Below are 86904 nucleotides of genomic sequence, written 5' to 3'. Positions count from 1 at the left end.
TTAAGTTAAAGGAGCGGTAGTTCAGTTGGTTAGAATACCGGCCTGTCACGCCGGGGGTCGCGGGTTCGAGTCCCGTCCGCTCCGCCAACATTAAGAGATAAGCCTCTGCAGTAATGCAGAGGCTTTTTTCGTTATGCTGTTTTGTCTATTTCCGCTTACAACGAATTCGTTGACTGGGGTATCACGGATAACGGCTTACTTTTGGCAAGTCGTTACCAGCTTGGTTTGATTAAAAGAGCTTAGCGATTTGTTTATGATAAACTGCTCATTTTTATGGTAAGACGGGCTAGTTTTTCATTTGTGGGAATGCGGTTGTGCGCCACTTGGCAGTATTGAACTGTGCTTCTGCCTTCACATCAATTAAACGTTATAATGTCTACCAACTTTTACGAGTAATAAAATGAATTGTCGTTTAGGCTGCGGTGCTTGTTGTATTGCACCTTCTATTAGCAGTGGGATCCCAGGTATGCCAAATGGTAAGGCGGCTGGGGAACGCTGTGTGCAGCTCAGTGATGATAATTTATGTTTGATTTTCGGCTCGCCTGATCGTCCTGCGGTTTGTAGTGATTTTGACGCCTCTTTAGATGTCTGTGGACATTCTAATGAAGAGGCGCTCTGGTTGATCACAAACCTTGAAACTCAAACATCTCAATAGTTTATTGCTGACAGGTGAATTATGCAGTTAACACGCTATACCGACTTTGGTGTTCGTACGCTGATGTATCTGGCGGTTCAGCCCGATAGAACAACCCTTTTTAGGATCGCAGAGATTACCGAGGTATTTGATTTGTCGCCAAATCATGTCTCGAAGATTGTGCATCACTTAGGCAAATTAGGTTATCTGGAAACCATACGCGGTAAAATGGGCGGATTTCGTTTAGGGAAACCTGCGAGCGAGATTAACCTCGGGCAGTTGATCCGTGCGTTAGAGAACTCTCTGGCACCGATTGATTGCAGCAAACCCTATTGCCGTTTTACTCCCGCCTGCCAGTTGAAGGGCGTGTTAGCCCAAGCCGTTGAGGCGTATTTAAACGTACTCGATCAATACAGCCTGCAGGACATTGTCAGTAATCGAAATGAGCTGTTGGCACTGCTGCCAGACATGACTATCTCTGTCTTACAGTTGGATTAGCGCCTTTCTCATGGGCTAGTTCGATGGGCAACAAGTTTGATGTCGGTACTAGCTCAATCCCTTCCGCCTTTAGGCGCGCTAAGTTCGTTTTTAAGAAGTGAATGGTTTCGGGGTAAGGATGAGCGATAGCCACTAGACTGCCTTGCGAGTGAGCCTGACTTATCATCAAATTAAACTGTTTTTCCAATGCTGCGGCACTGACGTCATTATCGAGAAAGAGTTGGCGTCGTAGCTGTGGCACGCCGAGCGAATCTGCCTTATCTCCCGCCTTAGTGAACTTGGTTGTCATACTATCGACAAAGTAGAGCTGTTTCTGCTTTAACGTTTCCATCACCCACAGCATAGGATCATCGAGCTGCGTTAGTAGGCTTCCCATATGATTGTTGGCGCCTTTAGCAAAGGGCACACTGGCGATGGCAGCAAGTACACTGCTACGTATCTGTGCTTCGCTCATATTATTCGTTAAACCACCAACACCTAAGGCTTTGCCATTGAGTGCCTGCATGGGTAAGTGCAGCATAATTTCGTGGCCTTTCGCATGCGCGGCTTTGGCTAATTTATTGCTGAGCGGCGTATGTGGCAGCACCGACAAGGTGACTGCGCTTGGGAGTGACAACACGGCTTCGTCGGTGTGGCGATAGCCAATATCATCGATGATCAAGGCGATTTGGGCCGCATTGCTTGACGCAATGCTCAGAGCCCAAAGGGCCAATATGTAAAATAGACGCACTATTTCTTCTTATTAGTCATGATGTTGCATCCAAGCGATTGCCGAGGTGACTAGGCTGTCTTGGCTAACATCGGTTCGTGCTGAGATGGCGTCGATTATAGCCATATTCTTTTGATTGGAGCCAGTTTCGGTTGCAACTTTAATGTCGGGCACTATGCCGATATCGTGAATGTTTTCCCCTCTGGGTGTGTTGTACTGGGCGATGGTGAGCTTGATGGCATTGCCGTCGTTCAGTATGGGGATCAGGCTTTGCACTGTGCCTTTGCCAAAGCTCGTTTCACCGAGTAGTTTGGCGCGGCCATTTTCCTGCAGGGCGGCTGCGAGGACTTCGGAGGCGGAGGCAGAGCCTTTGTTGATCAGCACTAACATAGGCACATTAGTCAGCATGGTTTGCGGTGAGGCGTAATAGTCGGAGTTGGCATCGAAAAAGCGGCCAGAGGTTGAGACGATTCGGCCCTTCGCTAAAAACAGATCGGCAATCTTGATTGCCTGATCCAGCAAGCCGCCGGGATTATTGCGTAAATCTAAAATCAGGCCTGTAAGATGCGCGTTTTGCCACTGGCTTAAACTGCGCACCATGTCTTCGGTGGAGTTCTCTTGAAAGCTACTGAGCCTAATGTAGCCGATATTACCATCCAGCAATTTGCTGGCGACAGATTGAATCGTAATTGTACTGGGCTTAAGGGATACCTCAAATTCCACGGCATCATTACGGTGTTTAAGCGTCAGGCGGATACTTTGATTGCTGAGGCTATGTTGTTTGATTTGATTGAGGATATCCGCAAGGTTGGTTTCGGTCGTTGGCGTGTCATTCAGCTTGATAATGATATCACCCGCTTGGATACCGGCCTGTTCGGCGGGGGAATTGGCAAAGGGCGCGATAATGCTGATATGGTCTTTATCGCTGGCGACCTCAAAGCCAAAGCCGAAGTATTCGCCCCGATTTGAGTCTTTTAAGTCGAGTAACTCTTGGTGATTTAAAAAGCTGGAATAGGGATCTAAATGCTCAAAAATCCCTTTAATGGCGGCTTGCACCAGCTCATCTTTGGAAACGGTTTTAACGTAATAGGTTTCGACCGTTTCTAATACATCCTGCAATAGCGGGTAGTCGAAGTCACTCTGATATGACTTGGCATTCTCTTGGCTGGAGAGGCTAATGGACAGACCTAGGCTTAGGCCGAGTCCAAGGCAGACGATATTGCGGATTAGTTGTTTCATAGCCGTCCCCTGTGATGATGGGGACGGCCACCTTAGCGACAGTACTGATTAACGACAGTACTTGGCTGGATCGACCGCTTGCCCCTTATACCTTATTTCAAAGTATAGGCCAGGCTCTGTCTGTCCACCCGAACGTCCGACTAAAGCAATAGCTTCACCGGTTTTGACCATGTCCCCAGGGCTTTTTAACAGAGCCTGCGCATGGCCGTAGAGGCTCATATAACCTTTACCATGGTCTATCACCATCACCATACCAAAGCCTTTAAGCCAGTCGGCATAAATGACCTTACCGCCGGAAACTGCGCGAATATTTTGCCCTTCGGGTGCTGAGAGCATAGTGCCTTTCCACACCACTTGGCCGGATCTTGGGCTGCCAAAGCTGGCACTGACACGACCTTTAGTCGGCCACTTGAGTTTTCCGCCTTGTTTATCGAAGCCTTCCATCGAGGGGTTATCACGCATTGCCTTAAGCGCTTGCTCAACCACTCGTTTTAAGCTGGCCTCTTCAATTTGCAGTTGTTCGAGTTCGGCGCCCTTGGTATTCAGAGTGCGCTGTAATTCTTTTAGGGTTAGCTGGCGTTGATCTTGTTCTTGGTTCAAGCGCTTCGATTGCACTTGTTGCTCGGCTATCAGCTTAGTTAATTGTTTTTGCTTGCTGGTTTGCGAGACTTTAATTTCATCTAGTTCGGTGATGGTTTTCTTTAACTCGTTAATCGAGTTCATGCGTGCCTTATTGAGGTATTGGTAATAGGCCAACATCCGCTCAATCGTGGCGGGACTCTGCTGATTCAGCATCATCTTAGTGTAATCGTGGTTACCGGCAAGATAGGCGCTCGAGAGTTGTTTTGAGAGCGTTTTTTGCTGGCTGATCTTGAGGGTTTCTAACTCTTCCTGGCGCTGTTTGAGTTCGGCGAGCTTAGTATCAATCTGCGCCAAACTGTTTTTGGTGCTATTGACCTTTTTGGCTGCTGCCGCAATCGCCTCTTCGTCACTACGCAGCAAGGCGAGTAACTTTTCCCGCTGTTTACTGGTGTTTTTGAGCGCACTTTGTTGCTGGTTGATTTGCGCTTGGATGGATTTCAACTCGGACTGACGCTTCTCCAAATCAGAAGCGTAGACCGAGAAAGATAACATCATAAAGCCAGCAATAATGCTGGCTTTAACGGGGAGTCGAGTGCTCACTAGGTAACAACTACTCTTTTACGTGGATTAAGGGCTTACCCGTCATCTCTGCGGGAATGGTTTCACCCATCAGGTGCAGAATCGTTGGGGCGACATCGCTCAGTTTACCACCTTCATCTATGGTGGCGTCACGGCCAACAAACACAAAGGGCACGAGTTCGCTGGTATGCGCCGTATGGGCTTGGCCAGTGGTTTCGTCGGTCATCTGCTCGGCGTTGCCGTGGTCGGCGGTAATAATACATTCGCCGCCCACTTTCGCCAGTGCGTCAACTACGCGGCCGATACAGGCATCAACTGCTTCGCAGGCTTTAACCGCCGCATCGAAGTTGCCAGTATGACCCACCATATCACCGTTCGGGTAGTTACAGATAATTACATCGTATTGAGCGGATTCAATCGCTGCGACTAACTTGTCCGTCAGCTCGGTTGAGCTCATCTCAGGCTGCAAGTCGTAGGTTGCCACTTTAGGTGAGTTGATCAGGATACGATCTTCACCGTTAAATGGCTCTTCCTTACCGCCGTTGAAGAAGAAGGTCACATGGGCGTATTTTTCAGTTTCGGAGATACGTAACTGAGTACGGCCACGGTTTTGCAGCACTTCACCTAAGGTATTCACGAGGTTTTCAGAAGGATAAGCGATAGGTGCTTTGATATCGGCTGCGTATTCGGTCAGCGTTACAAAGTTAACCTTTGGCGTCACTGCACGTTCAAAACCATCGAAATCGGCATTGATAAAGCTACGGGTGATTTGACGAGCACGGTCGGCGCGGAAGTTCATGAAAATCAGTGCGTCGCCATCGTTTAAGCTGGCAACCTTGCCTTCGCTATCGGTAATGGCTGAAGACGACACAAACTCATCGTTTTCGTTACGCTCGTAAGCGGCTTCTAACGCGGTCACGGCGTTATCGTATTGGAACTTCGCCTTGCCTTGAGTGATCAAATCGTACGCCTGAGACACGCGGTCCCAACGGTTATCGCGGTCCATGGCAAAGTAACGGCCAATAATAGAGGCGATACGGCCATGGCCCAATGTAGTAAACAGATCATCAAAGTGGCTTAGGCTGCCTTTGGCGCTACGAGGTGGGGTATCGCGACCATCTAAGAAGGCATGTAAGTACACTTTAGTGGCACCGCGCGCTACCGCCATACGGCACATGGCTTCGATATGCTCTTCATGGCTGTGTACGCCACCGGGAGAGAGCAGACCCATAATGTGCACTGCACCGCCGGCTTTGACAGCAGCATCGACGGCATCGCAAAGGGCTGGGTTTTGTTCAAACTCATGATCTGCAATGGCTTTGCTGATGCGGGTCAGCTCTTGGTAAACGATTCGGCCAGAACCTAAGTTGATATGGCCTACTTCAGAGTTCCCCATCTGCCCATCGGGCAAGCCTACATCTAAGCCTGAACCTGAAATTAAACCGTGGGCATATTGGGCGTTGAGACGGTCGAGTACTGGTGTGTTGGCGTGGTAAATCGCATTCATATGCGTATTTTCACGGTAACCCCAGCCATCGAGGATCAACAACGCGATTGGACGTTTAGTTGTCGTCATGGTGATACCTTTAAAGTTTAAGGAAGCTAAAGAAATCTGAAATTGGTTAAATATTACTACGTAAGCGGGGTACGAAAAAGCGCTTTACCTAGATTAAGGTCATCGAATCGCTATTTGAGCAGATTCTGTGAGCGCCAAGAGAAGCGAGATGGCGCAAGGGCTGAGCTGTGTTCTAGAACTGTGACTAAACTGCTGCAATCTGCCAAGGCAATGGGTATACTCTGTGCCCTTATCGAATTTTTCGCCATTTATACGGGCTGTAACCATGCAAGAATATATCGAATTTTTTAAGGCTCACACTATGCTAAGTCTGGCTTGGGTGGGTTTGTTTGTAATGCTTGTGGTCAGTGTGATCAAATCGAGCTTCTCTAAAATCAAAAATGTCACTCATCAAGAACTCACCACTATGGTGAACAGACAAGACGCTAAAGTCGTGGATGTGCGTTCAAATGACGAGTTCCGTAAGGGCCATATTGTTGATGCAGTTAACGTTACGCTCGCGGATATCAAAAATAATCAGGTTTCAGCCCTTGAAAAGTTCAAAGGCAGTCCCATTATACTGGTATGCAATGCTGGCATGACCTCGTCTCAAGCGGCTCAGCTTTTAAGTAAACAAGGTTTTGAAAACCTGTATAACTTGAAAGGTGGTATGGGTGAATGGCAGGCAGCGAATATGCCTGTTTCAAAAAGCAAAAGATAAGTTGTCGGCGGCAGTTATGCGCTGTGCTGCATAGTTAATTGATTGTGCAGCAGTTGCGTCATCATTGTTTGGCATACTAATCCTGTGGTCACTAAGGGCTTAAATTAAGTATTTAGATTGACTTCAAAAGTACCCCGTTAAGGGAACGTTGGGACGGTACTGAGATCTCATTCAGGCATCAAAGCATAAGCCCAGCTAAATAGACAAAAAAGCCAACCAGATAAGTGTTGGCATAACATTGATAGGATAGGTAGGAAATTATGGCTGAAGTAGCAAACAACGAACAACAAGCCCCACAATTCAACATCCAACGTGTTTACACTAAAGATGTTTCTTTCGAAACACCTAACAGCCCAGCTGTATTCCAAAAAGAATGGAATCCAGAAGTTAAGTTAGATTTAGACACTCGCAGCGCTAAATTAGCCGATGACGTATACGAAGTGGTTCTGTCTTTGACTGTGACTGCACAAAACGCTGGCGAAACTGCATTCCTGTGTGAAGTACAACAAGCAGGTATCTTCTCAATCGCAGGTCTGACTGAGCCACAACTGGCTCACTCATTAGGTGCATACTGCCCTAACATCCTATTCCCATATGCGCGTGAAGCTGTAGGTAGCTTAGTAGGTCGTGGTACTTTCCCACAACTGAACTTAGCACCAGTAAACTTCGACGCTCTGTTCGCACAATACGTGCAACAACGTCAAGCCGCAGCAGCTGCACCAGCAGCCGAAGAAGCTAACGCTTAATTACATGAAAAACTCTGCCGATATCACGGTGTTAGGGGCGGGCTCTTATGGCACCGCCCTTGCCATCTCTCTAGCCAGCAATGGTCATAAGACCTTGTTGTGGGGGCACGATCCTGCCCATATGCAAACGCTCGCTCAGGACAAATGCAACCAAGCATTCCTGCCAGGTATTGCCTTCCCCGAGTGTTTACATATCGAAGCCGACTTAGCCAAAGCCTTAGCGGCCAGCAATAATGTGCTGGTTGTGGTACCTAGCCATGTGTTTGGCTCGGTACTGGCCCAAGCGAAACCTTTGTTACGCCAAGATGCTCGCATCGTATGGGCGACCAAAGGACTCGAGCCTGAAACCGGACGTTTGCTGCAAGATGTGGCCCGTGATGTGTTAGGCGAGCAATATCCTCTGGCGGTATTGTCAGGACCGACGTTTGCGAAGGAATTAGCCATGGGGTTACCCACGGCGATTTCGGTTGCGGGTACTTGTCCTAAATTTACCGCTGAGCTAGTGGAATTGCTGCACAGCCCTAAACGTTTACGCGTTTATGCTAACGACGACTTTATCGGCCTGCAATTAGGCGGCGCGGTGAAGAACGTTATCGCGATTGGTGCGGGCATGTCCGACGGTATTGGCTTTGGTGCCAACGCCAGAACGGCGTTAATTACCCGTGGTTTGGTCGAGTTAACCCGCTTAGGCGAAGCCTTAGGCGCCAGCACCGCCACCTTTATGGGCATGGCTGGATTAGGCGACCTAGTGTTGACTTGTACCGACAACCAATCCCGTAACCGTCGCTTTGGTTTAGCCTTAGGTAAAGGCTGCGATGTGGATACCGCACAGGCCGAAATCGGCCAAGTGGTTGAAGGTTATCGCAATACTAAAGAAGTGTTTACGCTGGCGAAGCGCATGGGCGTCGAAATGCCGATCACCGAGCAAATCTACCAAGTGTTATACCAAGGCAAAGCGCCCTTGGATGCCGCCAAAGAACTGCTCAGCAGAGAAAAGAAATCAGAAACGCCAGCGCAATAAAGCGCGAGTCGTGATGATGCTGAATAAAATAAAGGGTGCTAAAATAGCGCCCTTTTTTATGTCCGATCGCTATCGCCTTAATGTGATAGGCAGCAGTCTGTATTGGCTGTATCCATCAAGGCTGGATGCTGAACGCGGAATATCTACCCCAATATCAAAGACCAATACTGTCACTCAGTCTTTGGAACTATTTGGGATGATGGGCAATAGCCAACTTAACTTATCGACTGGAGTATGAGTGTGAAACATCATGATGTAATTATTATCGGAGCCGGCGCCGCAGGATTAATGTGTGCTGCAACAGCGGGTTACCGAGGTCGTGATGTACTGGTACTCGATAATGCCAAGCAGGCTGGGCGTAAAATCCTTATCAGCGGTGGCGGCCGTTGTAACTTTACCAACCTTAAAGTCGAACCCGCCAACTTTATCTGTGGCAACCCACACTTTGTCAAATCCGCATTGGCGCGTTATCCGTCGCAGCAGTTTATTGAACTGGTTGAGCGCCACGGCATTGAATACCACGAGCGCGATCATGGCCAGCTGTTTTGTAATGACTCGGCCAAAGAGATAGTCACTATGCTGCTGACCGAATGTGAATGGGCGGGCGTGAGCATTAAGTTGCGTACCGATATTCTGGCGGTGAGCAAAACTGAGGCTGGCCGCTTTGAGCTAAACACCTCAAATGGCGAGTTAAGTTGCGACTCCTTAGTGATCGCCACCGGCGGTTTATCAATGCCAAAACTTGGCGCTACGCCCTACGGCTATCAATTGGCCGAGCAGTTTGGGCTTAAGGTGTTGCCAACTCACGCGGGTCTGGTGCCTTTTACTTGGCACAGCGAAGATAAAATTCGCTTCGAACCATTGTCGGGCATTGCCGTACCGAGCCGTATTACCGCCAAAGATGGCACCGCCTTTAGCGAAGCCTTACTCTTCACCCACAGAGGCTTATCTGGCCCCGCTATTTTGCAGATTTCCAACTATTGGAAAGCGGGCGAAACCATAGAAATCAATCTATTACCCAATATGGATGCCGCGCAGGCTTTAGAGCAACAACTGGCCGCACATCCTAAACAGAGTCTGCGTAATACCTTAAGTCAGTGGTTACCTAAGCGGCTGGTGGAAGTGTTATTCGATGAAGCTTTACTCAACAAAGCCTTAAATCAGCTGGTTCATGCAGAGCGCGCCAAGTTAGTCGACGATCTGCACCGCTGGACAGTCTTAATGAATGGCACGGAAGGTTATCGCACCGCCGAAGTGACACTCGGCGGCGTGGATACCCATGAACTCTCCTCCAAAACCATGGAAGCCATAAAAGTCCCCGGCCTGTTTTTTATCGGCGAAGTGATGGATGTTAGCGGTTGGTTAGGCGGGTTTAATTTTCAATGGGCCTGGGCATCTGGCGTGGCAGCAGGAAGGGTGGTTTAGTTTAAGTCGGGAATTAGAACGAAGACAAAGTAGATTTACTTAGTTGTAATTTCGCCTATTGATGTTAGGGATATAAACCTACTTATACTAGAAGTCGATTCCTAACGTAAAATTAGTCCGCCGTGGTATACCCCTGTTTTGGTGAATTAGGCTTATGAGGAAACGCCATTTTTAGCAACCCTTCTGAAATCATAGGCTTCAAGTAATTTTGTCGTAAGCTCTGAGGTTTACGATCTAATATCATTTCCAAAACAGAAACAGAGATGTAATGTTCTTGACAGAGGCCAGCAATCACCGACTTCATAGTAACTGTATCTAATCGACGCTGTTCTCTGGCAGGAGCGGCTAAAGCGTTAAGCTCTTGTCGAAATGATTCGCTTAACACATCAAGGCTATCGATAAATGGCTTATCAATTAAATAACTGATAAACCTGCCTTTATTATCTCTAGTTTCGTTCGGAACAATAGCATTATTGTTGTTATGCGTTAAGTTACCAGTGCTATGCGTTAAGCTTTTGGCGTTATGCGTTAAGTTATTTATTGGGGTTAACGCATTAGAAAAAACTTCCTCTGGGGATGGCAGCTCCATTCCAGGTAAGCAGTATGACTTATCTCTTTTCTTTCCACTTGCGACAAGAAAGCCCTTATCTACTAGTCGAGGTAAAGCCAGCGTAACATCACGAGAATGCTTGCTGGTTAGCTGACAAGCTCGTTCGTGGTTTACCCAGCCTTCAATTGCTGCTGTTACAACAATCATCTGCTCAAGTTCATTAAGTGAATAAAAGGTAGTGTTACCAAACTTAACAGCTAATAACTGAGTTACTTCTTCTGGGATAAGGCTAGCTGTTGATAGCTCTAATAGTGTTTGCTCTGACGGTTCATATTTTTCGTATAACTTCGGGGTTCGCCACTTAGCCCATTCCCATCCACTATATATTTTGGGAATTCCTGAACCAGCACGCTCTCCCGCACCAATCATCAAAAACATTTGATGCATCCTGCGGTTTCGACAATCGCTCTCACCACCTTTTACAGCAATTTCAGGGGGGACACGCATCAACCCTGGATTTCGAAAACCAAACAAATCAGGCCGCTTTACTATGAGGATGGAACTTCGTCCTGTGTAATCTGCATGAACAAGCGTATTCACTAATGCTTCACGAATAGCCTCGTGGGCTTTTGAATCATCCAAGCGAATACCATTTTGAAGTTCAAATGGTACTTTTAAGTCCGTGACCAATTTCCGGTATGTTCGACGATAGAAATCAAACACATTTCCAGACCAAGAGCCATCGGGGTACAGGCGGTCAACCCAACGCTCAACACTTGCTTCATCTCGTTCGCGATAGTCAACAAAGTAATTCGGGACAGCGTCTTGAATCGCATCCCATGTACCGAACATCAATACTCCAGCTAACGTTATACCTTCAACATTCGTCTGACGATCTTTTCGCCATCCACCCAGCTTTTTAAACAGTTCAAAAAGGTCTAATTCCAGCCAAGGATGTTGCGGTTTAGCAACTGAAAATAAGTTCTTGTATGCTTTGAGGCTGTCCATGTCGATATCAGAGAAGTCAAAACCAGTGAGAATTTTATCATCTCGGCTATCCTCTACTTGCTCTGCCATCATCCGCTTAACTTGTTCTTCACTACAGCGGTGATCACCTTCGTGTAGACGAGTGTAAGTCTCCTTCATAGGCTGATTTTTCAGATAGATGGGCTTTTGGTCACGACGAGCGGTTGGAATTTCTATAACCAGTAGTGATTTACCTTCAATATTTACCGTTTGAACACTATCGTTTGTCAGTAAGTTGATGTTTACTTTTGCATTATTTCCTGCAATATCAAATAATTGTTTGTGAACAATTTCTATATCTTCAATCCCAGCTAATGTCAGTTGTCCATTTTTCTCACGCACACCGAGAACAACATAGCCACCACGAGAATTGGCCATTGCGCTGTAAGTTGGCCAAAAATCATCAGGTAATTTACCTTTACCATCTTGTCCTTGAGCCAATTTAAATTCCAACTCTGCCGACTCTGATAAGGCTTGAAGGTCGACTAAATCCTGTATTTGAAACATATCTATTGCTTACCACCCGACTTTTTAGTTAATGAATATACTTAGTAGCTTCAGTTATTGATTAACTCAAAGTTCTTGCTTAATTAGCTAAAGTCTTCATTCAAACTTTAGCCTCATTGGTTCTACTAATGGGTTTAACTGCTACACATAAAAACAAAGGCACTGATAGTATGGAATATAACCTACAGTATCTTTCGTGCTATAACCAAGCGTATTTTTGCTAAGGTGTAAAAGTCGAATTTTGATAGAGCGAAGGTGAGTTTTTTATTCATTGGCAATGAGTTAGCTAGAGTTTGGTCAATGGAATATTATGCAACATCCACTATAGCGGATAAAGGTTGAAGTGGATAATCAATGGATAGCTTATTTCATCAGATAGTTAGATACATGGCGGGAGTGCTTTCGTCGTTTTTCAAGGTGATCACAATGGGTGGCTTAGAAAGAATGACTCAGTTGGCGGAATTCTGAGACATAGAGTGCACTGATATGGTTTTCAATGGCATGAAGCCATTGAATAGCCTATCGGAATAGTTATTTTAAAAGAAACGGACGAGCTAGCGGTGAACATGCTTGTACGGCGGCACTGACTATTTTCAGAGCCAGCCTTCCAACTAATTAATTTACCCAATCGCCAATTTGGTTTCTGCATAGCGCAGCTTTTTTACCCTTGGGTTGGCAAGGAAGTAGGCCAGCATCAGTGGGCCGAGGCGCCCCATAAACATCATAAAGATAATAATTCCTTGGCCTGCACTGGATAAATTGCCTGTTAATCCGCGGGATAGCCCAACTGTGCCGAGGGCGGATACGGCTTCGAAGGCGATATCCATAATTGGGGCTTTTTCGGTAAGCACGAGGGCGAATATTGCCAGCCAAGTGACGCCGATGGAGATCATCGTCAGGGCGAGTGCCTTGCTAATGGTGTCTTTGGGGATTTCCCGCTTAAACACATACACTGCTTCATCGCGGCGTAAATAGCCGTAGGTGGCGAGAATAAGCACCATAAAGGTCACGACCTTAATGCCGCTGGCGGTGCTGAGGGAGCCGCCGCCGATAAACATCAGCACTAAAATCAATAGGGTGGAACCATCCTCGAGTTGGTCTATGGGTAGGGTGTTAAAGCCTGCGGTGCGCGGGGTTACGGCCTGAAACCAAGAGGCTAGCCATTTGCCGAGTTCGCTTAAGGGCGCGAGGGTGTTGGGGTTGTTGTACTCAATCAGGTAAATGGCTATCACGGCTACGGCATTGATCAGTATGGTGCCAGTTATCATCATGCGGCTGTAGACGGTGAGTTTAGCCCAACGTTTATTGCGCTTGAGGTCAATCCACACCGAAAACCCAAGGCCGCCCACAATAAATAAACCTGTGATGGTGAGGTTAACGACTGGGTCGGCCACATAGGGGATTAAACTATCTGGGCTTAGGGCAAAACCCGCGTTATTAAAGGCGCTAACGGTATAAAAGAAGCCATGAAACAGGCTGGTTTGCCAGCCCAACTCGCCGCTCCAGTAGGCAGATAAAATCAGCATTCCCACAGCTTCAACCAATAGTGAAAACATCAACACGGCCTTAGCGGTCGAGACTAAGGTGGAGGTATCGGTTTGATTAAACGCTTCTTTCGCCACAGTTTGCTGCAAGAAACCTATCTTACCGCCCAGCGCTATTAGTGTGACTATGGCAAAGGTCATCAAACCTAGGCCGCCGCATTGAATTAACAGCGCGATAATCACTTGGCCAAAGGGCGTGAACACACTGCCTGTATCGACGACCACAAGCCCTGTGACCGTCACCGCCGAGGTCACGGTAAAGAGGCTTTGCAGCCAAGTAATGGGCGACTCGGTGGCGATGGGCAGTTTAAGCAAGCAAGTGCCAAGTAAGATCAGCAGAGCAAAACTGACACTTAAGATAAAGGGCGGCGCGCCAAAGAGTTTTTTGCCGCTTTTAGGTGTGTGCTCTAGGGTGAGCGAAGGATGCCATTGAACCACGTTACACCAACCTTGGTGCGAGCTGTTTTAACTCGGCACGGCTACCGCAGAGGAATAGGGCATCCTCTGTGTGCAGGCTAAAGTCGCTATCAATCTTGCTAAATACGTTGTGCTCACGCTTAACCATCAGCGCCGCTACCTTGCCCTTAGGATTGCGTGGGACATTGGTTTGCTCATCGGCGCTGTGCTCCTGCAAGCTCCCGAGCAGTTGGCCAACAGTGGTGTGATGCAACTGGGCTTTAATATGAATTTCAACAATATAAAGCCCATCGCCGATGGCAAGAAAGTTATTCACCATAGGATAGTTAAGCGACTGGGCGACGCGGATCCCCATTTCTTCTTCGGGATGAATAATGCGGGCAACGCCGAGTTTCGACACTATGGTATGGTGCGCCTTGGTGCTGGCCTTGACCCAAATCGTCTGCACGCCGAGGTTTTTCAGTGCCAGTGTGCATAGCAAGCTAGACTGCATATCCTCACCGATAGCGACCAGCACGACCTCGCAGTTGGTCAGATCGAGTTCGCGCAGCGACGCCTCATCGGCGCAGTCGCAAATCACCGCTTCTGTAAGACTTTCTACATATTTTTCAACGATTTTTGGGTCGCTATCGACACCGGTAACCGTGTGGCCTAAGTGGATGAGTTCGAGGCTCGCGGCAACGCCGAAGCGGCCTAATCCGATGACAGTAAAATGTGCCATTTCATATCCTTTTGTGGTTGAGCTAAAGAGTGAGGCGAGTTGGCCTAGGGCGGGCCGAGGTCGGTGAGTCGATACCCTAAGCCGGGCTCGGTTTTGATCAGCTGCTGTTCGTCGCTGTCGTTGAGCTTTTTACGCAGTTGGCGGACTAGAATCCGCAGATAGTGGCTATCTTCCTGGTGAGTCTCGCCCCAGATATTGCGCAGCAGTTCGCTCTGTTTCAGTAATTGTCCCGGGTGGGACATGAGTTGGGCGAGCAGGGCAAATTCCTTTTTGGTAAGCGCCACTTCCTGTTGATTGAGCCAGCATTGATGGCTGCTCTTTTGTAGAGTGAGCGGGCCAAATTGCAGCATATCGATGGTGCTTGAGGTATCCACAAGATCACGGACTAATACCTTGATACGCACGACTAATTCCCTGATGCCAAAGGGCTTACTCAGATAATCGTTAGCGCCTGCCTCGAGCAGGCGGATTTTTTCTTCCTCCTGATCGCGGGCGGTGAGCACCAGTACTGGGGTCTTATCCTGCTGGCGTAGCCCATGGAGCAATTCGATACCATCGCCATCTGGCAGGCCGAGGTCGAGCACGATAAGGTGCGGCTGGTGGCTTTGGTATTGTTTAAGCGCCGTGGCTATGCTGGTGGCGCTTAAGTATTCAAAGCCTTCCGCTTCGAGTGAGATCCGCATAAAGGTATGGATTTGCGGCTCATCATCCACCACTAAGACCTTGTAAGCCATTTATGCCGCCTCCGTGGTTATGGGTAAAGCGATGCGGATCAGGCTGCCTTGAGCGACAGTTTCGGCGCCGATGCTGCCCCTGTGGGCGGTAATAATGCCTTTGGCGACCGCTAGGCCTAATCCCGCACCGCCATCGGTCGAGGGATGTTGACGATAAAACAGCTCGAAAATGGCCTCGGCGTCGGCTGGCGCTATGCCTTGTCCTAAGTCTTGAATATCGATGCGTAGCAGCTGTTGGTGGCGGTACAGATTTACCGTAACAGGCAGTTCTGCGGGCGAGTAGCGCAGGGCATTGTCGAGCACATTAAAAATCGCCTGTTCAATCAGAGAGCTACAAATCATTAATGGCGGAAGTTCTGACTCACTATGAATTTGGATCCTAGGTTGCGCGGTTTGAAAGCGGGCAATAGTACGTTGTAACACTTCGCGTAGATTGGCTTCGTCTAGGCTAAATTTGAGTGCGCCATGTTGTAACTTGGTCGCCTGCAAGAGGTTTTCAATATATTGGTGCAGGCGATGACTCTCGGCGGCGGCCGAGTCGATAAGCTCCTCGTTTTGCTCAGGACTGAGTTTAGCTTGGTATTCCTTCAGCGTGGTTAAGGTGCCGATAATGGTCGCAAGCGGCGTGCGTAAATCGTGGGAGACAGAGAGCAAAATGCTGTTTCTGAGCTGCGCCTGTTCGAGTGCCTGCTGCTGGCGGCGGTAATGTTCGGCTAACTTGCTGCTAGTGAGGGCGACCAGCAAAAACACGCTTAGATTGACTATGTCTTCGACGTTGAACATCTGCAACGAATAGCGCGGTGTGGTAAATAAAAAATTGAAACTGACAGCGCCAAACACGGCCACAAAATAGGCGTAGTTGGCACTGCATTGCAGGGCCACGGCGACCACGGCTAATTGCAGGATAAGCAGTACGGCAATGGCCGAGCCTGAAAAGTGATCAATCAAATAGCTAGTGAGCAGAGCAATCACTAACAGCATGGCGGTAAATAACGCGGGGTGCGTGCGCCAGTATTGGTTGATGGAGGCTGTGTTTGCAAAAGTCATAACGGCTAAGGCATTGCTGAAGTTAAGGCTACTCTAGCAAAGGCCTGTGGGGATAGCGCGTAAAAAATCCGTAAAATTTTCTGGGGCTTGGCGTGTGGTTATTGTCTGGCATTTACATCTGGCTGGCGGTTCTACTCACCGTCTTACATTAGATAGTGGCTGCAAATACCGCCATTACGCGAGGCAATCTAACTCGATTGCCTCGCGCTAACGCATGAACGGCTTGGGTTACCAAGGAATGGGCGGCGGCATTAAGCGTTTGCCCTTATAACCCGGCACAGTGGCAAAACGTGGGGACTTGGCCTCCCAATCGGCTTGGGCACTGGCGATATCTTCCTTGCTGTGGCCGACAAAATTCCACCAAATACTGACGGTGTCGGCGAGAGGCGCGCCGCCAATCAGCAGTAAACGTGCGCCAGTGTGAAGCTCGAGCGTCACACTCTCGCGTAGCATGCCAAGGTAAGCGAGGTTATTGTTATCAAAGGCCTCGTCGTCGATATCGAATCGGCCTTCGAGGGGCATTAGGCCATATTCAAATCGCGGATCCAGCCTGAGTGTCAGTTGAGTGGCTTCTGCGGCGAAGATATCGAGCGCGACGATTGGTGAAAAGTGCAGCGTGGGCGCTTGTTTATCCCTCCACGAGCCAATCAATAGGGTGAATTCGACGCCCGCCTCCTGCCAAGTGGGCAGCTGGGGATAATGGTCGAATCTAGGGGCCGTGTCTTTGTGTTCCAGCGGCAGCGCAATCCATAGCTGCACCGCATGCATAGTGCGATGACCTTCGACGGACTCTTCGGTGTGGGCGATACCATGGCCCGCGGTCATCAGATTGACCTGCTTTGGGCGGATCACTTGGGCGCTACCTAGGCTGTCCCTGTGCATGATTTCCCCCTCCAGCATCCAAGTGAAGGTTTGAAGGCCGATATGGGGATGCTCGCCCACATTCATTAAAGGGCCGTCGGTGACAGGGCCAATATGATCCAGAAAACACCAAGGTCCTATGAGTCGACGCGGTTTTTGTGGAATCGCCCGCGCCACGGGTATCCCGCCCACATCACTGATTTTGGGAGCAATCTGCTGGATTTGGATCCGCCCATCTTCGACGGGGCATTCCCTTGGGCCGCCGTAAAATGGCGACGTTTGCATTTGACTCATATCGACTCCTTATCTTCATTTAGACACGGATAGACTTAACATTTATGCTGGTGCAGCGAGGCGATGTTATCGCCCTCAAGGTCTGTTACTCGATGCTCGACCTTAATGACTTTAACGCAATATTGGGAATAAGGGATGTTAACAGACCCTCTTTTTTGGCTGGTGGCGATTCCAGCGGTGTTGATCACTGGGATCTCTAAATCGGGTTTTGCCGGCGGCGTCGGTGGCCTGACCGTGCCCCTGCTAGCGCTGGCCATAAGCCCGGCAACTGCGGCGGCAATCATGTTGCCATTGCTGATTTATATGGATTTTTTAAGTGTTCGTTCTTGGTGGGGCCAACATAATCCTCGCCAATTATGGATCCTTTTACCCGCGGCGATTGTGGGCATAGGTATAGCCTATTGGTTGTTCGACCGCTTAAATGAAGATTACTTACGGGCGATTTTAGGCTGTGTGTCCTTAGGTTTTGGTCTTTATGGCTTGATATTAGGGGACAAAACCCAAGCAACACCTTCGCCACTCGTGGGGCGACTCTGCGGCTTAACCGCAGGTTTTACCAGCTTTGTGGCCCATGCGGGCGGGCCGCCACTCAATGCCTATTTGCTGCCGCTACGTTTGGCCAAGCCAGAGTTTTTAGCCACGGCAGTGGTATTTTTTGCGGTGGTGAATCTGGTTAAGTTGGTACCTTACAGTCTGCTCGGGCAAATTAACCAAGGTAACATTCTGATTTCGCTATTACTTGCGCCTTTGGCTTGGTTAGGCGTAAAACTGGGGTTGGCGATCCAAGATAAGATCAGCGATAGGTTGTTTAAACGCATCATCTTGATTTTAATGGTGCTGGTGGGTATTCGTTTATTGTGGACGGCGTTATAGTTTTAAGCTTGGGATTAGCTTAGGCTGTTACCATCGGTTTTTTCACGATATTTTCGTTATCGCTTTGATAGCACCCATATTACGCAAGAATTGCCTGCGATGAGTTTTACGCTAATGAAACGATTACTGATAGTTATCTTAGCCTTAGGTCTTGGCGCCTGTGCGAGCGCGCCAGAACCTAAGCCTGTGGTGAAGCAAGTTGAACCCGTCTCCGTTTGGAACGATAGCAATATCGCCGATTTCCATTCCGAATGGCGCGGCGTACCCTATCGCCTAGGTGGCGGCACTAAGAAAGGCATTGATTGCTCGGCCTTTGTGTCGGTCGCTTATCAAAAGATGTTGGGCATGACTCTGCCACGCACAGTGGAAGAACAGCAAGCCCTCGGCAAACCTGTGGCGCGGGACCAACTGCGTAAAGGTGACTTAGTGTTTTTCAAAACGGGTTGGAGCACGCACCATGTCGGCATTTATGTGGGCGGGAATAATTTTCTCCATGTCTCGACGAGTCAAGGGGTGAAAATTTCGAGCCTGCTAAACAGTTATTGGGCATCAAAATATTGGAATGCAAGGCGAATTTAAGCCTTAATCACAGGTGGATACTCTATGACCCCAGCGTCTGCTTCGTCCCAACATGAGCCTCTGCCCACCTCGGTTTTTCTGGCGATTTTCTCCGCCGTATTTTTACCCATGTTTCTGGCGGCGGTCGATCAAACCCTACTTGCCACCGCCACCCCAGCGATAGTGGAAGATCTTGGCGGCCTCAGGCAAGCCTCGTGGATCACTATCGGTTATATGCTGGCGATGGCGGCCAGTGTGCCTATTTACGGCTGGCTAGGGGATAACTTTGGCCGCGCTAAAATCCTGATGATCGCCTTAGTGGTGTTTGCGCTGGGTTCTGTTGTTTCCGCCAGTGCCAGTACGATGGACCATATGATTGCCGGGCGGATACTCCAAGGCCTCGGTGGTGGCGGGCTGATGAGTCTGTCCCAATCCCTTGTGGGGGAATTGGTGCCGATACGGCAAAGGGCGCGTTTTCAGGGCTATTTTGCCGCAATGTTTACCCTCGCCAGTGTTGGCGGCCCTGTGATTGGTGGCTTTGTGGTGCATGCCTATTCTTGGCACTGGTTATTTTGGGCGAATATTCCTTTGGTCATGCTGGCGGTTTGGCGACTTAATCGCTTGCATAAACAGAGTGTTAAACCCGTGCGGCAAGGGCGGTTTGACTTACTCGGCGTACTGTTATTTCCCGCTATCATCACGGCGCTGCTGTATTGGTTGTCCGTGGCGGGGCAAGACTTTGCTTGGCTATCGGCCACAAGTTTAGGCTTTATGGGATTTATCTGTGTGGGCGCCCTTGTTCTGTTGTGGTGGGAACGTCGGCGTGAGAGTCCTTTCTTACCGCTGGATTTACTCGCCAATAAAGCCATTTATATGCCGCTCTTCACGGCCGCGCTGTTTGCCGCCTGCCTGTTTGCGATGATCTTCTTTTTACCTATTTACTTGCAGGTCGGTCTGCACACCAATCCGGCCAAAACGGGCTTGCTGCTGATGCCAATGACCTTTGGCATTGTGACGGGCTCCACCATCGCTGGCAGGCTGTTGAGTCGGGATGTGGCGCCTAAATGGTTGCCGACCTTCGGCATGGGCTTGGCCTTTATCGGCTTGCTCTTAATCGGTTTAATGCCGCCGAATGCGAATCTTATCGGCGCTTTAGGTGTGCTGGTGGGCATTGGTTTAGGGACTGTGATGCCCAGCGTGCAGTTGGTGGTGCAAAGCGTGTCGGGCAAGGCGCGTTTAAGCCAAATCACCGCCATGGTGTCCTTGAGTCGTTCCATGGGCGCGGCAATTGGTACGGCTTTATTCAGTCTGTTGCTTTATGGCTTATTGCCGCTCGACGGGGCGCAGGTGGGAATTGCGGCAATAAAGCAGTTACCCATAGAGGTTGTGCATCACGCCTTCCAATGGGGTTTTATCGCGGCGGCTCTGGTGGCGCTTAGCTGCGCGATTGTCGGGTATCTCTCGCCCGCAACGCCACTTAAGGATCATGATACTGAGCCGCACCCTAAAGCTGTCAGCTCGGCAGACTAGCTGCTAATACGTGAGCTAAGTCGAGTTGTCGGCGCGCATTTCGCCTTGTTTTTATGCTATTTTAGCCGCAGAGAAATTAGTGGATCCCAAAGTGCTTAGGGGTCGAGTCACAGATTGATGTTTGGAGTGGGATATGAGCAAAGCAAAAATCGGGATTGTTACGGTAAGCGATCGTGCCAGTGCGGGGATTTATGAGGATATCTCGGGCAAGGCCATTATCGACACCCTCAATGATTACCTCACCAGCGAGTGGGAGCCGATTTATCAAGTGATCCCCGACGAGCAGGATGTGATTGAAGCGACTTTGATCAAGATGGCCGATGAGCAGGATTGCTGCTTGATTGTGACCACGGGTGGCACGGGCCCTGCCAAGCGCGATGTCACGCCTGAGGCGACTGAGGCCGTGTGCGATCGCATGATGCCGGGCTTTGGTGAACTGATGCGCGCCGAGTCGTTAAAGTTTGTGCCTACGGCGATTCTCTCGCGCCAAACTGCGGGCTTACGGGGGGATTCATTAATTGTGAACCTGCCGGGCAAGCCAAAATCTATCCGCGAATGTTTAGATGCGGTGTTCCCCGCCATCCCTTACTGCATCGACCTGATGGAAGGGCCGTACCTCGAGTGTAACGAGGCCGTGATTAAGCCTTTTAGACCGAAGGCAAAATAACGCGCCGCACAGCAAGATGACATAAACCCAAGCCTAGCTTGGGTTTTTTATTGGCATTCGTTGTGGGCTGTTGTGGTCGCGCTAAGTCAAGCTGCGTACTTGCGACTTAGCGCCTATGGACACAGCTTTAATACCCTGTAACACGAGTTTAACTGCGGTGCATTAACGGCTATTTTAATGCCTCAATTTGCTGTGCCAGTGTGGTCTTGGCGGTGTTGTCTTCTGCGTCTGTCACTATGCGCTCCAGCACTTGCACACGCTCGGTAAGTACTTGATTCTGTAAACTCAGTTGCGTGAGTTTATCCTCAAGCTGTCGCTCGTTTCCGCCACCCAGTTGGCGGATTTTCAGGTAATGCTTAAACATTTCTGTGGCACTCACGCCCACCACAAAAGTTACCATGATCACCATCAGCACATATTCGTTTTCCATAACTGACCTCTTTAACCAAAGGGCGCGGAGCCCCCTTGGGTCGATAGTGTTATAAGCCGAAGACCACTTTTTCACTCTTTAAGGATTTTTCCATACCGAACGCCAAGACGAGGGCGATGGCTAAGGTGCCGAGCGTCGATACCAGCAGTTGCAGCATGCTCATGTCCTTACCTTTGATAAAGTCCATCAGCGCCTGTTGCTGACCGGATACTGGCAACCATTGCAGTATGTCCGGCGCTATGTTGTAGCTGGCCGCCATCGATAGCGCCAAGGGCACAAACAACACCATGGTCAGGTAGGACTGGGCTTCCTTAAAGGTTTTCGCCATAAAGGACACAAACAATTGCAGACAGGCGGCCATCAGCGCGACGGGAATACCGACCAGTAACATTAGCGCCATAAATTCATTGGTGATGCTGACGCTAAAGCCGAGTTCCTGCCAAGGCACGAAGGTATAGGCGACCTTAGACACCAGTAAAATCAACACTAAGCCGAGCAGGGCAAACAGGCCGACGGCGATGATTTTAGAGAGCACTAACTGGCGTGTGGTCAGCGGATGGCTGAGTAACAATGCCAAGGAGTTGCGCTCACGCTCACCGGCGCTGGTGTCGATGGCCAGATTCATCCCCGAGATAAACACTGAATAAATCATAGTGAAAATGGCGATGCCTAAGATCATCCCGCCCTTAGAGTCGGTCGTGGCTTGGTCATGCACATTCACTTTCAGTGGCTGCACCACTCGAGGGTCGATGCCACGGGCGATTAAGCGTAGGCTACCCATTTCGGCGCTGTAGGCCTGCAACTGTTTCTCTAAGCGACGAATCGAGTTTTGCAGTTTTTCCTCTGAGTTATCGGCCACGATAGTGATCTCGGCGCCTTTGCCTTGGTTCATCTGCTTGGCATAGTCAGGGCTGATAATCAGCTCGATGGCTTTCAGATCCTTAGTGCCTGCTTCGCCTTGGGTAATGCCCTTGTTGGACAAAAATCTCACTAAGTCCGGTGCTTTGTCGGGGTTAGTGATGCTGATTTTGAGATCGTCTGGGCTAGTCAGCTGGCCGATAAGCACCATAAACAGGCCACACATGATCAGCGGCGTGCCGATGGCGTAGTAGAGGCCCGCCATCACAGAGCGTTTATCGCGGGCGGCGTCTATCAGTTCCTTGCGAACCATTGCGATGATTTTGTTCATGATTATTCCTTATCCCAAGTTTGTCTGTTCGCCATGAGGTCGAAGCAGGCGTTATCGCAATTTGTGTGAGCGTTAATGCTGTGAGTCATCATGCGGCAATCCCCTCATCGGTGCCGATCAGCTGGATAAAGGCATCTTCGAGTGAGGCCTTGCCCGTTTGCGCGCAGAGCTGTTCAGGGCTGCCGATGGCGACCACTCGGCCCTGCGCCATCACGATTACTTGGTCGCATAATGCTGCGACTTCCTGCATCACATGGCTGGAAAACAGCACACAATGCCCTTGATTCTTAAGGTCGATAAGAATGTCGCGCAGCAAGCGAGTGCTCATTACATCGAGTCCACGTGTCGGTTCGTCGAGGATAATATTGCTCGGGCTGTGGACTATGGCCTGGGCAAGGGCGGTCTTCATTCTTTGCCCTTGGGAGAAGCCTTTACAGCGGCGGTCACTGATATCTTCGAGGCGCAATTTGGCGATGACATTATCGGTGGCCGACTTGGCATCGCTCGCGGATAAACCGCTGAGTTCGGCAAAGTAACGGATATATTCCCGCGGTGTTAAGCGCTCATATAGACCGAACGGGTCGGGGAATAAGCCTAACTGCTGCTTAGCGCCAATCGGGTCGATGGCAACGTCGATACCTTCGATTTCCGCCGTGCCAGTGTCGGGCTTTAACAGGCCGAAAATCGTGCGTAAACAGGTGGTTTTACCCGCGCCATTGGGGCCGAGCAGGCCGGTGATCTGGCCGTTTTCGGCCACGAAGCTCAAATCGTTTAGGGCCTGCACTTCGCCGATGCGCTTGGAAAGATGGGATACTTTGATCATGACTTACTCCTTGGCTCCAGTACTGGGCTTATCCTTGGACTTATCTTTGGCAGAGTGGGTTGCGGCTTCGGTCGCGAGTGGCTCAACCGAGCTGGCATTTAAATAGAAGCTACGGCGCACATCCTTCTTCAAACATTCACCATCGAGATCTTTGACCGAACCAGTACGGACTAACTCGGCGATTAAGTTATTGGCACAGGACTGATAGGCCACGCCATGCGTGGCGTATGGCGCGACAAAGTGTTTGGCGTTAGTGAGTTTTTCCATCGCCAGCTCTCCCCAGCTCGGTGGGGTTGCTGGGTCAATTTCGCCCGACAGCAACAGTGTGGGGATATCGCTCTTGATAGGCTCGCTAAAGTTGGCATCGACCGCAGGCACCTTCCACACAGAGCACGAGGTTTCGAGGCTTTCGAGCATGGTTTTGCCGACATAGGAGTTTTTGGCCTGTTCACGCATCGCCGGAGTGATGCGGTGCATGTCTTCTCCGCAGACGACTGAGGCGTGCATGCCCATCGCCATACCCGCATTATCCGTAGTTAAGGCAAATAACCCGAGTAATGGTTGGTAGTTACCCTTAGCGGCCTGATGAATCGCATGGGGCACTAAGGCGCGCACATTGGTTTGATACAGCGCCATGCGGATAGCGCCGTAAAACTTTGAGCGCGTCATAGTGAGTAGGGTCTTTTCTCCCGTAACAGGGTCGTGCACTTGCTCCATCACTGGCCCTTGGCTGAGTTTAGCGACCACTTGGTCAAACTCGGCCTTGAGCTCAGGAAACTCGGCATGGCAGGCCGCGGTTTCTTGGCAATCTTTAAACAGTAAGTCAAAGCCGCGCTCAATTGCCGAGCCGATTTCTAATACGCTCTGCTGCATTGGCACTATGCCGTCTAAGGTGACAGTGGCTAGATGCTCGGGATACAAACGCATATAGAGTTGCGCCATACGCGTGCCGTAGGATATGCCGTATAAATGCAGTTTTTTGTAGCCTAAATGGGCGCGTACGGCCTCGAAGTCTTTGACGGCATTAAGGCTGCCGTATTGGGTGACATCGCTACCCGTCAATTGATCGCGGCATTTTTGCGCCTCGACCAAGGTATCGACATTATCCTCGTCGATGGCGAGCGGAGATTGCGGGCCTGAATCGCAGTTCAGTGGATTCGAGCGGCCAGTGCCCCGTTGATCGATAAGCAGAATATCGCGCTGCTGGCGCACTTTGTTCAGCATGCTATCGAAGCCTGCCGCGTTATCTATGGCCGATTGACCTGGGCCGCCGGCGATCGCCAGTAAGGCCTCTTCGTGGTTGACGTTTTTCACCGCGGGCAAGACCACATAATGCACTTGGATCTGTTTGCCATCGGGCTTATTGGGGTTTTCCGGCATAGTGACAAAGCCGCAGTTTAAGCGGTCCGACACGCCCTCAACATAACAGGTGTTGGCGGATTCAGTGGGCTTTACTGAGTTGTCGCTCGCCCAAGCCGTGGCGCTACCCATGGCGAGCATCAGCGCACTCAATCTGATGATGCTTTTGCTTAACTTGCCCGAGTGCTGGCGCGTATCAACGCGCTTCATTGCCACGTCAGCGCTGGCATTATGGGACTTCCTGTGGATCATGCTATCTATCATGAGCGCTTTCCTTTTTGCATTTCAGGATGAGTGTGTTACTTTAAATATAGTGTATCGGTGTATCAATGTATTAATACAGTGTGTAAAGACTAATGTTAGAACTTTTAAATGTCAACCCCAGCAGTGGTGAGCCAATTTACAAGCAATTACACGAGCAAATCGTGCGCTTGATTGTGGGCGGCCAGTTGCAAGAGGAAGACGTATTACCCTCAGTGCGCCAAATTGCTGAATATCTTGCGGTCAATCCGATGACGGTGTCCCGCGCGATTCAGCAATTGGTCGATCAAGGTTGGCTAGAGCGCCGCCGTGGTCAGGCGACTAGGGTCGCCGCGCGTACCGAGGCGATGGAGTCGGGCGTGAGTCTGCTCGAGCCGCAATTAGATGCCTTGCTGGCGCAGGCAAAGCAGCTGGGCGTGAGTCTGCCCGAGTTACTGCAATTGATTAATGAGCGTTGGTAGCCTGAGTCGAGCTAAGCGAAAACGAGAATAAAAAGGACGCAATTCGATGGACCAAGACTGTACCCCAATACTAGAGTTTTCTAACGTAAACAAAGTGTTTCGTGGCAAAGGTGCCAGCGAAAAACGTGCGCTCAAGGATCTGACCTTACGTTTATCGGCCGGTATGGTGGTCGGTCTATTGGGACAAAACGGTGCGGGAAAATCGACCCTAATGCGCTGCGCCTTGGGGATCCTCTCGCCGGACTCTGGCGAAATCCGCACCTTAGGCGAAACGCCGGAGCAGCTTTCTTCTGCCGCTAAGGAACGACTCGGATATGTGCCGCAGCAACCCTTTGGTTATGAAGGCTTTACCGTTGAGCGCGCCCTCGATTTACACCGCAGTTTTTATCCCCACTGGGACATGCAGTTAGAGCAGGATTGGCTCACCCGCTTCGAATTAGATGTGACTCAACAGGTACAGCGCCTGTCCGTTGGTCAGCGTCAATCCTTAGCCTTGATCATGGCGATGGCCTATCGTCCCGAGTTGCTGATCCTCGACGAACCCGTGGCCAGCCTCGACCCGATAGTCAGACGCAAGTTTATGGTCGATTTGTTCGACTTGGCACTCGAATCTGGCTCGGCCGTGTTGTTTTCATCCCATATCACCTCAGATTTAGAACGGGTCGCGAGCCATGTCGCCCTGATTAAACAGGGCGAGTTAGTGCTGTTTAAGGAGATTGATGCCCTGCGGGAAGAGGTGCGTTTAGTCAAGCTCGCGGAGGGCGCCGAGTTACCTGAGCAGGTGCGTATCCTCAGCCGCGATGGCGATTCTGTGCTGGTGGATAGGGGCGATGTGGAGCTTAATTTGCCTGGCGTGCAGCGCAGCGAAGCGCTGAATTTGGAACAACTCTTTGTGGAGCTGCACAAATGAGTGCCGCGAAACCCATAGTTGAATCAACGACCCGCATTGGCAATAGCCATTCGCTCAATCCCTTTAACGGTATGCTGCGCCTGTGGTTTTTTGATGTGGGCAGCGTGAGTTTTATAGGCACAGGTATATTTGGCTTGGCTCTGAGCGTGTTAGCGGGATGGGCGGGGCAAAAAGCGAGTTTCGATATTTTTGTCACTATGGGGCTAGTGTCTACCTCGGCAGCGGTGGCATGGCAGCTGATCCGCCTGATGGCGAGTGAGTGCTCCATCTTAATCCCCCGTTATCGGCAAAATATTTTTATCCAGTGTGAAGTGATGCTGATAGGCGCCTTTAGCCTTGCGGTGTTGCAATGCGTGCTGTTTGACCTGACCGATACTCTGTCGTTACTGGTCTTTGCCCAAGGGATAAGCCTAGGGTTTATCTTGCTGTGCCTGCGGCAAACCCAATGGTTTTACAGCTCATTTTTACTGTTTATCTTAGTGCCGTTTTCCAACGAGTTGGCGGAGCAAGTGCCGTTGTGGCTGAGCATCATAGTGCTGTTTGTGTTAGCCGCTTTGATTTGGCGCCGATGCTTAGTGTTACCTTGGCGGGTAGAAGCGCGTAGTGTGTATCTTAACGGCTTGGAAATGGGCTGGTTTTGGCTGCCCAGCCTGCAATCCATACGGATCTTGACTCGGTTAGAGCGTTATCTGCATCCGGTTAACTTCTTTATCGGTCCTATGCTGACCGTGTTGCTGCTGTTGCTCCCCGTGTTAACCATTGGGCTTGGGATCGTCTCCCACGAGCTGCATTGGAACTTCCCGGTGTTACTGCTATTGGCACAATTTAGTGTGATTAGTTGCTCGTTAGTGCATTGGAGCCGCGTACAACGCTCTCGGGCGACTGAAATGCTGCTGTTGATGCCAAGCTTCGACGGCCGTGCTGGCTTAGTAAAGGCCTTTGGTCGTGGTCAACAGCGCTTGCTGCTTCTGCTCAGTTTGAGCGTGTTAATCTGCAGTCTGTTTGTCACTTGGCTTGATGGTGATTTGAGCTTGCCTCTGCTGGCGCACATAGTGATGAGCACGTATTGGGCCTGCGCCTTAGTGTTAGGGCTAGGTTGTTTGTGTCGCCGCGTATTGCAGGTGAGCCTGACCATGCTGGTGGTGCTCGGGCATTCGCTCTGGGTGTCTATTAGCCTCGCGGCGCTGCAACACGAGGGCAGTCTGCTCTATTGGTCGCTGGGTAATCTAGTGCTACTGATCCTTGGTCAAATCGCACTGATTTGGGGCAGTAAAAAGCTCTGGCAGGGTGATATTACTGGGCTCTAATTGCCCTGAAATGGCGTGATTTGGGCGACATTTGCACAAGATTAGAGCAAAAACTCTTAGTTTTTGGCTTGCCTTCAGGTAGAATGCCGCAAAAGCGGTACACTTGTAAGCTAAAAGGTGAGTCACTCATGTCTCTCGAACAATATCACGTAATTCGACTATTACAGCAGCAAAGCCAGTCATTAAAAGAGGCTATAGCGCTGGAAGGTTTTGAAATGGCTGCGCCTTGGCATCAAGTCAGTTGGCAGGCATTTGATCAAATCAGCCATAAAATTGCACAGGTGTTGATTGAACTTGGCGTACAAGTGCAAGACCGTTGCGTGATCCTGTCGCAAAACTGCCCTCAATGGACCTGTGCCGACATAGGTACCCTGAAAAGTCGTGCCGTTGTGGTCCCCATTTACCCGACCAGCACCTTAGAGCAAGCCAGCTTTATCATTAACGATGCGGCGGCTAAGGTGATTTTTGTCGATGACGCTAAGCAATATGCGCTGGCCTGTGAGCTGCAAAAACAGTGTCCGACCCTAGAGCATGTGATTGTGTTCGACGCGAGTGTTGAGCTGGCGCAGGACAAGGCTCAACATCAGCATTTAGACAGTTTGTTAGCCAAAGAATATGGCCAGAGTGCTGAGCTTGAGCAGCGCTTAAAGGATGCCAATCTCGACGACCTGTTAACCCTAATTTATACCTCTGGTACCACGGGCGACCCTAAGGGCGTGATGCTGGATTACCGCAATATGGCTTCGACTGTGCGTCAGCACGATCAGATCCTGCCGTTTACCACTGGCGATGTGTCGTTAGCTTTCCTACCGCTAAGCCATGTGTTTGAGCGTGGTTGGAGCTTCTACGTGCTGTGCCGTGGCGGCCACAACGTGTATCTGCAAAACACTCAAAGAGTGAAAGAGGCCATCAGCGCCGTGCGTCCGCATACCCTGTGCGTGGTGCCGCGTTTCCTCGAGAAGGTTTACAGCGCAGTGCAGGATAAGGTCGCTAAATCCGCCGAAGGCCGTAAAAAACTGTTCGCCTGGGCCATGGGCGTCGGCGAGCGTCAGTTTGAGGTGAGCCAAGGCCGCGCTAAGGGCGGTTTGTGGTTATCCTTGCAATGGCGTTTAGCGCACAAGCTGGTTTACAGCAAGTTGCAAGCCGTGCTCGGTGGGCGCTTAAAGTTTATGCCCTGCGGTGGTGCCGCCCTCGATTTAAACGTAGCGTCTTTCTTCCATGCTATTGGTATTCCGGTACTTTGTGGTTACGGCATGACGGAAACGAACGCTACTGTGACCTGTAATACCCTAGATAACCGAGTTGCGGGTTCGAACGGTAAAGTCTTACCCGAAATCGAGGTGAAGCTAGGTAAGGACGATGAGATTTTAGTCCGTGGCGACACTGTGATGCGCGGTTATTACAATCGCCCCGAAGATACCGCAGCAGCCTTCGAAGATGGCTGGTTAAAGACAGGCGATGCGGGACGACTCGATGCCAATGGCAATTTATTTATTACCGACCGCATCAAAGAGTTAATGAAAACCTCCAACGGTAAATACATTGCTCCGCAACGGGTTGAAGGCACTGTGGGCCGTTGCCCCTTTATCGAACAAGTGGCTGTGATTGCCGATGCCCGTAACTATGTGACGGCGCTGATTGTGCCAGCCTTTGAATCCCTCGAAGCCTGGGCCAAGGATAAGGGCTTAAAATACGAGTCGCCTATCGAGCTGCTACGTCACAGCCATGTGGTTGAACATTTCGAGCAGCGCTTAAAGCATTTGCAGCAAGAGTTGGCGGGTTTTGAGCAAATCAAAAAGTTTACCCTGCTGCCTGAAGCCTTTTCGATGGAGGCGGGATTAATCACCCCGACGCTGAAATTGCGCCGCAAAATGATTTACCACAAGTACGCCCATGAAATTAATGCTATGTACAATAATTGATTGTTAAATCTTTGATCCTAAAAGGCCGCTTAGCGGCCTTTTTTGTGTTTGCCACTTCCTGAAGCTGCCGACTTCGCTTAAAATTCGCCCCGCTTACTGGTGCGCACGAGGCGCAAGGTGTCGGTGTAAAGGATAGTTAAATGGAACTTTCGATTCGTCGTTTATGCGCCGCAGTTGGTGCGGTGTTGCTCTCTTCTTTTGCGGTTATTCCTGCTGCACTTGCGGCGGAATATGACAAAATGGTTCACGGTCCCGTGGATCTTCCCTATGGCCAATGGCTCAATTTTTATCAAAAAGATCAACAGGTATGGGGCGAAATGCTCTACGGCGATGCGCCTGGTGTGCGCATTGACGATTACGGCCGCGCCGAAATCGTGGCGGTGTTTTACTATGACTTCGACAAGGGCGGCACCAAAGAGGTGATCGTCATGCTCAAGGATGCCGATGGCCAGCATCTACGGGGTTATGGTTTTGAGGGCGAGGAGTTGACTAAACTGCCGCGCCTGCAAGCCGTGCTCGATGAAGTCGCACCCACCATTAGCACCTTTACCGTCGTCGGTGTTCGCAAAGTATTAAGCCAGTTGCCACCGCAGCAGTACCGTATGACCTATGAGGCTGAGGGTGTTCAAGATGCTGACATCAAAGCGATTCTTGATGGTACCTCAAAACTCAAACCGACCTTAATTGGCTATCGCAATTCTGAAGGTTCGGCGACGGATATCAAAAGCGCAGTGGAATACAAGCTGCGCTATCCCCTGACTCGCACTGATAAGGATGCCGAGGGGCGTGAACGAAAATACAGTCTGGTGGCAACCTTTGATCGCAGCGCCTACGTCGAAGAAGATAACAGCTTTATGCTGGTGGCCATTGGTTATGAGGCCGACGACATCGATTGGCTTAAAAATGGTGGCGAGAAAATCCCGCGAACTGGGCCTTTTTACGAATTTATGAGTATGGGCAGTACTTGGGCTGGCGTTGCCAGTGAAGCCCATTATGTGCAGGGTGAGCTTGATGGTCACTTTGCCGCCTACGATGCCCGCAATGGCAGTGTGATGTATGCCGGTGACTATAAGCTGGGTAAGCAAGTGGGTAAGTGGATTGAAGCCGACAGCCGTGAAACCTATTGGGAAGGCGAGTACCTCGACGGTAAGAAACAGGGTAAATGGGTGTTGCAGTCCATGATGGATGATGCCGATAACTACGGCTTTATTCACTACAACAAGGGCGTGCCCGATGGCCCGAGTGAAATCTATACCCCAGATTACGATTCCAGCACCGAAGGCGCGAAGAAGTTGTCCGAAAAGGGCATTTATCTCAATGGCGTAAAAGATGGCGAGTGGCTTGAGTCCGATGGCAGCAAAGGGCAATACCAAAAGGGCGTAAAACAAGGCGCTTGGGTGGAAAAGGTTACCCAGGGGGATTATCGCTTTCAAACCGGTGAAGGCAGCTACCTCGATGGTAAACGTTCAGGCACTTGGGTATATATTCGAACGCCCGATGAGAACGATGCTTTTACCACTAAGCAATCGGTGACTTATCTCTACAAGACCGAAGTCAACTATGAGAATGGCCTACGCCAAGGTGAGGCTAAGCTATTCAATAAAGATAATTTTATGTTCGCCCTTAAACATTACGATAAGGGCCGCCTCCATGGTGAAAGTCTATGGTATTCCGCCCCGAATACCGTCAGCAATGTAGCTAACTATCGTCAAGGGGAGTTGGATGGCCCACAAATGTGGCTCGAGCCTAACGGCGATCTGAATGAGCTGAGTCAGTATAAGTTTAATGACGCCGTAACACTTAAACCCTCGCAGGATGAATGCATGATGCGAAAAGAACCCTACGCAGGCGATTGCGAGGGCGTATTAAGCGTAAAAAATGCTGAAACTAGCTCGATTAAAGACGGTGAGCAGCGAGTGTATCGCGGCGGCCAACTATCCGAATTAACTTATTACACCAATGGGGCGGTTCATAAAGAATATCGATTCGATTCTAACGGTCGCTTAATGTCCTTGCAGACTTATAAAGCGGGTCAGGAATATGGCCCAAGCATCCGCTATTCCACTGACGGCGGCTATTCGCTCGTCCAATATGGTCATCTTATCAATAACCGTCTTTCAGGCCCCCATTACACTTTCTATCCTAACGGTCAGTTAAAGAGTTTGTGGAACTATTGCCAGCAAGAAGGCGAAACCTGGAACGGTGAACCTTATTTCTGGGATAACGCCATTGCGCGTTGTGGTATCCAGCGGGAGTACTTTGATAATGGTGCCGTGAGTTGTATCGAGGATCTCGACAGCAATTATGCCGTGGATAAAGTTTGTTACGACCAGAATGGTAAGTTAGCCAGCGAAATGCTGCGTATCGATGAGCAGCATGTGGTGCATAAGCGCTATATCAACGGGGTTATCTATCAAGAGGAACCCGGATTCTCGGATTTTTCCCATGTGACTAAGGGGCGCAAAATCTATCACTTAGAGAACCCTAAAAGCCATGGTGTGTTTAAGTCCTACGACAGCAGTGGCAAGCTGAAATACGAAAAAATATTCGATATGGGTAAGGCTGGTTGTATGAAAAAGTACGATGCTAACGGCAAGCAAACCCCAGAGACCGCGAGCTGCCAGTTCTAGCATCGCGCTTCTTATTTCTGTTAGGCTTGGTGGGGATAAACGGGGCAAGTGCCTTGTTTATCCCATTCACAGCATAAAAGTATAAGAACAACAAAAGGGAAGTTTGCATGTCAGTCACCGAATACAGCCTCGAAATTCACCCAAGATTTACCGAAACCGATGGTCTAGGCCATATCAACAACACAGTGATCCCCGTATGGTGCGAGGCGGCGCGCACGCCAATCTTCGAGATTTTTAATCCTGAGTTGGATTTGCATCAGTGGAACCTCATAGTGGCAGGCTTTACCGTGGCCTTTATCGCGCCGACTTATTACGGCAAGAGTGTGACGGTGAAAACCTATGTCAGCCGTATCGGCAATAGCAGCTTCGAGCTGACTCAAACCTGTTGGCAAGCGGGTAATAAAACCGCCGAAGTGAAAACCACCTTAGTGCACTACGACTACAGCTGCGAAAAGAGTCGCCCCATCCCAGAAGATATTCGTGAAATCCTAGCTAGCCTGAACGGCGAAGCTGCATAAGTCTGATATTCGCTTTCACCGCACAATTGCAATTGCGCGGTGAAAACGTTAACGTGGCGGCCGCAAATGTGATGCGGATCACTTATCCGCGCCTTTATTCCTTCCGGCCGGATTTAGCATGAGATTTTACTTCACCCGAATGCGTTCTAAGGACATCTGTCCGCCACGACAACCCCTGAAAAAGATCGTTTGGTCATGGGTAGGGGCCTTTTGCGGCATTTACTTAGTCGCCAGTCTCGCCAGTTATATGGGCGATAATCTACTCGGCACCATGTTTGTGATTGGCTCATTTGGGGCGTCGGCGGTATTAGTCTATGGCGCGCCGCTGGCAGAGTTTTCTCAGCCACGTAACTTGATTGGCGGCAGTGTGTTATCAGCACTGATTGGTGTGGCTGTTTATCAAGTGTTTGCCGATTATATGGTGCTCGCGAGTGCGCTAGCCGTATCACTAGCCATCGCATTGATGTATTTAACTCGCACGCTGCACCCACCGGGCGGCGCTACGGCATTAATTGCCGTGATAGGCGGCGAGAACGTGCATCAACTCGGATTTCTCTATGCGTTGATGCCTGTCTTTCTCGGCTCACTACTGTTATTGCTGGTGGCGCTGGTCGTGAATAATCTCTCCACCGATCCCAAACGCCACTATCCAGTCTATTGGATTTAGCACACCTGTTGCGAAGCCTGTTATTTCAAAAACTTTTGCACATACCAACAGCTGGCTGCTATCTCAAAATCTTGGGCTTTGGCCCATTTTAGGCCATGGCGGACTAAACGTTCGGCAAGGCCTTTGCCGCGTAGTTCGTCGGGCACAAAGGTACGGTTAAAGTCGATGTGCTGGCCATTGAGTCGGTATTCCAGCACGGCTTCATGCCCGTCAACGGGGATCACAAAGCGTTGTTGATCCTGTTGATGCTCAACAACGACTTCTATTGGCGCTTTTTCTGACATACAGCATCCCTCTGATATGGCCTAAAGTGTTATGGCAATGTTGCCATAGACTCGGTAGCTTAAGCTTGCTCGTGTTGTTTAAGAATGGCGAGTAATTCCGTGGGAAGCTCGGCTTTTTGACCAGTTTTAAAGTTAAACATCACAGCGACCGAAGTGCCTAAAGTCGTTATGGCCTGTTGCTGCTTACTAAAGGCCTGATAATGCATGGTAAATCTGTCGCTTTGAATATCGCTGATACTCACGCTGACCAATAGCGTATCGGGGAAGGTTACTGGACGTTTATAGCGGGCCTGATTTTCGCTAATCACTGGACCAACACCGGATTTATACAGGGCATCGAGTGGAAAGAGGCGGTTGAAAAAGTCGATACGTGCGGTTTCAAAATAGCGGAAATAGACCACGTTGTTGACGTGTTGCAGCGCATCCATTTCGCCCCAAGCCACGGGGATTTCGGTCACTATAGGGTGCTGTGCGAGAAACTTTTCCATTGGACTTAGTGTTGGACTTTCCATTGCATTACTCATAGTCAAAAGCTCTAGTTAAAACGCTCGTTTAAGGCAGCCAGACTAGCAGTATAAAGTGCGAGCGACAAGCCTAAAGCGCGGTGATATGCTGGCTAAGGCTTGGAGGTTTATGATGATTTTTTCAATTATTTTAATGGATTAAATACTATGTATATTGGTGCTGTGGCGAAGCAAACTGGCCTGTCGATCAAGGCGATTCGCCTCTACGAGGAGTGGGGACTGATCAGTGCGCCGATCCGTAAGGGGCGTTATCGCACTTATAGCGCAATCGATATAAAGCAGTTAATGCTGATCAAAGAGGCCAAAACCTTAGGTATTAAACTCTCGCAACTTAAAGACTTGTTTACCGAGGGTGAGCAGGCGGCGCAGCTTGAGTCTGTGCAGCAGTTTTTATTGAATATCAAAGCCGATTTCCAGCGGCAGATCAGCGAATTAGAAGATAAATTAGTCAGGCTCGATGCATGTATTGATGGTTTGGATACCTGTGAATCCCGCGCCTAATTGCAGGCTTGACTCTGCCCCTAGGGGCAGAGCTTAAGCTGTTGTCATATTGAATACTCAAGGTTTTTACTATGACAAAAAAGATTCTGGTGATTTCTGGTCATCCCAAACCCGATAGCCTGTGTGAACATTTAGCCGACACTTACGCCAAGGCCGCTGGCGAGTCGCATTCGGTGCGTCTGTTAAAGCTCAGCGAGTTGGAGTTTGAGCCTAATCTGGTGCAGGGATACCATCAAGAACAGCCATTAGAGGCGGATTTGCAACGCTTTCAGCAGGCCATTCTCTGGGCCGAACATGTCGTGATTGTAGTGCCCATTTGGTGGGGCAGCGTACCCGCCAAGTTTAAAGGGTTAATTGATCGAACATTTTTACCCGGTTTTGCTTTTCAGTATCAGCAAGGGAAAACCTTTCCTAATCGGCTGCTCGAGGGGAGAACCTCACGTATTATCATGACCATGGATACGCCGCCTTGGTATTACAAGTGGTTCCAGGGCGCGCCCGCCCTAAAGCAATTAGATATCGCGACGTTAGCTTTTAGTGGTTTTAAGTGCGCCAAGAGTCAAATGTTGGGGCCAGTGATCAATGCCAAGGCGCAACAAGTGCAAAACTGGCAAGCGCAAGTTGAACGGCATGGCAGGTTGGGGCGTTAATCAAAAGGAGCTTAAGTGATTAAACAAGTTGGCAATACTCAGATCCAAGCAAAACATCTCGCCAGTTGCCACTGTGGCGCTGTGGTGTTGGAGTTATCGCTGCCCAATGGCATTGAAAAGCCGAGGCGCTGTGATTGCTCTATCTGTCGGCGCAAGGGGGCTATCGTCGGCTCAGTGCCGCTGGCGGGATTGAAGATTATCAAAGGCGAGACCGTATTAAAGTGCTACGAATTTAATACCAAAACGGCCAAACATTACTTCTGCTACGTGTGCGGCATTTATACCCATCATCAAAGGCGCTCTAATCCCAATGAATATGGCTATAACCTTGGTTGCCTCGAAGGCGTTAATCCTTATGAATTAGGCGATGTGCCGGTTTGCGATGGGGTGAATCACCCGGCGGACAGGTAGATTTGATTTGCCAGATAAACAAAAAGCGACCCTAGGGTCGCTTTTTGTGTGCAGTGCCGATGTTAGTCGATCACTAGCTCATCGAAACTGTTGATAGTGCGAAAATCGCCGGTGCGTTGTTTGCTGTCGCGCACCATTTGGCAGGTCATCATGCCTGCGGCTTCGGCGGCTTTAAGCTCTTCCACCACGTCGGACACAAACAGCACTTGCTTAGGGCTTAGGCTGATGGTGTTGAGTATGTTGGCGTAGGCTTGTTTATCTAATTTGTTACCGGTACGGGTATCAAAATGGCCGCTAAACATTTCGGTTAAATCGCCGCCATCACTGTGACTGAACAGCAGTTTTTGGGCTTCAACCGAACCCGAAGAGAAGCTGTAAATACGCAGTTTTTGCGCACTAAAACGGTTAACCGCTTCGATAAAGTCGGGGAAGATATGGCCTGTAAATTCGCCATGGGCGTAACCTTGCTTCCAAATCAAACCCTGTAGGGTTTTGAGTGGGGTCGCTTTGCGGTCTTCATGCACCCATTGCTGCAAAATTTCAGTCACGCGGGCTAAATCGGCATCGGGTTCGAGGGCGATATCTCGGGTGTCGCAGATACAGTTTTCCACCAAGACATTGTGTTGGTTCTGCGCTAAAAAGTCTGGTAAGGCTTTGACAGAATAGGGGAATAGCACATCTTGGATAAAGGTTAGGTCTGTCGTGGTGCCTGCTGTGTCTACGACTATGGCTCTGATACCCATAATGTTTTGATACTCCACAATATGTTGGCTAAAAAATGCAACCCCGATCCTAAGCGTTATTGGGGTAATTGGCTAGTGGATTTCGCCCTTAGACCGTGGGAGATTGTGCACCATATCACTCAGCTATTCGACTGAAACTTAATTAAATGAGGAATTTTAGAGGCTTATCTAGTGGATATGGATGAAATACTGGATTTAGTGGGGATAATTATGCTGTTTATGATCCCACAGTTTGTTGTCGGCATAAGACTATGGTCTTAATAGCTAAGGGAAATTTTGGCTGTTATTGTAGCTTTACTATCTTTCGACTGAATTTGTTCGCCTTTAGGGTTTTAGGGATGAGGTCGAGCGCGCCCCGCACTGATGAGACTGTTTATGAAATATTTACCCGCATTTGGCTTAGGTATTCTGTTGGCGGTATTTAGCTTTGTGAGTTTCGCTCTGGTTGCCACGGCGGGCTATATGTACGCTTTGCTCGGAAGTGTCGATAACCTCAGCCACACTAGCCCAGTTTATCTGGGGTTAGGTGCCCATGATGCGGGCTTATTATTGCTGCTCTCTGGGCTGATGTTATTTAGCTATCAGCGGCTTTTTCCTCGATTGCCATTCGATTGGTATGCAGCGGTGGCGATGCAATTACCCTTAGGTTCCTTAGTGCTGTGGGCGGATGGGGTTGCCTTTAATCTTACTGATTTTTATGGCGTAGCCAGAGCCTTAACTCTGTTTAGCGCCACCTTTGGAGTGTTGATTATTTTTGGCTTATTACAGCGCCGTAGCCGCAGGCTTGCTCGGGCTTAATCGGTCATTTGTTGGCCTTAAACTGGCCTTGCTGAAATAAAATCCGTAAAATCATTGGCCTAAATGGATTTGAGTCGTAAGAGTAGGAGCCAATGAGTTCGATTGAATTTGATATTCCCGAAGATCACCGTATTCCCTTTCAGAAGTATTACAAACAAAAAATCGCCCCTAAATGTGCCCCCTTTGAAGCAAAGCGTGAAGGCGTGAACCAAAGGCGGCGTGAAAATGCCAAGTTCACCACCCCAATCTACTACATATGCATCACGGTGATTTTGGGTGCCTTCGCTGGGCTGCTCGGGGTGCAGTTTATGCTGGTGCCTATGGATTATTTTGTGCCTTTGATGATTGGCGCGTTTCTGCCGACTCCCGTGATAGCGATAGTGGCGATTGCCTCGGGAAAGGAAAGCAATGAACTCTATAATGCCGCCTTTGAAAAACTCTATCCCATTAGTCTCAAGTACTTCGGCAATGATTATGCATTAACGAGGGAACCTAAGGTGGACTTCTCAACCTTCCTTGAGTTGGGGTTGCTGCCTAAAACCGATAAGCAGTATGCGCAAAATTGCCTTAAGGGAACCTATAACAAGGTGCCGTTTCAGTTTTATGAGGTCGATGCTTACAACACTAAATCGAACAATAATGGCTCGGTTGAGCGAGAGACCATTTTCAATGGTGTGCTACTGGTGTGCAATATTCCCAAGCGATTCAACGGCACGACCTTGTTAGTCACGGATAAGGGCAGTTTAAAAAATCGTATTGAGGGGTTTAAGACAAAGCTGTCGCGGGTCAAGCTTGAGGATGTACGTTTTGAGCGTTGTTTTGAGGTGTATAGCAGTGACCAAGTCGAGGCGCGCTACTTACTCAATCCCTTGATGATGGAAAATCTCTTGGCCCTAGGCCGCGAGTTAAATGCCGAGGTAGAAGCCTGTTTCTATCAAAAACAATTGCTGATTAAGATCCCGACAAAACACCATTTCTTTATCAATCAACTCGATTTAGATCGCCCCATCGATTTTAAGCTCAATATCGAGCGGATGTTTACCGAGTTAGGTTATACCTTCTCGATCATCGATACCTTAAGGCTCGATAAACATACCGGGTTATAGCGACAGTCGCCTCAATAGCAGCCACAGAATGTGGCTGCTTTATGCGGCAGCTTAAAACATGACTTTTGGCACTTATGGGTGACTCCCCGTGCTCGTTAATATCAAGCTTCAAACTTTGATGGAGCAAGATGATGAACACGATTTTCACCCTGTCGCAATTTGTGCATATTACCGCGGGCGCACTGGCATTAGTGTTATTTTGGATGCCTGCCATGCTGAAAAAGGGCAGCGCGAACCATAGTCGTTTTGGCCGTTATTATGTTTATGCCATGTACACAGTGGCGGCGACGGGTGTGGCGATGGCAACGACGGGCCTGATTGATCCGCTCGCGGTGATTAAACAGCCTGCGGCCAACGCTGACGCCTTAGCAGCGCAGATTGCAGATCGTAAAAATGCTTGGATATTTCTCATCTATATCAGCTTGTTAACTCTAGTAACCGTGAGGCATGGCGTGTTGGTTCTGCGTTACAAGGCGCAGCGTCAGCAATTAAAATCGCCGCTGCATTTGTCGTTAATGCTGAGCTTGACGTTACTTGGCCCTGTGATGGCGATATGGGGATACCAAGAAAAGCTGATCCTCGCGATGATTTTCGGCCTGTTAGGCACTACGGTTGGGGCGGGATTCTTGCGTTATAGCGTTAAGGCGACCCTGACCAAATTAGAATGGTGGATAGAGCATTTGGGCGCCATGATTGGTTCGGGTATCGCCTGTTACACCGCCTTTTTCGCCTTCGGTGGCAGCCGTTTGTTTATCGACCATGGCAATTTGCGTCTGTTGTCGTGGACACTGCCAGGGGTTATCGGTTTTGTGGTGATCCGCTATTTAAGCAGTAAGTATCAACGTCGTTTTGCGGATTAACCTGAAACGTAAAAGCATAGGGAGCCGTAAAAAGACAGGGGCCGCCTAAGCTGCCCCTATATTGAGATAATGTGAGCGGTTTTACCCGAGTTACACCTTGGTCTCGGCGGCAACATTGGCCGCCTTAGCGGATTCGAGCCACTGATCCATCTTTTGCTCCAATAAATCTAAGGGCAAGGCGCCATTTTCAAGCAGCCTGTCGTGGAAGACTTTAATATCAAACTTATCGCCCAAGGCTTTTTTGGCCTTAGTGCGCAATTCGATAATTTTCAGCTCGCCCAGCTTGTAACCTAAGGCTTGTCCCGGCCAAACCACATAGCGCTCGATTTCGCCCGTGGCTTCAGAGAGGTGTATTCCTTCCGTTGTCACTGCATAATCAATGGCTTGCTCACGGCTCCAATCCTTGGCATGCATACCCGTATCGACCACTAAGCGCACCGCGCGGTGTAACTCAGACTGCAAGCGGCCAAGGTCATTAATCGGATTATCCTGATACATGCCCATCTCGGCGGCTAAGCGCTCTGCATACAGCGCCCAACCTTCTCCCGCGGCATTAGAGTAAAAAATGGTACTCAGCAGCGGCAAGGTATCCGACAGACCGATGAGCGTCTGTAGATGATGGCCGGGATTGGTCTCGTGGTAGGTTAAGGTTTGCAGCGAATAGGAGGGCAGCGCCGCCATATCGTACAGACTTATCCAGAAGGTGCCCTTACGCGAACCATCTTGAGAAGGCGCATCGTAAAATGCACCGCTGGTTGCGGCGGCGCGACTGTCTGGCACGGCTTCAACCGCAACATCTTGATTAGGTAACAGCCCAAACCACAACGGTAATTTGGCGTTCACTTTCGTCAGATAGCCGTGAATGTCCGTCATTAATTGCTGTTTACCCTCGGCGGTGTTGGGGTAGATATATTTAGGATCCTTAAGCAATCGCTGCATGCGCTCGCCAACTGTGCCTTTGCGGTAACCCACTTGTTTGAGTAACACATCCATCTCGGCGGTAATGCGGGCAACTTCGTCTAATCCCAGTTGGTGGATCTCATCTGGGGTCATCTCCGAATTGGCGAGGTGCTTAATCATCGCCTTGTAGAGTTTAGCGCCTTGAGGTTGGTGTCCGAGTCCCGCCACATGGGTGGCCTTGAGGCGAACGGCTTGCAGTGCGGAAATCAACTGGCGCGTCGCAGGGTAATATTTGGTCTCCACCAGTTCGGCGGCTGAGTTCACCAACGCCTCACTTTCTGGTACTTGGGCGGCGGTTAATTTGGCTTTAAAACTGCTGACCAAGGGATGTTCATTAGCATGGTGCACTAATTGTTGCTGCAACACGGCTATGGTCTTATCGATAATAAAATCGGGTGGGATCACGCCCATTTGCACGTCTTGATCCAGCTTATCGATAACTGTGCCCATGGCGGCTGGGTACATGGTTAAGCGGTTAAGATAGGCCTTAGCTTGCTCAGGGGTGGTGACTGCAAACTTATCTTCCATATACCCCGGAAATTCAACATGCAATCCAGATAAGTGGTTGACGACATAAGGTAAAAACCAAACACCGTATTCTCCGAGCATAGTGCCATAGGCCACGGTTTCGGCTGGCAGCAATGCGCCAGCGATTTCAGATTTTATCGAGCCTAAACTCACTTGCTCCGAGGCGCTAAGCTGGCTGGTATCGATAGCATTGAGTTCAGTTAATATGGCCTTAAGCGCTTTACGGCGATGATTTTCCCCCGATGGGCTGTAATCGGTCAGCTTAGAAAGCACATCCTTGCCTGCCTCATCCTCGGCCACGCCATAATAGGTAGCGATTTCGGGTCTAAGGGCAAAATAACGCTGGGTGATTGGCGCAAGTTGTTGCTTAAGGCTCAATACTTGGACGGCCTTTTCGGCCTTGGCCTGCTCAGCGGTTTGATTGGTCTGTGTTGGGTTTGGATCGCTACAGCCCGTTGCTAACATGGCCAGCATTAAAGCATTTATTATTCTTTTCATCGGGTTACTCATACAAAGACATTGAGGCAAATCCGTTATCGAACAGCCCCCCCAAGCGTTAAACCGTGTTTAGTGTGATCAAGCTCAAATTTGAACGGTTATCCTAGCAGTTTATTGCATCTAAACCGCAAGAATTTTGTTACTCGTTTTAGTGAGTGCTTTGGATTGACTCATGGTTGTAAATTTTTGGGCTTAGCCAGTAATTCACCCAATTGGCATTTAGTTGACATAGTCAATTAATATCGATATTGTTGACACTGTCAACTATCTAGAGATGTCATTATGTCTGCCACTTCCCTCGGTGAAACCTTGCACAGATTAGTGCATGCCTACAAAAAACAGCTGCGTGCGGATATTGCCGCGCAGCAGATTGAATTGCCTGTCACCCATATTCGAGCGCTCAAGGGGATTTGCCGTCATCCCGAGGCCACGGCGCAATCTATTGCCCTACGTATGCAGCGGGATAAAGCTCAAATTACGCGGGTGCTCAATGAGCTACAGCAGGCTGGTTATATCCTAAAAGTCGATAATCCTAAGGATGGCCGTAGCCAGTTATTGAGACCGACGGCTCAGGGCGAGCAGTTGATGACGCAAATTATTGCCGCCGAAAAAGCCACCGTTGCCCATATGACTCAAGCGTTGGATCAGGATGAAATTGCGGTGTTTATCCGTATTGCCAACCAGATCAGCGATAGTGTGGCGGAAAGCTAACGATTGAGTGCCACTTATCTTTTTGGAGTTTAAGTATGAACAGACCCGCTCCGCGCGAATTGACCGTGATAGGTAAAACCCAAGTCACGCCACATATGCTGCGTATCACTTTAGGTGGTGCTGGCTTTGCAGGTTTTCCTGCCGATCAAGAAAGCGCCTATATCAAATTACTGTTTCCGCAGCCGGGGGATGAGCGGCCATTAATGCGCACTTATACCATTCGTCAGCAGCGGACGAACGAAATCGATGTGGACTTTGTGCTGCACGATACCGATGGCCCCGCATCCCGTTGGGCAAAGTCGACTGAGATTGGGGATAGCATCCAAATCGGTGGCCCCGGACTGAAAAAATTGATCAATTTAGATGCCGAATGGTTTTTACTGGCAGGGGATATGACGGCCTTGCCCGCCATCAGCGTGAACTTGGCGCAATTGCCAAGCAATGCAGTGGGTTACGCTGTGATTGAGGTGCTAAGTGAAGCCGATATTCAGCCCTTAGTGCATCCTAGCAATGTGCAACTGCATTGGGTGATTAATCCAGAGGCCGACCCAGAAGGTAAGCCCTTGGCCGAACGCATTGCTCAGTTGCCAAAACTCGAGGGGCAAGGCGCCGTATGGCTCGCCTGTGAATTTAGCAGTATGCGCGCCCTAAGAAAGCTGCTTAAGCAGACATACTACTTACCGAAAAGCCATTTTTATACATCAAGTTACTGGAAAATCGGCTGTAATGAAGGCGAGCATAAGCTGGTAAAACAACAAGATGAGCAGTTAGAAAATGGCGCTCAATAACCGCAGATATGCTTACTAAACAAGGCCGCCAGCATCCATGGCGACCTTGTTTAGCTGAACCGCTCATTATTGATGTACTAACTTACCGTTTTTCACCACATCCTTGCAGGGATTCACGCCGTAGCTATAGGCGAGTTGTGCTGGGGTGGCGATATCCCACAGACAGAAATCCGCTTGTTTACCAACTACTAAGCTGCCGACATTCTCTTCAATCCCTAGTGCCTTGGCGGCATTCAATGTTAAACCCGCAAGCGCTTCCTCTGGGGTTAAGCGGAATAGGGTGCAACCCATGTTCAGCATCAGCAGGGTCGAGCAGATCGGTGATGAGCCGGGATTAAAGTCGCTGGCGAGCACCATAGGCACACCGTATTGACGCAATAAGTCGATAGGTGGTTTTTGGGTTTCCCGCAAAAAGTAAAACGCGCCCGGTAACAGCACGGCGCAGGTGCCACTTTCACTTAGGGCTTTAACACCAGCCTCATCTAAATATTCAATATGATCAACCGACTTAGCCCCTAAGCGTGCGGCTAATTCAGAGCCGCCCATATTGGATAATTGCTCGGCGTGCAGTTTGACTTGCAGGCCAGCCGCTTTGGCGGCGCTCAGCACGCGCTCGGTTTGCTCTAGGTTAAAGGCGATGTTTTCACAGAATACATCCACCGCATCGGCGAGGTTTTCGGCAATCACCGCAGGCAGCATCTTATTGATTATTAAGTCGACATAGCCGTCGCTATTGTCTTTAAACTCGGGCGGCACTGCATGGGCACCGAGGAAGGTGGTCTTCACATCCACATGGTGATGTTGGCCGAGTTCGCGGGCAACACGCAGGATTTTGAGTTCGGTTTCGGTATCTAAACCGTAGCCAGATTTAATCTCAACCGTAGTGACGCCTTCCTTCGCCAAGGCATTTAAACGCTGGCGACCGAGATCAAATAACTCGGCTTCGTCGGCTTCACGGCAGGCGTTAACCGTGGAAATAATGCCGCCGCCAGCACGGGCGATTTCCTCGTAGGTGGCGCCCTTTAGGCGTAGCTCGAATTCGTTGGCACGATTACCGGCAAATACTAAATGGGTGTGGGCATCAATCAGCCCCGGAGTGATCCAACCGCCCTTGCCCCTGTAAACAGGAATGGACAACACATCGAAGGCGGGCAGCTCGCTGCGTGGGCCTAACCAGGCAATTTTACCGTCTTTTACTGCGATAGCTGCATTGGTAATTGCGCCGTAAGGTGCTGATATGGAAGGGTCCATTGTTGCTACGTTAACGTCTATCCAAACCTGATCCCAAGACATTGTTATCCCTCGCTGCGTTGGCTTTTTAGCCCCGTAAACTCTTTATTATCGAAAGTTATGTGAGCTAGCTTGTATTTACTTGTATATACAAGCTAGGATTGTAGCCGCAATTTTGAACGTTTGAAAGTGGCTCAGTGTGTTGGTGTGTGAGTACCTACCATGCCAAACCTAGGTAGATTTGATCTTGAGGAAGTGTTTTGGCTACGCCTAAGTTTGCAGAAATTAAGCAATATATCATTGGCTGTATCGAGTCTGGTGAGTGGGAAGAAAATGCCCGTGTCCCCTCGGAAAATCAGCTGGCCGAACTGTTTGTCTGTAGCCGTATGACGGCGCGTCGCGCCTTAACTGAGCTGACAGATAACGGCGTGCTTGAGCGTTCGCAGGGACTTGGCACCTTTGTGGCCGGGCGAAAATCGCAATCCTCCATGCTGGCTATCCGCAACATTGCCGACGAAATCAAAGACCGTGGTCATGGTTACAGTGTGCAGCAGTTAGCACTTAGACAAGTGAATGCTACCGCGCCTATCGCCATCGCACTGGCGCTGGAGCTCGGAAGTCCGGTGTTTCATTCGGTGTTAGTGCATTGCGAGCAGGGCGTGCCGCTCCAAGTCGAGGAGCGTTATGTGAATCCTGCCTTTGCGCCTGATTACTTAGAGCAGGACTTTAGCGAGCAGACACCCCATGAATACCTGTCGCAGGTGGCTCCGCTGACCGAGGCGCACCACACCATCGAAGCGATTATTGCCAGTAGCGAATTGCAGCAGAGGTTAGCCATTCCGGCGACTGAACCCTGTTTACAGATTTCACGCCGCACTTGGTCGCGCCAAGGGGTGGTGAGTTTTGCCAAATTAGTACACCCGGGGAGCCGCTTTAAGCTCGGCGGACACCTGACATTCAATAAATAACGTACGCAAACAGCGGTGAAGGCTTATGGCATTCATCCGATGTTTAGCGACAAAAACACAATAAAAACAATAGCACTTAGCCGAATGGCGAGTGAGTTCAACAGGTTGAAAGAGGACATTTCAATGGACAAGCGACACGACCCAAGCCGCCGCATTATTGCGCCCCATGGTAGCCAATTAAGCTGCAAAAGCTGGTTCACCGAAGCGCCAATGCGCATGTTAATGAACAACTTACATCCAGATGTGGCCGAGCGCCCAGAGGATTTAGTGGTTTACGGCGGTATCGGCCGCGCGGCACGCGACTGGGACTGCTACGACAAGATTATCGAAGTGCTAAAACGCCTCGAAGATGACGAAACCTTAATGGTGCAATCGGGTAAGCCTGTAGGCGTATTCCGCACCCACGCCGATGCTCCACGCGTGCTGATTGCTAACTCTAACCTAGTGCCACATTGGGCAAACTGGGAACACTTCAACGAGTTAGATAAGCAAGGTCTGGCGATGTATGGCCAGATGACTGCGGGTTCGTGGATTTATATCGGGACTCAGGGGATTGTCCAAGGGACCTACGAAACCTTCGTTGCCGTGGCAAAACAACACTTTGGCGGCGTGGCTGCCGGTAAGTGGATCCTCACCGGTGGTTTAGGGGGTATGGGCGGCGCGCAAACGCTGGCCGGTACTATGGCTGGCTTCTCGGTGCTTGCCTGTGAAGTGGATGAAACCCGTATCGATTTTCGTCTGCGTACCCGTTATGTGGATAAAAAGGCCACTTCATTAGACGAAGCCTTGGCTATGATCAACGACGCCAATGCCTCGGGCAAACCCGTTTCTGTCGGCCTGTTAGCTAACGCCGCCGATGTATTTGCCGAATTGGTAAAGCGTGGCATTACTCCTGATGTTGTCACCGACCAAACCTCTGCCCACGATCCGCTGAACGGCTATTTGCCACAGGGCTGGACCATGGCGCAAGCTGCTGACATGCGTAAAACCGATGAAGCAGCCGTCGTTAAAGCGGCTAAAGCCTCGATGGCGGTACAGGTGCAAGCCATGCTGGATCTGCAAGCGGCAGGCGCGGCGACCCTAGACTATGGTAACAACATTCGCCAAATGGCCTTCGAAACCGGCGTTAAAAACGCGTTCGATTTCCCAGGTTTTGTACCTGCCTATATTCGTCCACTCTTCTGCGAAGGTATCGGCCCGTTCCGTTGGGTGGCCCTGTCTGGCGATCCTGAGGATATCTACAAGACCGACGCCAAAGTGAAGGAGCTGATCCCCGACAATCCACACCTACACAACTGGTTAGATATGGCCCGTGAGCGTATCGCCTTCCAAGGTCTACCAGCGCGTATCTGCTGGGTGGGCTTAAAGGACCGTGCACGTTTAGCCCAAGCCTTTAACGAGATGGTGAAAAACGGCGAGCTGTCGGCGCCGATCGTCATTGGTCGTGACCACTTAGACTCAGGTTCAGTCGCCAGCCCTAACCGTGAAACCGAATCTATGATGGACGGTTCTGATGCAGTATCTGACTGGCCATTACTGAACGCTCTGCTAAACACTGCCAGCGGCGCGACTTGGGTGTCGCTGCACCACGGTGGCGGTGTGGGCATGGGCTTTAGCCAACACTCGGGTGTGGTGATCGTGTGTGACGGTACTGAGGCCGCCGCTAAACGTGTTGGCCGCGTGCTGTGGAACGACCCAGCGACAGGCGTGATGCGTCATGCGGATGCGGGTTATGAGATCGCGAAAAACTGCGCAAAAGAGCAGGGCTTAGATCTGCCCATGCTTAAAGACTAACAATTCAACACAAACCGTGAAAAACAACGACAAGAATACGGATGTAAAAATGAAATCAGTCAATCATTTAGTATTAACGCCCGGTAGTTTAAGTCTGGCGCAACTGCGTGAAATCAGCCGCCATAAGCTGACACTCGAACTGGCACCAGAAGCGATAAACGATATCAACACCAGCGCGCAAATCGTGCAAAAGGTGTTGGATGAAGGTCGCACCGTTTACGGCATCAACACAGGTTTTGGTCTGCTGGCCAACACTAAGATTGCCCCGGAAGATCTGCAATTACTACAACGCTCTATCGTGTTATCCCACGCGGCGGGCACGGGCCAATACATGCAGGACGCCACTGTGCGCCTGATGATGGTGTTAAAAATCAACTCTTTAAGCCGTGGCTTCTCTGGAATCCGTTTAGAAGTGATTAACTTTCTTATCAGCCTAGTGAACGCCGAGGTTTATCCTTGCGTGCCTGAAAAAGGTTCTGTGGGTGCCTCTGGCGACTTAGCGCCGTTAGCCCATATGTGTCTGCCGCTGTTGGGTGAAGGCGAGATGAGCTATCAAGGTCAGATTATTTCGGCCGCCGAAGGCTTAGAAATCGCCGGCCTCAAGCCACTCGATTTAGCCGCGAAGGAAGGCTTAGCCCTGCTCAACGGTACTCAGGCTTCTACGGCACTGGCGCTGGAAGGTCTGTTCCACGCTGAAGACTTGTTTGCTGCAAGCTCAGTGATTGGCGCCATGAGCGTCGAGGCGGCCATGGGTAGCCGCAGTCCGTTTGACCCACGCATTCATGCGGCCCGTGGTCAGAAAGGACAAGTCGATGCGGCCATGGTGTTCCGTCATCTGCTGGGCGAAGAGTCTGAAATCAGCTTGAGCCACATCAACTGCGAGAAGGTGCAAGATCCTTACTCACTGCGCTGCCAACCACAGGTATTAGGTGCTTGCTTGACCCAAATCCGCCAAGCGGCCGAGGTGTTAGGCACAGAAGCCAACGGTGTGACCGATAACCCGTTGGTATTCCAAGATACTGGCGACATTATCTCTGGCGGTAACTTCCATGCCGAGCCCGTTGCTATGGCAGCAGATAATTTGGCGATTGCGATTGCCGAATTAGGCGCGATTGCAGAGCGTCGTATCGCGCTGCTTATCGACTCTAGCTTGTCTAAACTGCCACCTTTCCTGGTTAAAAACGGCGGGGTGAACTCGGGCTTTATGATTGCTCAGGTCACCGCTGCTGCATTGGCGTCCGAGAACAAGACCTATGCTCACCCCGCATCTGTCGATAGTTTACCGACCTCGGCCAACCAAGAAGACCATGTGTCTATGGCGACTTTTGCGGCGCGCCGTTTACGAGATATGAGCGAAAACACCCGTGGCGTGTTAGCGGTTGAGTTATTGGCGGCCGCCCAAGGTTTGGACTTCCGCGCGCCATTAATGCCAAGCAAAGCGGTGGCGCAGGCGAAGGCTGAACTACGCGAAGTGGTTGCCTACTATGATAAAGACAGATACTTTGCGCCGGATATCGATGCGGCAACGGATCTGCTTTATACCGCCAGCTTCAATGCTTACTTGCCCCAAGGCGTATTGCCGAGTCTGTAATGCACAGTCTTTGGCGCCGATAACCCATCAGCGGGTGAAAAGTGCTGAAGCAAGCGACCAATAAAGTGAAAGGCATAGCGATTTGCTATGCCTTTTGTCTATCTTATGCGGCGATTTCGCTGTTTTTGCACTTTGTACTTTAGGTGTGTTTAACACCGCAGGATGAGTGCTTTTTTATCCAATCTTTACATTGTCAGCTTTGATGGCTGTCTATCCATCCAAAACCAGTAAATTTGAGGTGTTTTTAATCATCTCTTATTTCGTTTCGGCTTTAAATCCACACTTTATATAACCTTAATATGCCATTGTGAGACAAAATGGGCCTTGGTTGATGGACAAAATGTCTTTTGATGTATTTTGGGCTTATATCTTAATTTTAATCATTTTACTGAAATTAAACTCTGAAAGTATCAGTTTAAAATCTACTTTGTAGTGGTTTATTCTTTAGCTGGTAAATTGGGATCTCGATCTCATGTCATTATTTGTTATCTATTTTCACTTTAAGGATAATCTTAGATTAAGTGGGGGCTTTATTGACTCACTCAAACGATTGCAGCGTTACCACTGCAATTACCAAACTCATAACGACAAAAGTGTGAGAGAACGCTATGAACAGACGCCAGTTTTTTAAACTGTGTGCGGCCGGAGCGGCAACCTCAGCGATTTCAGCGCTGGGATTGATGTCCGAAAAGGCCTATGCAGCAGTGCGAGAGTTTAAGCTGATCGGAGCCAAAGAAACCCGTAACAACTGTCCGTATTGCTCGGTCGGTTGTGGCCTGCTGATGTACAGCCAAGGCAGTGGGGGCAAAAACTCTGAGCATGCTATTTTCCATATCGAGGGTGATGCCGATCATCCAGTAAACCGAGGTGCATTGTGCTCTAAGGGTGCAGGCCTTGTGGATTATGTTAACAGTCCACACCGTTTGCAGTACCCAGAATATCGCGCCCCCGGCAGCAACAAGTGGGAACGGATCAGCTGGCATGATGCCTTTAAACGTATTGCTCGTTTAATGAAAGATGACCGTGATGCGAACCTGATTGAGAAAAACGCCGATGGCGTAACGGTTAACCGTTGGTTAACCACAGGGATGATGACCTCATCCGGTATGGCCAATGAAAGTGGCTTAGCGACACAAAAATTTGCGCGCGCTTTAGGCCTAGTGGCTATCGATACTATTGCACGTAACTGACACTCCCCAACGGTAGCAAGTCTTGCTCCAACATTTGGGCGCGGTGCCATGACCAACCACTGGATCGATATTAAAAATTCTAACGTAGTGATTATTATGGGCGGTAATGCCGCAGAAGCTCACCCTGTCGGATTCGGCTGGGTCACAGAAGCTATGCAGCATAACAATGCTAAGTTGATTGTGGTTGACCCACGTTTCAACCGCAGTGCGTCATTGGCAGATCACTATGCCCCAATCCGCTCAGGAACTGACATAGCATTCCTTCTGGGTGTGATTCGCTATTTGATTTCGACCAATCAAGTTAACTTCGATTATGTGAAAGCCTATACCAATGCCAGTTATCTGGTGCGGGATGATTTTGACTTCCATGACGGCCTATTCTCAGGCTTTGATGAAGCAAAAGGCGAGTACAACAAAGAATCCTGGTTCTACCAACTCGACGAAGACGGCTATGCCAAAGTGGATGAAACACTTGAGCACCCGCGTTGTGTGTGGAACTTACTCAAACAACACGTAGAACGTTATGATTTTGCAACGGTAAGTAATATCACTGGTACGCCAACAGCGGACTACCAAGTGGTATGTGACGCCATTGCGAGCACTCATACTAAAGACCGTGTGGCAACCTTTATGTATGCGCTGGGCTGGACCCACCATAGTAAAGGTGCGCAGAACATCCGTTCTATGGCGATGATCCAGTTATTACTGGGCAACATTGGTCAGTTAGGCGGTGGTGTTAACGCATTGCGCGGTCACGCCAACGTTCAAGGTTCAACCGACATGGGACTACTGGCCCAAAGTTTACCCGGTTACCTTAAACTGCCAAACGATAAAGAACCGACCTTAGCGGCTCACTTGGCGGCGAACACGCCTAAGCCATTGCGCCCAGGTCAAACCAACTACTGGCAAAACTATCCGAAGTTTTATGTGTCCCTGCTTAAAGCCTTCTGGGGTGAAAACGCGACGCCTGAAAACGAGTTCGGTTATCAGTGGTTACCTAAGTGGGATCAGATGTATGACTTCGGTAAGCATCTGGACATGATGTACCGTGGCAAAGTGAACGGTTGCATCGTGCAAGGGGTTAACGCCATTAACTCTATGCCTAACCGTAACAAGAACATCAAGGCGCTGAGTAACCTTAAGTACTTAGTCGTGCTTGATAACTTGTCATCGGAAACCGCCACCTTCTGGCAAAACGAACCCGGTTTTAACGAGGTCGATACCGCTAGTATTCAAACCGAGGTCTTCCGCCTACCTGCGACCGTGTTCGCAGAGGAAGAAGGTTCGATCGTTAACTCTGGCCGCTGGATGCAATGGCACTATAAAGGCGCTAATCCTCCAGGCGAAGCGATGTCGGACTCAGAGATTGTCTCTGGTCTGCTGCAGGAGATAAAACAGCTATATCGTGAAGAGGGCGGCAAACTGCCTGAGCCCATTGAAGCGATTAACTGGAACTATACCGATCCGCACAACCCAAGCTCTATCGAACTGACGAAAGAGTTGAATGGTTACGATGTTGCGACCAAGCGTCAGATCAGCAGCTTTGCTGAACTGAAGGCCGATGGCAGTACCGCCAGTGCCTGTTGGATTTACGCGGGTTCTTGGACCGAAGCCGGTAACCAAATGGCTCGCCGCGATAACCATGACCCATCGGGTAAAGGTATTACGCCGGGCTGGGCTTTCGCATGGCCGCTTAACCGCCGTGTCCTCTACAACCGTGCCTCTTGTGATGTGAACGGTAAACCTTGGGATGAGCACCGTAAGATTGTCGAGTGGAAAGACGGCAAGTGGGAAGGGATAGACGTACCCGACTTCAATGCCAAGTTGAATCCACAGGAAAGTGCGCATCCTTTCATTATGCAGGCTGAAGGCGTGGGTCGTTTCTTCGCGCTCAAACTGCTTAAAGAAGGACCGTTCCCTGAGCATTACGAGCCTGTCGAATCGCCTATCGGCACCAACCCACTGCATCCGAATGTGGTGCACAGCCCTGTGCTGCGTTGGTTCGAAGGGGTGAAAGAGACCATAGGCACTAAAGAGGAATATCCCTACGCCTGTACCACTTACTCACTCACTGAACACTTTAACTTCTGGACGACACACTGCCGTTTAGCGGCGATTGCCATGCCAGAGACCTTTGTGGAAATGAATGAGCAACTGGCGGCAGAAAAAGGCATTAAGAATGGCGATTGGGTGAAAGTGAGCTCGAAACGTGGCCACATTCTCACCAAAGCCTTAGTGACTAAGCGTATGCGTCCATTGCAGGTCAATGGTCAAACGGTACACACACTCGGTATCCCACGTCACGGCAGCCATAACGCGCTAACACGTAAGGCCTATAGCTGTAACGTCCTTACCACTGAGATGGGTGATGCCAACACAGGTGTGCCTGAGTACAAAGCGTTCCTCGTGAATGTTGAAAAGGCGGAGGTCTGATAATGGCGACTCAAGATATCATTCAACGTTCCGGCACTTCGCAAGCGACTCCGCCTGCACAGGCGAGAGTCGGTGGCGTGAAGCAAATTGCGAAGCTGTTTGACGCGACTAAGTGTAATGGTTGTAAAGCCTGTCAGGTCGCTTGTTCTGAATGGAATGACCTGCGTGAAGAAGTGGGTTCGTTCCAAGGGACTTATCAAAACCCAGCATCTCTGTCGCCAGAGTGCTGGACCCTGATGAAGTTCAACGAGATCGAAGACCAAGGCAAATTACGCTGGCAGTTTACCCACAGTGCCTGTATGCACTGTGCGGATCCCGCTTGCTTAAAGGCCTGTTCTACCTCTGGCGCGATTGTTCAACATGCCAATGGCACTGTGGATTTCGATTCGGACAAATGTATTGGCTGTGGTTATTGTGCCAGTGCCTGTCCATTCGATATCCCGAAGATCAGCGCCGTCGACAACAAAGCCTACAAGTGCACTATGTGCTCTGACCGCTTGGCTGTTGGGCTGGAGCCTTCCTGCGTGAAGTCCTGTACCACGGGTGCACTGCGTTTTGGCACGCGCGAAGACATGCTGTTCTACTCCGAAAAGCGTGTTAACGAGCTGAAAGAACGCGGTTTTGCCAAGGCGGGACTCTACAACCCTGAGGGCGTAGGTGGCACAGGCATGCTGATGATATTGCACGATGTCACTCAGCCTGAAACCTACGAAATGCCAAAGGATCCGCAAATCCCATTGTCTGTCACCCTGTGGCAGGACTGGGTGAAACCACTGGGTACTGTCGGACTGCTTGCAACGGCGGCTGTGGCCTGCCTGCATAAGATCACCGTCGGTCGCAACATAGTGGAAGAGGACCAACCCGGCTATCAGCCGCCAGAGGACAAGGCGCAAGCGGAAGAGGAGGCCAAAAAATGAGCAAGCATAACAAGCAAGAAATGGTAGTGCGTCACAAACTGTTCGACCGCATCTGTCATTGGTTCATTGTGGCCGTGGGGCTAGTCACGTTTCTGACGGGCTTTTCCTTCTTCTATCCCTCCTTCCAATGGTTGGGCGCGATAGCGGGCACACCGCAATTGGCGAAATTTATTCACCCAATTGCTGGCCTGATGATGTGTTTACCGCTGATGTTGATGTTGGTGCGTTATTACCACCACAACAAATGGGAAAAACACGATCTGGCTTGGATGCTCGCCATCAAGGACGTGATGTTCGAGAACGAGGAAAAAATCCCGCCTATCGGCCATTACAACCCTGGCCAAAAAGTGCTGTTCCGTGCCTTTGTACTGACTTCCATCACCTTAACAGTGACGGGATTCATCATGTGGCAACCCTACTTTGCACCTTACTTCTCGGCCAATGTGGTGGGCTGGGCGATCGTGCTGCACGCCATTTGTGCGCTCATCATGTTGATGTTTGTGATGGTGCACTTTTGGATGGCGAGCTGGGTGGAAGGTTCTATCACAGGCATGCTTTACGGCAAGGTCTCTAAGGCGTGGTGCCGTAAACATCATCCGCTGATGTTGGATGAACATTCGGACGTGGAGAAACATTAATGAGTCATACAGCCGAGATACCTATGGTCCCCGGCAGCGAATCGCCGCTGGAGCTTAAACCCTTAAAGGCGGTGGACCCTAAAACTGTGTATCACAGACGGGCGCAGCGTTTGTTGTCGTTGGCCAAGGACTCGCCGCTGGCCGACTACTTTGAGCTATGCCGCCGTGTGGTTGCGATTCAGGCCAGATTGGCGGCGGAGGCTGACTTTGGTCAGCTTCTCGCTTGGGGGAAAGATGAAGCGATTCCGCTTTCCCACTTGGGTTCAGAGGCAGATAGCTACTGGCAAGGACTGCTACAACAACTGTTAAGCGATCTGCTGCCGCAGGTGGATGAGGATATGGCGAGAGTGCTGCGGTTGTTGATGCAGCAATCTCCAGAACAACTCACCTCCTGGGGCAGTGCATTGCGTCAGGGACATATGAGTGAAGTGCCCGCGCGCTTCAGTTTGTTTATCTGGGCGGCAATGGGGGTCTACTGGTCCCATTGGGCACCTATGGTGATTAAACGGATTGACCAACGCAAAGTCGTGCAGCAGAACCTATGCCCGATTTGCGGGTGTCATCCTGTGGCGAGTGTGATCGTCGACCAGCCGCGAGCGGGTCTGCGTTATCTGCATTGCAGTCTGTGTGAGAGCGAATGGCATTACATTCGCGCCCACTGCACTAGCTGTGGTCAGGATAAAGGGACGACGCTCTGGTCATTCGATGATGCCAAGGCGCAGGTGCGCATTGAGAGCTGCGACGAATGCCATGGTTACACCAAGATGCTGTTCATCGAAAAGTCACCGCTGATGGATGTAGCGGCCGACGACTTAGCGACCCTGATGCTCGACAGTGAGCTAAATGCCAAGGGCTTTGGGGCGACCACGGTCAATCCATTGCTACTGGCCCACGAAACTGAGCAATAACCAAAGTCGGGAAGGGCTCACCGAGTCCTTCCCCTTATATTTATCAAGATGATAAAAATGATGACCCAAGTACCCGATACATCCCAAGCCCTGTACCGCACGCTGCCGTCGATGGACAGTCTGCTCGTCGATGCGGCGTTAGCCCCTTTGCTGCAAAGCTATGGTAAAGCGGCGGTAAAAGCGGCGCTGGATAGCCAGTTACGCACGGCGCGTGAGCTGATAGCTCAGGAGCGACGTTTACCCGCTTGGTGTGCTAACCCGTCATTATTGAACGGATATTTGGTTGATCAATTGTCTAAGGACTATAGCCATAGTCTTAAACCCGTGTGGAACCTCACGGGAACTATCCTGCATACCAATCTTGGTCGCGCCCAGCAGTCTGAGGCGGCCATTCGGGCGGTGACCTCTGTGATGCGTTATCCGACGCCGCTGGAGTTTGAGTTAGCCGCCGGTGAGCGCGGCCATCGGGATAATGCTATTAGTGGGTTAATCCAGCGCTTAACAGGGGCTGAGGCCTGCTGCGTGGTGAATAATAACGCCGCTGCTGTGCTGCTGATGTTGTCGGCGGTAGCGGCGGGCAAAGAAGTGATCGTCTCCCGCGGCGAGCTGGTGGAAATTGGCGGCGCCTTTCGTATTCCGGACATTATGCGCCAAGCGGGCTGCACCTTAGTGGAAGTCGGCAGCACTAATCGTACTCACCTCAAAGACTATGAGCAGGCGATCACCGAAAATACCGCCGCTATTATGAAGGTGCATACCAGCAACTACCATATCAGTGGTTTTACCGCCTCGGTGGATGAGGCCAGATTAGGCCAACTCTGCCGCGATCGTGGTGTTGCGTTGATCTCGGATCTTGGCAGTGGTTCACTCACCGACTTACGCCGTTTTGGCCTAAAACAAGAGCCAACCCCCCAAGCCATGCTGGCGGATGGCGTCGATCTGGTCAGCTTCTCCGGCGATAAACTCCTCGGCGGCCCGCAATCGGGTTTGATTGTTGGCAAACAGGCGCTAATTAATAAGCTTCAAAGCCATCCGCTAAAGCGTGCATTGCGCTGCGACAAGCTGATTCTCGCGGCGCTCGAGGCAACGCTGATCCACTATCTCAACCCCGAAACCTTAGACAAAGAACTGCCAATTATGGCTAAGTTTGCCCGTAGCCAAGCTGAGTTACGCCAAATCGGTGAGCGTCTGCAGCGCGCCTTAGCACCGCTGTTTGCCCCGAGCTATGGCATCGAATTAGTGGAGTGCCAAACCCAAGTCGGGAGCGGCTCACAGCCCGATACCTTTTTACCCTCAATCGCCCTGTGCTTTAACGCGCAAGAGGGTGGCAGTCTAACGCTGCTCGAGCAGCATTTTAAGCAGGCGCAGCGGCCTGTGATTGGTAGAATGGCCCAAGATCAACTTCGTCTCGACCTGCGCGGTATCGATGATGAGGCCGAATTATTGGCTGAACTCAGCACCTTAGGTGTGCAGCTATGATTATGGTCACCGCGGGCCACGTCGACCACGGCAAGAGCACGCTGATCCGTGCCTTAACGGGTATGAACACCGACAGGCTCCCCGAAGAAAAACGCCGTGGCATGACCATCGATCTCGGCTACGCCTTTATGCCTCTGCGAGATGGCACTCGCTTAGCCTTTATCGATGTGCCCGGCCATGAAAAATTCATCAATAACATGCTGGTGGGCGTGAGCCATGTGCGCCACGCGCTGCTGGTGTTGGCCTGTGACGACGGCGTGATGCCGCAAACCCGCGAGCATCTGCAAATCCTCGCGCTTTTACCGCTCAATAGTTTGACCTTAGTGCTGACCAAGCGGGATTTGGTCGATGACCAAACCGCCGCCAAGTTGACTCAAGAGGGGATGGCGCTGCTTGCCGAATACGGTATCGAGGCCAGTGGCGTGTTTGAAGTCTGCGCGAATAATGCAGGCGATGCGGGAGTAGAAACTCTTAAACAACATATTTTGGATATTGCCGAGCTGCAATCGACCCAAGCGGAAGATGCCAGTAGCTTTAGGATGACGCTCGATCGCGCCTTTAGCGTTAAAGGCGCCGGCTGCGTGGTCACGGGCACTGTGATTAGCGGCAGTGTGTGTATCGGCGATAGCCTCTACAGCTCTGGGCAAAAAGCAAAATTACGGGTGCGCGGCATTCACTGCCAAGGGATGGAAGTCCACAGGGCCTTAAGTGGCACTCGGGTCGCCTTAAATCTTACCGGGGTCGATAACCACAGGGCGCCAGCCCGCGGTGACTGGTTAAGCAGCCTGCCTCAGGCTGAACTGTGTGCTAGACCCGTAGTGCAAATTCGCAGTTTTGAACCCTTAACCCATTGGCAAAATGTGCATTGTCACCACGGCGCCGACCATACCTTAGGGCGGATTTCCTTGCTCGATGAGGCCGATGAGCAGGGGCGTTATCTGGCCGAGATTGTGCTCGATAAGCCGCTGCTGCTGTGTCAGGACGACCCGATAGTGCTCAGGCACATTGGCGGCAAGCAAACGCTGGGCGCGGGGCGGGTGCTGGCATTAAAAGTCCCCAATCGTAAGAAGCGTACGCCGGAGCGTGTGAGTAAGTTGCAACAGCTGGCCAAGCTCTCCAATTCGGTGAATGTGCTGGCGCTACTCGGCCAGAGTGAGGCGCTCAGTATTGATGAAGTCCGTTGGCGCTGGCAGCTAACAGATGAAGGGCTCGCAGCCATGCTGGCGCAGGCGGGGCTGACTCGTCTCGGTGCCTATGGGCTATCTACCCAGCTACTCGAGCAAGAAAAACAGCAGTTTATCGAGCTGTTACGTGAGTATCACCAACAGCATCCCGACCAATTAGGGCTGGGGCGTAATCGTCTGCAACGCATGAGCCACAGCATATTACCCAACGAGCTGGCCAATAAGGTGCTCGATAGCCTCTGCCAAGACGGTCAGATGGTGCTGCGCGGCGCTCTGCTGCAGTTGGCGGATCACAGGATTGTCCTCGATAGCGAGGCGCAGCAGTGTTGGCAACGCTTGGCCCCTTGGTTGGCGCTGCAAACCTCGCCCGTGTGGGTGACTGAGATGGGAGAATATCTCGAACTCGAGCCCGCCAAACTCAGATTGCTGTGTTTTCAACTGGTGCAACAGGGCTTTATTACCGCTGTGGTGAAGGATAGGTATCTGCTGAGTGAGCAGCTGTGCCACTACGCCAATCTAGTGCGTGAGCATGTGGAAACCCACGGCAAGCTCGAAACCGCAGAGTTTAAGGATCTGATTGGCCTAGGCCGTAAGGTCAGTATTCAGCTGTTGGAGTTTTTTGACCGCAGTGGTTTTACCCGTAGGAAATATCGCAGTAATAGTCGGGAGATCCGGGATGGGGAACTGTTTTATTCCCATGAGAATTGGCGGAAGAACATAGGAGTCGAACCTACCCAGGACTGCTGGCAGCCCTACCCGGATTTGAAATCCGGACGCCTCACCGGAGACGACGTTCTTCCATTCGAAGACAGACCGATAGTAGAAAATGCTTAAACCTGAATCAAGCGCATTCGTATTTCGTTAGTCGCTTTGTGACTTGAGTCGAACTTTACTAGCAAACCAATTGTTTTTATTTGAATTAATGAGTTTAGAGGGTCGCTATGGAATATCATTCACACGCCGTGGTTACTGAAAGAAAGGTGACCCTTTTAGAGCAGGGACAGGCCTCCGAGTTAACCGATTATGTGGCTAACGAGGTGCGAGTGGCGCTGGTGTATAACGGCATCGCCCACACTGTGATGCTCGCCAGCCCAGAAAATCTCGAAGAGTTCGCCATTGGCTTTACCTTGTCGGAGCGGATTGTTTCCCATGTGAATGAAATCAAAGGGGTGGATCTGGAGTTTACCCCCGAAGGCGTGCTCATTCAGGTGGAGATCACCCAAAGATGTTTTATGGAACTCAAGCAGCAGCGGCGCAATATGGCAGGGCGCACTGGCTGTGGCCTTTGTGGTGTGGCGCAATTGGAAGAAGCGGTTAAACCCGTTATCCGCGTCGACTCGGACGCCAGATTTAATATCGATCATCTGCAGCTTGCCCTTGAGCAGATCAAAGAGAATCAACATCACTTTAAGCTCACGGGTGCAACCCACGCCGCCATGGGCTTAGACGAGGAAGGACAAATCATCGCCGCCTTTGAGGACATAGGTCGGCACATTGCACTGGATAAATTAATCGGTGGATTTTCAATGCGTCAGGCAGAGCGACCTGTCGCCGTGTTGCTCACTAGCCGTGCCAGTTTTGAAATGGTGCAAAAGGCCGCCAGTGCCAATATCCAAATTCTGTTTGCTATGTCCGCCGTGACTTCACTGGCGTTGGAATTAGCAGAGAAAAGCAACATCACGCTTATCGGTTTTTGCCGTAATGGTAGAGCCACGCTCTACACCCATAGTTATCGACTGTTGGGGATAAATCGTGGCTGTTTAGCGAAAGCCATCTAAAGCGTGTCGCCACACAATTAAGATTCTTTAGCGCCTTATTTTTAAGGGATTGTGCCTTGCTTGTGTGGCAACAGGTATAAGCCTTGTGCTTATTTTTTTATAGTCTCGTTCATTAGGGTAATGACATGACATGGCAACAATTTAAACAACAATATTTAGTCCGTTTTTGGGCTCCTATGCCTGCAGTTATCGCCGCCGGTATCCTTTCTACTTACTATTTTGGGTTAACTGGCACTTTTTGGGCTGTCACGGGGGAATTTACGCGCTGGGGCGGGCACTTACTGCAACTGGTAGGGGCAAATCCTGAGACTTGGGGTTATTTCAAAGTGATAGGTTTACAGGGCTCTCCCTTAGACCGCATCGACGGCATGATGATCATCGGCATGTTTGGTGGTTGTATTGCGGCGGCGCTGTGGGCGAATAACGTTAAGCTGCGTATGCCACAGAGCCGTATCCGCATCGTTCAGGCACTTATCGGCGGCATTATTGCGGGCTTTGGTGCGCGCTTGGCGATGGGCTGTAACTTAGCGGCCTTCTTCACCGGGATCCCACAGTTTTCCTTACACGCATGGTTTTTTGCCCTCGCGACGGCGGCGGGCTCTTACTTTGGCGCGCGTTTTACCCTGCTGCCCATGTTCCGCATTCCAGTGAAATTGAAGAAAGTCGATAAGGCGACGTCGGTTAAACAGGATGAAAACCAAGCCAGACGGCGTTTTCGTATCGGCATGTTAGTGTTCGCGGCTATTATCGGCTGGGGATTACTGACCATGTTCAACGCGCCTAAACTGGGTATCGCCATGCTCTGCGGCGTGGGTTTTGGCCTGTTGATTGAGCGGGCACAAATCTGCTTTACCTCGGCATTTCGCGATATGTGGATCACCGGACGCACCCATATGGCCAAGGCGATTATTCTCGGTATGGCGGTGAGTGCCATCGGGATTTATAGCTATGTGCAATTAGGTGTGCCGCCGAAAATCATGTGGGCTGGCCCGAATGCGGTGATTGGTGGCCTGCTGTTTGGATTTGGCATTGTGCTGGCCGGTGGTTGTGAGACGGGTTGGATGTACCGCGCCGTCGAAGGCCAAGTGCATTTCTGGTGGGTTGGTTTAGGTAACGTGCTGGGTTCAACCCTGCTGGCCTATTACTGGGATGATTTAGCTCAGCCATTAGCCACAAGTTGGGACAAGGTTAACTTGCTTTCAAGCTTTGGTGATAAGGGCGGTTTATTGCTGACCTATCTGCTGCTGGCGCTGTCGTTTGCGGCCATGTTGCTATGGGAAAAACGTTTCTTTGCCCGTAAGGCGAAGCGGGATGAACAACTGATCGCGGAGGCGGCGTAATGAGTCAATATATTCCAGATTATCAACTCGATATGGTGGGCGAGCCTTGCCCTTATCCCGCAGTGGCAACCCTTGAGGCTATGCCGACACTGAAACCGGGGGAGATATTAGAAGTCATCAGCGACTGCCCGCAGTCAATCAATAATATTCCACTCGATGCCAAGAATCATGGTTATAAAGTGCTAGAAATTGAGCAAAATGGGCCAACGATTCGTTATCTGATCCAGCGTTAATTAAGCCATTTGAGGCTATCACGGCAAAGAAAAAGCGCTGCATTGGCAGCGCTTTTTGCTCTTAGCCTTGGCAATCGGCTGGTAGATATTCGTCGGGAATATCGTTACTACTACATACCCAAGTGACGTTATTTTGCTCGTCGACTTGGGGTGATAAATACACATCAAAGCCTTGATAATCCCCTAAGGCTTCGCCAGCAACAAAACCAACAATCCCCTCGGAATAAAGGTTAAAGGTGGTTAGCTGCTCATCAGTAAAGCCAAGCGGCTCTATCTCGGTCGGCCAGGCTTTATGGCTTTGGTAGTATTGAGTCAGCACCTCGGTAATGGGGGCTAATGATTGGTGCAACTGATCAATATGCTCGATAGCCAGTGCAGCATCGGGCACTTTAGCGGACTCAGTGTCCATTTGCTGAGTACTGGTAGCGTAGTTGGCATCATCATAGTTAATGCTGGCTGCGCCCGCTTTCTCTTGGTATTCCTTATAAGCGGGAATCGCGACCGCAGCGGCCACACCGATAATCGCCGCAAGGATGATAATCCCGCCGCCCGCCGTACCCATACGTGGCATAAACAGGCTAAAGAGGTAGGCAAATACACTGCGAGAAGGCGCTGAATACACTTTACCTTGCGCGGTCGCTTGTACTCTTGCCATACGTTTAGTCAGCCATGGATAACTGCTGTTCAGCTCATGGAAGGACATCCAAAATCCGCTCGACTCTTGGGTTTGGCGAATATATTGATCCACATTCATCCGTTTCCACTGCTCAACCCCTGCGGCTAATACGGCAACTGCATTGGTGGCCGAACGTAAGCTATTGCAGCAGCGCAGACCGTGTAGGTCGCAGGTGTACTCGCAGGCGCGGGCGTAGGCGGCGCCCACTAACGGCAGCCAAGTGGCGAACACTAACAGTGGCTCTTTACCAATATGGTTACGGCGAATATGGCCCAGCTCATGGCCGATATAGAAGTTAAGGGCGTCTTTATCGGACTCGAGTGCATCCACAATCGAGGAGAACAGCACTATGTAGTTACGGCGCAGGAAGCGGGTGGCGAGGGCATTTAGCATACCATCGGCGGCTAACAGGTAGGCGCGGGGCGGTTCTTTCACCTCTAAACGCTCACAGCAGGCGAGGTATTGCTTGTGTAAGTCGGGGAACTGCTCAGGGCTGATCTCAACCGCAGTGCCCTTTAAATAGCTGATAAACGCCGAGTGGGTGAACAGATAAATGATGAAAAACATCAGCACATAAATCAGGGCGAGACCTTTGGTGGCTAAGATCAGCACGGCCCAAATCAGTCCCGAAATAATCGCTAAAATTGTAAACAGTGACTTTTCTTTCGAATAGACGGTATCGGCCATTTGAATGGGGTTGTCGTTCCCTGTACTAATCGCTTGTTCCATGTTGATCCTTTTCCTAGTGAAATAACAAAGCGGCGTGAAAATAGTCAATTTCACTAGGAAATTCAATCTCTATAACTGGAATAACCGATAATTTACCTTTAAGTGCTAAAAATGGCTTAAGGTGCTAGGGCGTGTTGACGTTTCGAGATTAGATTTTGTTCGTTCTGGCAAGCACGTGCTCGCGAAACGAGGAATGATGTGTAGTTATTCTACTCAAATGACGAGTGACAAAGAGCAAGTGCTTGCTAGACGAACCCTTCGGGCAGCATTTGGCTGGCGTTTCTGCAGCGTTATCGTCCGTTTATGTAGAATAACTACACTGCACGGACTTTGCCTTGCATAAAAGCCAGCCTCATTGCTGCAAAAATAACCCTGAAACGTCAACACGCCCTAGTACGGCGGTGCCATTTTTAATCGCGTTTTGCGCCAGTTCGTAAACCTGCTTCTCGGCCACATCGACTACCGCTTGGTGTTCTTCGCTGAGTAGTTCCATCTCTTTGCCCATCACATCCATCGATGCGCCTAGGCTTTCAATTTGCGCGTTAACCTCAGCATCTTTTTCCCCGGAGGCGAGATTGACTAAGAGTTTGCTGGTTTCGGTGCTGATGGCATCACCCTTAACCTGCATTTGCTCACCCAGACGCTGCATCTTCTCGCCTTGGATTTGCATTGGGCGCACAGCCTCTTTCACTTGATTTACAAGGGCTGGATCGGTAATCACATAGCGGTTTCCGCCAGTCTTAACCCACAGATAGTCCGTTTGATACGCATTGCCTTGGTGTTTGAGTTTGTTCCAATCTTGGCTCTCACCCGCGCCGATAGTGAGTTCGCCATCTTGACGCACATAAATCCACGAAAAATCGGGATAATTGCGGCTATTGATCGAGATTTGGGTGTCGCTAGATGATTGGGTGCTTGCCTGCTGTGCAGCCCAAATCCCACAGGGGATAAGTGCGAGGATTAATAAACCGCCGAATATTTTGGTGTGAGTGTTCATAGTGCTTCCTTGTATAGGGATAAGTGTGATGACCCACTGACTAGGCAGAATATGTGCCAACTAAATATTCATTATTTATCAATTAAATAAAAACACTGTCCGCTTGATAAGTCTAAAGTGTCCGCACTTTGGCTGTTAATGTGTCCGCGCGATTGTCCGTTGAGTGGACACTCTTGGGATAACGTCTGTGGCTGCACTACACTTATTCGGGTTTATGAAATGTCGAGCTGCTATTGAGGGGTATTTTGCTTAAGTCAGCTTAGGTTAAGCCGAGATAGGGTTAGCTATGGACAAGAGATCGCTCGGGGTCCAGATAAAGGGAATGAAACAATGAAATTTACTAAGATAATCAATATGAAAACCGCTGCAGTGGCGGGACTTTTCGCCATGACGCTAGGCACGCCTGCGATGGCTGCAGAAAAACCGTCCTTTGATTGCAGCAAAGTGCGCCCCGGCAGTATCGAGGAGATGGTGTGTCAGGATGAGGGCTTAATTAAGCTCGATCAACAGCTTGCCGAGGTGTATACCAAGGCCACGGAAAAAGCCCAAAACGAACAACCGCCCACCCTCAAAGCCATGCAGCGAGGTTGGGTGAAGGGGCGTGATGAGTGTTGGAAGAGCGAAGATAAACACGCCTGTGTTGAATCGACTTACCAGACGCGGATTGCCGAGTTACAGGCGCAGTATCGTTTGGTGGAAATGGCAGGCCCGGTGTTCTACGCCTGCGATGGCAACCCCGCCAATGAGGTGGTGGTCAGCTACTTTAAGACTGAGCCTGCCACGTTAATTGCCGAGCGTGGCGATCAAACGTCCTTGATGTTTGTTCAGCCCAGTGGCAGTGGTGCTAAGTATCAGGGCCGAAATGAGAGTCTATGGGAACACCATGGCGAAGCCAAAATCGTCTGGGGATACGAAGCGCCCGAGATGACCTGCGTAGTAAAGCCCCAATAAGCCTAGAAGTTGACTCCCAGACCTAGGGTGTAGGAGATATCCCTCGAGTGCTGCACAGTCGATTTAGTCTCATTGATGTCGTATTTGAATGAGAGGTAAATCTGCTGTGTCAGCAGATATTTAAGCCCAAATGTGGAGTCCGAAATATATTCAATGGTGGGAATGTCGGGGAAGGCGATTTGCAGATCCGCATAGGTTTCTAACACCCCGTCGAACCAATACTGCTTGTAGTTGATGGTCGCCGCCCACGCATTTAGTTCATAGGTAAATACTTGATAATCTAGCCAGAAATGGTTGTAAGTAAGCACAAAGTCGAGCTTGTCGCGGTTGACACCCCAGAAACGATAACCGGGACCTATGGCCGCATAGTAACTGCGAATATCGAGTTCGAGGTTCTCCTCCCTAAAGTAATCCTCCTGACGCACTAACCAATGGTCACTGATCAAGTAGTCGACGCTGTAATGGGCTTCGAGGGTATTACGTTTGGTGGTTTTTTCTTCGGTCTCGTAGCGGACTTCACTCTTTAAATTATGGCGCCACTTTAAGGTCTCGGCGGTTACATCGCCCTTGGCATGCAGCTTTTGAGTATTTTTGCTGTTATCTGTGACATCTATCGCGGCTTCGGCACTGCCGCTGTAGCGCCATTCTGACTGGTTTAAGGTCTCGGAATAGATTAATTCACTGATGGGGATTTGCCGTTGATTGACTATCACAAAGCTCTCTAAGTCAGAGGCTTGAATCGTGACCTCCTCTATCGAGCGATTGATGCTCCAGTGTTGTGACTCACGGGTTTCAAAGCTGCGAATCGCGCTGCGTTCGATAGTGATTTTAGGGGCGTAGCTGGGCTTAATCACTAGATTCTGTTCGTCTAGTGCTTTAATTTCACCTGTGATTTTATCGCCATTGGTGAGAAACACAGTATCGGCAATCGCCGGATGGCTGAGAGCACAGAGCAAGAGGGCAAGGCTGAGATTGAGGTCGCGTTTGGGCATCTTGCATCTGGCTCACATGGGAAATTAAGGCCTGGTGGAGAGTCTAGCTTATCCTACCCACCACAGCCGAGTGAGATGGCAAGGAATTGAAACTCATGCTCAATTCCTTACCCGTATCGTTCATTAGCGTGAATTAATCTCGGTGATTTTGAGGTTGAGCAGTTGTTTTTGCCAACGGCTTTTATCGACACCTTCAACCCAAATGACCGGACTCTTACGCTGCTCACCTTTGCGTAGGTAAGTTTCTGGCATGCGGAAAATCGCTTCCCAGACGTCGAGCTTCTCGGTTTTGAGCAGGGTACCATCGTCGGCAAAGAAACTAGTTTCCACTTCAACTAAGGTCACGTGTTCACCGCTGGTGCTGGCAAGCTCGAAGGTCAGGCCGAGTTTATCGCCCTTCCATTGACTCTCACTGAAGGTGACTTTAATGCCATCTTTAGCGGTAGAGCCTAAGAGCTCAGGGCGCGCAATGGCGCTAGCAGTTAGCGTGGTGACAGGTTTGGCTGCTTCAACGACCACTGGGGTTGAAGCTACGGCTGCGACGCTGGGCGCGGTTGCAACTGTGGCTACCGCTGGCGCTTCGGCAACTTTAGTCTCTGTGATGATATATTCCCAAGTGAAGTCATCTTTTAATCTGACTTGAGCGCCATTCTCTAGGGTGATGGTCGCCACATCGGCAGCCATCACAGATGAAGAGAGCAACAATAATGAGCTGAGCGCGCTGAGGCGAAATGAACTGGGCATGGTTTCTGGCTCCGATATCCGTCTGAGTCAATATTTTGCCCTAACATAAACAATTTACTGCCATTAAGTCACTGTCTAAGTCGCATTTGTACCAATAAAATCGATTTTAAATCCCGACAATACAGCTTGTGCTTGTTGGCTGTGGCACTATCAACCCAAGAGCAGTATTTCAGTCCGCTAAAGGAGATTGCCATGTTTTGTCGATATGGATGTTTAATCGCATTATTGTGCAGCGGGATTGCCGCTGCGCAGGAGGATGCGCCCAAGGGCTGCGGAGCTAAACTAGCGGCAATTGAGGCGCAGCTTGCCGAGGCTAAAGCGGCGGGAAATCAAAACAAGGTCAATGGATTAACAACAGCACTGGAGGCGGTTGTCGCCGATTGTGAGGATGACGCCCTATACGCCGAGCGTTTAGCTAAGGTCGAGGCCAAACAGGCTAAATTAGTCGAGCGCCAAAATGAACTCAGCGAAGCCATCGCTAGTGGCCAGTCTATGGAGAAGATCAGCAAAAAACGCCAAAAGGTCGCAGAGGCGCAGGCTGAGCTGCATCAAGCCGAGGCCGAATTGGAGCAATAATGGCAGTAAAACCGAGCCGAAAGGGAGCCGTTGTAGACTCATGCGGCATTTTACATAGATACGCCCTTTGAGCACTGGGTCTCGGATGCTAAAATCGTTTTAAAAATATATGGTTGTGAAATATTTGTTGCACAGATGCCGCAGTCACACGTCATGTGCTCGCAACCTTGAGCCCTTATCTTGGCATGGCTGACCTGGGCAGATAACCCAGCCGTTTTTCTAGGAGTAGATTGTGGATCAAGAAATTCGCCTTCAAATCTCGAACTGGTTATCGAGTATCGGGATCGACAGCCAACCATCCGACGGCATATCGACCAGCATTATGCTGCTTGCCTGTGTGCTGGTGGCGGCCATCGCCTATTTTATTATGCGCCGCGGGGTGATCCGTGCGGTCAACATGGTGATCCTGCGCTCCAAGGCAACTTGGGATGACGTATTTATGCGTTACCGGGTGCTGGAAAAGCTGGCAATGTTAGTGCCCGCTATCGTATTAAACCTTCTGGTGCCTATTACCTTAACCGAGCATCCCGTACTCAGCAGTTTGGTCGACCGTCTATTGAGTATTTGGCTGGTGATCCTGATGATCCGCGCCATTTACGCTGGGCTAGATGCGGTTAATGAGATTTCCGATGTCAATTTGGTCAGCCGCCGCTTGCCGGTAAAAAGCTTTGTGCAGCTGATTAAACTGTTCCTGTTCTTTGTCGGTCTGATCGTGTCGATTTCCGTACTGGCGGATCAATCACCCGTGTACTTCCTCAGCGGTTTAGGTGTGGCAACGGGTTTTGTGATGTTAGTGTTCCGCGACACCATTTTAGGCTTCGTGGCGGGGATCCAGCTGGCGGCTAACCGTATGGTCAGCAAGGGCGACTGGATCCAGATGGACAAGTACGGCGCCGACGGCGCGGTGGAGGAAGTGTCTTTAACTACGGTCAAAGTGCGTAACTGGGACAAGACCATCACTATGATCCCCGCCTATGCCTTAGTGTCGGATGCGTTTCGTAACTGGCGAGGTATGTCGGAGTCGGGAGGTCGCCGTATCAAGCGTGCGGTCAATATCGATATCAACAGCATTAAGTTTTTAACCGAGGAAGAGCGTAGTCGACTCAGTAAAATCAATTGCTTGAAAGAATATTTCCCCGCCAAAATCAGCGAGATCCAAGAGTCGAATGCCAAAGTGTCGGATCTGGATATGAAGGTCAATGGCCGCCATTTGACCAACGTTGGCACCTTCCGCGCTTATTTGCAGGAGTACCTGCAACGCCATGATAAAGTGCACAAAGATATGACACTGATGGTGCGCCAACTGGCTCCCACGACCGAAGGTTTGCCGATTGAGATTTATATCTTTACCAATGATACACGTTGGGCTTTTTATGAGGCGATACAAGCGGATATCTTCGATCATATCTTTGCCGTGTTACCCGAGTTTGGTTTACAGGCCTTTCAAGCGCCGACGGGCAACGATATCCGCAGTCTAAAATCGGTGAAAGTCGAGGGCTAATCCCGACTGACTAAGATGGCGGCGAGGGTGAGAAACACGCCGCCGCTGGTACGGTCAAACCAATGCAGTTTGTTGCTGGCCTTTAGGCTCGGGGCCAGCACATTGGCCATAGAGGCGTACAGCATCACAAAGCTAAAATCGACCAGCGCCCAAGTGAGGGCAAGAATCGTCAGTTGCGGCATTTGTGGGGCGGTTAAATCAATAAATTGTGGAAATAACGCCGCAAAAAATAGTAAGTCCTTAGGATTGCTGATCCCTACTAAAAATGCCTGTTTATAGAGTTGTTTAGCAGTCCCTTTTCCTTCGGTTTTCGTCACTTCCAGCTTTTGCTCCTGCGACTTGGTGAGCACGAGTTTAATGCCCAAAAACACCAGATAGGCGGCGCCGCACCATTTGAGCAAGCTAAAGCCGTATTCCGAGGCGCTGATAATGGCGCCTAATCCTGCCGCCGAAGCCGCCATCAGCACCAGCGCGGCGCTGACACTGCCAAGCCCTGTGGCTATGCTACGTTTTTTACCGAAATGAATGCCGTGGGACATAGACAACATGGCGATAGGCCCGGGGGAAATCCCAATCAAAACAATCGCAAAAAGATAGAGTAACCAAGTCTCGGTCTGCATGTTTTACTCCGTAATTCCTCAAGCATTAACGTCTGTTGTCTGGCATATAGTCGGGGATCGTTTTGGGATGACGCCCTTTAATACTGCGGTAAAAACGGAGGATTTCTGCCATATCTTGCTCTATTTCTTTTGGTTGCAGTGGCGGCTGGATCACCACGGCCTTACGGGCAAAGTCTAAGCCCACAGGCACTATGGGTACCTGCGCCTTGGAGGCGATATGGTAGAAGCCGCATTTCCAGCGGGTCACTGGGCTGCGAGTACCTTCGGGGGCTAGCGCGAGTTTATAGTCGGGATGAGTGGCAAACAACTGCACGGCAGCATCGACTAAATTATTGTTTTTACGCCTATCCACAGGGCTGCCACCGATAGCGCGGAAGAACCAACCCCAAGGCGGAATAAACAACTGATGCTTACCGAGGAAGTGTATACGGGTGTTTAAGGCGCCGCGGGCGAGCACGCCGATGATAAAGTCCCAGTTACTGGTGTGTGGTGCAACAATCACAATGTATTTGGCCTGAGAGGGTAACTGCCCTTGGATTTGCCAGCCTGAAATTTTGAGTAGCCAGCGGCATAAATGTGTAAACATAATTTGGTGCTCAGAGTCGAAAAATGAATAATATCATCAGCTTTTTTTAATTATAAATCGGCTTTGACAAGATAGTCTGCGCCAATTTGGTTATAGTACAGTCTAACCTGATAGTTGGGGAGCGATACTATGTTGCGACAGGGATTGATGAAAAAACACATTTTACAGTGCCTCGCGGTACTGATGTTGCTGTTTGTCGGGCAGGTGAGTGCGGTGCCGACGGATGACATTGCCCAAATGCTAAAAGGTCAGGAAGATGCGTGGAACCGCGGCGATCTTGACGCTTACATGCAGGGTTATTGGAAGAGCGAACAGCTTAGATTTGTCTCTAATGGAAAGTTTCGTTACGGCTGGGATGAAACCCTTGCCGCCTACAAGAAAAACTATCCGAATAAAGAGGCTTTAGGTGAGCTGAAGTTCACCATCAAAGAAATCAAAATGCTTAGTAACTACGCCGCTATGGTCGTAGGACGTTGGGATTTAAAGCGGCAAAAGGATGCGCCCACGGGGGTGTTTACCCTGCTGGTGGAAAAAATTGATGACCGCTGGGTGATCACTATGGACCACAGTTCGGACTGATACACTGATCTCGGACGAGCAAGCTAAAAGTGGGCGAGACAGTCCGGCTCTTTAGGTAATTGCGACGGCAGGGTAAAGTGGAAATCCTGCTGTCCCAGTCGTCGGCCCTTACCGTCATATCTTACCTCGGTAAATTGGACTTCCCCTTGGGCATTTTGCAGTAAAATGCTAGTGGAGCGGGTGCCGTAGTCGGGGTGACGAATATAAATTGCTGCTAGTCGGCGTTCCCACTCTAGCCCGACGCCCGTGTCGGGTAGCTCGTTATCCTCTGGTCGCGAATCATCCTGCATTAACTGAATGAGCGACTCTAGCTCAAGTGGCCCCGATTGTTGGATGAGGGCCTCGAGCGAGCGTTGGCCTTTAGCCATTTTCGGCCAGATATCATCAAGCGCGCCATTGCTAATGGCGTGGAATCCTGCCGTGAGTTTTACCGTGTTCCGCTTAAGACTGTTAAAACAATAGAGATTAGTACCTTGGCCAAACACGAGATTAAATGGCTGATAATCTTCGGCGTGCTCCTCAAGCCAGTTAGGGCAGATAAGCGAACCCGAGCTTAAGGCTTTAATGATCAGCTCGCCGCGGCTGCGCATCGGCTCTTGGGATTTTTGCGCTACCCTTAGGTTAGTGACTCCCGCAATTTGCCCCTGTTTATTGACCCCAAACCAAGTGCCCCCCGCCTGCAAATCTTTGCCCGCGAGCATATTCTGCTCCGGTGGCCAAAATTGTGCTGGTGCTGTGGGTCTGTGGTGAAACTCATCCCGATTGGCGCAAATGATCAGTGGATACTGGGGATGTGTTTTAAGGGCGACAAAGAGTATGCACATAACAGGCTAAATTTATCCTAGGAGTAGGATTAACTTAGCCTGTCTATCGGCAAATGAACAGTGCTAGTGATGGTGCTTATTTGCATCGCTATGGCTGTGGCCGCCACTCTGATGTGAATGAGAGTGTGTATGGCTGTGACTATGGGCGGTTTCTGCTGCTGAGGTATGCGCGTGTGCATGGTCATGGTCATGGCCGTGATGATGACCATGGCTAGCCGGTTTTAACATCATCAAGCGGCGTAAGAACTTACGTGGCCCTAGGCGCAGTAAGCTCGCGGCAAATAAGCCTGATAGAACCAGCAAGGCGGCCAAGTTAATCGCCTCAGGCAAGGTGATTAAAGAGAACCACATAGGTAACCTGATAGCGGCAACGAGGGCGATGGCAATTATCGCCAGTAAAACACCGCGCTGTGGCCAGCTCATGAGTTTAAGTTGGGCGATGTTCAGTACGGGCGCTGCAATCAGAGGCAGTATGATGGCAATAGGGCTCCAGCCGCTGTAGGCGAGGGCAATCGACAGTACTGCTGCGCCTAAGTTACAGAAGCGCATAGGTAAAAAGACCAACAAGAGTACGGCAATCTGCAACATAGGATTGCTTAACGGTACCGAAGGATGGCCGATCAGATTGACTAGCACTAGGCTGAGGAGCACCCAAGGGGCACTGCGATCAACCAGATGGGCAAAGCCAAAGCGCAGCGCATTGTTGGGCAACTTGCTGTGGGGATCGGTTATCTCGACCCGAGCATGGGCCAGATAAGCACTCATAATAAACACCACGAGTAGCTGGAATAGTGCCAGCCAAGGGCCAAGCAGTAGCGCGGTGAGCACAAGTGCCTCTGGGCCCGCTAAGCGTTGGAACCAACGGCGAGCAAGGCTGTTATCCTGCGGAGTTAACCCTAGTTGGAACCGCAGCGCGGCCGCGGCATAGCTGAGTAAAAGTACCGGCGCTATGGTCATTAACCAAGTGGTTAGCTGTTCGGTGCTGTGATCGTGGTGGGCATGTTCATGGCCGCCAGAATCCATCAGTAACAGCACCATCAACAATCCAATCCCCAGTAAACTGCCGATACCGGCCTGATATTCATACTGGCCTTGCTTATCAGTGTCGTGTTGACCATGGGGTTGATGCAGCACGACGTGCAGGATTGAACCTGTCACAAAGGCTTGTAAATAAACGGTATTATCTAAACTGAGTTGGGATAATAATTGCTCGCCCGCGAAATAACCCACGCCAGTGAGCAGCATCATGGCGACTAATACCAAACTCGCCCAACGGGTGCCAACTTGAGGTTTGAGTAACCACCAAATGGCGAGACCCACGGGTAGTCGGTGCAATATCACCCCGAGCGCTAATAGGCTGGAATTGCCATCCTGCTGCGCCAGCACCATAGCGCCACCATCTGTGATGGTATGCAGTAAAAGACCGCCAATCCCGAGTGATAGGGTGAGATTATGGGTGATCTCTGAGTAGCGATGGAATAAGCGTTCGCTGGCGGTCGGTCCCCAGAGGCCGAGGACGACAAAGACGATGGCCAATAGGCCACCATGCTCGAGCAATTCAGGCAAAATATGGATCAGCACTAGCCCGCCTAAAGAGACGAAGATAAAGCCATCGAGTCCCTTCTGTAAGCCGCTGCCCGATGAAAAGTAGCGATAAAACAGTGGTCCGATTAATAGTGCGATACAGCTAGCGAGAAGATAGAGCATGGATTCCACGAATTTTGCTGAAAAAACGCCATAGTATACCAGTTGTAATCAAAATGAGCAGCGACTTACTGGCAATTTACTAAAGTGACATTTACCTCTCATTGCAGGCGCAGAAATCCCTTTAACGCTCGAGGGCGTAATCTCAGTGCGCTTGGTATTTGTCGGTGGCAAATTGACAATGGCATGCTGGCTTAGGGCCATCATTAGGAATTTTATAGATAATTTTTCACATCTGTAACGCGAAAAAGTTATACAATATCGGCTCATGTTGGCTTGGGTGTTGATAACGTTAAATGGATATATTTTCTGCTGCGGTAATGTTGTTTTTGATCATGGATCCCCTCGGTAATTTACCGATTTTCGCGTCGATTTTAAGGCATATCGACCCGAAAAAGCGTCGTAGGGTTTTGATCCGTGAGCTGATTTTTGCATTATTGATCATGTTGGCCTTCCTGTATGCCGGCGAAGCCATCCTCAGTTTCTTAAATCTGCGTTCAGAGTCAGTCAGTATTGCTGGCGGGATTATTCTATTCCTGATCGCCATTCGAATGATTTTCCCTCAGCCGGGCGGCGTGGTGGGTCTTGCGGCGGGAGAGGAACCCTTTATTGTCCCTATGGCCATTCCGTTGATGGCAGGGCCGTCGATTTTGGCTGCGCTTATTTTACTCGCGCACACCGACAGCACTCGCATGGGTGACTGGACGATTGCGCTAGTGTCTGCGTGGGGCGCGAGTGCGGTTATCCTAATGTTCTATAAGCTTTTTACCCGTATGCTGGGTGAAAAAGGCTTAACGGCAGTTGAGCGCTTGATGGGAATGGTACTGGTGATGATCTCGGTGCAAATGTTCCTCGATGGGGTTTCAAACTATATGAAAACCGCCAGCTAAACCTAGCTCTGTTTTGCAAGAACCGCATTGACGCCCGTTAATGCGGTTTTTTTATGTCTAAGGGGCGATGAGGCCTGTTTGCTGAATAACGGCTGACAAAACATAAAAAGAATCTCATCCCTGAATGTATCAAGTTGTTACGCAAAAGTAGTCCTGATATGGTTTTACATCCCTCGAAAGTGGGGAAGGTATTCAAGATAGTGAGCCGCTAAAAACAAACTTGCCATAGAGCAAATAGGCACTAGCCTTAGAAAATAGCTTGGCTACAGCGCACATTGTGACGGAAGGAAGAGTAATGCGAAGTTCAAAAAGTATCACAGCGTTAGGATTGATGTTGGCCTTGCTGAGTGGCGCTAGTATTGCGGCGCCCAATCATACGCCAGCGGATGCAGGGGTCATTAATAAAGAAAGGATCCTTTATTGGTTGATCAAGCGGGGCGAAGTCTCCGCAGATGCCAGCGACAGCGTTAAGCAAGCGGCCGTTGAAGCCTATATTGCCCGTGCCAGCCTAGCCCAGCCCAAAGAGCCGAGAATGGTGGTTGAAGCCGAGCATGACAGGCTGCAAAAAGTGAAGTCGACGGCGATGATGCGCGCGCCCGCACAGCGGGTGTTAGCGGATGCCGACGTGACCAAAACGGTGAAGGTATTAACCGTACTGATTGATTTTCCTGATTTAAAGTATAACAACAATGGTTTAACGGCGAGTGATACCGACATGTATTACTCAAGTTACCCTGCGTCTCACTATAAAAATTTACTCTTCTCCACCACTGGCTTTACGGGGCCGCAAAACCAGAATTTAGACTCGGCTTATCAGTATTATCAAGCGGTTTCAGGCAAGACCTTCTTCTTCACGGGCGATGTTAAAGGTTGGTATACCGCAAGCCAAAATGCCGATTACTATGGTGCGAATGATGCCGATACGGGTAGTGATGCCCATGTGACTGAGCTGGTTAAAGAGGCGGTGAGCCAAGCGGTAGCCAATATGTCTGCGGCGGAACTCGCAACCTATGATATTGAAGATCCATACGATTTAAATGATAACGGCAATCTAAACGAGCCCGATGGCATTATTGACCATGTGATGATTTTCCACTCGAGTATTGGGGAAGAAACAGGGGGCGGTAAATTAGGGGACAACGCGATTTGGTCGCACCGTTACTATGTTGACCAGACCACGCAAGGTTATAGCCTACCTGGGTCGACCAAAAAACTCTTCGGTTACACCATTCAACCAATCGATGCGGCGACTGGGGTCTGTACCCATGAGTTTGGCCACGATCTGGGCTTGCCCGATGAATATGACACTACGGATAACACCAATAAAGATGGTTCTCCCGTGGGCGCTTGGTCTTTAATGTCTTCGGGGAGTTGGACTGGTGCCATCCCTGGGACTAAACCTAGCGGTTTTAGCCCCTACGCGCGCTCCTATTTACAGGAAAAATATAAAGGTAAATGGCTGAATGAGCGTGAAATCAGCTTAGATAGTATTCCTAAATCTGGTATGGAAGTGACACTGAATCAGGCGTCAAATCAAGACGTAGTAAACCAGATATCGATTCCTCTTCCCGCCGCACCTATAGCCTTTAAAGCACCCTATCAAGGGAGTTACCAGTACTATTCGGGCCAAGGGGATATGCTGAGCAACAGCATGAGCTTTACGGCAAATTTGCCGGCGACGAGTGACAAACTCACGCTTGCGATGCAGGCGAGTTGGGAAATTGAAGCCGACTACGACTATATGCAGGTCAAAGTGAACGGTGTGGCGATTGCGGGCAATTACACAAAGTCCGTCAACGCGATTAACAGTGCTCGACATATTATTACGGGTAAATCATCGAGTATTTCGACTGCAGTAGGCAGTGATGCTTGGGTGGGGTTGGAATATGATTTATCAGCCTACGCTGGTAAAGCGGTGACGATTGAATTGACCTATGTGACCGATGAGGCCGCAATCGAGTCGGGAATCACCATCGACAATATCAGTATCAAGCAAGGCGCGAATGAGTTTTATAGCGATAATGCCGAGGTTGCGGGTAAGGCCACTCTGGCAGGTTACAGCCGGATCACCAACACGCGCCCAGGTGCCGCATCCCGCTATTTAATCCAACTACGCAGTCACAATGGTGTCGATGCCGGATTAAAGAATGAAGGTTTTGATCCCGGCGTACTCCTGTGGTTAGAGGATTTTAGTTACTACGATAACAACGTGTCTGATCATCCAGGCCATAGTTTGATTGGGGTGATTGATGCGGATCAGAATATGATTGGCACTAATTCTACCGATGTACAAATCCGTGATGCGGCCTTTAGTACGGTAAGACAAACGGCATATCTTGGCGACACTAATCTTGAGCCTGTGAGCCTGTTTGACGATAGTTTCGATTACAGTGCGCCGCTCCAACCTCAGTCGGGGATGGTGCTGCAAAAGCTGGGCTTGACGATGCAAGTGGTCTCTCAAGCCAGTGATAACAGCACAGCGGTGATCCGTTTAGCCAATGCGAATGCCGATCCTGCGTTAACGCCCTTAACCGCGGCAATTAGTCTGAACCAAAGTGGCTTAACTGCTACTGTTGCTGCTGTGGTTGAGGGTGGCGAAGGCGCATACACTTATGCTTGGGATTTTGGTGTTGCGGGAGCGACCAGCACTTCAGCGTCGGCGACTTATACCTACGCAAATGCAGGAACCTATACGCTGACCTTAACGGTAACCGATGCCAAAGGCACAATCGCGACTGCCACTAAAACGCTTGTGGTGAGCTTGCCCTTAACCGCTGGTTTTAGTGCCAGTGCCAACCAGCTCACGGTGAACTTTAGCAACACCTCGGCAGGTGGCGTTGGTAGCCTAAGTTATACATGGAACTTTGGCGATGGCACCTCAAGCACTTCGGTATCGCCAACCCACACTTACACTCGCGCGGGCACTTACACTGTCACGCTGACGGTCAAAGATACTCAAAACGCTACAGCAAGCAGCAGTTCAAGCGTTACCGTGACAGTACCTACGACGTCAACTGAAACGTCGAGTGGCGGCGGTGGTGGCAGCCTTAGTTGGCTTAGCCTGATATTGCTCGGTGGTTTTGCGTGGCGCCGCCAGCGTCAATAAGCGGATGTGTTAACGAAAAATGCCTCTGATTTAGAGGCATTTTTGTTTTAGCTTAGAAGTTAGGGTTGTAGCCTAGCCATAGCTTGTACTGCGGCTGGGAGGAACATTTCGCTGACAAACATTTCCTCCTCGTCATGGTGAAAATATCGGCGGCGTCCCCAGAGTTCGTGTTCGACGTTTTGCGCTAAGCTTTGGGCGAGTTGGGCGAGGCGACTGTTGGTGGTAAAGCGGGCGATTTCGATGCGACCAGGCACAAAACTGTCTTGGCTAAACAATAATTCTCCCAGTGGACGTGTACCTAGGCCTAAAAAATCGGCTTGGCGGGTCGATAGTAAAGACTGCGGGATCAAGGTTCTAGCAAATACCCAAGGCACGGAATCGAGGCAGAGTAACACTTCTCGCACCCAAACGGCGTTTTGCTTGGGGTATTCGCCTTCGAGCGGGGCACATTGGCCTTCACCGAGGATTTTGACTTCGAACTTATCACAACAGCCCTTGAGCTTTTGTGTCAGGCTTCCCGGTGCCAGTAACCATTCTTTAAGGGGAGAAGAGGGAAGATTTTTGGCGTTATCGGCACAAAACCATTGAATAGATTCGCCATAGGGAAAGCTTAAGCTGGTCACATTCATTAAATACTCGTTACAATATAAGCAAACGTCGGCAGTCTACCAGATAGATTGGGAAGTTTCTTCCATTGACCATTATTGTTTTTAGGGAGCTGTAAACCGCGATGAAAAAATTATTATCAGCCTGCCTGATCTTATTCAGTGTTGTATTGAGTGCATATGCGGCCGACGAGAAAGAAGCGACTCCCGCAGGGGATTACGCTTACTACGGTTTCGAACCCGAAATCGTGACTAACTATATTTCAAACCGCAAAAAACTAGGGTTTGTGAAGATCAGTGTCGAGCTGATGGTAAAAAATCCCGATGATCTCGTCATCGTCGAGCGCCATGATCCGCTGCTGCGCGCCGCGATTATTGAAGTGCTGGGTAATCAGGCCGAAGAAAAGATTAAGTCCCTCACTGGCCGTGAAGAAATCCGCCGTGAGTGCTTCGATATGGTGAATAATCTGCTGACCAAAGAGGCGGGTAAACCCTTAGTGGTCAACCTACTGTTTACCTCCTATCTTTACGATTAATTCCGCCAATATGTTTGAGGGCTGATCCTTGGATTAGCCCGCCCTTGTTGATAAGTCATTATGCCTAAACCCGCCATTAAAACTGCCGCAAAACCAGCGACGTCATCCGCAGGTAAACGGGGTAAGCCAAGCACGCCAAAATCGGTAGCCAAGCCCAAAATTGCCAAGCCGAAAACGGCTAGCAAGCCCAAAGTAAAGCATGGCGAGAAGAAGCGCTTACATCCGCGTAATTTGCACATTAATGGTTATGACTTTCCGGCCCTAATGGCGAGTTATCCCAAGCTAAAAGTCTTTGTTCGGCCCACGCCCTATGGTGACTTATCTATCGATTTTGCCGATCCCTTAGCGGTAAAAACTCTGAATGCGGCTCTCTTGCAACATCATTATGGGCTGGCATTTTGGGATATTCCCAAGGGCGCGCTGTGCCCGCCAATTCCAGGGCGGGTCGACTATCTGCATTACTTGGCCGATCTGTTATTTGAGGGCGGCAAAGTAAAGCGCGCTGCGGCAATCCGTGCCTTAGATATAGGCACTGGGGCGAATGGCGTTTATGCCATCCTAGGGCATCAAGTGTATGACTGGCAGTTTGTTGCTTCGGATATTAATCCTCAGTCGCTTACCAATGTGCAGCGGATTATCGACAATAACCCGAGTTTACAGGGGCACTTATCCTTAAGGCGGCAGCAGGATGACAAGGCGGTCTTTAAGGGGATTATTCAAGCTTCTGATCGCTTCGAGTTAACCCTGTGCAATCCTCCCTTTCATGGCTCGTTAAAAGAAGCGAGTGAAGGCTCGCTGCGCAAGGTGCGTAATCTGCAACTTAATCGGGGTGAGCAGCCTAAAGCGACCAGCGCGACCTTAAACTTTGGTGGTCAGGCGGCAGAGTTATGGTGCCAAGGGGGAGAAAAGCAATTTTTAGCTACTATGATCCGCGAGAGCCAAGTATTTGCCGAGCAGTGTTTGTGGTTTACCAGCTTAGTGTCGAAGCAGGAGAATCTAAAGCCCTGTTATCAGGCTTTGGAAAAGTTAGGTGTCGATACCGTTAAAACCATCGAGATGCAGCAGGGCAATAAGGTCACTCGGGTGCTCGCATGGAGTTTCCATTCGCAGGCTAAACGTTTGCAGTGGCGAAATCAGATCGTTAGCGGGACATAAAACAACAGGCGCCGAGTGCGCCTGTGTTTTTAGTCAGCCTCAATTACTGGGCTTTTTCCTGTGGATGGTCACGGCGGAATAGCGCCCACTCATCAATTTTTTCACCGCTTGGCAAAGTACAGACACCCTGTTCACCTTCAGCAGTCTTTTGGATTTCCGAGGTGCCGCCCAGTGAGACGCAATATTCGGCGGCTGGATTGGCGATTTTCACTTTAGTCGCTGCTTTAGCTTCAGTTTTTACTTCGGCTGGCGCTTGGGTTGCAGGCTCGGTTTTGTCGCCGCAGCCGACTAAGCTGCCGCACATAATCAGGCCGATTAACAGTGGTGATGTTAGCTTCATGCTGTTTTCCTTGTCGTTGAGTGACTTATTTACGTCCTAAAATCCGCAGGATGCGCAGAAATAGGTTGATGATATCCATGTACAACGCGGCGGCGCTGTCGACGGCATTATCGACGGTTTTAGGGATCTGATTCGCGCGTCCCCAGTCGTAGCCAATATAGCCGCAGAAAATAACCACAACTATCCAGTCTAAAATACCGTGATGGGTATTAAAGATAAATATTTCAATCAGTTCAACTACTATCACTAGCAAGAGTGCCATAGTCAGCACCCCAGCAATTTTTTGGAAGAAGGCCGGAAACAGCGTCCCCAAACACATCATGGCGATAGTCACTAGGCCCGTTATCCGAATCGCTTCGGTCACCAGCTCGGGGTCGTACTGGCTGACGACCATATTAATGATCAAACCGAAGGGCACGACCACAAAGTTGTAGCCGATAAAGCTGACGAGGGGATTGGTGGAACGTTGGAACAGATAAATACCGAAGAAACAGGAGGCGAAATAACCGATAAAGAAAATCCACGGGTTAACGCTGGCAATCGCTTCGGGGTCGATATGGCTGACCATCATATAGTTCACGGCAAAACCCCAAAGCAGGGTTAAGCCAATCACTAAATTATAAAGTCCCGCCCCTATGATAGTGTCATCGGTTGTACGGCGGTCGAATACGCTGTTTTCAGAATCCATTGATTTTTATATCCTTAATTGTAGAAAGCGTGCTAAGTGGTGAAGGTTACTCTGTTACTCACCACAAATCTTGCAGTGGGGTTGTTTAGGGAGTTTCATTTCGCGAAATTCCATGGTCATGGCATCGATCATCAAGATTCGTCCGGCGAGTGTTTTGCCCATTCCCGCAATAACTTTAATGGCTTCGACGGCCTGTAAGCAGCCGACCATGCCTACCACGGGGGCGAGAATGCCCGACTCGACACAGCTGAGTTGTTGCTCGCCGAAAAGTGAACTAAAGCAATGATAACAAGGTGTTTGTGCTTGATAGTCGAAGACTGTAACCATGCCTTCCATACGAATCGCGGCGGCTGAGACCAGCGGGATCTTGTGCTTAAAACAGCTTTGATTTAACTGCTCACGCACACTGACATTATCGGTGCAATCGACCACGATACAGTGGCTGGCGACTAAGGCATCGATTTCATGGTCATCCAATACCGCATTGATGGTATTGATTTTAACGTGAGGATTGAGCCGATTAAGGCTCTGTTTGGCCGACTCGACCTTAGGTTGGCCGACAGTCGCATCCTGGTGCAGCACTTGGCGCTGTAGGTTAGAGAGTTCGACCGTATCGAAATCCACTAAAGTTAGCTCGCCAATGCCCGCAACGGTTAGATATTGACCCGCCGCGCAGCCTAAACCGCCGGCGCCAATCATCAAGACTTTGGCGAGTTTTAAGCGCTCTTGACCATCGATATCCATCGCCTTGATTGAGATTTGGCGACTGTAGCGGGTGAGTTCACCGTCGCTGAGGATCTCTAGTTGTTCATTCATCGAGGCGTACCTTAGCAGAGCACTGAAGTAAAAGGTTCAACCGTCACTTGCGTGCCCACAGCCGTGTCACCTTGGAATTGCTCCAGCAGCACGAAACAATTCGCCAGACTCATAGAGGTCAACATGCCCGAACCTTGGCTGCCCGTGATGGCCACCTCCAATTCGCCCTGTGCATTGCGGGATAAAATGCCGCGCTGATACTCGACACGGCCGGGCTGTTTACGTACAGGGGTTGTCAGGGTGGCGGACAACACCAGTGGCGCTTTCGGGGTTAAGCCCTGCATCTTATTCAGAATAGGCCACACCAACTTGTAGAAGGTCACCATGGAAGATACAGGATTGCCCGGTAAACCGCAGAATACTGCCTTGCCTATGCGTCCCATGGCGAAGGGTTTACCCGGTTTAATAGCGAGTTTCCAGAAGGTGATTTTGCCTTCTTCATCAAGTATTTGTTTGGTGAAGTCAGCTTCACCGACCGAGACTCCGCCCGAGGTTAACACCATATCCGCTTGGCTTGCGGCATGGCGAAATGCGTGACGAATCGCCTCTGGGTCATCGGCTATCACGCCTAAATCCAGCCATTCCACATTGGCGCGGCTGAGTAAACCTTGGATGGAATAACGGTTCGAATCGTAAATTTGTCCCGGCGCTAAGTCACTGCCGACGGGGCGAAGTTCATCACCTGTGGAGAAAAACGCCACTTTGAGTTGGCGGTAAACCCGCACCTGACTCACGCCAATGGTGGCTAATACGCCCAGTTCTGCGGCTTTAATTTCGATGCCCGCTTTCAGCACTTTGGTGCCTTGCATCAGCTCTTCACCACGGCAGCGAACATTGGCGCCCTTAGCCTTAGGGTGATTGATTTGGATCTGGTTGCCCTGTGCTTGAGTCTCTTCCTGCATTTGCACTGTGTCATAACCCGCGGGCACCGGCGCGCCCGTCATAATGCGCACGCAGGAGTGAGGGGGGATTTCACCCTCAAAACCATGGCCCGCGAAGGAACTGCCAATCAGTGTCAGCGTGGTTTGATTGGTGTCAGTCGCTAAATCGGCAAAGCGAAAGGCGTAGCCGTCCATCGAAGAGTTATCGAAGGGCGGCAAATCGATACAAGAGGCCAAATCCTCGGCTAAAACGCGGCCAAGCGCGTGGGGAAGGGTAACGACTTCGGTGTCTGACACTGGGCTAACCTGCTCAAGCAGAAGGGGAATGGCTTGATCTGGATGCATTAAGCTAGGTTGCGAACAAGGATCGGCTTTCACGGACATCGGGTCTTCCTTATGGGCAAAAGATTGGGCAAATATGGGGGCTATTATGCCACGCTGTGCTTGCTTGGCTATGATCTGCATAGGAGTTTATGTGATTTGTCAGACAGTTTCCCCCTTAAGTGTTGCCTAAGGTGAATCCTTCTACTCTGTGATTTTGCACTACAGCTCAGGCGGCGCTAAACGCGAGTCGATGAACAAATGAAAATCATTTTTATCAACTAATCATTAACTTAGCTCAATAAACAAAGGTAAATTTTGTTGCTTTTGGTGACGCCCTTCATGACAATGTGTGCCAAGAATTCAGTTCGAATGCCCAAGAGGATTAACTATGCTGTCTGCAACCATGATCGAAAAGTTGAATGAACAAATTAATATGGAGTTCTTCTCCTCTAATTTATACCTGCAAATGAGTGCATGGTGTGAAGATCAAGGCTTTGAAGGCGCAGCAAAATTTATGCGCGAACATGCGGATGAAGAGATGGGCCACATGCGTCGTTTGTTCACTTATGTGAGCGAAACTGGCGGCTTGCCGCTACTGGGTGCAATTGAAGCGCCGCAGTCGCAGTTTGATTCGCTGTTGGCGTTATTCGAGCTGACCTATGAACACGAGCAACTGATCACTAGTAAGATCAATGCCTTGGCCCATGCTGCCTTTTCAAACCAAGATTATTCGACCTTCAATTTCCTGCAATGGTATGTGGCCGAGCAGCACGAAGAAGAAAAGCTGTTTAAGTCGATCGTCGATAAGATCCGTTTAGTGGGCGAAGATGGTAAAGCACTGTTCTTTATCGATAAAGATTTAGCTAAGTTGGCATCAAAGGGCGGTGAGAGCATTATGAACCCCCAAAGCCAGCCACAGGCCTAAGCGGCATTGTGATGATAAAAAAGCAGCCTAGGCTGCTTTTTTATTGGCGATCATTCAGCTTAATGAGCCTTATATCAACTGTTTACGCACTTCTCACGCTGCTCTAAGTGCAGCATTTTCGGCAAGGTCTGGTCGAGTAATGGGGTTATCTCATCGAATGGCAGCGGTTTAGAGAGTAAATAGCCTTGTGCATAGTGGCAGCCTAAGTCACGCAAAAACTGCCATTGGGCCTCGGTTTCGATTCCTTCGGCGACAAGCTCCATCTCAAGACTTTGCCCCATCATCACAATGGCCTTGACCAGATTAGCGTTAGAGCAGTTTTCGAGGGCGTGCTCGACAAAGCTGCGGTCAATCTTGATGACCGAAATCGGGAATTTCTTCAAATAACTCAATGATGAATAGCCAGTGCCAAAGTCATCGATATAAATCTGTGAGCCTAAGTGGCGGATGGATTCGAGGGTGCTTAAGCAGTGGCTGGCATCACCCATCAGCATGCTCTCAGTGATCTCAATATGCACGTTTCTAGGATTGATATGGTGACGGTTAAAGCATTCCTGCAACACTTGGTCGAAGCCGATACCCCGGGTGTTTATGCACTGACGGCTGGAGACATTGATGGCGACATTCAGGTTGAGTCCCATATGCTGCCATTGTCTTAAATCGTGCATGGCTTGGTTGAGCACCCATTCGCCCATAGGTTCGATAAGCCCTGTCTCTTCGGCGATAGCGATAAACTGGTCTGGCGGGATCAGCCCTAAGTCGGGATCTTGCCAGCGGATCAGCGCCTCAACGCTGCAGATTTGCCCCGTCTTCATATCGACAATCGGTTGATAAAAGAGGGTAAATTCATCCTGTGCCACGGCGCGGCGCAGTCGTTGTTCCAGTTCCATGCGGGCAAACATGGCTTGGTTCATGCCAGAGGTAAAGTACTTAAAGTTATTCCGCCCAGCATCTTTGGCCTGATACATGGCCATCTCGGTATTGCGTGTCAGCGAACTCACATCGAGCCCGTCCTCGGGGTAGACGCCGATGCCGAAGCTGGCCGAGATCTGGATTTCCCGCTCATTTAAGTTAAAGGGCGCTGCTAAGGTTTCAATGATCCGGCTCGCCATATGCTCAATCGCGAACTCATTGGTGACGCGGGGAAGGATGAGCACAAATTCGTCGCCACCGATGCGGGCGACAAAGTCGTTCTTACCTGCAATATTTTCCAGCCGCTTAGCCACGTCTTGCAACAAGAGATCGCCCATCGCATGGCCTTGTACATCATTGATATATTTGAATTGGTCTAAGTCGATCAGCAGAATCGCCAGCTTGCGGGAGTCGTGTTGGGCGAGTTGAATTTCATGCTGCAGGCGCTCGTTAAACAGCTTACGGTTAGGTAGCCCAGTTAAGGTGTCGAAGTTTGCCTGATACCAGAGGTCTTGTTCGTATTGCTTGCGCTTACTGATATCCATAAATAAACCAATATGTTGGATTATTTCGCCCTGTTCATTACGCACCACAGTAATGGCAAGGTACTCGGGATACACTTGGCCATCTTTGCGTTTGTTCCAGATTTCGCCTTCCCATTTGCCCTCTTTATGCAGTGCTTCCCACATGGCGGTGTAGTAATGATGCGGGTGGCGATTCGAGCTTAAAATCGAGGGGCTGCGGCCCTTCACCTCTTCGAGGCTATAGCCGGTGATCTGGCTAAAGGCGGGGTTAATCAACTCGATATGGTTATCGGCATCCGTGACCATAATGCCTTCGGCGGAATAGTTAAATACGGCGGCGGCGCGGCTTAGGGCGTGGTTGGCCTTTTGACGCTCGCTGATCATCCGATTCATGGCTTGTGCCATGCGGGCCAGCTCGTCGGTGCCTGAGGTATCGATATTGATATTGAGCAGCGGATCGGCGGCCATTTGCTGCATATCATTGGCAATCTTAGTGATTTTGATCATAAAGCTGCGGATGATTTTGCGCCCGAGCCAGAGGGTAATTGCCGCGGTAAAAATCGCGGAGAATAGATATAACCCGAGCAAACTTAGTGACTTAGTCTGCTCAACCTCACTCTGATGCGCCATTTTTTCGGTGATTTCATCACTGATGGCGTGCAACTTATTGATCCTATCGCTGGTGAGTGACCACCAGTGCTTGCTGCTGACGGGATGCGGCGGCATAAGTAATTTATTGATGGCGGCACTTAGGTCCTGATCATCCACTTGGATAAGGGCGCTGATTTCTTCGAGTGATAGCTGTTGATGCTTCAACTGCTGCAACTGGGTCATGCAGAATTGGTATTGATCTATGCTGTCCTCGATGGTTTTTACCGCAGGCTTAAGCTCAGGAATATTGCGGATCTCATGATTTAACTCATCGAGATTCAGCTGAATAATCGATAGCGCCTTAGTAAATCGTTCCAGCGCAGCACTGTTTCCCTTAATCAAATAGTCTTGAAAACTGTCAATCAAGCCACCGTAGCCTAAATGGGCATTGATATTTTGCACTAAGGTGCTGACGCGGATTTGCTGTTCGATGCGTTGGCTTATCTTGAGGATACGCAGGTTTTCGGGGGAGGTTTGTACCTTGCGTATTAAGGATTGGCGGTCGGAAATAGAGGCATTGCTCGCGTGTTCAACTGCTTGGCCATACTCGTACATTATGGTGCTGATCGCGCGGTAGTCGTTAATGCTCAGCGTCTGCGACTGTAACATCCGATTAATTGCATCGCGCTCTTTTACCGCCAGCTGTTGCACCATGAGTATATTGAGCAAATCCGTGTAGGCCCTAGATTGGCTGATATTGCTGGTTTGTAGCTGTAATTGCTGGATAAGTTTGACCAATTCAGTATTGAACTGGTTGTATAAATCGATAAATGCCTTGGGATGTTGGTCTAAAGCCTCTTGGCGACCCGAAGCCAGTTTATGGCTCAGCAGTGTCAGGGTATTGAGCTGCTCCTGCAACTGCACGGCGGCGAGTTGATTGCGACCCAATGCGGACATCAAGTTGCTTAAGGCTGAGCCGTTGAGCAGGGTGTCTAAGGCATTGGATGTAACCTGTTGCTGCTGTAGGAGGCGAGTTTCTTCTTGGGGGAGTGCGGGGGCTGAAAGCTGGGCGCTGAGGCCATATTCGTTATGCAGTTGGTAGAGTAGTTCGGTGGTTTGGGCGGTCGCTTGGATTGCCAGATGATTCTGATTGGCGGAGCGATATTCCTTCACTAGTACATACATCCGCGACAACACAAAAATACTCATCATCAGCAAAGGTAGCAGTGAAAACAGAATCAACTTCTGCTTCAGGCTGAGATGCTGTAGCGTGGATGGCATGTAAACTTACTCCTACTTTTGCCTGGTTGGAGACATAAAAAATCAAGGCATAACCTTGATATGTTGAAAGCGAAAAAAACCAGACACTGGGTGTGGATATTTAACATAGAAGCAAGAGGGTCGCGACCCCTAGTTTATGGATATCTAATCTAGCTCACGAAATTCAGTTATTTATTATATATAACTAACATATTATTTTTATTAGTGTATTTACTCACCTAGCAAACAAATAAATTGCCTGTCTGTGATATCCGATGGGATTTGATACAAAAGCTAAGATTTTGTGCCAAGCATAATCGGCAAATAAAAAAGGACGTGGGCAGGGCCGACGTCCTTTAAATCGAATTCCGCTTGTGGGGTTAATTAGCCAACGTTGGCTAATAACGACTTACGGTAAACGACGATATCTTCAATCGTCAGCACTGGCATATTGTGCGCTGCACCAAAGGCGATAATTTCTGGCAGACGCGCCATAGTGCCATCGGGATTGGTGACTTCGCATAACACACCCGCAGGCTTGAGGCCGGCCAGTTGCATTAAATCGATAGTGCCTTCGGTATGGCCACGGCGAGTTAATACGCCGCCGGGTTGGGCGCGCAGTGGGTACACATGGCCTGGGCGAGCTAAATCACTCGGCTTAGCATTGTCGGCGATAGCAGCTTTAATGGTGGTGACGCGGTCCGCAGCCGAAACGCCAGTGGTGACTCCCACTTTAGCTTCGATACTCACGGTAAAGGCAGTGCCATATTGGCTCGAGTTGTTTTCGACCATAGGTGGCAGCTCGAGGGCTTTGACCTTTTCATCTGGTAAACACAAACACACGATACCGCTGCATTCGCGGATCAGCATGGCCATTTGCGCATTGGTCAGTGACTCGGCGGCAAAAATTAAGTCGCCTTCGTTTTCTCTATCTTCGTCATCGACGACCAACACACCTTGGCCTTGGCGCAGGGCTTCAAGACCCGCTTCAACGCGTTCGATAGCAGTACCAAAAGGAGCAAGTAAAGACTGATTCATGGTTAATATCCTTCAAAAATACGACATGGGAATTTCCAGAATCAGGGCGTGCAGAAATACAGCCTTTACCCCAATGGGGATTGAGCTGTAGCAATAGACCCGTTTAAGCTCAATGGCTTACGTCGGCTAATTGCAAAATATGAGGCTAACATTCAGATGGCGATGGCTTTCGCTCATTGGCTGAAACGAAGCGCCTGCATCCTAATGTTGTCTTACATTCTCTTCCATCCGGACTCAGTACCGTTGCTATGATGGCAAACAGTCCATTACCGTC

At 50.0% G+C, this 86904-nt stretch carries 79 protein-coding genes, 2 tRNA genes, 1 pseudogene and 1 riboswitch (1 of these 83 cut by a window edge); of the genes and pseudogenes, 47 read left to right on the top strand and 35 right to left on the bottom strand.

What is annotated here, in order from left to right; all coding sequences use genetic code 11:
- Positions 1-10 precede the first annotated feature (10 nt).
- From L2713_RS17605 to L2713_RS17595, 3 genes are all read left to right on the top strand, one after another.
- Positions 11-87, top strand: a tRNA-Asp gene (locus tag L2713_RS17605).
- A gap of 313 nt (positions 88-400) precedes the next feature.
- Positions 401-655 carry a YkgJ family cysteine cluster protein gene (locus L2713_RS17600; protein ID WP_011715336.1) on the top strand — a complete coding sequence of 85 codons (255 nt, stop codon included), beginning with the start codon at positions 401-403 and terminating at the stop codon, positions 653-655.
- Between the two features lie 21 nt (positions 656-676).
- Positions 677-1132 (top strand): Rrf2 family transcriptional regulator, encoded by a 456-nt coding sequence (locus L2713_RS17595; protein ID WP_011620877.1) that lies wholly within the window; start codon positions 677-679, stop codon positions 1130-1132.
- Here L2713_RS17595 and L2713_RS17590 read toward each other — a convergent pair.
- The 4 genes from L2713_RS17590 to gpmM are packed head-to-tail and all read right to left on the bottom strand — an operon-like array spanning position 1107 to position 5817.
- On the bottom strand, positions 1107-1862 hold the full coding sequence (locus L2713_RS17590; protein WP_248968763.1) for a divergent polysaccharide deacetylase family protein: 756 nt from the start codon (positions 1860-1862) through the stop codon (positions 1107-1109). The genes L2713_RS17595 and L2713_RS17590 overlap by 26 nt on opposite strands.
- Positions 1863-1874: 12 nt before the next feature.
- Positions 1875-3080, bottom strand: a complete 1206-nt coding sequence (locus tag L2713_RS17585) for a S41 family peptidase (RefSeq protein ID WP_126512205.1) — start codon at positions 3078-3080, stop codon at positions 1875-1877.
- A 48-nt stretch (positions 3081-3128) separates the two neighbouring features.
- Complete coding sequence (locus L2713_RS17580; protein WP_248968762.1) at positions 3129-4262, bottom strand: murein hydrolase activator EnvC family protein; 1134 nt, start codon at positions 4260-4262, stop codon at positions 3129-3131.
- A gap of 10 nt (positions 4263-4272) precedes the next feature.
- On the bottom strand, positions 4273-5817 hold the full coding sequence (gpmM, locus tag L2713_RS17575) for a 2,3-bisphosphoglycerate-independent phosphoglycerate mutase (RefSeq protein WP_011624693.1): 1545 nt from the start codon (positions 5815-5817) through the stop codon (positions 4273-4275).
- Positions 5818-6082: 265 nt separating this feature from the next.
- Between gpmM and L2713_RS17570 the strand changes: the two genes are divergently transcribed.
- From L2713_RS17570 to L2713_RS17555, 4 genes are all read left to right on the top strand, one after another.
- Positions 6083-6517 carry a rhodanese-like domain-containing protein gene (locus L2713_RS17570; RefSeq protein ID WP_011620881.1) on the top strand — a complete coding sequence of 145 codons (435 nt, stop codon included), beginning with the start codon at positions 6083-6085 and terminating at the stop codon, positions 6515-6517.
- Positions 6518-6777: 260 nt separating this feature from the next.
- Positions 6778-7263 (top strand): protein-export chaperone SecB, encoded by a 486-nt coding sequence (secB, locus tag L2713_RS17565; RefSeq protein ID WP_011620882.1) that lies wholly within the window; start codon positions 6778-6780, stop codon positions 7261-7263.
- A 4-nt stretch (positions 7264-7267) separates the two neighbouring features.
- Positions 7268-8284 (top strand): NAD(P)H-dependent glycerol-3-phosphate dehydrogenase, encoded by a 1017-nt coding sequence (gene gpsA / locus L2713_RS17560; protein WP_011620883.1) that lies wholly within the window; start codon positions 7268-7270, stop codon positions 8282-8284.
- 240 nt (positions 8285-8524) lie between these two features.
- Positions 8525-9709: a BaiN/RdsA family NAD(P)/FAD-dependent oxidoreductase gene (locus L2713_RS17555; protein ID WP_011620884.1), complete on the top strand. Its 1185-nt coding sequence runs from the start codon at positions 8525-8527 to the stop codon at positions 9707-9709.
- Between the two features lie 112 nt (positions 9710-9821).
- On the opposite strand, the gene L2713_RS17550 is transcribed toward L2713_RS17555, so the two are convergent.
- The 6 genes from L2713_RS17550 to L2713_RS17525 all read right to left on the bottom strand — a co-directional run bounded on the left by L2713_RS17550 (position 9822) and on the right by L2713_RS17525 (position 17410).
- The gene (locus tag L2713_RS17550; RefSeq protein WP_248968761.1) at positions 9822-11792 is read right to left on the bottom strand and encodes an RNA/DNA-binding domain-containing protein; all 1971 of its coding nucleotides are present in this window, start codon (positions 11790-11792) and stop codon (positions 9822-9824) included.
- Between the two features lie 620 nt (positions 11793-12412).
- Positions 12413-13774 (bottom strand): TrkH family potassium uptake protein, encoded by a 1362-nt coding sequence (locus L2713_RS17545; RefSeq protein ID WP_248968759.1) that lies wholly within the window; start codon positions 13772-13774, stop codon positions 12413-12415.
- Position 13775: 1 nt separating this feature from the next.
- Positions 13776-14474 carry a potassium channel family protein gene (locus L2713_RS17540; RefSeq protein ID WP_248968758.1) on the bottom strand — a complete coding sequence of 233 codons (699 nt, stop codon included), beginning with the start codon at positions 14472-14474 and terminating at the stop codon, positions 13776-13778.
- 44 nt (positions 14475-14518) lie between these two features.
- On the bottom strand, positions 14519-15208 hold the full coding sequence (locus L2713_RS17535; RefSeq protein WP_248968757.1) for a response regulator transcription factor: 690 nt from the start codon (positions 15206-15208) through the stop codon (positions 14519-14521).
- Positions 15209-16255 (bottom strand): sensor histidine kinase, encoded by a 1047-nt coding sequence (locus tag L2713_RS17530; RefSeq protein ID WP_248968755.1) that lies wholly within the window; start codon positions 16253-16255, stop codon positions 15209-15211.
- 228 nt (positions 16256-16483) lie between these two features.
- Positions 16484-17410 carry a pirin family protein gene (locus L2713_RS17525; RefSeq protein WP_248968754.1) on the bottom strand — a complete coding sequence of 309 codons (927 nt, stop codon included), beginning with the start codon at positions 17408-17410 and terminating at the stop codon, positions 16484-16486.
- A 135-nt stretch (positions 17411-17545) separates the two neighbouring features.
- On the opposite strand from L2713_RS17525, the gene L2713_RS17520 reads away from it, so the two are divergent.
- The 4 genes from L2713_RS17520 (at position 17546) to mog (ending at position 21038) form a co-directional block, all read left to right on the top strand.
- Complete coding sequence (locus L2713_RS17520) at positions 17546-18283, top strand: sulfite exporter TauE/SafE family protein (RefSeq protein WP_011624704.1); 738 nt, start codon at positions 17546-17548, stop codon at positions 18281-18283.
- 114 nt (positions 18284-18397) lie between these two features.
- The gene (locus tag L2713_RS17515) at positions 18398-18862 is read left to right on the top strand and encodes an NlpC/P60 family protein (RefSeq protein WP_041408656.1); all 465 of its coding nucleotides are present in this window, start codon (positions 18398-18400) and stop codon (positions 18860-18862) included.
- A gap of 24 nt (positions 18863-18886) precedes the next feature.
- Entirely contained in the window at positions 18887-20371 is a 1485-nt protein-coding gene (locus tag L2713_RS17510) for an MFS transporter (protein WP_248968752.1), read from the top strand.
- Between the two features lie 133 nt (positions 20372-20504).
- Positions 20505-21038, top strand: a complete 534-nt coding sequence (mog, locus tag L2713_RS17505) for a molybdopterin adenylyltransferase (RefSeq protein WP_006083754.1) — start codon at positions 20505-20507, stop codon at positions 21036-21038.
- Between the two features lie 169 nt (positions 21039-21207).
- Here the strand turns inward: mog and L2713_RS17500 are convergent, their stop codons facing one another.
- From L2713_RS17500 to L2713_RS17485, 4 genes are all read right to left on the bottom strand, one after another.
- The gene (locus L2713_RS17500) at positions 21208-21468 is read right to left on the bottom strand and encodes a phage shock protein B (protein ID WP_248968751.1); all 261 of its coding nucleotides are present in this window, start codon (positions 21466-21468) and stop codon (positions 21208-21210) included.
- Between the two features lie 49 nt (positions 21469-21517).
- Positions 21518-22657, bottom strand: a complete 1140-nt coding sequence (locus L2713_RS17495; RefSeq protein ID WP_248968750.1) for an ABC transporter permease — start codon at positions 22655-22657, stop codon at positions 21518-21520.
- Between the two features lie 88 nt (positions 22658-22745).
- Positions 22746-23480, bottom strand: coding sequence for an ABC transporter ATP-binding protein (locus tag L2713_RS17490; protein ID WP_248968749.1), 735 nt, complete (start codon positions 23478-23480; stop codon positions 22746-22748).
- Between the two features lie 3 nt (positions 23481-23483).
- Positions 23484-25049, bottom strand: coding sequence for an alpha/beta hydrolase (locus tag L2713_RS17485; RefSeq protein WP_380823602.1), 1566 nt, complete (start codon positions 25047-25049; stop codon positions 23484-23486).
- 146 nt (positions 25050-25195) lie between these two features.
- On the opposite strand from L2713_RS17485, the gene L2713_RS17480 reads away from it, so the two are divergent.
- From L2713_RS17480 to L2713_RS17450, 7 genes are all read left to right on the top strand, one after another.
- Positions 25196-25561 carry a GntR family transcriptional regulator gene (locus tag L2713_RS17480; RefSeq protein ID WP_011620909.1) on the top strand — a complete coding sequence of 122 codons (366 nt, stop codon included), beginning with the start codon at positions 25196-25198 and terminating at the stop codon, positions 25559-25561.
- Positions 25562-25607: 46 nt separating this feature from the next.
- Entirely contained in the window at positions 25608-26471 is an 864-nt protein-coding gene (locus tag L2713_RS17475) for an ABC transporter ATP-binding protein (RefSeq protein WP_011715359.1), read from the top strand.
- Positions 26468-27778, top strand: coding sequence for an ABC transporter permease (locus tag L2713_RS17470; protein ID WP_248968747.1), 1311 nt, complete (start codon positions 26468-26470; stop codon positions 27776-27778). Before L2713_RS17475 ends, L2713_RS17470 begins: the two co-directional genes overlap by 4 nt.
- A 128-nt stretch (positions 27779-27906) precedes the next feature.
- On the top strand, positions 27907-29700 hold the full coding sequence (locus L2713_RS17465; RefSeq protein ID WP_011715361.1) for an AMP-dependent synthetase/ligase: 1794 nt from the start codon (positions 27907-27909) through the stop codon (positions 29698-29700).
- Positions 29701-29840: 140 nt separating this feature from the next.
- On the top strand, positions 29841-32330 hold the full coding sequence (locus L2713_RS17460; protein WP_248968746.1) for a toxin-antitoxin system YwqK family antitoxin: 2490 nt from the start codon (positions 29841-29843) through the stop codon (positions 32328-32330).
- A gap of 107 nt (positions 32331-32437) precedes the next feature.
- Positions 32438-32848 (top strand): acyl-CoA thioesterase, encoded by a 411-nt coding sequence (locus L2713_RS17455; RefSeq protein ID WP_011624719.1) that lies wholly within the window; start codon positions 32438-32440, stop codon positions 32846-32848.
- A 118-nt stretch (positions 32849-32966) separates the two neighbouring features.
- The gene (locus tag L2713_RS17450) at positions 32967-33515 is read left to right on the top strand and encodes an HPP family protein (RefSeq protein ID WP_089066628.1); all 549 of its coding nucleotides are present in this window, start codon (positions 32967-32969) and stop codon (positions 33513-33515) included.
- 20 nt (positions 33516-33535) lie between these two features.
- Here L2713_RS17450 and L2713_RS17445 read toward each other — a convergent pair whose 3' ends face one another.
- A complete protein-coding gene (locus L2713_RS17445; protein ID WP_011624720.1) occupies positions 33536-33799 on the bottom strand; it encodes a GNAT family N-acetyltransferase in 264 nt (87 codons plus the stop codon).
- A 59-nt stretch (positions 33800-33858) separates the two neighbouring features.
- Positions 33859-34287, bottom strand: a complete 429-nt coding sequence (locus L2713_RS17440) for an acyl-CoA thioesterase (RefSeq protein WP_041416664.1) — start codon at positions 34285-34287, stop codon at positions 33859-33861.
- A gap of 183 nt (positions 34288-34470) precedes the next feature.
- Between L2713_RS17440 and L2713_RS17435 the strand changes: the two genes are divergently transcribed.
- The 3 genes from L2713_RS17435 (at position 34471) to L2713_RS17425 (ending at position 35885) form a co-directional block, all read left to right on the top strand.
- Complete coding sequence (locus L2713_RS17435; RefSeq protein ID WP_248968745.1) at positions 34471-34824, top strand: MerR family transcriptional regulator; 354 nt, start codon at positions 34471-34473, stop codon at positions 34822-34824.
- A gap of 71 nt (positions 34825-34895) precedes the next feature.
- A complete protein-coding gene (locus L2713_RS17430; RefSeq protein WP_248968744.1) occupies positions 34896-35474 on the top strand; it encodes an NAD(P)H-dependent oxidoreductase in 579 nt (192 codons plus the stop codon).
- A 15-nt stretch (positions 35475-35489) separates the two neighbouring features.
- Entirely contained in the window at positions 35490-35885 is a 396-nt protein-coding gene (locus tag L2713_RS17425) for a GFA family protein (RefSeq protein ID WP_248968743.1), read from the top strand.
- 62 nt (positions 35886-35947) lie between these two features.
- On the opposite strand, the gene mtnC is transcribed toward L2713_RS17425, so the two are convergent.
- Entirely contained in the window at positions 35948-36628 is a 681-nt protein-coding gene (mtnC, locus tag L2713_RS17420; RefSeq protein ID WP_011620924.1) for an acireductone synthase, read from the bottom strand.
- Positions 36629-36991: 363 nt separating this feature from the next.
- Between mtnC and L2713_RS17415 the strand changes: the two genes are divergently transcribed.
- From L2713_RS17415 to L2713_RS17405, 3 genes are all read left to right on the top strand, one after another.
- Complete coding sequence (locus L2713_RS17415) at positions 36992-37426, top strand: hypothetical protein (RefSeq protein WP_315973158.1); 435 nt, start codon at positions 36992-36994, stop codon at positions 37424-37426.
- 92 nt (positions 37427-37518) lie between these two features.
- A complete protein-coding gene (locus tag L2713_RS17410; protein ID WP_248968741.1) occupies positions 37519-38532 on the top strand; it encodes a DUF3137 domain-containing protein in 1014 nt (337 codons plus the stop codon).
- A gap of 128 nt (positions 38533-38660) precedes the next feature.
- On the top strand, positions 38661-39392 hold the full coding sequence (locus L2713_RS17405) for a hypothetical protein (protein ID WP_248968740.1): 732 nt from the start codon (positions 38661-38663) through the stop codon (positions 39390-39392).
- Between the two features lie 90 nt (positions 39393-39482).
- Here the strand turns inward: L2713_RS17405 and L2713_RS17400 are convergent, their stop codons facing one another.
- Complete coding sequence (locus L2713_RS17400; protein ID WP_248968739.1) at positions 39483-41378, bottom strand: DUF885 domain-containing protein; 1896 nt, start codon at positions 41376-41378, stop codon at positions 39483-39485.
- A gap of 282 nt (positions 41379-41660) precedes the next feature.
- Here L2713_RS17400 and L2713_RS17395 point away from each other — a divergent pair, with 282 nt between their 5' ends.
- Together L2713_RS17395 and L2713_RS17390 are read left to right on the top strand one after the other, a co-directional pair.
- Positions 41661-42089, top strand: coding sequence for a MarR family winged helix-turn-helix transcriptional regulator (locus L2713_RS17395; protein ID WP_011624729.1), 429 nt, complete (start codon positions 41661-41663; stop codon positions 42087-42089).
- Positions 42090-42124: 35 nt separating this feature from the next.
- Positions 42125-42877 carry a siderophore-interacting protein gene (locus L2713_RS17390; protein ID WP_248968738.1) on the top strand — a complete coding sequence of 251 codons (753 nt, stop codon included), beginning with the start codon at positions 42125-42127 and terminating at the stop codon, positions 42875-42877.
- A gap of 66 nt (positions 42878-42943) precedes the next feature.
- Here L2713_RS17390 and hutI read toward each other — a convergent pair whose 3' ends face one another.
- Positions 42944-44170, bottom strand: coding sequence for an imidazolonepropionase (hutI, locus tag L2713_RS17385; protein ID WP_011620931.1), 1227 nt, complete (start codon positions 44168-44170; stop codon positions 42944-42946).
- Positions 44171-44367: 197 nt separating this feature from the next.
- On the opposite strand from hutI, the gene hutC reads away from it, so the two are divergent.
- The 9 genes and pseudogenes from hutC to selB form a co-directional block, all read left to right on the top strand.
- Positions 44368-45075, top strand: coding sequence for a histidine utilization transcriptional repressor HutC (hutC, locus tag L2713_RS17380; protein ID WP_011715378.1), 708 nt, complete (start codon positions 44368-44370; stop codon positions 45073-45075).
- 123 nt (positions 45076-45198) lie between these two features.
- Positions 45199-46869 carry a urocanate hydratase gene (gene hutU, locus L2713_RS17375; RefSeq protein ID WP_248968737.1) on the top strand — a complete coding sequence of 557 codons (1671 nt, stop codon included), beginning with the start codon at positions 45199-45201 and terminating at the stop codon, positions 46867-46869.
- 49 nt (positions 46870-46918) lie between these two features.
- Positions 46919-48460, top strand: a complete 1542-nt coding sequence (gene hutH / locus L2713_RS17370; protein ID WP_248968736.1) for a histidine ammonia-lyase — start codon at positions 46919-46921, stop codon at positions 48458-48460.
- A gap of 608 nt (positions 48461-49068) precedes the next feature.
- Complete coding sequence (gene fdnG, locus L2713_RS17365; protein WP_248968735.1) at positions 49069-52083, top strand: formate dehydrogenase-N subunit alpha; 3015 nt, start codon at positions 49069-49071, stop codon at positions 52081-52083.
- A 2-nt stretch (positions 52084-52085) separates the two neighbouring features.
- The gene (gene fdxH / locus L2713_RS17360) at positions 52086-53000 is read left to right on the top strand and encodes a formate dehydrogenase subunit beta (RefSeq protein WP_275403230.1); all 915 of its coding nucleotides are present in this window, start codon (positions 52086-52088) and stop codon (positions 52998-53000) included.
- The gene (locus L2713_RS17355) at positions 52997-53638 is read left to right on the top strand and encodes a formate dehydrogenase subunit gamma (protein ID WP_248968734.1); all 642 of its coding nucleotides are present in this window, start codon (positions 52997-52999) and stop codon (positions 53636-53638) included. Before fdxH ends, L2713_RS17355 begins: the two co-directional genes overlap by 4 nt.
- Positions 53638-54546, top strand: coding sequence for a formate dehydrogenase accessory protein FdhE (gene fdhE, locus L2713_RS17350; RefSeq protein ID WP_248968733.1), 909 nt, complete (start codon positions 53638-53640; stop codon positions 54544-54546). The genes L2713_RS17355 and fdhE overlap by 1 nt, the downstream gene beginning before the upstream one ends.
- Before the next feature lie 57 nt (positions 54547-54603).
- The gene (selA, locus tag L2713_RS17345; RefSeq protein WP_248968732.1) at positions 54604-56025 is read left to right on the top strand and encodes an L-seryl-tRNA(Sec) selenium transferase; all 1422 of its coding nucleotides are present in this window, start codon (positions 54604-54606) and stop codon (positions 56023-56025) included.
- Positions 56022-57845, top strand: a pseudogene (gene selB, locus L2713_RS20580) (selenocysteine-specific translation elongation factor); the annotation flags it as partial. The gene selA and the pseudogene selB, both read left to right, overlap by 4 nt.
- A 69-nt stretch (positions 57846-57914) precedes the next feature.
- Here the strand turns inward: selB and L2713_RS17330 are convergent.
- Positions 57915-58009, bottom strand: a tRNA-Sec gene (locus L2713_RS17330).
- Between the two features lie 141 nt (positions 58010-58150).
- Between L2713_RS17330 and fdhD the strand changes: the two genes are divergently transcribed.
- The 3 genes from fdhD to yedF all read left to right on the top strand — a co-directional run bounded on the left by fdhD (position 58151) and on the right by yedF (position 60560).
- Positions 58151-58987, top strand: coding sequence for a formate dehydrogenase accessory sulfurtransferase FdhD (fdhD, locus tag L2713_RS17325; protein ID WP_248968729.1), 837 nt, complete (start codon positions 58151-58153; stop codon positions 58985-58987).
- A 125-nt stretch (positions 58988-59112) separates the two neighbouring features.
- Positions 59113-60327, top strand: a complete 1215-nt coding sequence (gene yedE, locus L2713_RS17320) for a selenium metabolism membrane protein YedE/FdhT (RefSeq protein ID WP_248968728.1) — start codon at positions 59113-59115, stop codon at positions 60325-60327.
- A complete protein-coding gene (gene yedF / locus L2713_RS17315; RefSeq protein WP_011070517.1) occupies positions 60327-60560 on the top strand; it encodes a sulfurtransferase-like selenium metabolism protein YedF in 234 nt (77 codons plus the stop codon). The genes yedE and yedF overlap by 1 nt, the downstream gene beginning before the upstream one ends.
- Before the next feature lie 61 nt (positions 60561-60621).
- Here the strand turns inward: yedF and L2713_RS17310 are convergent, their stop codons facing one another.
- Both L2713_RS17310 and L2713_RS17305 read right to left on the bottom strand, forming a co-directional pair.
- The gene (locus L2713_RS17310; protein ID WP_248968727.1) at positions 60622-61965 is read right to left on the bottom strand and encodes a M48 family metallopeptidase; all 1344 of its coding nucleotides are present in this window, start codon (positions 61963-61965) and stop codon (positions 60622-60624) included.
- 352 nt (positions 61966-62317) lie between these two features.
- Positions 62318-62962 (bottom strand): hypothetical protein, encoded by a 645-nt coding sequence (locus L2713_RS17305; protein ID WP_248968726.1) that lies wholly within the window; start codon positions 62960-62962, stop codon positions 62318-62320.
- 354 nt (positions 62963-63316) lie between these two features.
- Here L2713_RS17305 and L2713_RS17300 point away from each other — a divergent pair, with 354 nt between their 5' ends.
- A complete protein-coding gene (locus L2713_RS17300; protein ID WP_380823603.1) occupies positions 63317-63913 on the top strand; it encodes an MliC family protein in 597 nt (198 codons plus the stop codon).
- Positions 63914-63915: 2 nt separating this feature from the next.
- Here the strand turns inward: L2713_RS17300 and L2713_RS17295 are convergent, their stop codons facing one another.
- The gene (locus L2713_RS17295; RefSeq protein ID WP_089066646.1) at positions 63916-64905 is read right to left on the bottom strand and encodes a DUF481 domain-containing protein; all 990 of its coding nucleotides are present in this window, start codon (positions 64903-64905) and stop codon (positions 63916-63918) included.
- A gap of 123 nt (positions 64906-65028) precedes the next feature.
- Positions 65029-65649 (bottom strand): DUF3157 family protein, encoded by a 621-nt coding sequence (locus tag L2713_RS17290; protein WP_248968724.1) that lies wholly within the window; start codon positions 65647-65649, stop codon positions 65029-65031.
- A 192-nt stretch (positions 65650-65841) separates the two neighbouring features.
- On the opposite strand from L2713_RS17290, the gene L2713_RS17285 reads away from it, so the two are divergent.
- Together L2713_RS17285 and L2713_RS17280 are read left to right on the top strand one after the other, a co-directional pair.
- Positions 65842-66225: a DUF1090 domain-containing protein gene (locus tag L2713_RS17285; RefSeq protein ID WP_248968723.1), complete on the top strand. Its 384-nt coding sequence runs from the start codon at positions 65842-65844 to the stop codon at positions 66223-66225.
- Positions 66226-66457: 232 nt separating this feature from the next.
- Positions 66458-67726, top strand: coding sequence for a mechanosensitive ion channel family protein (locus L2713_RS17280; RefSeq protein ID WP_011620950.1), 1269 nt, complete (start codon positions 66458-66460; stop codon positions 67724-67726).
- Here the strand turns inward: L2713_RS17280 and L2713_RS17275 are convergent.
- Both L2713_RS17275 and L2713_RS17270 read right to left on the bottom strand, forming a co-directional pair.
- Positions 67723-68346, bottom strand: a complete 624-nt coding sequence (locus tag L2713_RS17275) for a LysE family translocator (protein ID WP_248968721.1) — start codon at positions 68344-68346, stop codon at positions 67723-67725. The two genes, L2713_RS17280 and L2713_RS17275, sit on opposite strands and share 4 nt — an antisense overlap.
- A 25-nt stretch (positions 68347-68371) precedes the next feature.
- Positions 68372-68932 carry a lysophospholipid acyltransferase family protein gene (locus tag L2713_RS17270; RefSeq protein WP_248968720.1) on the bottom strand — a complete coding sequence of 187 codons (561 nt, stop codon included), beginning with the start codon at positions 68930-68932 and terminating at the stop codon, positions 68372-68374.
- 129 nt (positions 68933-69061) lie between these two features.
- Between L2713_RS17270 and L2713_RS17265 the strand changes: the two genes are divergently transcribed.
- Positions 69062-69511, top strand: a complete 450-nt coding sequence (locus L2713_RS17265; protein ID WP_086902886.1) for a YybH family protein — start codon at positions 69062-69064, stop codon at positions 69509-69511.
- A 23-nt stretch (positions 69512-69534) separates the two neighbouring features.
- Here L2713_RS17265 and L2713_RS17260 read toward each other — a convergent pair whose 3' ends face one another.
- Positions 69535-70335 (bottom strand): NRDE family protein, encoded by an 801-nt coding sequence (locus tag L2713_RS17260; RefSeq protein WP_248968719.1) that lies wholly within the window; start codon positions 70333-70335, stop codon positions 69535-69537.
- A gap of 63 nt (positions 70336-70398) precedes the next feature.
- Positions 70399-72042 (bottom strand): ZIP family metal transporter, encoded by a 1644-nt coding sequence (locus L2713_RS17255; RefSeq protein ID WP_248968718.1) that lies wholly within the window; start codon positions 72040-72042, stop codon positions 70399-70401.
- A gap of 293 nt (positions 72043-72335) precedes the next feature.
- Here L2713_RS17255 and L2713_RS17250 point away from each other — a divergent pair, with 293 nt between their 5' ends.
- Both L2713_RS17250 and L2713_RS17245 read left to right on the top strand, forming a co-directional pair.
- Positions 72336-72929: a YhgN family NAAT transporter gene (locus L2713_RS17250; protein WP_089066652.1), complete on the top strand. Its 594-nt coding sequence runs from the start codon at positions 72336-72338 to the stop codon at positions 72927-72929.
- A gap of 295 nt (positions 72930-73224) precedes the next feature.
- The gene (locus L2713_RS17245) at positions 73225-76035 is read left to right on the top strand and encodes an immune inhibitor A domain-containing protein (RefSeq protein ID WP_248968717.1); all 2811 of its coding nucleotides are present in this window, start codon (positions 73225-73227) and stop codon (positions 76033-76035) included.
- Positions 76036-76094: 59 nt separating this feature from the next.
- Here the strand turns inward: L2713_RS17245 and L2713_RS17240 are convergent, their stop codons facing one another.
- The gene (locus tag L2713_RS17240) at positions 76095-76664 is read right to left on the bottom strand and encodes a chorismate--pyruvate lyase family protein (RefSeq protein WP_248968716.1); all 570 of its coding nucleotides are present in this window, start codon (positions 76662-76664) and stop codon (positions 76095-76097) included.
- A gap of 101 nt (positions 76665-76765) precedes the next feature.
- Here L2713_RS17240 and L2713_RS17235 point away from each other — a divergent pair, with 101 nt between their 5' ends.
- Entirely contained in the window at positions 76766-77176 is a 411-nt protein-coding gene (locus L2713_RS17235) for a flagellar basal body-associated protein FliL (RefSeq protein WP_011624753.1), read from the top strand.
- A gap of 60 nt (positions 77177-77236) precedes the next feature.
- Complete coding sequence (gene rlmF, locus L2713_RS17230) at positions 77237-78331, top strand: 23S rRNA (adenine(1618)-N(6))-methyltransferase RlmF (protein ID WP_248968714.1); 1095 nt, start codon at positions 77237-77239, stop codon at positions 78329-78331.
- Positions 78332-78374: 43 nt separating this feature from the next.
- Here the strand turns inward: rlmF and L2713_RS17225 are convergent, their stop codons facing one another.
- From L2713_RS17225 to moeA, 4 genes are read right to left on the bottom strand one after another with little or no spacing between them, the layout of a single operon-like run.
- Positions 78375-78671, bottom strand: coding sequence for a putative hemolysin (locus L2713_RS17225; protein WP_011624755.1), 297 nt, complete (start codon positions 78669-78671; stop codon positions 78375-78377).
- A 25-nt stretch (positions 78672-78696) separates the two neighbouring features.
- The gene (locus L2713_RS17220) at positions 78697-79359 is read right to left on the bottom strand and encodes a Bax inhibitor-1 family protein (RefSeq protein WP_248968713.1); all 663 of its coding nucleotides are present in this window, start codon (positions 79357-79359) and stop codon (positions 78697-78699) included.
- Positions 79360-79413: 54 nt separating this feature from the next.
- Positions 79414-80175 carry a molybdopterin-synthase adenylyltransferase MoeB gene (gene moeB, locus L2713_RS17215; RefSeq protein ID WP_248968712.1) on the bottom strand — a complete coding sequence of 254 codons (762 nt, stop codon included), beginning with the start codon at positions 80173-80175 and terminating at the stop codon, positions 79414-79416.
- 11 nt (positions 80176-80186) lie between these two features.
- Positions 80187-81440, bottom strand: coding sequence for a molybdopterin molybdotransferase MoeA (moeA, locus tag L2713_RS17210; protein ID WP_248968711.1), 1254 nt, complete (start codon positions 81438-81440; stop codon positions 80187-80189).
- Positions 81441-81768: 328 nt separating this feature from the next.
- Between moeA and ftnA the strand changes: the two genes are divergently transcribed.
- On the top strand, positions 81769-82305 hold the full coding sequence (gene ftnA / locus L2713_RS17205; RefSeq protein ID WP_011620966.1) for a non-heme ferritin: 537 nt from the start codon (positions 81769-81771) through the stop codon (positions 82303-82305).
- A gap of 74 nt (positions 82306-82379) precedes the next feature.
- Here ftnA and L2713_RS17200 read toward each other — a convergent pair whose 3' ends face one another.
- Together L2713_RS17200 and ribB are read right to left on the bottom strand one after the other, a co-directional pair.
- Positions 82380-85613: an EAL domain-containing protein gene (locus L2713_RS17200; protein ID WP_248968710.1), complete on the bottom strand. Its 3234-nt coding sequence runs from the start codon at positions 85611-85613 to the stop codon at positions 82380-82382.
- A 363-nt stretch (positions 85614-85976) separates the two neighbouring features.
- Entirely contained in the window at positions 85977-86630 is a 654-nt protein-coding gene (ribB, locus tag L2713_RS17195) for a 3,4-dihydroxy-2-butanone-4-phosphate synthase (protein ID WP_011620968.1), read from the bottom strand.
- 212 nt (positions 86631-86842) lie between these two features.
- Positions 86843-86904: riboswitch (FMN riboswitch) on the bottom strand; it runs 173 nt beyond the window's last position.

Origin of the sequence: Shewanella seohaensis, assembly GCF_023283775.1 — a bacterium.
GTDB lineage: Bacteria > Pseudomonadota > Gammaproteobacteria > Enterobacterales > Shewanellaceae > Shewanella > Shewanella seohaensis.
This window is presented reverse-complemented; position numbering and strand designations above follow the sequence as displayed.

What these genes read in the sequence shown, in the direction of transcription:
- mtnC (WP_011620924.1), bottom strand. Translation starts at nt 36,628, where the DNA reads ATGGGTATCAGAGCCATAGTCGTAGACACAGCAGGCACCACGACAGAC.
- moeA (WP_248968711.1), bottom strand. Translation starts at nt 81,440, where the DNA reads ATGTCCGTGAAAGCCGATCCTTGTTCGCAACCTAGCTTAATGCATCCA.
- L2713_RS17515 (WP_041408656.1), top strand. Translation starts at nt 18,398, where the DNA reads ATGAAACGATTACTGATAGTTATCTTAGCCTTAGGTCTTGGCGCCTGT.
- selA (WP_248968732.1), top strand. Translation starts at nt 54,604, where the DNA reads ATGATGACCCAAGTACCCGATACATCCCAAGCCCTGTACCGCACGCTG.
- L2713_RS17200 (WP_248968710.1), bottom strand. Translation starts at nt 85,613, where the DNA reads ATGCCATCCACGCTACAGCATCTCAGCCTGAAGCAGAAGTTGATTCTG.
- L2713_RS17415 (WP_315973158.1), top strand. Translation starts at nt 36,992, where the DNA reads ATGAGACTGTTTATGAAATATTTACCCGCATTTGGCTTAGGTATTCTG.
- L2713_RS17460 (WP_248968746.1), top strand. Translation starts at nt 29,841, where the DNA reads ATGGAACTTTCGATTCGTCGTTTATGCGCCGCAGTTGGTGCGGTGTTG.
- L2713_RS17570 (WP_011620881.1), top strand. Translation starts at nt 6,083, where the DNA reads ATGCAAGAATATATCGAATTTTTTAAGGCTCACACTATGCTAAGTCTG.
- L2713_RS17435 (WP_248968745.1), top strand. Translation starts at nt 34,471, where the DNA reads ATGTATATTGGTGCTGTGGCGAAGCAAACTGGCCTGTCGATCAAGGCG.
- L2713_RS17475 (WP_011715359.1), top strand. Translation starts at nt 25,608, where the DNA reads ATGGACCAAGACTGTACCCCAATACTAGAGTTTTCTAACGTAAACAAA.
- fdxH (WP_275403230.1), top strand. Translation starts at nt 52,086, where the DNA reads ATGGCGACTCAAGATATCATTCAACGTTCCGGCACTTCGCAAGCGACT.
- L2713_RS17455 (WP_011624719.1), top strand. Translation starts at nt 32,438, where the DNA reads ATGTCAGTCACCGAATACAGCCTCGAAATTCACCCAAGATTTACCGAA.
- mog (WP_006083754.1), top strand. Translation starts at nt 20,505, where the DNA reads ATGAGCAAAGCAAAAATCGGGATTGTTACGGTAAGCGATCGTGCCAGT.
- L2713_RS17540 (WP_248968758.1), bottom strand. Translation starts at nt 14,474, where the DNA reads ATGGCACATTTTACTGTCATCGGATTAGGCCGCTTCGGCGTTGCCGCG.
- hutH (WP_248968736.1), top strand. Translation starts at nt 46,919, where the DNA reads ATGAAATCAGTCAATCATTTAGTATTAACGCCCGGTAGTTTAAGTCTG.
- L2713_RS17465 (WP_011715361.1), top strand. Translation starts at nt 27,907, where the DNA reads ATGTCTCTCGAACAATATCACGTAATTCGACTATTACAGCAGCAAAGC.
- L2713_RS17240 (WP_248968716.1), bottom strand. Translation starts at nt 76,664, where the DNA reads ATGAATGTGACCAGCTTAAGCTTTCCCTATGGCGAATCTATTCAATGG.
- L2713_RS17490 (WP_248968749.1), bottom strand. Translation starts at nt 23,480, where the DNA reads ATGATCAAAGTATCCCATCTTTCCAAGCGCATCGGCGAAGTGCAGGCC.
- L2713_RS17220 (WP_248968713.1), bottom strand. Translation starts at nt 79,359, where the DNA reads ATGGATTCTGAAAACAGCGTATTCGACCGCCGTACAACCGATGACACT.
- gpsA (WP_011620883.1), top strand. Translation starts at nt 7,268, where the DNA reads ATGAAAAACTCTGCCGATATCACGGTGTTAGGGGCGGGCTCTTATGGC.
- L2713_RS17395 (WP_011624729.1), top strand. Translation starts at nt 41,661, where the DNA reads ATGTCTGCCACTTCCCTCGGTGAAACCTTGCACAGATTAGTGCATGCC.
- L2713_RS17430 (WP_248968744.1), top strand. Translation starts at nt 34,896, where the DNA reads ATGACAAAAAAGATTCTGGTGATTTCTGGTCATCCCAAACCCGATAGC.
- fdhE (WP_248968733.1), top strand. Translation starts at nt 53,638, where the DNA reads ATGAGTCATACAGCCGAGATACCTATGGTCCCCGGCAGCGAATCGCCG.
- yedE (WP_248968728.1), top strand. Translation starts at nt 59,113, where the DNA reads ATGACATGGCAACAATTTAAACAACAATATTTAGTCCGTTTTTGGGCT.
- L2713_RS17510 (WP_248968752.1), top strand. Translation starts at nt 18,887, where the DNA reads ATGACCCCAGCGTCTGCTTCGTCCCAACATGAGCCTCTGCCCACCTCG.
- L2713_RS17410 (WP_248968741.1), top strand. Translation starts at nt 37,519, where the DNA reads ATGAGTTCGATTGAATTTGATATTCCCGAAGATCACCGTATTCCCTTT.
- L2713_RS17470 (WP_248968747.1), top strand. Translation starts at nt 26,468, where the DNA reads ATGAGTGCCGCGAAACCCATAGTTGAATCAACGACCCGCATTGGCAAT.
- L2713_RS17535 (WP_248968757.1), bottom strand. Translation starts at nt 15,208, where the DNA reads ATGGCTTACAAGGTCTTAGTGGTGGATGATGAGCCGCAAATCCATACC.
- L2713_RS17600 (WP_011715336.1), top strand. Translation starts at nt 401, where the DNA reads ATGAATTGTCGTTTAGGCTGCGGTGCTTGTTGTATTGCACCTTCTATT.
- hutU (WP_248968737.1), top strand. Translation starts at nt 45,199, where the DNA reads ATGGACAAGCGACACGACCCAAGCCGCCGCATTATTGCGCCCCATGGT.
- L2713_RS17355 (WP_248968734.1), top strand. Translation starts at nt 52,997, where the DNA reads ATGAGCAAGCATAACAAGCAAGAAATGGTAGTGCGTCACAAACTGTTC.
- L2713_RS17585 (WP_126512205.1), bottom strand. Translation starts at nt 3,080, where the DNA reads ATGAAACAACTAATCCGCAATATCGTCTGCCTTGGACTCGGCCTAAGC.
- L2713_RS17225 (WP_011624755.1), bottom strand. Translation starts at nt 78,671, where the DNA reads ATGAAGCTAACATCACCACTGTTAATCGGCCTGATTATGTGCGGCAGC.
- L2713_RS17525 (WP_248968754.1), bottom strand. Translation starts at nt 17,410, where the DNA reads ATGAGTCAAATGCAAACGTCGCCATTTTACGGCGGCCCAAGGGAATGC.
- L2713_RS17500 (WP_248968751.1), bottom strand. Translation starts at nt 21,468, where the DNA reads ATGGAAAACGAATATGTGCTGATGGTGATCATGGTAACTTTTGTGGTG.
- yedF (WP_011070517.1), top strand. Translation starts at nt 60,327, where the DNA reads ATGAGTCAATATATTCCAGATTATCAACTCGATATGGTGGGCGAGCCT.
- ftnA (WP_011620966.1), top strand. Translation starts at nt 81,769, where the DNA reads ATGCTGTCTGCAACCATGATCGAAAAGTTGAATGAACAAATTAATATG.
- L2713_RS17485 (WP_380823602.1), bottom strand. Translation starts at nt 25,049, where the DNA reads ATGAAGCGCGTTGATACGCGCCAGCACTCGGGCAAGTTAAGCAAAAGC.
- gpmM (WP_011624693.1), bottom strand. Translation starts at nt 5,817, where the DNA reads ATGACGACAACTAAACGTCCAATCGCGTTGTTGATCCTCGATGGCTGG.
- L2713_RS17400 (WP_248968739.1), bottom strand. Translation starts at nt 41,378, where the DNA reads ATGAAAAGAATAATAAATGCTTTAATGCTGGCCATGTTAGCAACGGGC.
- L2713_RS17440 (WP_041416664.1), bottom strand. Translation starts at nt 34,287, where the DNA reads ATGGAAAAGTTTCTCGCACAGCACCCTATAGTGACCGAAATCCCCGTG.
- L2713_RS17260 (WP_248968719.1), bottom strand. Translation starts at nt 70,335, where the DNA reads ATGTGCATACTCTTTGTCGCCCTTAAAACACATCCCCAGTATCCACTG.
- fdhD (WP_248968729.1), top strand. Translation starts at nt 58,151, where the DNA reads ATGGAATATCATTCACACGCCGTGGTTACTGAAAGAAAGGTGACCCTT.
- L2713_RS17445 (WP_011624720.1), bottom strand. Translation starts at nt 33,799, where the DNA reads ATGTCAGAAAAAGCGCCAATAGAAGTCGTTGTTGAGCATCAACAGGAT.
- L2713_RS17290 (WP_248968724.1), bottom strand. Translation starts at nt 65,649, where the DNA reads ATGCCCAGTTCATTTCGCCTCAGCGCGCTCAGCTCATTATTGTTGCTC.
- secB (WP_011620882.1), top strand. Translation starts at nt 6,778, where the DNA reads ATGGCTGAAGTAGCAAACAACGAACAACAAGCCCCACAATTCAACATC.
- L2713_RS17595 (WP_011620877.1), top strand. Translation starts at nt 677, where the DNA reads ATGCAGTTAACACGCTATACCGACTTTGGTGTTCGTACGCTGATGTAT.
- L2713_RS17250 (WP_089066652.1), top strand. Translation starts at nt 72,336, where the DNA reads ATGGATATATTTTCTGCTGCGGTAATGTTGTTTTTGATCATGGATCCC.
- L2713_RS17245 (WP_248968717.1), top strand. Translation starts at nt 73,225, where the DNA reads ATGCGAAGTTCAAAAAGTATCACAGCGTTAGGATTGATGTTGGCCTTG.
- rlmF (WP_248968714.1), top strand. Translation starts at nt 77,237, where the DNA reads ATGCCTAAACCCGCCATTAAAACTGCCGCAAAACCAGCGACGTCATCC.
- L2713_RS17285 (WP_248968723.1), top strand. Translation starts at nt 65,842, where the DNA reads ATGTTTTGTCGATATGGATGTTTAATCGCATTATTGTGCAGCGGGATT.
- L2713_RS17255 (WP_248968718.1), bottom strand. Translation starts at nt 72,042, where the DNA reads ATGCTCTATCTTCTCGCTAGCTGTATCGCACTATTAATCGGACCACTG.
- L2713_RS17270 (WP_248968720.1), bottom strand. Translation starts at nt 68,932, where the DNA reads ATGTTTACACATTTATGCCGCTGGCTACTCAAAATTTCAGGCTGGCAA.
- L2713_RS17235 (WP_011624753.1), top strand. Translation starts at nt 76,766, where the DNA reads ATGAAAAAATTATTATCAGCCTGCCTGATCTTATTCAGTGTTGTATTG.
- ribB (WP_011620968.1), bottom strand. Translation starts at nt 86,630, where the DNA reads ATGAATCAGTCTTTACTTGCTCCTTTTGGTACTGCTATCGAACGCGTT.
- L2713_RS17550 (WP_248968761.1), bottom strand. Translation starts at nt 11,792, where the DNA reads ATGTTTCAAATACAGGATTTAGTCGACCTTCAAGCCTTATCAGAGTCG.
- L2713_RS17310 (WP_248968727.1), bottom strand. Translation starts at nt 61,965, where the DNA reads ATGGAACAAGCGATTAGTACAGGGAACGACAACCCCATTCAAATGGCC.
- L2713_RS17295 (WP_089066646.1), bottom strand. Translation starts at nt 64,905, where the DNA reads ATGCCCAAACGCGACCTCAATCTCAGCCTTGCCCTCTTGCTCTGTGCT.
- hutI (WP_011620931.1), bottom strand. Translation starts at nt 44,170, where the DNA reads ATGTCTTGGGATCAGGTTTGGATAGACGTTAACGTAGCAACAATGGAC.
- L2713_RS17480 (WP_011620909.1), top strand. Translation starts at nt 25,196, where the DNA reads ATGTTAGAACTTTTAAATGTCAACCCCAGCAGTGGTGAGCCAATTTAC.
- L2713_RS17300 (WP_380823603.1), top strand. Translation starts at nt 63,317, where the DNA reads ATGAAAACCGCTGCAGTGGCGGGACTTTTCGCCATGACGCTAGGCACG.
- moeB (WP_248968712.1), bottom strand. Translation starts at nt 80,175, where the DNA reads ATGAATGAACAACTAGAGATCCTCAGCGACGGTGAACTCACCCGCTAC.
- L2713_RS17405 (WP_248968740.1), top strand. Translation starts at nt 38,661, where the DNA reads ATGATGAACACGATTTTCACCCTGTCGCAATTTGTGCATATTACCGCG.
- L2713_RS17450 (WP_089066628.1), top strand. Translation starts at nt 32,967, where the DNA reads ATGAGATTTTACTTCACCCGAATGCGTTCTAAGGACATCTGTCCGCCA.
- L2713_RS17265 (WP_086902886.1), top strand. Translation starts at nt 69,062, where the DNA reads ATGTTGCGACAGGGATTGATGAAAAAACACATTTTACAGTGCCTCGCG.
- L2713_RS17495 (WP_248968750.1), bottom strand. Translation starts at nt 22,657, where the DNA reads ATGAACAAAATCATCGCAATGGTTCGCAAGGAACTGATAGACGCCGCC.
- L2713_RS17520 (WP_011624704.1), top strand. Translation starts at nt 17,546, where the DNA reads ATGTTAACAGACCCTCTTTTTTGGCTGGTGGCGATTCCAGCGGTGTTG.
- L2713_RS17390 (WP_248968738.1), top strand. Translation starts at nt 42,125, where the DNA reads ATGAACAGACCCGCTCCGCGCGAATTGACCGTGATAGGTAAAACCCAA.
- L2713_RS17275 (WP_248968721.1), bottom strand. Translation starts at nt 68,346, where the DNA reads ATGCAGACCGAGACTTGGTTACTCTATCTTTTTGCGATTGTTTTGATT.
- L2713_RS17305 (WP_248968726.1), bottom strand. Translation starts at nt 62,962, where the DNA reads ATGAACACTCACACCAAAATATTCGGCGGTTTATTAATCCTCGCACTT.
- L2713_RS17530 (WP_248968755.1), bottom strand. Translation starts at nt 16,255, where the DNA reads ATGACTTTTGCAAACACAGCCTCCATCAACCAATACTGGCGCACGCAC.